The following is a 114,133-nucleotide window of genomic DNA, read 5'->3' as shown; positions in this document are numbered from 1 at the left end:
CGGCGACCTGACGCCTGGCGAGTATGTGTTCGCGGTATCGCGATGGACACTGCGCGGGGAACAGGACTCGGAACGGCTCGCGTTCGAAGCGAGAAGGCTCGATGCGAGAACGGAATTGCCGACCGAGGCAGCAGAACGTCTGGTGACCAGCTCGGCTATGAACGGTCAGCCATGGCCGCAGGCATCCGGCGGTCTACATGGCAACGCTGTAGGCGACGCCTTTGAGGCCATTGTCGATTCACTCGATCGCCGCTATGAAGAACACACGGCTGCCGCCAGCCGGGAAAACAGAGATCGAATCGGTTTCCAGCTCGATCAGGTCAACCGGCACGAAGCGCGTGAGGTTCTGCGGCTCGAGGAACTGATCGTGCGGCTCAGGGCGCAGAACAAGACGCGAACGCTGAAAGCGAATGAAGGACGAATCCTCAATGCCCGACGGCGCGCCGACGAGCGCCGGGCTCGCCTAGGCGGGAAAATTGATCTGCGCCACGAGTCCGCCCTCATATGCGCAGGCGTGATCAGGCTGCGACAGGCGGTTTGAGGATAAACAATAAAAATGGGAACGGGGATGGGAACCAAACTCAAGGACGCGTTGCACGCGGCAGGGCTTCGAAACTCTAAAGATCGCACGCAAAATGCAGAACAAAATGCGTCGCCGACCGCGCGCGTTCAGGACGACGCGTTCAAGGATTGGTTAGCTAAGACAACTTCGCCACAAAAGCCGTGCCTCGTGGACGAGCTGCCGCTCCGCGCGGCGGTTGCATCGCATCCCGAAGTGGCGGCACAGCCGGCACCGCGGCGAACGCCTCGTCATGAACTCTCGCTTGCGGGTCAATTCAGGCCGCACGACGCTTTTCTTCCCGACCCCACGGATGGCACGCCGCTTCCGGCTATCGGTCTGAGCGGCATCGCGGCTTCGTTGACGACGGAACCGGAAAACGAAACCGATCTGATCGTAGGCCTGGACTTTGGAACGTCATCGACCAAGGTTGTAGTCCGCGACGCGTATGCTGCGACCAGCGTGTTCCCAGTGCGACTCAGCGGGCAGCGCTCTGGAATCGAAGGCTTCCTGTTGCCGTCGCGCGTCTTCAGGACGGGCGACGCCTATTCCCTTCAGAATGGATCGGAGAAGATTTCCAACCTGAAACTTGGATTGCTCAATTGCAAGGCCGGGAGCCCGGTAGATGAATTTAATGACTGTTGCGCGTACCTTGCACTCGTCATTCGCCGTACGCGCGCGTGGTTTCTGACAGAGTATCGCGAAGTTTATGCGCGCCACAGGCTGAACTGGAAACTGAATCTCGGCCTTCCGGCGCGTTCATACGAGGACACGGCAATCGTTCAGCTTTTCCGGCGCCTTGCGTGGGCGGCAGCCAGTTTGGCCGGAGACAGGGAGGCCGCGGAAATCACGACCGGCAACATCAACGCGTGGCGAATCCGGTCTCAGGAGATGGCTGAGCAGGATAATGCAAGCCCGACGCTTCCAAATGAATTCAGCTCGGATAATGTTGATGTGGTACCCGAAGTGAGCGCGCAGCTACAGGGTTTCATGGCGGCGTCCCGTTGGGACTGGCGCTCACGCCCGCTCATGTTGCTGGTTGACGTGGGCGCTGGCACTGTTGACTCGGCGCTTTTCCACGTCAAAGAGCCTGACGCTGGAAGCGGTCAACTAACGTTCTATGCAAGCCGGGTCGAACAAAGCGGCGTGATGAATCTACATCGTGCACGAGTTACCTCATTGAACGAAATGCTTCCGTCCGGTATCGAGCATCAGGAAGCGCGCGAGTACCTTCAGTCGATCGCGCAGCCGACGGACCGGCTTAAGCCGGTTCCGGAGCGAATTGATGAATATCTTCCTGGCTATCATGGGGCGGATTGTGGCATCGATACGATATTTCGGACCGACCGCTACCGCAGGCAGGTCGCTGGTTGCATTAACGATGCAAAGGTGGGGAAGGGTGTGAGCCTGACACAGCTCAAGCGTATTCCATTGCTGCTGTGCGGCGGTGGCTCAAGGATGCGTTTCTACGGTTCGATCGATAAACTGATCAACAAGACCCCGGGCTGGCTCGTGAGTGTTGAACTGATGAAATTGCCGGTGCCGCGTGATCTGGCGCACTCGGAATGGCACGGCGAAGAATTCGATCGGCTGTCAGTTGCGTACGGACTCAGTCTGTCCGGCGATGGCGAGCGAAGTCTCGGAAAGCTTGTGCGAGCAATCGAAGTCCCTGACGCGGAATGTTATCGACCGACGGATACAGGAAATCGCTATGTCTCCAAAGATCAGATGTGAGTTGCATAGTCTGCATTCGGGGGACGACCACTCTACGGGGCCAAGGGCGAATCTCGTGCGGGAACACACAAAGAGCTGTTGATGTCCTCACGAACAGATTCTAAGCTGCGGTCTTCAAACGCCGAAACGGGGAACCATAATGAAGAAACTAAGCTACACGGTAAAGCGAGGCAAGGGACTCGGTACGGTACTCACGCCTCACAGGCATGGAGACGGGCATTTCGTCGTCAGCTCGACTCGTTTCGAGAAAGATTACATTCGCGTCGAACAAGAGTCCGATCTGTTCGATTGGGTCAGTAGGGGCTACCGCGTCCGAATGAGCGAAGCGGGCAATCCGCGGAGCGCAGCGAGCCTCATTGCACCTCAGTCGATAAAGTTCACTGAAGAAGTCGAGTTGCACTAGGAAGTGACGCGCCAGCTTGCTGACACCGATTCTGGCGAAACCGTCGGGCTGCCCAGCCCGAGCGGCGTACTAAATGCGCAGGTTTAGGGAGGGCGTGACGAGCAGACCGCGATCGATGAGGCCGAGCGCGAGCGCAATACCGAGCCGAATGCAAGGATTCGCGCGATGCGTACATAAGACCTCGTGGTATCGGCTTGTCACGCGTCACATACCCCTCTTGTCTTTATCCGGTATTCCGGATAGGGCGTGCTAAGCCTGATGGCCCTGCCGCTGGGGGCCTGTACATTACCCGATTAAACAACGGCTCGATGGCTCAATTTTTTAGGGGCGAAAGGAAGAGATGTATGGAACGAGAGGAACTTCTCGCGCGTGTTACTAACGTCGATTTCCTGTGGATATACAGTTTTCGGCTCGAGTTACTTAATCGCGATCTTCAACATATCGCCGCAGATGTAAGCGTTAGCACTTTCGGCCGCGAGTTCGCAGAACTCGCGCGAGAAGGATTCACCCGACCAATACAAAAGTTAAAAGGCGTGGCGCTGGAGCATTCCAAGCTTCATTGGGAAATGAGGACGATCCTTAAGTGCGACCCGCTCGAGAGCATTCAACCTCTTCTTGAGCTTTTACCTGCCGAAAATGATTATGAACACCTTATCCAGCTCGCGAAGACGTCGCTCAAGGATGCAATGAAGCGCTTCTTCGAAGGCGAGCTACAGCGACATCTCGAATTGGTCGACGACACTGTACTCGTCACGTTCTAAACCGAGCGATTTGCCCACAAGGGGCCGGTGAAGGCTCTTGTGCCCTAGGTTTGCAGGTTCAACAAGCAGCATGAGTCACTGCAACTAACGATCGAAGCCCACATCGACTCCGTTGAGCAGGACGGCGTGCCCGTCGCGGCTGAACTCGTCGAGGTAGTCGCGTAACCTCTGAGCGAGCGTTTGACATAACGCCGTCGTGTCGATCTTTGACCTGTAAAAGCAATATGAGAATGTCGTGTTCTGGCTATTTTATTTACAAATGTCGTGTTTTTGAGCCGAACACGACATTGGTGCACGGCGGGAATGAGCCGTCCGAAACAGGGCAGAAGAGTCGCGCCATAAAACGCCCATTCGTCGGGAGTGCTCCTCAGACATTGGCATCGATCCTCTCCGGCCGTTGGATGTGTGCCCCGCTACGCCCAGGTCGAATGGCCGGTCGCGGGCGCGCAGCCGCCGTCTTCATAGTTCTCGCCGCGGTTGCGCGTCACATTGATTTCAGCAGACGGCATAGTAGTCATTTTTACGCGGCCCGCTCATACCCAAGTTTGTTCGGCGGGTAGAATCGTTTCCGTGGGTCGGTGCACATCCCGTAACCCACGCGCTGCGGCTCCGTTTTTTTTGGACACAAATTTGGGGTAAAACGTGTGATCCAAACTGGAGTGGTTGATGTTGAAGAAAGCCAATACCAATGCGGTTGCGCCAGAGGCGCTGGAAGGAGCGCGTAGCGCGACTGGAAGCGCCTCTGGCGCCGCCGAATTCAAACGGTGGTCGACCGGACGCAAACGTAGCGTCGTCCTTCGATTGCTGCGCGGCGAACCCGTCGACGCCGTGTCCCGCGAAGTCAGTGTGACGATCGCCGAGCTCGAGCAATGGCGTGAGCTTGCACTGGCTGGCCTGGAGGCCGGTCTAAAGACGCGGACCAGCGATCCGCTGCAAGCGCGGCTCGATGATGCTGTGCGACGCGTGGGCGAGCTGTCTATGGAAAACGAGATCCTGCGCAAGGAACGTGAACTGCAGGCCCGTCGCCCTTTGACCGGTCGGAGATCGTCGACATGAGCCGCGAGATCTCCGTCAGTACAGGCAAGCCCTTTGGATTGCAGCGGGTTTGCCAGGTGCTCGAATTCCCGCGCTCGACCATCTATGCCATTCGTGCCAGAGCGAGCACCAAGGTGACGCCGATGGTTCCGCGCAGGCGTGGACCGAAGCCGAAGATGCACGATGCCGACTTGCTGAAGGCCATCCGCAACGATCTCGCGGCTTCGCCGTTCAGAGGCGAGGGGCATCGCAAAGTATGGGCACGGCTGCGCATCGTGCACGACATCCGTGTCTCCCGGACCCGCGTACTGCGGTTGATGCGCGAGCACAGGTTGCTCTCGCCGCACCGTCAGGCGCGCGGCGAACCCAGTCGTCACGACGGCCGAATCACGACTGATTGCCCCAATGAGATGTGGGGAACCGACGGCGTGCGCATTGCGACCGTGGACGACGGCATGGTTTGGATCTTCTCGGCCGTGGATCACTGCGATGGCATGTGCACCGGCATCCATGCCGCGAAAATCGGTGACCGCTTCGCAGCGCTTGAACCGATCGCCCAAGGGCTGCTGGACGCGTTTGGCTCGGTACTCGCCGACTCGGGCCGCGGGTTGTCGCTGCGTATGGATCACGGTTCGCAATACACCTCGGACGACTTCCGAGACCAGATCAGGTTCTGGGGCATCACGCCGAGCTATGCCTTCGTCGCCGAACCACAGACCAACGGCGTCGCCGAACGGTTCAACCGAACGATGAAGGAACAAGCTATTCATGGGCGCATCTTCAAGAACCTGGAGGAAGTTCGTGCTGCCGCCATCGCGTTCAGAAATCAATACAATCGCGACTGGTGTCTTGAAAAGCTGGGCTTCAAATCACCCCTCGAAGCCCGTCAGGAAAGGCTGATGAAGTTGGCCGCCTGAGCTGCTAAAGCGTGTCCAAACAACCGGAGCCGGTATACTTTCAGTATTTAACCCCGAGCCCGTCGCTGACGGATATTCACTTAGAAGTTATACCATTTGGAATCCGCAACAGGACGCTGCGAAGTTAACGCATGTTTCTTATACAAAAATAATGAATGAGAGGAAGTCTGGCTTCCCGGGTGAAAGAGAATTCCAATTAAAAGATGCTTCTGTCGGTACTGGCGGATGGGGATCCGTAGTTCTTATGGGAATGACTCTTCCTTTCCTCCCGCTTTTATATGTCCAGCCTCAGGACGCGCTGCCCGTATTTGAAGTTTATGGCCGGGCTGCAGATAGCGCATGTCTGTTCGCTAGAGGACACATACTTTGGCCCGGGCCATTCGAGGTAGTTGCGATAGATTCCAAAGACAGGAGTCAAATAGTTACCATTCCGCGTGAACGAGTAGCTCGGATTGTTTCTAGCCCAATTGAGCCCGATTTCTCGGAAGCTGAAAACACATCTGATACGCGAGAGCAAAAAAGTATGGTCTGCACCGGTAATCCAACTCAGACTACGTCGAACAAGTCGACGATTTTTGTCTCTAATGTACAGACTCCGAACCGTGGTGTGCTGGTTATTCCGTTTGAGACGCCCAAAGGCCCGATCCGCTGCGATGCGGACGCGAGCGCACCAGGGGTACGAGTGGCCCCCCGAGCTTGAGGAAATGCTCAGATGGTTGGGAGGTGCACTCAAGCGTTGCGGAGAGCTGGGTAGCGCTCGGCCGGTAATTGACGTTCGCGGCTTCGCCAGCTCGAGCACTTTCAAAGGCGCATGCGAGCGCGACAGCAACAACCAAAATCTCAGACTTGCAGAACTTCGAAGAAAGAGCGTATTAAAGCAACTCGGATTTGACATCGCTCGCGCGAATTGGTGGGATACCGGCCCAATCAACCTCGAGCCCGCCGTTCCCGATCGCTGGAGCACTTTTGCGCACATGCGTGACTTCGAAACAGTCAACGATATAATGCAAGGTAGGTTTCGAACACAAATCGGGAATTTAACGCAGCGCGTTGAGATATGGATTCTGATCTAGGTGGATGCAGTGCTTCTGATCTCCCGATCTTGGTCAAATAGATGTTCCGCTTCATGACCCCAATGGTCATGGCCGCGGACCAATAAAAATGAAGATTCGCACCGCGTTCACCCGCAGACTTTCTCGCCTATCTTATCGCCCCGTAGCGACGTCTGAGACCGGCTAGGGAAGCCGGTGCCGGGAGTTCGCTTCTGTTGATATTGCACCAGTGTATATCCGGTCCCATCAGGCTGCCTTGGTCACTACGGCGTTGGGTCATCGGCTCGAAAACTTTTTTCTCATAGTCGGATGCGGGTTTATCGTTATGGGAGATTGCTCCACAACCGTCCACTCGGTCATAGCCTCCAATCGCTTTCTCGGGAGATCCCCATCGACTTCAACCAAGATTGTTCGAGGAAGCCGATCGTCGAGCACGATCACTCCTGATATGGCCCTTATTTTTTCCATATCCAAAACCGGCTTGTCGCCTTCGCCACGAAATCGCATGACCAGTTTATTCATGTTCTTTTGATTAGGTAGGCATTCCGTAACCGACGCGACTCGGCGAAAGCGAGAAATCAACACAGCTTGCCTCTAGCCGTTGTCGAAGCTGACTCGCTCGATGCGATGATCGCGGGCCAGCACTCGGAATCATGTCTGAAAGGATTCTTGCTGCGACGCCGGTGACCCAAGGGGCCGCCGACGAAGTTCCATCGTAGGCGACATATCCGCTCGTGCCGACCGTAGAAATTATGGCTACCCCGGCCGCTGCACAGTCGACTTTGCCGGTGTTCGAAAAGTCTGGTGCAAACGCATCAGAATGGGGCGATCGTTCCGCTACCTGAATCAATGCATGCGCGGAGTCAGCGGGAAATGAATTAAACGCTCCAAGAGCGCCGACACTCACGACACTTGCATACGCGGCCGGGTAGCCAGTGCTGCTACCGTCATTACCGCTCGATGCCACGATTAGGACACCCTGAGCATCGACGAATTGAATTGCATCTAACAAACCGGTGTCGTCTTCTTGCTGTGTGACACTTAGATTAATAATGTCAGCGCCGTCAGCTGCGGCTTCGATTACGCCGTTCGCGACATTCAAACTGTCAGTGATAGCGCTGTCTGCAGCAAATACGCGGTAACTTCGCAGTTCAACCATCGGCGCAGCGCCAGTCCATGGTCCATTCGCCGCGATAATGCCAGCAACATGCGTCCCGTGCGACAAACCATTGTCGCCAAAGTCCCCAGCCGCCTCGCCCCTAACAACGTTGCGGCCGCCGCACAGTGAATGCACCAAGTCCTTGTGTGCTTCCACGCCGGTGTCGACAACTGCGACAGTGACACTTACACCCTGACTGCCGCGCGGTCCTCCACAACCGAGGTGCGCACGTGCGTCAGGAAACGGGGATGGGATCTCCGACACGGAGATATTCAAGGGCGCGTTACTCGCTGCGACTGACGTCAAAAGTCGCGACCAATAATCTGCACGGGGGAAAACTTGAACGTAATCGAGCACGGCGTCCGCCAAATAAAATACGCCCATTCCCGTCGCATCAGTCTTGACGATTGCCTCTTCCGAAGCGAGGGTCGTACTACTCACAACGATTAGAGCGTTCGCAAGTGGCATCTGATTTGGCGCGAGCACGCGAAATTCATACTTGAAGATGGAAGGCTGCAGAGCATTCGTCCCGGCCACAGCTTTTCCATATTGCGAGCCGTATTGCGAACCGCGCGGTCCAGACAGGGAGCACAGCGAATATGTGAGATTCCGGTGAAAGCGCACACCGGTGAGCTTCTCCAGACCCTCGATTTGTTGCTCGTTTGCTTCCACGAGGATACTTCCCGTCCGTCCGTTCTTGTCGATCACGCGGACGCCTAGTTCACTGGCTGCCCATTCGACACCGGCGAAGTTGAAGCTTGCATCTGCAGACGTCTCACTCGGCAGACGGAACGCAAGCCGAACCGATTGGTTTCGCAGCAACGCGAAAAACTGCTTCGTGGTTTCCTGGCTGACTTCCATCGCGACCTCCGGCGACAGTTCGATAAACGAATAGGGGCCCTGAGCGTGCGGTTTGAAAATTGTAGTCGCCGCACTAGGGGTCAAATATGTGCCAGCGTACAGAATTCGTGCCCTATTTGTTGGACACCGCCCGGCCCGGCTTCGCAACTACCGCCTTCGGGTAACCTATCACATCGATGCAACGCCGAATGACCTCTTCCGGTACCATCCCGTTCGCCTTAAGATTAAGGTCGATCTCACCTCGTGTTCCTCGCACGTGGCAGATCACTTCTGTCTTGTCCAGAGCTTCCACATCTGTCGCAGACTTGCGCTCGCCCAGTTTTATCCCGAGCTGCACGGATGCTACGGCTAGCGACAAACCGGAAAGAATAATGCCGAGAAATTTAATCAGATCAAATTCGTGTTCAACCTTTTGAGGATGGACGGTAAGCTGTTCATCCGATCCTGGCCCATTGCCTGCTGCCAGACGTGATTGAGCGTAACGAAGCAAATCTGACTCAGGAGATGCCTTTACAATTGATCGGAAATGCTCGGCCCAGTCCTTATGATCGACACTGTCTACGGACAGGACAACGCTTATTACGGTCATGTTAGGCCTCTGACATTTGGCGACTAACTTCTGCATATGCAGCAACTTAAATTGGGAATGAACAATCAAAAACCGTCACGAAAATCTGACACCTACCGTATGCGAACGTTCGGTTGATCTAGGGCGAAATCGCGTAACCCCCAGCTTCTCACAAAAACTTGTAGGAGTGTGCTCGAAAGGGGCGTGGTTGAAGGCATGGGCCGAAATGCGCGCATGGCAGTGTTCCATCAGGATCACGCCGTTAAGTGTTCATGAAAGCGCCCGCCGTGCTTGCGCTAGGTGCGCTGTATCAGCGAGGCGCGGACATCCTCTGCTCTAGGGAAACGCTGATCAATTCGACTCGGCCGTCATCGCAGATGTGGCCGAGGACGTTGTAGAAGCAAGCTCACGGAACGGAACCGTAGTGATGAAGCGGCAGATCAGCTTTGCAGAGGCGGAAAGTGCGGGCAAGAAGCGCGTGACCAAGCATCAGCGCTTCCTGGCTGAGATGGAGACGGTCGTGCCGTGGCCGCGTTTGCTGGCGGCGATCGAACCATACTACCCGAGGGGCGAGCGAGGCCGACCGCCGATTGGCTTGGAACGTATGCTGCGTATTTACTTCCTGCAGCAGTGGTACGGGTTGTCGGATGAAGCGCTCGAAGACGCGCTCTATGACAGCATCGCGATGCGCGCCTTCGCCGGCATTGATCTGGCAGTTGAGAACGCGCCGGATGCGACCACGCTGTTGAAGTTCCGGCGTCTGCTGCTCGAGCACGATCTGACGCGCAAGTTGTTTGACGAAATCGGCACCTCGCTGTGTGAGCGCGGGTTGATGATGAAGGAAGGGACGCTGGTCGACGCAACGATCATTGAGGCGCCGGCTTCGACCAAGAACGCCGGGAAGAGTCGCGACCCGGAGATGCACCAGACCAAGAAAGGAAACGCGTGGCACTTCGGTATGAAGGCCCACGTGCGACCTGAAAGTCGCTTGAATTTCTGTTTAACTCAACGAGCTGTTCGTCGTGATTAAACCGGTTGTTCCATCAACCGTTCCCTACCCAGACATGCGGAGCCGGTAACAGCTCGGTGTGAAGCTCTGGGGACAATGTAACCGCCGATCTATTTCGGTACGCCGACCCGCGAGGGAAGGCGGAAACTGCCAGCACAAAGGTGGTGAGGGACTAGGGACGAGTGGCAACGACCAACATATGTGAACCTCTGATAAACGTCGTCATCATTGTACAAGCCAAATGTGCTGATAGGCTTGAGCCAAAATGGCACGCGGCAAGGTATGGCCTCTGTGAGCTGTGCCATCGTGGACAGAACGCCGCCGGCGGATAGGAGGGGTCCGCCCCACTCTGAAATTCATGCGGAACAGGGTAAGTCCGTAGCGCTGCCGGCAACGGCAGGCGAACCGCAAGGAACGCTGTTAGTGCTGCGGATAGAGGATTGCGGAAAAAGCGAACGCCCGGCTGTAATGGTCGAGATACGGGCTGAGACATCGTCCGACGCGAAAGCGGGCAGACTTCCGCGTGGTCATTCATGGCGAGAGAACTTGATTGATCGTTACACGAGGGAAAGCAGATGACGGCAACCGAAGGCATTGCGCAAGCAGAGGCCATCGGGGCTGGTGCGCCCTCGCGCCCCACCCGCATGTGGCTTCAGGCCGATTGGCCTCGCATCAAGGATGAGGTGAAGCGACTCCAGGCGCGTATCGCCAAGGCAACCAAGGAAGGCAGATGGGGCAAGGTCAGTGCTTTGCAGCGTCTGCTGACCCGCTCGTACAGCGGCAAAATGCTAGCCGTGAAAAGAGTGACTGAGAATCGTGGCAAGAGAACGCCGGGTGTCGATGGCAAGCTCTGGTCGAATCCGGCGGCCAGATGGAAAGGGATGGAGGCGATGCAACATCACGGTTACCGTGCGTTGCCGCTTCGGCGCATCTACATCCCCAAGAGCAATGGCAAGAAGCGTCCGCTCGGAATTCCCCGCATGCTATGCAGAGCAATGCAGGCACTATGGAAGCTCGCGTTGGAGCCCATTGCGGAGACCTTGGCGGATCCAAACTCGTACGGGTTTCGGCCCGAACGCTCGACTGCCGATGCTATCGAATGCTGCTTTACCACTCTAGCCAAGCGCAAGTCGCCGGAGTGGATTCTGGAAGGAGACATTCGTGGCTGTTTCGATAATTTTAGTCACGACTGGATCCTTCAACACATTCCGATGGAGAAGGTGGTCCTGCGACGATGGCTTAAGGCCGGATTCATCGACGAAGGAACCCTGTTCGCGACCGAGGCGGGGACACCGCAAGGGGGCATCATCTCACCCGTCATCGCGAACATGACGCTGGACGGACTGGAGGCGGCAGTAGATGCAAGCGTGGGACCGACGGAACGCGCACGCCGAAAGTTCAAGGTCAACGTCAACCGGTATGCGGACGACTTCGTTGTGACCGGAGTATCTAAAGAAATTCTGGAGCAGAACGTACTCCCTGCGGTTAAGCAATTCTTGGCTGCTCGGGGTCTGGAACTCTCGGAAGAGAAAACCAGAGTCACCCACATTGCCGATGGGTTCGATTTCCTTGGGCAGAATGTCCGCAAGTACGCGGGTAAGCTGCTCATCAAACCGGCCAACAAAAGTGTGAAGGCACTTCTGGATAAGGTTAGGGAAATCGTGAGGCAGCACAGGAGCGCCACACAGCGGAACCTGATCGTACAGCTCAACCCAGTGATTCGGGGTTGGGCCATGTATCACCGTCATGTGGTCTCTAAAGCTCATTTTACGTCGGTAGATGCTCACATCTGGCGCCTCTTGTGGAAGTGGGCGATGCGTCGGCATCCCACGAAAGGCACGGGCTGGGTGAAAGACAAATACTTCCGCGTAGAGCGGAGCCGTACCTGGGCGTTTACTGCCCGGTCACAAGCCCACGGGGTAACCCGGCTGTTTCGGGCTCGCTGCTGTTCCTCGTAACGCTGCTGCCCCTGGTCGACGAAGGCCTCGCCACGCGTGAGCATGAAGTACACCATGCGCTCGCTTGCGCGCTCGCTCGGCCGCGAGGGCCGTGCGCGCATCAAACTGCGGCGTATTCTTAGGAATGCCTCGACGAAGCAGCGCCTGTTTGAGGACGCCCTCGATCTCGAGCGCAGTCTCGGCGGGACAGAACGCGCAGTGCGCGATAACCGCGAAGCGTCGTCCATCAGCGACACGAGATACGTCTTCGTTCGACGCCCACCGAACGACAGTGTGGGGCCGTGCATCACATCGCCGTATCAGATCGAGCCGGCGTGCTCGGCCTCAAAGCTGCGCTTCTCCTCCGGTACGACTTCGGCAGAGGCAATGCGCGAGAGCCCGTGAGCCTTGAGCAGGCGGTGCACGGCGCAGCGAGAGAGCGTGTCGTGCGGCACGAGCCCGGCGGCCTCAAGCAGCAATCGGATCTGACGGATTGAACGGCGCGGATTCTCCCGCTTGGCGGCCAGCACGGCACTCTGTATCGCGGCGGGCAACTTCGACTGGCCGGCGGTGGTGCGCGGTCGGTCAGAAAGGCCGGCGAGCCCATGACGCCGCCAAGCGTAGTACCACGCCTGCAGCGTCTTCTCGCTGATATAGCGCCGTCGTGAACCGGGTATTGCGTACTCCTGACGGGCTAGCTGGTCGGGCCTGAATAATTCGTTTTGCGTGGTACCGGTACTCATGCGGCGAAGGGCTGTGCAGCTGAGCGTTCGAGTAAAGCGAGAAGCACAAGGGCGCAATAAAGCCGCAGCTTTCTGAGGATCATGCGCAGGTTGTGGCCCGCGCCGCACAGCACCGCGTGAATTGCGTCGCCGACTGCGCCTTTGAGCCAATTCCGGTCGAGTTTTCCATCCGCCTTCATGTGGCCGATGGCGGGCTCGATCGCACTGCGCCTTCGGATCATCGCTCGCAGCCCGCGCGTGATACCGCGCCTCAATCCCGGGTGATAGATCTTTACGCCGTCGACAGCCACTCCCTTGTAGCCACGATCAACGATCGCGACTTCCGGCTTCACGTCGCTCAGGATCGCTGCCTGCTCCAATGCCTCGGCCAGCGTGTGGCCGTCGTAGGGATTTCCGGGCATCGAGCGAGCGCCGACCACGAGCCCCTCCTTATGGGTCGTCGTGATCGACACTTTCACGCCGAACTCGTAGGGCTTGCGTGCCTTACCCTTGGCTAGACATTCGACTTCCGGGGCGTGCAGTGCGTACAGCTTGTTCTTGTCCTCCTGCTTTTGCGACAGAATTCGTTTGGTGCGGCCAATCAACTCTTGCAACGCGCCTTGGCTGCTATCGCTCGTCGAGCTGAGTTGGCGTTCGACGTCACGCATGACGCGGCCAACGCGCGAACGCAACGTGCGCAACGCCTTCTTCATGCGCTTGTATTGCTTGGCGTGTGCGTAACGGCTGATTTGGCTCGCCAAGTGTGGCGCTTCGCGGTTGTAGTTCTGCCGCAACTTCAGACCGTGGCGGGCCGCAGCTTTCACCAGATGTTCACGACACCGCTCGAGCAGACGCGAATCGGTTGGATGGGCAATCGCTTTTTCCATCACCGTCGTGTCGACGATCACCCGTTTCGTGCTCGAAGCTTTGATCACGCCCGCGCGCTTGGCTGCCTCGATCGTTTCGGCCAGCAATTCTTCGACACCGGCTTCGCCCAGGCGCTTCCTCCAGCGCGTAAGGCTCGACGGGTCGATCGGCGGCTCAGTCTGCAGATACGTCTCGCCCGTGAAGACCTGCCAATACGGGTTCTCCACCCATTGCCACACGGCCTCTTCGTCCGACAGGTCAAACGCATGTTGAAGATACAACAGACCAGCGATCAGTCGTGGTGAGGTGGCTGGGCGTCCTCTGCTTGAAACGAAGCTCTCACTCATCGACGTGCCTAAGCGGTCCCAGTTGATCAGATCAGCCAAGCCGACTAGCGGATGCTTCAGGTTGATCTGCTCACGCAGCGGATGCCGGAAAAAATCCCCTTCCGTCACTGGCGTCTTTGGACCCATCCGCACCTCGTCAAAAAATGCAGGAATCAAGCGGTAATATGCCTGCTTCCTGCAATTCGCTCAACATGGTTTCCGGCGCAACGCCTTATCGCGTAAGGCTTTGAGGATTGTTCAGGGTCGACTATCTGGCGTACGATCAGCTGCAGTTCGCCGCGACCGAGGCGCTCGCGGCTGACGAGCGGCCCCAGTACCGACAGGCGAAACAGGGCTTTGGGATCGATGTCGTTCACGAAATCTCCGTTTAAATGGAAGGGAGACTCCATGAAAGGCGAGATTGAGGGTCAGCGTGAGGAGCAGAGTGTGTGGGTATCCATTACGAGTCGAGTGAACCCCGTCGCGCACGACGCTGCCACCATCACATCACGGCACATCAAGACCGTCAGAATCGAGCCACGCCATCGCGCGGGCGAGCGACATGCTGGCAAAGCACGCGCGACAGAATGCCGTGTCGCCGTCGGTGCGGCCAAGCTCCGGGAAACGGCTGCGCAGCGCAAACGCGAAAACGGCACCATGCCCACACAGCCAGCGCCACCAGCGGCCCACCGTTCGCCGGTCGACGCCGACAACCGCGGCGATGCGGCGCAGCGACATGCCGGACATGCACAGGGAGAGCACCAGCTGCTGCAATGCCCAGCCGTACCAGCGGCGCGGGCAGAAGCACAGCGGTAGGCGTGAACAGGTACGGCAGCACGCCGTGCAGCGAAAGCGCGGCACCAGAACGGGATTCAGGGCACCGGCTGCGCTGCGATCAGCCTTGCGGTCGTAAAAGCCATGCCCCCAAAGGCTGGCGACGCCGCAGTGCGGACAACGCGGCGGACGGTAGGATTCGAGCGTGAAGAGGATGGCGCGCTGGTGTTGCTCCAGCGCGCGATGGGCGTGTACGATACGATGCATAGGCCGGTCAGTTCTGGAAAACGTGCGGCGTCTGGACAACGTCGCACGATACCAGAGGTGCATCGGCCTTCTTTACGCCTGCAGCGTCGCGCGCTACGCGCGGAAAGGTTCAGAACATCGTTCTCGCCGTCCGCGCGACAAACATCCCCTGTTCCATCTCATATTGCGCGCGCCATAACAGCTGGTAGCAACTTGCTTGGATACGACTTCAAGGTAACGCTCACCTCGGTAACCTACTATTACGAAGTCAAGGCGAGCCAGGGTTTGATCTGGGGCCAACTGAGATATTCTCGGCTCAGCGCTGTCGCAATGATAAGGAGCATAAGTATCGAATCCTTTACGTAGCGTATGCAACCGATAGAACCAAAACGCGATTTGGATGCTGCCGGAGGGTAAGGACAAGCTTGGAGTCGTGGGTCGAGGCGGTGTCACCTACTCCTTCAAGGCGAAGTCCAATGAATAGCATCGATAATGCGAAGATAAACTTGCCAGGGGTTCTGAACTGAAGCTTCATTACCAGAAGCTGGATCCCCGGTGGTCAGACACTGAGATCGCGATTGTTCACCGAGGTTGAACGCACTCTCAGCAATCTCGCGTGCGAGGTGGGCTGGCTCAAACCAAGTGCCCCCGCAGCACGATTGTCGCTTTTGCGCCGTATAGCACCTCGCAACGCTCCTACGGTCAGGACTGTGGTGGCACCGCTCCCGCAGTCATCTTGCCCCGCATTCGTGCAAGCTTCAATCCTCTTAGGGCCTGTTCACACTATCTGAGCCCATCGACGACGAGCGCGAAATTGATGAAGGCGAGGAACATGACGTCCAATTTGTCGAATCGAGAGAAGATACGACGGAAGCCTTTGAGGCGACGAACCAAGCGTTCAACTTCATTTCTGCGCTTGTACATTTGGCGGTCGTATGCCCATGGTGCAAGACGGTTGCTTTTGGGCGGAACAACAGGAATGAAGCCAAGATCGAGCGCGAGTTGTCGCGTCTCGCGTCTCGCCAAGCTTTCTTCGCGCTACTGCGCGGCTTCTGTGTCGTCACGTTCGTGAAGCTCGAAAAGACCGTTTTCAACTAAGGTTGGGAATAGGCTCGGGGAGATGGGTATGCCCCGATACTGAAGATATGAGTCGCTTGCGTGACGTAACTGAGCGTCGTAAAGGATCTCGTGTTTCAATAGCCATCCAACGAAGCACACAAGCTTATCGGGGACACGAAGCACATGCTCAAACGAGTTTCCATTTACTCGCAAGATGCAACCGTTATCAGAGATATGTAGCTCGCTCTTCACACCGCTTCGGCGCCGCCAGCAAGTGCCCAATAACGCCTGCCGGACGACTGCCTCGTCAAGCTGTTCCACTAAAGTCTTTAGCGTCACGAGAGCATCACGAACATTTGCTTCGGCTGCATTACCGTGGGAAAACAGATTCCATAAAGACGAACGCAGTGCCGGGTAATTTCTAAGGCTTTTTCTTATGATTTTGTCATATATGGCGTTCACGAGCGTTCCTGCGTTGTCGTTGTTCAGCCTTAGCGTTAACGATGCGGATTCTTCAAGGCATGTAGTCTCATGCCAGTACCCTCTTGGGACAAGCAGCGCCGACCCAGGAAACAGATCGATCGTTGTGAAATCCAGATTCGTGACATCGGTGTTCCACCGCGCGGGAAAGTAATCCGGAGTCGCGAGAGGCGGGTGCTCGTCACGTATGCCTGCGCTTCCCAAATCTAAAAAGTACCCTTCGTCCGGGAAGCGAATCTCGCGGTTTTCCGCTATTCGCCATTTTTTAACGCCACGTAGTTGTACTATAAGGACATCCACGCTATCGAAATGGAGCGGCATTGCGTCGCCCGGCGGAGAGGCGACATAAACCGAGCTCACCTGCTTTGAACCTGTGCCGATGCGCAGGTCATCTAGGAACTCACCGTACCCGGGATGCAGGTAAAACGTGTCGAAATTCTCTGCCGTGATTGATGCACCCATGCGATACATCATAGCGGCAATCCCCGAGGGAACTTGGCCTTGCTCGGCCTGCCCATCGTTCGTGCGCGCGTGCGCGATGAGGCGGCTGTCGACGCGAGCGAGCGACAAGACATCAGTTGGAGCAGTATGTGCAAGTTCGTTCAGTGAGGTTAGTCGTTCTACGTCGCCGTGGGCGACTAACGGATCGCCGAGAAGCAGACATTCACGAACCCTCACTGCGGGCTGTCCTGGGAATAGTTCACGGATCGCTCGTTCATCGGAGAAACGCGCGTTGTCATCAATGGGCAAAATCGGTTCACTCAGCAATAAGGGTGTGGCCATGGGTTTAGCGACTCCATTTGAACGCCCCTTAACCTTACGGCTGCGAGAGGGCGGTAACGTTCTCCGAAGTACATGGGAATCGTTCCCGGTGCTAACACTTTAACGATGTAGACACCAATGTCACGCAGCCGCTTTGGGCTGCAATCCACAACGAAAACGTCGATTTTACTTAATGTTAGTCGTCGAACAAGTTCCCTAAGAAAAGCCTGTGAATCGGATGCTCGCTGCCAAGATAATTCGCTTAGTCGTCGACCTTTGACCGATGGGAGGAGAAAAGACGTGGCTGGATATCTGGCCAAAGTTTGATAAAAATCGAAATGTTGATGCGGCCAACGGATATATGACGCATCTGTAACACGCAGACTACGGCTCGTGGCTAATATGCCGGTCGCCATGTAACTACGCATGACCATGACGAACTCACGGCAAATCTTGTCCAACGCATCTTCAGGACAGACTCCGCTAGCCGCATTCATCATGAACACGTTTGGATTGCGAGTGTCCTCAACTATAGATAGGATTACTGGTATGCCTAATCCAGCCTCTCCGTCGAAAAGAGTAAGTTTGAATCCTAGGCGAGAAAGACTTATTGCCGTCGGCACTCTTTCAATCAACTGATCTGAAGCCAAAAGGCTCGGCGGCGTATGTCGTGTAAGCCAACAGTGAAGAAGGCTGTCGCGCTCAACGATCTCTAGAAGCCCATTTACAACAGCGGCGGCGAAGGATGAATGTGCAGCAGCCCCGTTACTTGTCGAGGGCGCTACGCGCGCTAATCTTCCCGAATGGCCGATATAGTCACGCGGCACTAGCCATTGTGTCGCGTCGCTCATTCGGGTCGCCCAGACCCAATCGAGAAGGGTCTCGTCGTCGAAGGGTGCAAATTCAAAATTTGGCTGCTCGAACTGCTCTGTACTGTATAACGAGAGCTGCCACGGACTGACCGCCCGGTCTCTTATCGCACTCCACGGCGTCGCGGTTAGCGCCGCTGCGGGCGGACGATACACAGTGAACATGCGTTCCAGAGTCTCGAGCATAGCCACGGTGACCGCGTCCGCACTCGATGAGCGCGCGGCCTCACCACGTGCACGCGTCGTATTGGTCGGACCCATGGCAGACGATAGGCAGGTTGCAAAATGTATGTGCGCCACGGCGCAATCTTCAGTGGGAACGCCTCGGTCGACCCATAAGGAGCTTTGGGTCGGCTTAAAAGGCGAAACTAGCGCCGTGCGCAAAACACCGTGTTCGGCGTCGAGCAGACTGGTAATGGAGCCGCGCAGAATGGCCAACGAAGATCCGGCTCGTGGATCTCGCGCATTGGGTAACGGCACTGTTCGGAATGCTTCGAAGCAACGTGTGCAATTCGGATGGGGTTGAACCACGGAACGGTGACCAGGTCTTATTACACTAGCTAAGCTACCATCACTCTGCGGCCGAGAAATTAGAAAACTGTATGCGTCGCGCAACTGATCACTGCTCGGGCTGATACGCCACTCAGGCCGCCAATCGCACGGGTTTGACATTGTGCTTGCCGCATATGGGTCCCGCTCCCAGCGATGCCACGCCCAACAGTTTGCACAGCTCTCCGCATTGCGAGGTTGGAGGAACAAATCGACCCCCATCTGGGTGGCTTCTAGCACGATGACCTCGCCGGTCGTAATGGCCGCTATCTCGCCGAGAAGAGCCAGGTCGACACGCTCGAGACAGACCAATGTCAACGCGGCATCTTTAATGCAGCAGGCAAGTTCAGTGTACTCATGCACCATTACTATGCGGTCGCGCGATCTGAAATTTTCCGCGGCCGCTTGGCATCGAGACAGTCCGATATCGCGCTCGTCGAAGAGCGTGCCTACATCACCGCGATGGACTGTCCAGCGGTCACATATGAAGAGTTTAGTGACGTCCAGTGCAGATATAAGGGAGCTGCCAATAGCGCCGGTCCCGAAAAGGACGACAGCACCGTCCACCGTCAACCTCGGAGGGCTGACCGCAACCTGCCGAACAGCAGGATCGGTGGCGGTCTCCATGAGCCCGTTTTCGAGCAGTGCTACCTTGATTGCGTTTCTTTCGCTTTCTAGAAGTGGAAGGTTAGGCCATTCGGTCTCTATATCCGTTCCGGAACTTAACATCCGTGCGAATTCCAATGCGAACTGGGCATTCGCCAGTTCAATGCGCAGTTCGGTACGCGGCCCGCGTAATCCAACTTCTTTACCAGCCACGAGCAATTCAATCCGCGGCGAGATGCGGCTCATGGATCTGGCTTTGAAATGAAAACAGTGCCCACGGACATGACGTTCTCCAACGCGTACGCGCAATGAAACCACCCGGGAGGAATGAGTAAGGCATCTCCTGGATTCAGAACGATTTCGAGCGGTCGTGCACTAGCGAAGAGCGGAAAATTCAGCAAGTCCGGTTTGTCTATGTCGATCCAGCACTGCTGCAGATTTCCATGCGCGCGCCGTCCATAAACGAAGGCCTCTTGGTTCGGACCGAAGAGGATCAGCTTTTTGCGCCCGATAATCTGTGCAAGAAACGCGGGCGAGACTTCGCGATGAAGTCCAGTGACCAATCGCGGACTGCGGCTGCCCATCCAGAGTTGGGGCGAGCCCCATCGCGCACACGGTAAGAACTCTAAGTTCAAGTCGCGGGCGAGTTCTTCCGGCGCCTTGCAGCCGTGAGTGTAGAGGACTTGTCCGTTGACGACGCGCTCGACGAACTCACCTAGGGATATGCCAACGTCTAACTCGCAATGTCCGAAGAAGCGCGCGACGTCACAAAAGTCCCAATGGAGCGGGTCGCCCTTGCACCATCCTTTGGTTAAAAGTGGACGACCGGCCTCGATGTATTGCAGGATCATTTCTTCGTCGGGCTGGCCGGCGACCTCGTCTGCGTAGTCATTGCCACAGCTGACCTTCTCCGCGGCCTCTCGGAACACTTGCAGTCCATAGGACGTCGGGCGCGCACAGGTGCTCAGCATCGAGACTACGAACGCCCAATCACCCCTAAGATGCAAACGGTGGCGGACCTCGTTGTCGCGAAGTTCAAATCGGCCATGACAAAATGCCCTAGCAAGTTCGGTGTCGAGCCGGATGGCGCTGCAAGCTTCTGGGCTGCGCCCATGCCCGACCTCAACACGGCCGGACCGAACGCTAAGAAAGGCGGGACGTGCGCCGTCTTCACCCTCAATGTCAAGCTGCAGAACGCCTTCCGCGGACCGGCCCGGTTCCAGTCCCTCAGCCACAGCACGGGCCACCGATTCAATTATTTGGTCTACAAGCATCGAACACGCTGTCCCAGTCGGAACCTCTGACGACGATTGTGCTTACTGATAGAACTGAATCCAGAGCATAGACGCAATGGAACCAACCAATAGGAAGGTAGAGGATGTCTCCGGGGTGAAGAATTACCTCAAGGTGCGACGCGCGGGCGAACCTTGGAAACCGTGCAAAATCAGGGCGCCCGACGTCAACCCAGCAGGGCTGATAGTACTTGTCGTGCGCCCTTCTTGGATATAGCTTATCGGCTTCATGAGGAGGGTAGACTAGCAGCCGCTTGCGACCCAAGATTTGAGCTAATAGAACCGGTCGTGCGTCGCGGTGAAGGGGCGTTACCGGGTTTTGACTAGCCGATCCCAGCCAAAGTTGCTTTGGTGCAAGATCTTTTTCGTCAAATTGAGGAAATTTGAACTCCTGACGCATCGCGTCCGGCACAGCGCAACCACAAGAGTACACGGTTTGTCCGCCGAGCATCTTATCGATTAGTTCCGACATCTGTTCAAAGCCCCTCGGTCCAGGCCGAAAGGGGAGATGACCATACTTTCGGCGCACGTCGAAGAAAGTCCAACGCAAAGCGTCCCAATCTAACGCCCCAGAAATAATGCAGGGCAGGCCGACTGTGAGCATCTCGCCTACCTGAGCGGGACTAATCCCGTCCATTCTCGACACCGCCAGGGGTTCCTTTAGGGAGCGAGAGTGACTTTCTGCTTTCGCGAAATCGGTGAGGGTTCTCTCGTCAGGGCGACTGCATGCGGTCACGAGTTCCTGCATGAATGCCAGGTCGCCCTTTAGTCGAAGCGCTGAGCAAAGCTTAGGATCTCTCAAGCTCAGCGCCCCTGACTGGAGCTTGGCAAAATCCCGAGACGGTAAATGCATTTGAGCTGTCCGCCCTGGATGAATCCCACGACCGTACACCACCTCGCCCGCTCGCACAACTAGGAACCACGGTTCTTCCAATGACTTGTCTGGAAACGTCAAGAATAGTTGAAGGACACCCTCGCGGCTAAGTCCACGATCTATTCCTTCCGCAACAGTTCTTGCAAACAAGTCGAAGATAGCGAACTCCCAGCTAGCGCACCGGATCCCAGAGGCAAAGCGCAACGCGCGCCTTCGCGAGATCATCCGCAGTGATGTCAGGCAACTCCTTCAGTTTCTCGATGACCTCACTCGGCGTATGTATCGTAGGATCATATCCGCACAGCGCGCTCCGTACATTCATGACGTCGTCGTCTGTTACTGTCGGCAAAGTTCGAATTGCTTTGAGTACAGCTTGCTCGTCGGTGATTTCAATATCATTGCCAGGGGACTTCCCAGTAGGTTCCATAGCTCCCTCCGCTCAATAGTGCTATATCATGTTAGTCAATGGCGTGGGAACATCAAGGATCACCGCGGGCCCGATGACCTCTTCCTATGAACATAAGGCTGTGAGCTTTTAGGTTGCGTGCCAGGAACCTTTGCCCATCCTCGGCCACCACTTCGGGTCGTAGAGCAGAACGTCTGTAACTATCGAAGGGAGCCCGTTTGGTTCCTAGCTAGAGTTCGTCTTTGCGCTATGACGTCCCATGAAAGACCAGCCAATTGGCGGCCAAGCGATTCGATGTTGAGTTCTAGAGAGATCTCGATCGTCTATTCAACGTCAAGCACGCTGTGCGGTGTAAATCTCTGTATAGCGACCCGCACCCGCCATTCCGGGTAATGAGAGGTCAAGGGCCGCTTTAGTGGGTGCGGACGGCGCCCGCTGGAATCGAATCAACGAGCCGGGTGCCTATATCGGCGAATCCTGGAATCGGGCGCGTCCAGTGAACCGGGCGCTCGTTGCGGATCGCGGCAGCGCACTCGGACTGCGGGAGATGCTCGTCGAAGAGTTCTGCGATCAACATTTCGCCGATCCGTTGCCGCGACGGTGCCCGAGGTGCGTCCATCGCGCGAAATGCGTGTGCAGCGCAAATATGTAGGTAGCGACCATCTTTGCGGCGTATCGGCGTTGGCTCAGGTACTGCTTGAACGCGCCAACGTGTGAGCGGCCCCGCATCAATGGGTTCATCTGATCTGCAAGGGCTTAAGGCCCACACGCGGTCCCTGCTTGAAGGTTCCCGTGGAACGCTCGTTACTCCACGGCGGTAAGGTGTTGGCGTTGACTTGCTGCACGTAGAGCGAATTTGCCGAGCCTGCTGATGTCTCTCGCTTCAAGGCGTCGCCTTCGACGTTCTCGTCCTTGACAGACGGGGATGCGCGAACTATCTGCACCCGTTTTAGGTGCGCCAGAGCCGCCGGCCAGAAGGACGCAGAGCACCCAGACGGCAGGCGTTCTCAGAGGCGGGCTGGTGACTCCAAACAAGGCAACAGCGTCTTCTAAGAAAGAGCGCCGCGACGCCTTCCAATCTGCAGAATTGATTGAAGACAAGGCGACACAACCCGGTTTCGTCGTCAGATTCACGGCTCTGGGCACGAGTGAAGGAGACTACCGAGGCGACGATCCGCGCGCCCAGCTTTGGATGAACATGTCGGGCGAAGAGGGGTTCCGCAAAGAGAGGATGGATGACGCCGAGCGGCAGCTTAGGATGGATTTCGCCCTGAGCCTATTGATGGAAACCGCTGCGTTTCGGAGGTCGAGCCAAAGTCGGATGATGGTCCGGGCTTCGCCTTCAGAGTAAACGAACTAAGCTACGGCAGCCTTCTACTTGATATATCAATATCAGGTATCGGGCCCTTAATGCGCTTATTTTTTAACAATCCGATATTGTTGGCGTTTTCCTGAAACCGCACTCCGAAAGCCCTTCGATTCTGCTGTGCGTTATCTCTTCGTTCGACCGCCTAATTGCCAGATCTTTCCAAACGACGCACTTGAAAAAGCTTTGGCCGCCGTGGTAGGAGGATATGATGACCAGACCGCAAAGCCAGGATCGGCGGCTGTGTTGCTACGAGCATCTCAGATCCTTTTTTCTACCCCTCATCTTGGCTCTCTCGGTCCTGTACGTCGCGGCCAGCCGTTTGAATGGAGAAAAGGATCGGCTAAAAGATCGCGAAGTTGCTTTGGACGTACGGGAGAAAGAATTGCGAGTAATGAGCGACGCACGCAATGCCAAACTCGAAGCGTTGACGCTCGATCTAGTCAAGCAACTGCGGACCGAAAAGCCGGACGCGGCCACGGTAGGCTCGACTCCGGTTGCAAAGAACGCCCAAACTGACATTCATGGCCACCCGTGAACCTTGCACACCTTAGCCTAGTGCAGTGCGTCATTGAATTGGCACCTGGTCTATGTTGAGATATGGCTTCATGGCTGTCAAACGAAGTCAAACGATTTAAATCTATGGTCCGCCCCATTTTTGCAACCCTGATTTTCGATGTCGCGTTGGCTTGCCTAAATCTATTCGGCGTCGTTGTGGGAACTACTTCCCGCGCCACGATGAGACTCGCGCCTGAGGATCCTGTAAAGTTGGGCGTGAGACCGGCGACATCATCGCGGTGGGTTGTTGGGCGCATTGCCGTCGTCGGTTCTTCGAAATCGCCAAGACCCAAAGCAGGCCGGGGCTCGCTGCACAGGCGCTGCAGTGGATCGCCCAGCTATACGCAATAGAGTCGCGAATCAACCATAAGACACCCGACCTCAAATATGCGGCGCGGCAAGTTGAGGCCTTACCGGTACTTGCAAAGCTCCGGCAATGGCTGGAAGGCAACGTCATTGGCTTGCCGACTCAGGCACCCCTCGCCAAAGCGTTTGGCTACGCGTTGCGTCATTGGCAAGCGCTGACTCGCTACACAGAGAGCGGAGTTCTGTTACCGGACAACAACGCGTTGGAACGGCAAATCCGGCCGATTGCTCTTGGAAGAGTCAACTGGACCTTCGCGGGCTCCGCGAGGCGCTCGTGCGACGGCCACAATGTATTCATTGCTCGGGACGGCTCGCTTAAACGGTTTCGAACCGTATGCATGGCTGAAGGAAACACTGGAAAAGTTGCCACGTCGTATTCCGTCAATCGCGTGCATGAACTGCTGCCGCTTGCCCGCTAACTACCCCGACATTCATGGACATCTTGGACTCCCTTCGGCAGGCGCCCAGCGCCGAGTTGTATCGCCTATATCTGACCATCGGCAAAATGCTCGATGACCCCCGACGCATTCTCGAAGTCCGTCAACGACTGCACATTGGGGTGACCGTCAGATACATCGGTGATAATCCGTTGGGACCGCCTTTGGAAGGCACTGTCACCGAACTGCGACATACGCAAGCGGTCGTACAGGACAATGTGACTCGCCGCCGATGGGCAGTGTTGTATGCGGCGATTCTCCTCGATGCCACCGCAGCCCCAACTCAAAAGGAAGCGCCGCCACCTCGCCCGCGCCCCGAAGAGTTCTTCATCGGCGACACCGTGGGATTCACCGACAAGCATCTGAACGAACGTGTTGGCACCGTCGTCAGACTCAATGCGAAAACGGCGTCCATCGCCGTGACAGATTCTGAAGGACACTGGCGCGTCTCGTACGGTCTATTGCGGAAAACCCTCGATATCTGATTGAACTCCTGTCAACACGGGATGCGCTGACGGATACGTGACATCATATGGTTTTCCTGGACGTTCGCGCCAAGCATGCTGGTTTATTTGACAGATCAAAAAGGGGACGAGAGATATAAAGTCACGTCAATCGAGGTTGAGACAGGCCGCGTGCGCCAAATAACCCCGCCTGGAGACTTTCAGTCTACGGTGGTAGCGATGAGTCGAAAGCGCCGAAACGAGATCCTTGTATCAAATAACAGCCGAGATAGAAGGTACGGCGACCTGTACAGCGTTGACATTTTCACTGGTCTGCACGAGTCCATCGCGAAAAACAACGGACAGCAGTTTTTAACCGACGACGAATACGTCCCACGCGCCGCTATCCAGTCGCGAGCTGACGGCGGCTGGGAGCTTCTTCAAATATCCGACGGCGTGACGGGCAATGTCCTTGCGGTTTTCGAAGGCAATGATGGCATATCTTCGAAGGTAAGCCATATCGACAGGTCGGGATGCAATGTCTATCTGTGGGATAGTCGCGGCCGAGACACCGCAGCGTTTAGTCGGGTGGACCTTTCGTCAGGTCATGCTTTAGTGATAGCAGAGAATACCGAAGTAGATATCGGAGATGTAGTTCTTGACGGGGAATCGTACGAACCCGTGGCGTACTGCATAACCAACGAGAAACGCACATGGCGAGTCATAGATTCCAAGGTTGAAGCGGACTTTCAATTCCTAAGCAATGCAGGATTAGGAGAGTGGAAGGTCGGCAACCGATCGGAGGACGGACGCTACTGGATTATTGACGCTCAAAATGATGATCAGCCGCCAACAGGGTACATTTTCGATAGTCTGGCTAAGAAAACTACGAAGCTGCATAAAGCGGATAAATCGTTATCCAAACATAAATTGAGTCCGATGCGAGCGGTGACACTAAAATCACGAGATGGTCTTCGTTTGGTTTCTTATCTAACTGTCCCTAAGCATGCGGATGATCGTCAATCTGCGGTGCTGGCTAATCCAATGATTTTGGTGGTGCACGGAGGGCCATGGGAGCGATCAATGGCTAGCGAACAGAGGGTTACGCGGTTTCGAGCGTCAATTAGAATGGACGATGATCTAACTGACGCAGTGCACTGGGCCATCGATCGCGGCGCAGTAGACGCGAGCAAAATTGCTGTTATGGGAGAGAGCTACGGGCGGCTACGCCGCTCTTATGGCGCTTGCGCGTAATCCCACGCTATATGCTCGTGCTATTGACATTCTTGGGCCCAACGAATTTGGAGACATTCTTATTGGCGTTACCACCGTATTGGGAGACTTTACGTCCCACGCTCTATCGCGCTATCGGGGACCCCACCGCGATGGACGGGCGACGGCGAATGCTGGAGCGATCCCCGTTGACTCATGCCGGTTTGATTCGCAAACCGGTGCTGATTGCCCATGGTGCCCGCGATCCGCGCGTAAAACAGTTAGAATCCGATCAAATGGTTATGGCGTTACACGCACGATGAGTTCCTGTGACATACCTGTTATATCCTGATGAGGGACATGGATTCCAGCAGGGAGAAATAGGACTTCCTTGTTTGCGTTGATTGAGTGCTTTCTTCACAGGCGCCTCGGCGGAAAAATGCTTCCGCTCGAGAGCGGCGAGATTGAGTCTTCGAGTGTTCAAATTATTTTAGACGAAAATGAACTATTGAATCGTTGAGTTGCGATTTCTCAAGTCGGCCACATGGACGAGATGCGCGCAGCGGTAACATATCTTCGTATCGCCGTGCTTATAAGTGGCGATAGTATGCATACCATGAAAGTATACGCTCCACGGGAAGTCCCGTGGTCAGGGATGGCCAACCCGACGCCCGCGCGGGACAGCCGGGCGCCATGGGATGACGGAGAGCACCGCGGTACAAGCCGAGTAATGCCGGTGAAGGGAAGGGATCTCCGTTCAAGCTTGGTGCAGGTTGGAGACGATCGAAGGCTATGAAGCAAACGGCCCAATCGGCGACTGGCAGCGCCGGTCGACACGACCATCTTATCGGTCATTCGCTCGGTCGTAGCGTACGAAGGCCTTTGCGCTCATCCCCACTGGAATATTCGCAGCTTCATTACGCTCTTTCGCCCTTGGCCATTCCGAACCTGACCTCGTCTCGCGCTTTCCATGGATAGTTGAGCGCTTTATCGTCTGGCGCCCCGGAAGTAAGCGACTTGCCAAGGCCGTTCGTTCAAGCCCGCGCGGCTGGGGCATGATGGCATTGAGTGAGTACGGGACTTCATTTTCGTCACCAGTCGTTTCGTTGGGAGCGGCTCCGCTCTCAAAAATGGGATTTATTGAGCCCTACCACGTTCGCGCCCGAATCATAGCGGGCGCGGATTTTAACCCGCATTTACTGCGAACCGCTTTTTTCGTCAGGAAAGTTTAATCTCATACGTGCCTTAACGATTAAGGAAGATCTGCTGGTCGCACGTAATCCTCACGGTAGCTTAACCGGCGATTTGAACGCCGATAGCGACGCAATAAAGAAATCTGACCGCCCTTGTGCAAACGAAAGTTTCTAAACGGATTAATATCAGGTAACGATCCTCGTTTGATTACATAATCGGAATTGGCGGAAATGCTGCGAGAAATTCCAGGTTGAGACTCTTCTTGCTCAATAGGGGAACAGAATTAGATAATTTCATTGTAAAGAACGCCAATGTTCTACTCATGAAGTGGAAGAGTTTGTTTGATTACGTGCCTTTGTGGCGTCGAACGCAGTGAGAATACAGATGAAGTTTCAAGGTCCAAGGATCAAGGACCAGAAGGGCCGCCTCTAACGGCGTCCCGACGTAGATTAAATCATCTGTCTATGCTCGCAGTACGATTAGCTTGAAACAGTTTCATTTTCCATTCGAAAAAACAATAGTAATAGTGTTGGCTTTCTTAGAACCAACCTCGAAGTCCACGCCGGCCGATACTGGCTCTACGAATGTCTTTTTTATCCCGAGCTTTCCGTTAGTTTGAAGCGTTAAAGCAAGTTCGACTTGAAACCCCTTAAGATTCATCGGAGGCGTGGCCGCCGCTGAGCCGCTTGATAGATTATCTCTGTCGCGAACAACTGCCATAATGGCTTGCGTTATTAACTGCTTTATTTCGCTTGAAAGGTCCATTGCTTCTTGAGAAATAATTTTTTTAGTCGGGATGGCGGGCAGCACATCACTTCCATAGGCTGCCGATCGAACTCGAGGTCCTAAGTTAAGAGTTATGGTATTTGATGCTGTGCTGGAACCTCCTGCATCAAAAGTGACGACGAGAGCGTCGATGGACGCCCCTAATTTTCCATCTCGTTCGACCGCTAGAACGACTGACGCATGGTCTAGCGTTGGCGTTGTCAAAGTATCTGCTGCACCACATACAGAGTCGCGTGCACTAAGCTTCGCACTACAGGATTCTGCTTCACCGCACCACTTGGCATCGCGAAGAGGTCCGTCGCAGATTGCTTTCCTTTGTTCACCACTCGTATACCTTCGACAAATTTCAGTGTCGGCGTAAGTACAAGATGAGCCACGGCATGCCTTTCTGCAGATATCCGCCGCAGATTGGAGCATTCGAGTACATTCGTTCGAAGCAAGATCGCGCGCCGCGTTGCAGGCATTCTGCCAATGTTTTTGCTCGACTTCTGCTCCCGCCCATAGGTCAGACCGATCAACGTTTTCTATCGCGTAGTTGAGAGCGTCTACAACCTCTGGAAGCGGTCTTTGCAAAGCAGAATTGGATACGCGCTGCGAGGAACACCCCAGCAGCACCAATGATAGTAATACAACAATGGCGGATTGCACGGATCCTCCGGGAGTCGGTTTGTTATGATTTGTGTTTTTGATGACGACCACGAATTGGAGACAACTCTAGTCAAGTTGCAGAAAAAATCAAGACGTCGGATCCGTCAAGTGAGAGCTGTGTCCTGTGTGTGGTAGCGTACACTGCGGAGTTGTAAGGTAAATATTTTGGTCTATATTTTTTCAGGTCCACCTCAAATCTTCGGGATATCTAAAATGAACGACCAAGACAGAGAACTGGGTCAATCGGTTGAGCCGCTTGAAATTCGTTATAGCGCCATCATGCATGATGATAAGAAGCGATTTACGATTCATGCTGAGGGAAAGAATCGCACATCGGGATTCAAGACATTCTTGCAAGTTGACCCAATATTGATTCTTCCTCCCCAAGTCGATTTTGTTAATATCGCTCCAGGTGGGATTGTTAATCAACAAATCACGGAATTCCACGTCGAACTTACGATGGTGGCCAGAAGCATTGGAGATTTGAAGCAATGGACAGTTATTATTCACGACTTGTCCGGCCGACATACGGTTTCGATTGAAGGCGCAGCGGTGCCAGAGCTTGAATTTCCACCAAGGGCTCGCGACGAGTAGCTGTGTGCGTCCTTCGCGGTCGCTTGAGCCCACTTGCACCAAGAAAAGGGCAAGAGTTCCATTGTTGTTTTCGATCATCCGATTCCATCCGCGACGCTGGTGCGCTGGACGGGGTGAGACAGTCGAGTCCCGATGATCTGTAGGCGTAACAGCGAGTGTCATGCTGAGCATGTGGTGGCCGCTCGTGGCGGCGCTCCGGCCAACAGACATTCGTAAGCGCTAAAACGACCACGCCTATCTTTGTCGGCTTCTAAGAGCGACGATTGCGTCCGCAACCCACATTGCGGACGCAGACCATGAGCAACGATGAGTTTGACTTTCTCCACTCTGAGTCATTCAAGAATGCTCCAACGGCAAACGACGATACAATCATACGTAGTAGGCAAGTTTAACTTCAAGATGCCAGCGCGAGGCCGTGCCTCATTTGTCTGCCGAAGTCATTCGCTCAAGACCTTGTACCACACGAGGCGCAACAGTGTTCTGAAACGCTCTCTTTTAGTACTTCGTAGGCATCTAAGCTTCTCAAGGCAGGCCTTCAAGTTTTCTTTGAAGGTCTTTCGAGAGTCGAGCCTCCGCTTCGGGTCCCGGCGCCGTCGATAAGCACCGACAAAAAGGCAGTACCGGGAAAATCGCATCTAATTGCAACTGTCATACCTTCGCGCAACCCGAACACCTGAACTGGGTTCGCATGCACGAAATGATCCGAAGAAGCCAAAAGCTCTTTCGCGCGTCGCAGGCATCCCTCCGCCCCTCGCTGATGATTTAACCATCCGGTTGTAACGCGCACACTGGATTTTCTGGAGTCATCGCTCGGGGGCCGCAACGGCGCCTCCGCTTTACTTGTCCCTTGCGTCAATCCAATGATTGAGCAAGTGTGCAAAGACAAGCCACGTCGAAGGAGCACGTGCAATAAAATTTCTAAAGCTGAAAACTGACATTTCCGATCCCAATCCGGAAGCAGGCTTTGAGGGGAAGCCGATCGCGCAGAGCCGTACAAAACATGTATGGACGCGGTGCGCGTTTTTCCAACCGCGCTAATGCCTTTTCCGACGCGATAAGAAATGCTAGTCAAAATTTTAAAAACTGCAAGCTGTCTGAATGTTTATAAATATGTATATGCTTATTAAACATCGGAATCTTGTCTTAACAAGGTTTTGTAAACTAAACTGATACATCAGGTGACTTAGATTTCGTATGATTAAAAGGATAGGTCTACACGTGATCGTTTGAAGCTTCGCGCCGTTTAAAAGGAGGGAAAAATGATTCGGAAAACGGAGATTTCAAGCTGCGCTCTTACGAATAGGGGCATTTTCTTACCGTCTACGTATTTTTATTTTTTGGACGCGCCGCTGCCGTTAAAAATACGGCGGTGGAGGCGCCAGAACAAATTACAGAGAAATTCATAGGTAGTTTCTATTGCCAGAAATCTAAAATGACGATTCGAGAAACCCGGAAGCTTTCAGCAGACAGCGATGGATTTAGGATGCCAGAACTTTTGGTTTCCTCGGAGCTTGCCGCCGCCGAAGACATACAACTAGTGATTTCTAAAGGCGACGAATTTGGAGTAAGGACCAATGTGAGTATCTCGAAGATTGAAAACTCCAGCCGAGTCAATGAAATCGGAATTGGCGCTATTGACGATCGGGTGACGCGGGCAAAGGAAATTGGGGGTGTCGCCCTAACTGTTCTTCCGATGTTGGGGTTTGCTGCCGGAAGTGCTTTAAAGCTCCCTCTGCAAATAGGAGTTGATGAGCACACGTCAACTTCGGATAGAGCGACGAGAGATGAGTACAATCTAACTGGCTTGCCGAAGGGTTCGCAAATTAGAATTGGAAAACTTCAACAGGATACTCGGCCGATCGCCGAGTTGAAAAATCCTGCTATCTTAGATGGGAAATCTCACGGGTACATTTACTCGGCGTGCAGATCAGCGACAATTACGCTTACGAGGACGGTTGTCAAAAATAACGTAGGCTCGAAAAATCCGGTCTCTAAAGCGACAATGCTTCAGCAAACGCGGTTCAAATTAATGAACCTAATTCACGCGGTTCGTTGCATTCCCATACATGGGAAAAATCAAAAGCACTTTCGTGCGGATTATCTGTGAGTACGGAAAAAGCGCAGGCACTTCGACAGAGGAGGTTTTAGGCGCGACCCTTGAGCAAAAGTTGGTCAAGGAGGAGATAGAGAAAGAGAAGGACAAGAACGTCGGAGCAAAGTGAGGAGCATTTCATGTCAACAAATTATTCCCGCAAATTATTGCCCGCGATCCTGATAATTTTAATATCGGTTCCTAGACTCTCTGTCGCGGAGACGGACGCGTTCGAACTATCGTTCACGCCAGAGAATTCAATTATTCTCAGTCCCGGCGCAAAGCCCCCTTTGGGACAACGGTCCAGTACACTAATGCATGGTACCCTCAATGGCGGGGAGGATTTGACAACGAATGGGGAGTGCATCGCCTACGGACGCGAAAGCAATGCAGAAGCGGTAGCAGAATCGACGCTCTTAGAGGCGAGTGGGAATGCACTAACTTTTCGCATGGAGGTTTCTGCGACTGCAACCGGAGGTCACTACCAGACTGGCCCGTGTATCGACAAGCACCGCGTTCTGTTCACTGGCCACGACACTTCTTCTCAGTCTAAAGCTGCGTCGAAAACAATAGTTAGAATTCACTTCACTGGTGGAAGACCGGACATACCTTATTTCGTAAAGTTGTCAGGAAATCAAACCGGGGTCGCAAGAAATGATCTGCTTTTAGCGCCAGATGGCACCGCAGTCCCGCTTAAAGATCAGCAAAGCGCTTGGCCCATTATCCTCAGTACGCCTGGACAGGACTATTTTTACATTTCTGAAGTGCAAGCTGAAGCAAACAACAGGGGCGGAACCGGTTCAGACGTCCGCCAAGGAAGCTCAACTGTATCCCTGACTATTGTGCCGGCACCACTGCATTATGCGTTTGGCCAAGGTGGGTTCATTGCTGGAGGTAAGCAAACGGAGGGTTATCAGAATGTGGCCATCGTTTTGCTCGATGGATTGCCTCATTGTACGGCGACGCTTATATCACCAAATACGTTGATAACTGCAGCACACTGCATAAAAGGAAAAATGAATAAGGAGCAGGTAAAGAGGGGACTTGTCCGGGTGGCCTTCGGCTCGGCGTTCGCCCAACCCCTTTTCCCGCCCGTTGACGTCGCTGACTATCAGTATCCCGACGGAGAAAACGGAGCGATTGCTTTTGATGACCTGACGCTAAAGCATGACATTGGACTCCTTTTTTTGAGCAGCCCAATTGATGTAACGAAGATCACTGTGGCCGAGCTGCATGTTGGCTCTCCCTCTTGGCTCGACATCAAAGCAAAGCAAACCAAACTTTATTTCGTCGGATTTGGAGTCACGGCGGCGGGACAGGGCCTCGGTATAAAAAGGGAAGGAGGCTGGGCGATCAATAGTGTCGACGACTACACCGTCGGTTTCTCCGTCCCCGGAAAGAATACCTGTCATGGTGATTCGGGTGGACCGGCATTTATCGATTTGGACGATAATGGACATCTTCTGCTGGCTGGCATCACCTCCGGAGGAGACGAACTCTGCACGCGTGGATTTGAAACACGCGTCGACGCCTACTTAGATTGGATTAACGCCAGAGTTAAAAATTAACTACCTTCGGAGCGTTACAATTCGAATGTTGTCTATACGCAAGCCGGCCGCGGTCCGCTCTTTCTGCCGGGGCAGTAACGCTACCTCGATAGCCAAATCTGTTTGATTGAAAAATTCTTGGGACTTCGCTCCACTTAATACATAACTGAAATTTTTTGTAGAATGTTTCTTTACGGCGTGCTGTGCATGGGCGTTTCCTAGTCCGAAAAAATTCAGGGAGCCGACGTACAGTTGAGTCTTCTTTTCAGCTTTGTTGGCGATGATCGGTGTTAGAACAACATCATAAACAGCGTTTGTTTCCTCTTGCGACTGGACGCCCTCCAATCGGAGGTAAAGCGTACTTTTGGAAGCTAAATTCGTGGCATTCGCTGCGAATGGGACAGGCGCGTCCGTCTGTCGTTGCATTTTCGCGGTAACTGTCTGTCCCTTAAACGAAATGGACCCTGAGCTTGCAAGTATGATTGGAGCGGCAAAGGGCGTCACGCCTGTCTGAAAAGGGGCGCTACCGGAAGGTCGTTCGAGATATTGGTCATAGCCATAGTCAGAGGTGGATAGAAAATCTTTGACGTACGCTTCCACGGTATTACCAGAGATGTCGGAAAACGTAAATCTCTCATTCAAAAAAACAGGATTATCAGGATTTTTTCCGCCCGCCTTGTTCCAGCTCGCCCATATTCTATCTATGTTGCAGTGATGCAGCCAAAAAACAGGATCATTTGCGGCCCATCCAATGCTTCCCATTCCTAATGTTGTACCGACATCTACATGCACGGCACCGTGTGGATCGTTGTCTATATTGGAACATAGTCCGGCGTCAGTGGGAGTTTGTGAGTAGACGCCCGACATCAAGCAATTGAGACTGATAGGCTGGGCACCCCGGCGGCGGTCAATTGGAGCACCATTGTTAACTGACGTGTCTCGCGAGGCACGAAACAATGAGGCCCACTTCGGATCACCTGCTCTGCGAAATTCCTCTGGGAGTGAACGGTTGGCCGGGTTTGTATAATCCCAATACGGTAACGTAAAAGTAGGTTCTGAACTGACAGAGCGTATGATTTGCTCAAAATAGAGTACGTACATTCTGTGCCACGGCAAGAATAAGTCCTCACGGCTGGAATCAAAGTGAGCCTCACAAGTATCCCACATCTTCGCCGCCGCGTTGGCGTGAGGATCAGTGTCTTGATAAATCTTACTTATTTGTGCCGCTTTAGTTGTATTCCTAGGTACGGCGTGGGTATACCATTGAAATAACCAAGAGCGTGGATCCCCCTCTGCGATCTTGGTCTTATCCATCATAATTCCGACGGCTTTCGCATAAATGGCGAGCATCTTCTTTCCTTCCGGGCTCGTTGCACTATATCGAATCAATGCCGGATTGGGCTGGCTTCGCACCATTGGAGAAAACAACGGGATAAGAGAAAGTACGCTAGCCTCGGAGATGGTTCTGAGAAAAGAACGCCGTGTGTTCTTCATGTTGTTTTCGCCGAATGTTAACCTTATTTCCGCACCCGTTCGAACGTTTTCAAGGCGCGACCGTTTCAAAAAAACGCGTCAAATTTTGAACAGTTTTATGTCCGTAATGGAGATTACCTGGTCAGTTTTCTTGTCATTCTCGGATATAAACGTCACAACAAGCTGACACTGCGAGGGACCGTGTTTGCCAAGATCGGCCACCGCTTTGCTTACTTCAAAACTTAGCTTTCTAGCTGGATTTGCGTCAGCGTGCAAAGTGAACGAGCTGATGGATCCAATATATCGGTCGTCCGTTGTCTTTTCGGAGATCGGCCATCCTCGAGCGGTTAAGAAAATCAAATAAGAACGGGGAGTACTGCTTGCGGATCTCACTCCATTGAATACGAGTGTGAGACGTTCAATGTTGGCTATCCTAGCCAGCGCTTCACAGCTAAACTGGTTAGCTGTTGAAAGATTCACATCAACTCGCTCTTTTTCAAGTCGGATAGGCGATTCTGTTGTAAGAGCTAGCAACTCGGCGGAATTAACTGAGGTAGCGAACAAAAGAACGATTGCCAACATCAGTCCCAGTAGGTAAGAGGTCTCTTTTGCAATTGTGCTAGCGCGCAATAGCGGAGGTTTGGGCCGCATGATCGTTATATCCTGTGGTCAGAGGTTTCGATTCAAACAATGATCACGGTGATCCACAGCGAGCGACCTTTCCTGCCTTTCGGGTCTCATACGTTCGTATCGAGGCTTCTTTGAATCGTAGGCGATGAAAGCGCTACGTCAAGTAGTAATGCCTGACCGATGTAGGCGGGTCTGCTGCGCCGGATGGCGCATGCGGGCGACCATGGTGCTCGTCGGCACCCGAGACGCGGTTATCGCGCTTCATACAGATTCCCAGATGGTCAGCCGTTTTACGCCATTCGAGGTGCCGCGCTGGAGGGAGAGCGAGGGATTCCGGCGATTACTCGCAGCCTTCGAGCGCATTCTGCCTTTGCGCCGACCTTCTGACCTCGCTCAAAAGGAAATCGCACAATACGTTCTCGCTGCCAGCCGGGGGCTAACGGGCGAGGTTTCCAGAATCCTGAATGCGGCAGCAGAAGCGGGTATTCGCAGCGGCGATCCACGCACGGATCGCGAGATATGCTGCAACGGCAGCCATCGAGGTCGGCGAGTTGCCGACCTCGAGCTGCTTGGTCACTGACAACTGGCGCGTGCTCCATCGTCGCGCTGCATTCGTAGGCGAGCGCACGATCCGGCGACTATGGCTATCGTCGGTGGAGGCAGCGTGAATCTCGCCCTAACGCGGCTGCTCGCAGTGGTTCCGACGCACATGCGTTGTCTCGACGTCGGGTGCGGCGACGGGGCTACCTGCTTCGCGCTCGCCGCGCGTGACTGCGACGTCATTGGGATCGACCCTTTGCTGCCCCTGCCGCGTGGAGTGCGCGTCACGATCAGCGGCGTTGGGCTAGGCGCAGTCGAGCTGATAAATGCCGATGCGCTCTTGATCGACCTTGAAGGCAGCTTCGACATCGTAATTGCGGTCGGCCTACTGCATAGCCTTGGCGATCGCGCGCGGGTCTCCCGCACAATAGAGCAGATCTGCAAGTGGACCGCGCCGGGCGGGCTCGCACTAATAAGCTGGCTGCTCGACGTCACGCCTATCACACCAGCGCCCGCAGCTGCATATTTTCCGTCCATCGATGACGTTGTCGCGCAACTTGCCAAGCACGGCCTGGCATGTGCAGCACTTTGGACGACTGAGGTAGGGCATGCGCACGGAGGCCTGCACCACCACCATCACGTTGTGTACTCGTCATGGAGGCGTGGGTGACCACTGACTCATACGATCCGATCGCGCGAGTGTACGACGCTGTTTGGGGCCCGCTGTCAGTGACGCGCTACTTGCCTGCGATCGCAAGCTGGCTATCCCAAACGATCCCGCCTGGTGCACGCATATTCGATGTCGCCTGTGGCACAGGCCAGATTGTCGCTGCGCTGCTCGAGCGTGGCTATTGCGTCACCGGCGTGGACGCTGCACCCGCGATGATCGACGTTGCACGCCGTCGCGCACCTGCCGCCGAACTTTCGGTCGCGCAGCTCGGCTTTCTACCGTTCCCGGACGGCGAATTCGTGGCTGGGCTGTGCCTGTTCGATAGCCTGAACCACGTCGCGACAGATCAGCTCGCGGTAGCGATCCACGACCATGTGACCCGCCGCACTCAACCCACTTTACCCGTTGTCGAGTTGTATGTGCGTCGATGTCAGCGGAGGTAGAAGTAACGAACGTTCATTACCTTTTGCGTGCAGCAATTGCATTTTAGAACCATTCTCTGGAATACAACTTACGAGCGGGTTTACGATTACAGCCAACGCTTGATACCTTTGGATAACTTACTATATTTCCTTGATAGGATTCTTTAGTCTGACGAGGAATGTCATGAAAAAATCACTCGCTCTCGCCTCCATCACATGTGCACTATCGCTTACGGCGATGACTTTGTCGTTTCCTGCCGTCGCGGATAATTGGAGTCACCGGGTTGAATGCCGAAAGCAATCGGATCGAGGGTGTACCGCACACAGCACGGTTTGCAAGTCAGCCGAGAACGGGCAAATGTTCATGAACCTAAAAATTACGGGGCAGGAAGGATGGAAACCTGAAAAGGTGCAATGCAGCCAAGTTGGACAGCAGCCACGCTCGGTTACTGCAACTGTGCAACTCAGCGACGGCCGCGAGGCGCAAGCGGACGTAGCCGGATTTCAAGAGGTATGCATAACTTCGCATGCCGAAAGCGGAAGCGGGTGGGGTGATATGAACCGAGTAGCTTGGGCAAATTGTACGGTTGGTTATAGTGTAATTCCCTATAGATAAGCTAATTCGGGCTGACGCATATTCTGCGTCTGCTGAGGCTTGCGATATTGGCGTGGGACGATGAGAGGAAGACCGAAGGCGCCACTGGTTCTGAGTGGGTCGGAACGCGAACAACTCATAGCGTTGAGGATGCGACGCAAGACGGCACAGGCACTTGCCCGGAGAGCGCGTATTGTGCTGGCTTGCGCCGAGGGCTTCGACAACAACACGGTCGCGACAAGACAACGTGTCACCTCCCATACGGTTTCGAAGTGGCGTTCGCGATTCATCAGTCACCGCGTAGACGGGTTGCTCGATGCACCGCGCCCGGGCGCACCGAGGTCGATCGAGGACGCGCACGTGGAGGCGGTCGTCGCACGCACGCTCGAATCCGTGCCCACCGGCGCGACTCACTGGAGCACGCAAACAATGGCCCGTGAGATGGGAATGTCGCAGACAGCCGTGTCGCGGATCTGGCGTGCCTTCGGATTGCAGCCGCATCGGCAGGAGACCTTCAAGCTCTCCACTGATCCATTTTTCGTCGACAAGGTGAGCGATATCGTCGGGCTGTATCTGGACCCGCCGCTCAAGGCGATGGTGTTGTGCGTGGACGAGAAGAGCCAGATCCAGGCGCTGGACCGCACCCAACCTATGCTGCCGCTGGCCCCCGGCATCCCTGAGCGACGCACGCACGACTACATGCGGCACGGCACGACCACACTGTTCGCGGCGCTGGACATCTCCACGGGCGAAGTCATTGGCGAACTGCATCGGCGTCATCGCAGCAGTGAATTCCTGCAGTTCCTGCGCAACATCGAGGCCAACGTGCCACCCCCAATTGGACGTCCATCTGGTGGTGGATAACTACGGCACGCACAAGACCTCCTCGATCAATACCTGGCTGGCTCGCCATCCACGTTTCCATGCGCATTTCACCCCTACCTCTGCTTCGTGGATTAACCAGGTCGAACGTGCCTACGGATGAGCGACGCTGACGAGATTCATGCAGCGCGGGTCACAATTGATGTGTCGCACGTCCCGCACGAGACCGAGCCAGATTTTGCATGTTCGCGTCGTCGGCACGTCCCTCCCCGATAACGGTCATAGCGCCGTACATGGATTTGACGTTTTGGGGGGATCGACTGCAACCCGACGCGGCCGACCAATCGCCGACCGCGATGGCCGATCTATGTCAGACCGAATCCAGCTAGCTGGCGATACCAGACCGCTGTATTCCATGGATTTGACTTATCTTATCAGTAAGTGATAAGATAAAGCATGACCGATTGTGACCACAGCTTGGACGCGCTTTTTTCCCTGGACGGGGAGCGCTTTGCCGTCGATGGCAGCGAAACATGCTGGGTCAAGTTTGAGGTCAAGGAATGCGACGTGACGCCGGAGCGCCCGCATGGGCTTAAATATTCGCTGACGCTCCGTGCCGAGGACGGCACCCGCCTGCTGGGCTTCGACAACGCGCACGGAATCACCGAAGGCTCCGGACCCGGAGCCCGAACGCGTATCGAATACGACCACAAGCACAAGGGCGAAAGAGTCCGATTCTACGACTATGAGGACGCCGGCAAGCTAATGGAGGATTTCTGGGCGGAAGTTGAAACGATGTTGCAGGAAAGGAGTAACTGATATGACTGCAGACACCAAGATCCTGAAAGTTGGTATTGCCTCGCGCGAGGAATACAAGGCCCGGACCATCGCCATCGCGAAAGGCCAATACAAGCCCGCGCCCGATGAGCCGAAAGTCTGGTTCCAGTCGCTCGAAACGCTGGCCAAGGTGCTGTCCGAAAGCAACCGGGAATTGCTCGCGACGATCGCTGAGACAAACCCGGGCTCCCTCGACGAACTGGCCGCGAAGACCGGTCGCGCGGTGTCCAACCTCTCGCGTACCCTCCGGACCATGGAGGGTTACGGCCTGGTGCATTTCGAGCCGGGTCCACATCGCAGACTTGCGCCCCGCGTCGACTATTCAGGCGTCGAGCTGGCTGTCTCGTTTTAGTGACCGGAGAAAAGGCGTCTCAGGGCACCTTTTCACGCAACCACGACGTCAGCCCGACATCGCACACCATTCTCGCCAGCCGGGCCGATGCAGAGTACGCCGGTTTCCTCCGTGCCGTACTCGTCGAACCTCGGATTGACATAATGAACATTAGCGCATTAGTTTAAGTTGTACTAACGACCAATATCATGCCACGCTCGACCGTTTAGCGCGCGTCGGTTCTGAGCCATTCTTTGTCGGCCGAGCTTGATGCATCACGACTAGGCGTACCAAGCGGTCGACAAACAGTAACCTCCCCGCCCCGACCTCCGGAAACGAAACACTTCGTTAGTGCCCGCAAATTTGGATTCGGCCTAACCTACCGGATACTTGTAAAGTGTGAGGTAGACTGTCTTATGCAGTCTATCTAGAAGTCCAACGATAGCCACTGCATCCCCGGAAAAACCGATCTCATGACCGATAATCTGAGTTTGAACATTCCAAGAAGAGTCGACCTCAGATAAATCGCTACTTAATGCGGTTAGGGGAGCATTTAGAAACTCCATGAACGCTGGGTCCGTTGACTTCATTTTGCGCCAGTGCAAGCTACATGGCTCGGATTCTCTATTCTCGCCATCAAGCGCAATCGCATTCCAAGTTGACATTATGCTCTCCATTGACGTAGCGATCTAAGCCGGTGTGCACGAGTCGGTGTCGAGCACTCTCAAAATCACTCGGCCCTAAAGTTATAGGCGAAATTCGGGCGTATCGAATGTGAATCTAGAGATGCAACGGCCGGTGCGGCGCAAGGCAAGAGCGTGCTTTCCATTGTGCGTCGATCCTGTCGGACCGTGCGTTCGAGCAACGGGTTCGAGCTCGATGCTACAACCGGCAGCCCTAACGTCAGAGTAGGATCGATCATGGTCAGGCGCTCTGGGCCAACGTCATACACGGCAACGACACAGCGGCAAGCGACAGTCACGCGCGTGCGTCGGGCGCGACAGCCATGTTGCGGCCGGTGCAGTTATCGTGCGCAAACAAGACGAACATGGGCGTTGGCTTCGTTTACACGGGGACGAACATATCGGCGGATTCCGGAATGGCACGATCGAGGACAACATGGACTTCGTGGCTGGACAGCATGCGCTCGTCTCGAGCGACGCGAACTCGGAAGGCCGGCGCCGGTCAGCAAGTCGGCTGGAAGGGTTTCGACTGGGATGTGCTGAACCGGCTATAAGAAGGACTGCGCGAGTCCGAGCGGCTCTTTAACCAACATTTCGTCATGCACGTTGAGCACGAGTCCGCGGAGTTTCATGCTTGTCGGCGAAAGCGATCGTTACTGCATGCGTGCCGCAACAGGGAGCCGCGACCTTCGTCCGCTCAGCGTAAGCCGATCCAGGCGCGCGCACGCGTCCATGTACACATAGCTTGGAACACCATCAAGCTGGCGGTCGCCTTGTCGCAGGATCGCGTCAAATAGCGCCGCGTCGTCCGGCTCAAATCGCCAAACGCTGTCTTCAGGCGCGGTTTCGGCGCGCATATATCATGAGATCGGTGTCGCGTTCTGATGAGCCAGGGATGTAGCTTCCATGCGTACCCCGCGTCCTGGACGTAGTACATCAGGTACACGAGCCGCAGTTCATTAACCAGATAAGCGCTTCCGGCTTCTTCTTTGCGGGCGACCCAGGTCAGATGACGAGCCAGGGAGGCCTCGCGTACCGCGCTCTCGGCAACGGCAAGAGCATCGCCTTGGCGAGGAAGCCGCGGGATTTTCGGGCGGACGAGCGGACGGATTTTCCGGTTCGCGTGACGCGTAGACATCGGCAAAAGCTATTGGACGGATGAACTGACAATTCGATCAGGTAGCCGTTCACGGCGGTCTCCGCGATCGCCTGTGTGGCCACGGCGGAAAAGGTCGGGCATTGGCGCGCTCTTGTCGTGGCACACGGCGCTGCGTGGAAACTCCTCCACGATCTTGCGCAGTGGGATCGCGCATGGGAGCATTTCGGCCCGGCGTTGCAGTGCGCGCGCGAGCTGAAATCGAGGCGTTTCGAAGGCGACGCGATCGCGCTTCGAGGGCAATTGCATCGCGTCGCAGCTAGCCTCATTGGGGGTACGCTTGCACGCTTTACCGCGCAGTCAATCAATGTAGCCTTCCAGCTTGTCTCGCCCGCACGCTCCTGTCACTCGAGACCGAGCGGCGCGAACAAGGAGCATGAGGCTCTTCCTGACTTGCTGCAAGGACACCTCTTATATAACGACAAGGAGACCACCATGAAACGCATCACCGCCGCTCTCGTCGTCACGGCGGCCCTCGCCGGTAGCCACACCAATCAAGTTCTGTTGCGCGACGCTACGCCGGTCCCGGCCGAGCGCAAGGAGTCGAGCGACCTCCTGAAGCCCGTCGAGGGCGCCCAGGCGATTGCCGTCATCCGCGACGGTGGCACCTACAGCTCGGCCGGCTACGCGGTCATTTGGATCGATGGCGAGAAGGTCGCGGCGCTAAACACGTCCGAGGCGGTCACGGTGTATCTGCCTCCCGGCAAGCACATCGTCACCACGGGGATGCGGGTCTTGGGGGCCGAGAACATGATGGGGCCGACGCTGCCGATGACAGTCCCGAGCACGGTCACCAAGTACCGCATCTCGTGGAATTCGGCCGGCATGTTGATTCAGCCCGCGATTGAATAACGGGGAAAACCAGACCAGCCGCAGCCTGCCCATGCACATCGAAAATACCGGCATCTCACCGTGATGCCATAACTAGGACATGCCACCCCCGCCCGCCCCGCCGCGCGTTCTCGCATGCGAGAATGCGCTCGGCCCTGGCCTCAACGCTGAAATCGCTTTGATGATTATCCCTGTAATCATCAAGCCCTTCTCAATCGGGATTCGATCATGACCTCGAGACCAAGGTGTTGTGAGCGCGAGGAAGGGTCGAGAGGATTAACCACGCCTTGTTGATTGTTAAGGGTTCGAATTGCGCCGCTATTTTAGGCCGCCCTTGCCGTACTTGTGCCGAGCCGTGTTCAGTCGACTGTGACGACGATTTTCCCAATCTGCTCGTTTGATTCTAGGTAGCGAGTTGCCTGCTGAATCTCATCAAATTTGAAAGTCCGCGAGATCAGCGGGACAAGAGCACCGGATCTGAGACCTTCGTTGATGAAAAGCTTGGCGCGTTCGAGAAGATCGTCGTTCCCGGTAACCTCGATGTAGAGATAGCCTTTGAACGTCAGACACTTGCCGAGTAAGGCAAACTGCGGAAACGTCCCTTCTTCCGTACTGAGAGCGCCATATTCAAGAAGGACGCCACCAAACGACATGCACTCCGCGAGTTGGGCGATTGCCGGGCCGCCGATCGGATCGAAAACGACACGTGCTCCATTGCCATTCGTGATCTCCCTCACTCGGCCCACCAGGTCATCTTCTGCTGTGGCAATCACATGATGGGCGCCGGCGTCCTTGAGCGGTTGAGCCTTCGTACTCGTCCGGGTGGTCGCAATGACGGTCGCACCAACGCTCCGTGCGATCTGGATCGCGGCGATGCCCACGCTGCTCGATGCTGCTGAGACGATTACGAAATCCCCTGCGGCCAGTTTCCCTTGCTCGACCAGGGCGCCCCACGCAGTAACGTATTGCATCCAGATCGCAGCGGCCTCTTCGAACGTCAGCTGCGCCGGGTGTTTGACGACAAATTTGGCGGGAACGTTGATGACTTCGCCGTAAGTGGGCCAACGCGACATATCCAAGGTTGGAATGACGCTTACGGCATCGTTCTCAGCGAACCCGGCCACGTCGGCGCCCAGCGCCTTGACGACGCCCGCGGCTTCATAGCCGAGCTGAGAAGGGAATACCGCCTCCTGAAGATAGTGGCCCGTGCGGAACATCACCTCTGCACGATTGAGTCCAATGGCTTTGACAGCAATCTGAACTTCGTCGGCCGCGGGCGCCGGAACGTCCACATCTTCGATGCGCAGCACGTCTGCGTCGCCATATTTATGAAATCGCACAACACGGGTCATAGAGCACTCCTTGAAGGGAAGCTCAGGCTGTATCACTGAGCAATGGCTTCATTGTTCGCGCATACGCTCTGCGGTGCAATACTACAATTTTGTTCATATACTACCCAAAAGGATAGTGTCGAAGCAGTGATTCGAATCTGGAGATCTTGATGCCGAAGCGTCGAAAATATGATGAGGCGCCTCCGTGTGCGATGGTTGCCACGCTCAACCTGCTCAACGGTCGCTGGAAGGGTGTGATTCTCTACTACCTGCTGATCAAAGGCACGATGAGATTCAATGAACTGCACCGGCATCTGCCTGGCTGCACTCCACGGCTACTTGTAAAGCAACTGCGTGAACTCGAAGAAGACGCTTTCATTACTCGCACTGTCTATCCGGTCGTGCCGCCAAAGGTCGAATACGCCCTGACGGATGAAGGGCGCACGATCGGCCCCATCCTTTCGCAACTCAACGAATGGGGAATCGGCTGGCTTGAACGACGGGGCCTGCGAACGAACGCCGCCGAAGTTTCCTGAGAGGACCGCAAAGAAAGAATTGCAGGAACAAGTCCGCAACTTCGCGATGACCGACCTCGTCGCAACGAGTCAATGAGTTCGATCGCGCCGTATCTACATGCTGCTAGGCATGGCTCAGTCGCTCTTGTCCGACTCGACGGTCAAGGGGCTCCCGATAGCATAGAACTGACCACCCGCGATGTAATGAAGACTTCGCCACGCCATATCGGCATTCTCGAAATTCCAGTGACCGTCCTTGAACACACGAGTATCTGCCCACGCGCCCTCCACCTCGCCGATGAACAGGTCGTAGGTCTGCTGGTTGTGGGGTTCAGCGATCAGCCGGCATGCGAGCCACGCGGCGCATCCTGAGACGAACGGGAGATCGTATCCATCAATGCCGAACAAATCCACACCGGACCGTTCGAGCTTGTCCGGTTCGCTAGATAAGCTTCGCGTGCCGACATCATGCGTCAGCTGAAGTTGTACTACGGTCGGCACCTGTATCACGAAGGATCCACTCTTTTCGACGAGCTCACGTGTCTTCGCTTTTTTGTCGAGCACGACGGTCAGCTTCGGCGGTGCGAAATCGAGCGCGCACGCCCACGCAGCTGCCATGACGTTGACAACACTGCCATGTTTGGCCGATACAAGTACGGTCGGTCCGTGGTTGATCAATCGGTAAGCCCTGCTCAGATCAACCGGTGCTACATGCGTTTCCATCCTGACTCCAGGTGCATTTTTTTAAGCGGCGATTCGGCGGAGCCGGGCGTCCGTGCACGTTGCCTTCACGCCCTTGCTCAGCCTAAGACAAAGGGATTGCCTTCCCGCGGAACTGTGTTGATGTACACGCTTTTTGTCTCAAGGAATTCATAGATGGCTTGCAAACCGTTCTCGCGTCCGAGACCCGACGACTTGACGCCGCCGAAAGGCGCTAGGTAGCTCACCACGCGATACGCGTTCACCCACACAGTCCCGGCATGAATTCGTTTCGGTAGCATCACGGCGCGGCGCAGGTCGGACGTCCAGATCCCGGCAGCTAGACCGTAGCAACTGTCGTTGGCGATAGACACGGCGTCGTTTTCGTCGTCGAATGGAATGACGCACAGTACTGGACCGAACACTTCTTCTCTTGCGATGCGCATCTGGTTGTTCACGCCCGTGAAGATGGTCGGCTCTACAAAGAACCCTCTTTCACAACCTTGTCGCGTCGAGCGGCCGCCACCGATCGCGCAATGAGCACCCTCCGACCGCGCGACTTCGATGTATTGCAGGACCTTTTGGAGCTGCGGAGCCGTCGAGATCGGACCGACATCCGTGTCGGGCGCTCGCGGATCACCTAGGCGTGCTTGTCCAACTAGCTCAACCAACTTTTCGACGAATTTATCGTGAATTGAACGCTGGACCAACAGCCGCGAGCCTGCCATGCAAGTTTGTCCACTGGCAGCGAAAATCCCGGCGATAACGCCACGCGCCGCGGCATCGAGATCCGCATCTTCAAACACGATGTTGGCTGACTTTCCGCCCAACTCCATCGAGACGCGCTTGAAATCTTTCGCGGCGGTCTCGTTGACTCGACGCCCACTGGCGTCGCTACCGGTAAAGCCGATGCGGGCTACAAGCGGGTGTTTGACCAGCGGGTCGCCTACTTCGGCGCCGAACCCCGTCACGACATTCACTACCCCCGGTGGGATGCCAGCTTCGTCGCACAAAGCCGCAAAGACCGTCGTGGACGCAGATGCAAACTCTGACGGCTTAATCACCACGGTATTCCCTGCCGCAAGAGCGGGGGCAATTTTCCAGACCGCAAGCAGCAAAGGGGAATTCCAAGGCGCGATGACCGCCACAACACCAAGCGGTTCGTACTGTATGTAGTGGAAGATGCCCGGCTTGTCGATGGGTGTGACAGCCCCTTCTATCTTGTCCGCGAGTCCGCCGTAATAGTAGAACCACTGAGGCAGATACTTCATCTGGCCAAGCATTTCCGCCCGCAGCTTCCCGTTGTCCATCACTTCGAGCTCTGCGAGTTTCTCTGCGTTCTCGGCAATAACGTCGCCCAGCCGATGCAACAGTGCGCCACGTTCGCTCGCCGTCATTGATGACCATGGGCCAGATCGAAAGGCGGTGTGACCGGCGCTAACGGCGGCGTCGACATCCGCGGCGCCGCCTCTAGGAATTTGAGCCCAATTGTCCCCAGTAAAGGGATTGGCACTCTCGAACCACTGACCAGACTGCGCCTCACAGTCTTTTCCCGCAATGCGCATACGGAAGATCTGCATATCATCCTCAGCAAAGAATCTTCTTCGACTGGTATGGGCGCCGCGGCAGATTCGGCCATCATCATTTTGCGATCGCGCGACGCCTCTGTACCATGTAAGCCATGGGGCGGATGGGACGGGCGAGCTAACACGTACGACCCGGCGTCCCGCACGTCCAGCCGGTCTCAGAGCGAGCGTCCACTACGGCGTCGCTCCAGGCTGGCGAGCGGAGATTAGCCCTGGTACTGATGGCGCAGATGATCGACCAGTCGTTTCGCGGGTAACGAGAGGCCTTCATAGGACCTAACGCACACCGCAAGTGTCCTCTTGGTCCAAGGCTCGTTGATCGCAAGCACCTTGATCTTCAGTGACTTGGCCATAGCCTCAGCTATGCCACGTGGAAGAATCCCAATCCCGTGCCCAGCCTGCACCATCATGCACAGCGCGTCGTAGCTCTTGACGTAATTTCGGCATTTGAGGCGTGAGCCGGCTAAGGCTGCTTGCTTCGAAATCTCCAGCGCAATTTGGCCGCCCGACGGCATATTCACATAGTCATACTCAAACGTTTCGGAAAACGCCACGGAATCGCGTTCAGCGAGCGGATGTGACAGATCCACAGCCAAAACAAGTTCGTCCTTACGATAAGGGAACACGTCTACGCCGGCGTCCTTCGTAGAAACAGACCCGTCCACCATGACGCCAACATCGGCAACGCCGCTGGCCACCGCGTCAACGACCGCCGTACTGACCTTCTCTTCGAGGTGAACGTTAATGAGGGGGTTATTCAGATTGAAGGACCGCAAGTCCTCCGGAAGAAATTGAGTAACCGACGAAATGTTCGCATCGAGCCGCACGTTGCCGGACTGCAGCGCCTGCGTTCCGCCGAGTTTTCCATCGGTATAGACGAGCGGAGCGATACTCTCGGCCACGCGCACCGCGGTGACCTTGGCAATTACGATCGAATGGGTACCTGCCGACACGATCGAATCGATCTCGCAGAACAGGTTGCACTGCGCGTTATCGAGATACGGAGCGTTCGTAGGACCGTCGTCGTACCACCGCCCGACGCTGAACCGCTCGCTTCCCTGGAGCCTTCCGCTGAACGCAGACACCAGATCCTCGTGTTCCGTCGTCAGGACGTTCACGCAGAAGTATTTGCCAGAAGTGAGCGGTCCGTGAATGCTGGCTGAGTGATTGATGCAAACGAGCAGGGACGGAGGATCCATCGACACCGAACTTACTGCTGTAGCAGCCATACCGTGACGAGCACCGCTTTTGTCCGTCGTGCTGATAATAGTGACGGTCGCTGCAAGCCGGCGCATCGCACGCTTGAATTCAGCGACGACATCGCTCGTGGTGTCTTTGGGTTCGCTCATGTCTGTCTCCAGTCGCGGACGCGAGTCCGCTTCGTTCTGCTTTGTTGGCAACCCTAGGGGATTGCATTCCACGCGGCGAGCCGCTCAATCGAGCATGTGCCCCATGCGTCGCCGTTTTGTGTCGAGATAGCGCGCGTTATGCGGCTGCGCAGCCGTCGACACCCCAACTCGTTCCTCGACCCTGACGCCCGCATTGATCAGTGCCTCGACTTTCAACGGGTTGTTCGTCATAAGTTTTACGCTGCGAATACCCAAGAATCGCAGCGTGTCGACCGCGACATCGTACGTCCTGGGATCCGCCTCAAATCCAAGTCGAGTGTTCGCGTCCACCGTGTCGACACCTTCGTCCTGAAGTGCATACGCGCGAATCTTGTTCAACAGACCTACTCCACGACCTTCGTGTCCCTTCACGTACACGAGCACCCCTTCGCGGCAGTTCCCCAGTGCCCGCAAAGCGATCTCCAACTGATCACCGCAGTCACATCGAAGGGACCGCAATGCGTCGCCTGTAAGACACTCCGAGTGGATTCGAACGAGCACCTTCTCCTTCTCGCGAACGTCACCGCGGACCAACGCCAAGCACTCAAGGGCCGCAGACTCCGGTGCGCAGTGTTCGAAAGCGAAAGTCCTGAAGCTGCCAAAGGCAGTCGGGAGATCGCACTCTGCGACAAAGCGGGTGAAATGAGTTTTGGTAAGCATAGCGTCGTGCCGAAAGCGTGCGCGCGGTAGCGCTCCAGCGGCTTTTCCGTTGCGAAGCCGCGCTGAGCGTCGACCCTCCGGCCAGTGGCAGCAGGGTCGACATCACTCGGTACATCAGAGAGCTTCTGCCTCCTGCTTCACCGGATTGCGCAGGCCCGCCTGCTCCAACAGAGGCATCACGCGCTCGTTCCAGAACGGCAGTTCGGTGTTGTAGTCGACCATCGAAATCAACGTGCCGTCGACGCCGGTCTTCGACAGGTCGATCAGCTTGTCCGTGACCTGCTCCGGCGTGCCGACCAGCGGGTACCCGCCCCAGCCAGCGATGAATCGAGCCTTGAACTTCTCGTACATCTCGGGGCTGTGATTCATGCTCTGGACCTGCAGTACGCGGCAGATGTTTTCGCACGCTTCCCAGTCACCCTTCTCGTGGACGTAGTAGTCGTAGAACTCCTTCGCCTCTTTCTCGGTCTCGCGTACGACCACGGGGCACGACGTGAAGGTGCCGATCTCGCGATTGAACTTCTCCGCCGCAAGCTTCTTCGTTTCATCCACCCAGGCCTTGCCCTTCTCCATGTCTTCCATGAAGCCGAAGCTGATGTCGCAGTTTTTCGCTACGAAGTCACGACCCTTGGGCGAAGAACCGGCGCAGATCAGCGCGGGGCGTGGGTTCTGATACGGCTTCGGATTGCTGACGCCATCGTTGATGGTGAAGAACTCACCCTTATAGTCGAAGTTGTTCTCGGTCCAAAGCTTTTCGACGATTTCGATCCACTCGGTGGCATATTCGTAGCGCGTATCGTGCTCAAGCATCTTCTGGCCGAACATCTCCATCTCCGGCGTGAACCAGCCGCAGACGATGTTGATGCCGTAGCGTCCCTTCGAAATGCGATCGATGCTGGTCGCCATCTTTGCTGCAACGATCGGATGCAGCGTCGGCACGTGGGTGGTCGAGAACAGGTAGACTTTCTTCGTCGCAGCCGCCAACGCCGCCGCCCACGTGAACGTGTCCATGTTTTCGCCGTTGAAGTCCGACGGGCCACCGAAGCCGCGCCAACGAGCGATCGGCACCATGCACTCCATACCGGACTGCTCCAGCATGTTGGCGATCTGCAGGTTTTTCTCGAACGTGGGCTGGAAGTCCGTTTCCAGAGTCGTGATCGCGCAAGCGTGCGAACAGTTGGCGCCGAAAATGCCAAGTTTGAGCTTGTTCTCGCCAAACATCGGATTGCCGGCTTCGCGGAAAGCGTCGAGATTGTTCATGTCATCCTCCAAATTGATCGTTTAACTAAGTCTAGAAAGCAAATTTTGTTGGCTACCGCCGGCCCTGAACCTGCTGAAGGCAGCTAGTCCAAAAAAGACCTGTGCGGTGGCCTGCATTGGATCGATTTTTTCAAGCACCTCCCTTCTGCCTGTTCGGCCTTTTCCCGCACCCTTGGCTGAGTCGACATCAGCAGCATGCTGGCTCAGTAAGGCACTCCATACTCAGACGATACTGCACAAGATCAGCGATCGTTCCAACCTTCAGACCGTGCTTCGCAGCGAAACGCTCAAGGTCTGGCAAGCGAGCCATCGTCCCGTCATCGTTCATGACCTCACAGATGACCGCCGCCGGGGTCAAGCCGGCTAGGCCTGCGAGGTCGCATCCGGCTTCGGTGTGACCTCGACGAACCAGGACCCCGCCATCGCGCGCGATGAGGGGGAAGACATGCCCTGGACGGGCAAGATCATCGGGTTGGGCGAGGCTCGAGGTCGCGATCCGAATCGTCAGCGCACGATCAGCTGCAGAGATGCCCGTCGTCACACCCACCGCAGCATCGACAGATACCGTGAATGCGGTGCCGAACTCGTCTTCATTGCGCGCGACCATCGGATGCAGGCCAAGCCGCTTGCAACGGTGCTCTGTAAGCGTCAGGCAGATCAGGCCTCGACCATGAGTGGCCATGAAATTGATCGCCTCCGGAGTAACCATTTCTGCGGCGATCACGAGGTCACCTTCATTTTCACGATCTTCGTCATCGGCAAGAATAACCATCCGTCCGTTACGAAGCTCCGCAATGATTTCTTCAGTATTGGCTATCATTTTCAATCTCGATTCATGGTCTTTTAATTCGTCGCGGCGATCTACCCGTCTCCGCGAGCCGGCTTTAATGCCCGATACTTTCAACTGCAGGTTCTTGGTGGTGGAAACGCTTGATGAGCGCGTTGCCCATCAGAACCTGCAGGTATCCAAGGACGTTCCCGATGATCAGCGACGCGGTCACGGCAATCACCGCGTTGTCCAATCGCACCGTTGACATCGTTTCGATGCTGAACTTCCCCGGCGTCTGAACGAGGTATGCAAACGTTGAGGCGAATCCGTAGAAGCTGGAAGGAACCGCGTCGAATGCAGTCACCCTTGACATCAAGATGACAAACGGCGTTGCCAGTGCAACCCAAAGGGCCGCGGAGACAGGAACGGGCAGAGGAATGACGCCATGCGCAACGAGAAGTGCAACAGACCAAGCTGTTACCACGCCGAACGCATTGCAACTGACACTTTTGCGCAAAGCCGCAGCGCCGCCGCCGCAGTGATGGAAGCTTGCCCAGCCAATGAAGGCAGCCCACACCAAAAGACCGGGGTACTGCAGAAATGCCCAGACGGCTACTGACGAGATAACACTTCCAGCTAATGCGTACGCTACGATTGGTTGCATCATTGTCTCCTGATATATTAGTAGTACATATTGGATAGAGGGCTTATTCCCTTCTAATTGTGGATTTCTTCGTGGGAGACAGCTACCGATGAGCTAGCCTACCCATGTTGGTTATCGTTCTATGTCAGCTTTGTTGTTCGCTGATGGACGCAAGCGCATCTACGAGATAGGGGCGGAAGAGGTCTGCGTTCTCGCACATCGGGAAGTGCCCTAGCCCCTCCATGACGACCATTTGAGCGCCACGAATAACCTCGGCGAGTTTGCGTCCGTCCTCCGGAGAGGCCGAGTAATCGTAGGTGCCGCAAAGCAGTGCGACCGGAGTGCGCGAACAATCGATCTGCGGACCGATCACCGCTCCATCGAATTCTTCGCTGTAGAAGGCGAGGTCACCGGTGTAGATCCCCGGCGCACCTTGAGAATAGATCCACGCAGCCTGCCTTCTATCGCTCTCGGGGCTGAATGGACTCATCAAGCCGCGAACATAGCTCGCGTTGTGCAAAGAGCCATGAACGCCGACGTGGTGTTGGAAGGGATTACGTCGTCCTGTCGAGCGAAACGGCGGCTCGACCGCAACGATCCCTTTGACCAGGTCGGGTCGCTTGGCCGCCAGGACCATTGCCATCGCGGCACCCATTGACCCTCCGACCACATAGGCAGGAGCCTTGATGACTTGCTCGATAATCGCCACACACCACGAGAGATACAGGTCGGCGGTCAGTTTGTACGGCGCCCCCGTCCATTCTGCGGGCGGCAAGGAACGACCGTGAAACGGCATGTCTACGGCCCACATCGAATGGCTGCGAGCAAGCTCAACATCGGAGAGCTGTCCGAGGTATTGCCGCGCATCAGCGCCGGCCGTATGAAGGAACAAGACGGGTGCGCCTTCACCCGAACGTTCTACAAAGACGTTGTGCGTGATGCCGTTGATGGTAACGGGATAGTAGCGGCCATTCACGCTGGTAATGTCACGCTTGACGGGTATCGAGCGCATCGGCTCAACCGCCACAATCAATTCGAAGACTCGCTCCAGCAACGGTCGGCACTGCGCGACGACGACAGGTTCCCCTTTCACCTCGAAGGCAGGATTGGCAAGATCGAGTGCCGTGAACGAGTGATACGTTGGCGGCGGCGGGACGCTGATCACCTTGGCCCACTCTGCTTGCGCGGCCTCAATCCGGATATCTGCGTCTGCCGAACCATCAATGATCTCGGCCGCACCGTCTTTGACAGCGAATCGGATAGCTTGTCCAGCAGTAGCCAGTTCAACGACTGCCGAAAGTCCGGCCGCCAAGCGCGGAATTTCCTGGTCAGCGAGCGCAGTCTTCAAGCGGTCACCGAGTTGCGCAAAAACATGCATTTTCTTTCGCCTGTCTGATCGGTTGCAGCGGAGTTGATTTCGGGCCGGCGCGACCTCCGGATCGCCAGAGTGCGCCATGCGTTTTACCGTGCTTCAGTCGAGATTCATCTCGTTGAAGGTTTCTTTGGCAATGCGGAAGCTGTCGACGGCGGCTGGGACGCCGCAATAAATGGCGACTTGCAGGAACACTTCGGAGATTTCCTGTTTCGTCAGCCCGTTATGAATCGCGCCACGCACGTGAAGCTTCAGCTCATGCGGTCGATTGAGCGCAGAAATCATTGCCAGATTCAACAGGCTGCGGCTGCGACGATCGAGGCCGGGGCGATTCCAGATCTCGTCCCAGCAATACTCGGTGACCAGCTCCTGCATCGGCCAATTGAAATCGTCGGCTCCTTGAACCGATTTTTCCACATACTCGCTTCCCAGCACTTCCTTACGCGTCTTAAGACCGCGCTGAAACTTCTCCGACACTTCACGTTTGTTCTGCATTGCGCAACTCCTGGTCAATTGAGCAAACGGGACATCCCGCACTCGTTCTTGCTTCGGTGGGGCTTTCTGCATGCCTCAACCATGGGCTTGATAATGTCCGCTCTCAGACAATCTGTCAATGAGTCAATCTGTTGAACTGAGGTGGGATTATCCCTAATGCGAAACGGATTTACTGAGGGTCAGTGGGAGGCGAAGCGGACGTTTATATCAGGCGATATTCGACCCTGCGCGGCCATCGGTGAAAGCGCGTCGCGCTTACAAATGCGGCCGCTGGATGCGCTGTGAAATAGAGGTCGCCGAGGGAGCCGGAGAAAGGGAAATCGGGGTGGTGATACGCGCGGCCTGCGCGCAGCGACGGCCGCGTAGGACCGTATCCCGCCAAGCAGCGCTGGGCTTAGAAAAAGGGGGCGTCGTGCGAGTGGCGCGCTCGCCGTGCGACCCGTCGCTACAAGGCTACAGGCCGCACGATTGCGGTTCTGGGCGTGGTGTTGACGAGCTTGCCTCGTCGAGATGCGGGTATACCGCTAAAACTATTCTGACGGGGAGTTAGCAATCATCTCCAGGGCGACGCCGCTGGCGATGTTGATGTGCCGCTCGCATGCACGACCGGCGCGGTCACCATCGCCTTCCTTGATTGCGTCGACGATCTCCTGGATCTCGGCGACACTTTGCTTGAGACGACCAGGCTTGGTCATGGACGTGCCCCGTAGCGCACTGATCCGATTGTGCAAAGCAGTGAGAGTCTGTGTCACGAAGGGGTTGCCACCGCCTTCGAGGAGAACCGTATAGAACTTAGTCTTCGCTTCTAGCAATGCCTTCCTGTCTGCACGCTTCGCCGCCGCTTTGAAATCTTTGAACGCTTCTTCGAGCGCAGCAACCTGCTCCGCGCTGCCGATCTCTGCAAAGCGACGACCGGCATACCCCTCGAGCAAGCCTCGGAACGCATAGAGGTTGCGGGTCTCTTCGAGCGTCATCGTGCTGACAACCGGACCGCGATGAGGGATCGTCGTAATCAGACCCTCCGCCTCAAGTTGACGGAGAGCTTCGCGAATCGACGTGCGTCCAACGCCGGTCATTTCACAGAGCTCTCGTTCGACCAAACGCTGTCCCGGCGCAAACTGGCCGCTGGAAATTGCTTCACGCAGTTTCTCTTCAACGAGCAAGCGTATCGTTGCGGCCTGACGAGGTATCTGCAAATTAACGGTAGACATGATCACACTGTGTTGTTGGACGGTAAAAAATCACCACACGAAACCGTGCAGACTTACCAGATCGATGTTCCGCCGTCTACGGTAAGCACGGACCCGGTTGCAAACGACGCTCTGTCCGACGCAAGCCACAAGATGGCTTCGGCTATCTCCTCGGGGCGCCCCATTCTGTTCATGGGGGCTCGAGCGTCCAACTCTGCGCGCAGATTAGCTGCATTATCGCTTTCTGCGAACGAACGATCAAACCACGGCGACGCGATCGAACCGGGAGCAACGCAGTTGACGCGAATGTTCTGATCAGCGTGGTCGAGCGCCATGGCGCGCGTCAGCGACGCGATCGCACCCTTTGAAGTGACGTACGCGGCACGATTCTTGATCGCGACCGATGCGGTATAAGACCCGGTATTGACAATCGCTCCCCCACCTGAGCGTTTCATGACGGGGATCGCGTACTTCGAGCACAGGAAGATGCCACGAACATTTACGTTCATGATTCCGTCCCAGTCTTCGACCGAAAGCTCCTCAACCGTGCCGGGCACGCCATATCCGGCATTGTTCGCCAAGATGTCGAGGCGTGAGAACTGCCTATCGACGAAGGCAAATAGCTCGCGAATCTGTTCGGGTTGACCGACGTCGGTCCCGACCCCTACTGCGCCTGCGCCGATCTCCTTCGCCACGGTTTCGGCCGCCTCGCGGTTCTTGTCGACTACCACGACCGTGGCGCCCTCACGCGCAAAAAGCTGCGCCGTTGCACGACCGATGCCGCTCCCACCTCCCGTTACAACCGCAACTTTTCCTTCCAGTCCCATAACTCCTCCGACAGTCAATCCGATGCAGGCATTCAAGTAAGCGTCCTGCTAAGTTTCGCACCGATCGCCTCCTCGATGACGAATTATCTGCTCGTCAGATTCACCTATTGACAGATTGTCTGTCAATCTGAATGATACACCAAGATTTTTATCGGGGCGAACGACCGAATTTGGTCGTCAGTGCATCGGTCATACGATAGCGGGATCGGCCGCCACGATTGGGCGGAGGCGATTAGAGCACGTGATTTTCCCCATCGTTTTTCGCGATGGGCCGATACGAATTCAATATTTTTAACCTATTGATGACGTTCCTATACTGAACTCACAACCACGACCCACGAGCGAAACTTGCACAGCAAAGTTCGCGACAGTGACGGTCAAAAGTGGTGTGTGGTCCACGGTGGCAGCTACCTTTCCTGTCACGCGGTCCAATCCAAACTGATTCGGAGACAAGAAATGACTCAGCAACTTTCGCAAACGGTGAACGCTGCCATCGCTCAGCAAGGACTTGAATCTGCTCGTGAGCAGCAGGACTTGTCGCAAGCTTTCAAGCTGGCCATGCGACGCCTGACTTCGACGATCGCCATCATTTCGACAGAGCAAGATGGGCAGCCGTTTGGGATGGTTGCCACGGCCGTGAGTTCGCTTTGCGTCGATCCGCCCGCCCTGCTTATTTGCGTCAACCGCAACGCAAGCATCTCCCGGCCGCTCATTCAGCGCGGAGAATTCGTTGTGAACCTGCTCCGCGATGAGCATCGGGATCTCGTTGGCCTCTTCAGCGGAAAAGTCAAAGGCGCGGAGCGCTTCCAGCACGGACATTGGGATCACAGCGAGGGCGTGCCCGTCCTGGCGGATGCGCAAGCGGCCATCGTTTGCGAGGTTGATAGCCAAATTCATTACGGCGGGCATGACGTTATCGTCGGGCGTGTAACTGGCGTCCGGGTCGAAGAGGCGATCGCGCCGCTGCTTTACCAAGACGGCAAGCTCGCGATTTCTCGATTCCTGGACCTCCAGGCGGCCTGAAATGGCGTCGGTACCGACCGGTTTATTCGGTTGTGGAAACGACTAACTGATTCAAGGAGCGAGTGTGAACGAGGGACAAGGACCAGTGCGAAATACACTGAGATCATCAGTTGAGAAGTGGCTCTCGCCAGCGGGTTCAGCTCCAGTTCGCGTGACTCGCTTTAGCCGCACTCAACCAGGCCACCGCCGTTTCGTTTGCGTCGAGGTGCTGCGGTCGATTGGACTAATTGAGCTTGTCTTTTTCCGGCATGACGATGGCGCTTGGCGCGTTTTCCCTCCGTCAGGCAGCGGCGTCACCATGCGGCCTCACTAAACCGCCATCAGCGGACTTGAATTTCACTGGCGGGGCGGATCGTACTTTGGTTCATCGTGCTCGCATTCTATGCGAGCATCATCAGCTAGTTTCGATATCCGTTCAGCTTCGGAAAATGCATACGGCCTCGAATCATGCGGGCCTTTGATCGAGAATTGACATGACGCTCCACGGAAGTTGTTTGTGCAAAGCGGTGAACTACGAAGTTGACGCGATTGACGGATCGATCTGGGATTGCCTTTGCCAGACTTGTCGAAAGGCGCATGCGGCCGACCACAACACGGCTGCTCGGGTGAAGAGAGAGCACTTCCGGGTGACAAGTGGTGCGCAAGCGCTGAGCGCATTCGAATCAACGCCCGGTAAGCTGCGACATTTCTGTTCGAAGTGCGGTAGCCACGTGTACGCTGAACGTCCAGAACTCCCGTTCGTCGTGCTTCGCGCAGCCACGCTCGACGATGACCCCGGTATCAAGCCCGAAATGCGTGTTTGGTGTTCCCACGCCGCGCCGTGGACCCAAACTGCACCCGACATTCCGACCTACCCCGAGGGCGCGCCCAGCTAACTTCGAAGGCAGAAAAGCGACTTGCGTCGGGAGCGGCTGCGCTTTACTACCGCGGCCCGCTACAGGCCCCTTATCCGAGCCGAGCTACTTTGCGAAGGCATATCTTTGGGTCCGTTCGCGCAGCGTCTCAGCTCCACCGTCACAACTCCAACAGGTTTTTGACTCATGCAATCCCACAGTGAAGCGACGTTACACGTGTTCCAAGCCTACGATCGGGAGCGAATCAACAGCGTTGCCGAGGACACCATCGACGACTTGGCGCATAAGCTTACGGTCGCGCACGCGGTCTTTCAGCGGCGCGAAAAGTGGATGAGCACTCACGAACGAGCGAAAGCCCTGTATAAGCTGGCGGACTTGGTGCAAGAGCGTCAGACGGAGCTAACCGGTCTGATTGCCAGGGAAGGCGGCAAGCCATGGGCCGACGCCTTGGGTGAAGCGACTCGAGCGGTTGACGGCATACGGTCCGCAGCCGAAGAACTTCGCTCCTTCGCTGGTCGCGAAGTTCCGATGGGACTTACCGCAGCGAGCGAGAACCGCTGGGCATTCACGACGCGTGAGCCGATCGGACCTGTGGCCGCGATCTCAGCGTTCAACCATCCTCTGAACTTGATCGTGCATCAAGTTGTGCCGGCCATCGCGGTTGGCTGCCCTGTCATCGTGAAACCGGCGGCTACCACACCCCTGTCCTGCCTGCGCCTGGTGGAACTTATCCATCAGGCCGGCGTGCCGCCAGAGTGGGTACAAACCTTGATTACGAGCGACAACGAGGTCGCTCAGAAGCTTGCTACCGATCCGCGAATCGCTTACCTCTCGTTCATCGGTTCCGCGAAGGTTGGCTGGGAACTCAAGAGTAAGCTACCCCCTGGCACACGTTGTACGTTGGAACACGGCGGAGCGGCGCCAGCAATCATCGACGCTTCTGCAGATTTGGACCAGATCATAGAGCCACTTGCCAAGGGCGCTTACTACCATGCCGGCCAAGTGTGTGTGTCGACCCAGCGCATCTTCGTGCATGACCGAATCTTCGACGCATTCCTCGAACGCTTTGTCGCCCGCGTAGCGACGTTGTGCGTAGGCGATCCGCTGAACAAAGAAACCGAAGTAGGCCCTCTTATCCTTCCACGCGAGGTCGATCGCGTTGAACAGTGGGTGAACGAGGCTGTCGCGTCAGGCGCGCGCGTTGTTGTCGGAGGCACGCGACTTGGAGACACCACCTATGCGCCGACCGTAGTGGTGGAGCCATCCGAAGACAGTTACTTGACGAACCGGGAAATATTCGGCCCAGTCGCCTGTATCTATCGATATAGCAACGTCAATGACGCACTGGCTCGTGCCAACAGTTTGCCTTTTGCGTTCCAGGCTTCGGTCTTTGCTCAGGACATCGATGTCGCAATGTACGTCGCGCAGCGGATCGAAGCATCCGCCGTCCTTGTGAACGACCACACGGCCTTCCGCGTCGACTGGATGCCTTTTGCCGGCCGCCGCCAATCCGGATACGGGGTCGGCGGCATCAAAGAGAGCATGCTGGACATGACGGAAGAGAAGATGATCGTTCTCCGGCGACGCGACCCCAAGATCGCTTCTTGAACGCAACTGGCGTGCGAAGCTTCCGCGCTCCGGGAACTTGCCAATTTGGCTGACAGACATGAACTTGAAACCTGCATCGACGGATACCGACATTCACGAACTCCTCGCGGGCCGTTGGAGCCCGCGGGCATTCTCAGAGCAACGTGTAACGGGCGAGCAACTCGGGTCTGTTCTTGAGGCTGCCCGTTGGGCGCCTTCGTCATTCAACATGCAACCCTGGCGCTTCCTGGTGTTTGACCGGTTCCAGGATTCCGCCTCTTTCCAAGAGGCGTTTGCCACCCTGGTGCCGTTCAATCAGACATGGAACGAGCAGGTCCCAGTGTTGGTGTGCGTCGCTACAAATACGATCGACGCCAAGGGGGAACCCAATCGCACCGCGTCTTACGACGCAGGCGCTGCAGCCATGGCACTCATGTTGCAGGCGCATGCACTTGGTCTGGCGGCTCACGCGATGGCCGGCTTTGACATTGACGCGTTCCGTGCGAAGTTCAGTGTGCCGAACGACGTAGAGATCCTCGCCATGATCGCGATAGGTCATCATGGTGATCCGGCCAGGTTAGACGAGAAGATGAAAAAAGGTGAAGCGGCGCCCCGTTCCCGGCGTCCGCTAAAGGAGCTCGCCTTCAATGGGAAATGGGGTCGTGGGTTTGCGAACTAACCAGAGCAGGATGGAACGCAAAGTCTGAAGGCACAGACCGTGCAGTCCGTCGTATCTGGGCAAGGTGTCGCGAGTTACAGCGTGTCGAGTACTTCCCGGCATCCACGGCTAAGCGATCACAAGGGCTGTTCTCGCGTTCTTTCCGCGCACGGGCGGCCGCCGCCCGTAAATCTCATCGCGGGCGGTGGCCGTTTATGCGAGATCCTGTCACCTCGACCGACCTGACTGCAGGTCAGTCATCCAGTAGAAGTCCAACTTTCAGCGTCACCTGCCAGTGCGCGACCTTTCCATCCTGGATGTTGCCGCGCGTCTCTTTCACCTCGAACCATTGCAGATTACGAAGCGTGGTCGACGCCCGTTCTATGGCTACGCGCGCGGCGTCATCACTTGACGTCGCCGACGAGCCGGTAATTTCAATCTGTTTATACACGTGATCACTCATGTCTTCTCCATGGAGATTAATCTTCCTATCGAACGCGTTTATGCAAACGCCTAAAGGCTGGTGTATCGGTCGAGTCCTCCTCCTCAGTTGGGCAATTAAACCGCTCAGTTGCGACAGTTCTTAGGGGGTGCACAGCCGCGGGGCCGCTGTAAGCGACTACTTGTGCTCGAAAAACGAAAGAGTTGCTAACGTCTCGATCTCCGTGATGGAAACGCTCCCCGCCTCTCTCGGGCCGGCCGCACAAATTGACAACAAAAGCCCCGCGCTGCACTTAAGGCTTGAAGATACCTTTGCTCAATCGAGCAAATCAAATATCGGCGCCGGGAGGACCGGTACCAGTGACTCGAAGCGTGGACGATCGTGCGGGATTTTGTCGCGATGGTCGACGGCAGCCGCCGAGCAGCACCGACGATCCATCTTTCCTGCTATCAGACAATCTGTCAATCAGTTTATTACTACGGGATTTCCTGATTGACTGATTGTCTGCGTGCTATCAATATCGCACAACGATACGGTGAACTAATCCAATGTGCATCGGAAATCGGGCGAGTCGTTTCTTCAAAAACCAGACCAACGGAGGACCATTGCATGAAGGTCAGAGCAGCAGTGCTTGAACAGATGGGTCTCCAGCCGCCCTACGCCGACTCCCGTCCCCTGTCTATTCGCACGCTCGAACTAGCTCCTCCGGGCGCTGACGAGGTGCTCATCAGAATCGCAGCTGCGGGCCTTTGCCACTCGGACCTCTCGGTCATCAACGGCAGCCGGCCGCGCCCGATGCCCATGGCGCTCGGACACGAAGCTGCCGGCGTAGTCGTCCAAACTGGCGAGCGGGTTTCTGATCTTGCGCCCGGCGATCATGTCGTTGTTGTCTTCGTGCCGAGTTGTGGTCATTGCGCTCCGTGTTCAGAGGGACGTCCCGCCTTGTGCGAACCCGGAGCGAAGGCGAACGGCGCCGGGACGTTATTGTCTGGCGCCCACCGCCTTTCACAGGATGGCGTCGACATTAACCATCATCTTGGATGCTCGGTGTTTGCCGAATATGCGGTGGTTTCCAGACGTTCGGTGGTGAAAATTGATCCGTCTGTGCCCTTGGACGAGGCGGCACTGTTTGGATGCGCAGTACTGACGGGCGTGGGCGCGGTCGTGAACACCGCGCAGGTCAGAGTCGGCGCGTCGGTTGCCATCATTGGGTTGGGAGGCGTGGGCATGGCTGCGTTGATCGCCGCGCGTGCTGCCGGCGCGCGGCACGTCATTGCGATCGACCTATCCGACCAGAAGCTTGAATACGCTCGCGAACTGGGCGCGACCCATGTGGTCAACGCCGGCAGCAATGAGGCCGCCTCCCAGGTCCGCGACGTGACCGAAGGCGGTGTTGATTTTGCATTTGAGTTCGCCGGAGTGATCCCAGCGCTTCAGTTGGCCTATGACATCACGCGACGCGGCGGGACAACCGTCACAGCGGGCCTTCCCCCATCCGGCGCACTCTTCGGTCTTCCCGCTGTCAGTCTCGTGGCCGAAGAGCGCACCATCAAGGGAAGTTACATCGGCACTTGTGTGCCCTCTCGTGACATCCCACGGTTCGTCGATCTTTATAAGCAAGGTCGCCTTCCCGTCGACAAGCTGTTGAGCGGTCGGATCCGGCTCGACGATATCAACATCGGCTTTGACCAGCTTCACGAAAATAAAGCTATGCGACAAGTGGTGGTCTTCAAATGAACGAAATTTTCAAGGCGTGGAGCGACGCACAGCAACATCTCTGGTCGGCGTGGTTGCCCGCGGATTCGACACCGCCCGAAGCGCACGGAAAGCCGGCCTCTCCCCCCTTCGTCGAATCCTTCAACGAGCTTCGGAACGTTTGGAAGGAATCTATCGAGCAGTTCTCCGCAATGTCGGAGCGGCTCGGCGGAGCGTCGCAGTTACGCCCACAATCCATGCAGGACATGTTTTCGCCGTCTAAATGGGCCGGTCAAGGCATCGACGCGCTCGACGCCAGTTTGCGACAGATCGTCGAGGGGCCTCAATACGCAACGCTTTGGGACCTTGATCGAAAGGCCGCAGAGCTTCGCCAGTTGGGTGCGCAACGCTCAAAGGATATCGCTGCCTACCAATCGGTCATCCAAGCCGCCTGGAAGAAAGCGTATGAACTTTTCGCGAAGCAATACGGCGACATCTCGGCGACGCCTCCCACGACATGGCGAGAGTTGACGAATCGTTGGTTGAAGGTAGCAAACGACGTACTTATCGAAACGTATCGCTCGGACGAGTTCCTTGAAGCACAGCGCCGCTTGCTGCGGACCGCCTCGGATTATCGACTGAAAGAGCAGGAGATCGCACACGCCTTCTGCGAGGCGAATCACATCCCGACTCGACACGAAATCGACGAGATGCAACGCACCGTCGCCGAGCTGCGTCGGCAAGTTCGAACGCTGACCCGAACTTCCCCCCCAACCACAGCAGCATCGTCGGAAAAGAAGCGCAAATCCGGATCGAAAAGCGTTGAGGAGGCAGCATGAACAAGGCCAAGAACACAAATGCCGTTCAAGCACTAACGGAACTATCCGACTTCGGCGTCAAGATGCTCCGAGGGCAAGAGATGCTTTCGCGCGTGAGGGACAGGGACGTCCAAATCTCCACCGCTGACAAGGACGTCGTGTTTCGCGTCGACAAGACGACGCTGTATCGCTACAAATCACAAACACCTCGGGCTGTACAAACCCCTGTGCTGGTGGCGTATGGCCTAGTCGGACGCTACACGATGACCGATCTGCAGGAAGATCGATCACTGCTGCGGAACTTGCTCGCGCTGGGCGTAGACGTCTACGCCGTCGATTGGGGATGCGCCACCCGCAATGAGCGGTGGCTCACGTTTGACGATTACGTCGATGGCTATCTCAACGACTGTGTCGATTTCATCCGCAACGAGCACGATCTGGACGCGATCAACCTGCTGGGCATCTGCGAAGGGGGCGTGTTCTCCGCTTGCTACGCGGCACTCTATCCCCAAAAGATCAAGAACCTTGCTCTGGCAATCACGCCAATCGACTTCCATCAGGATCAGGCCGATGGGAAGCTCAATCACGGGCTGTTGAATGCCTGGATCAAGAGTCTGACTGCGGAGGACATCGACCGTTTGATCGACGCGAATGGCAACCTGCCGGGCGAGTTCATGAGCTATGCCTTCGCCTTGATGACCCCGAGCGCGACGATGTCCAAATATAACTTGGGCATGTTGGACGCGTTCGGCGACGAGAAGAAACTCCTGAATTTCCTTCGAATGGAAAAATGGCTTCTCGATCGCCCGCCTCATCCGGGCGAAGCCGCCAAGCAGCTTCTATTGAACCTGTACAAAAACAACGAGTTGATCCGAGGCGAGTTCGAGATCGGCGGTCGTTTGGTCAAGCTCTCCGACATAACTTCGCCGGTTCTGAATGTCTACGCGAAGGATGATCATATCGTGCCGCCGCCAACCAGCCGTGCCCTCAAAGATGCTGTCGGGACGACCGACTACACCGAGATTGGGCTCGATGGCGGACACGTTGGCGTATTCGTCGGTGGCAAGTCACAGGGGCTCTTTGGCAAAGGGATTGTGGACTGGTTGCGCCCGAGGGACACCTACGCATGAAGCCGAAGTTTAGAGAACTGCCAATCCTCACACGAGGTGGTTTTCGGAAGCTCGGATACTACGAATGGGGTCCCACTCGGGCTGAGCAGACAATCATGTGCGTCCATGGCGTGTCACGCACCGGACGTGATTTTGATGTTCTCGCAGCGGCTCTTGCTGAAACCGGGGCGCGGGTCATTGCGCCCGACCTTCCGGGGCGCGGGCGAAGTGATTGGCTCATGTCGCCTTTTCATTACACCGACCGCGCTTATACCTTGGCGATGTCGGCTCTGATTGCAAGGCTTGACATCGAGCACATTGACTGGGTCGGGACGTCGTTGGGCGGCCACATCGGGATGATGCTGGCAGCCGAAGAGTCATCACCCATCCGACGACTGGTTCTGAACGACATCGGCGGCCGCGTATCGGTCCATGCCCTCCACCGGATCGGCAACTACCTTCGACGCGAATGGCGCTTCGGCTCGATGGATGAAGCAGAAGAACACCTGCGTGACATACATGCGCCGTTCGGCGAATTAACCGACGCTCAATGGCGGCATCTCACCGAGACCAGCGTGGTTCCGGACGGCCGAGGCCGATTGCGGTTCCATTACGATCCCGCCATCGGCGGTAGATTTGGCATTCCACTGTGGGCAGACGTCATCCTTTGGCACTTATGGGACAAGATTCACTGCCCCGTGCTGGTGATACGAGGTGCTGAATCGGATTTGCTTTCCGAGGCGACGTTTAAATCAATGTTGACCCGCGGACCCGCTGCGAAAGCAGGCAAAGTGCACGCCGTAACGATGAACGGGTGCGGGCATGCTCCGGCGCTAATGTCCGACGATCAGATCGAATCTATCGGCCGTTTTTTATCTTCTACCGCGACTGACGCTGGAGAAGAAGAATACGCCGCTTCCGGGACATGAAACATGAAGAACAAGGTCGTCACAGCCGATCAAGCAATCGCGTTGATTCAAGACGCGGACTCGATTGCGTGTTCCGGGTTCGTTGGCATCGGCACGCCAGAGCAGCTCCTGTCGGCATTGGAGCGACGTCATAGTGTCAGTGGATACCCTCGCGATCTGACTTTGATTTTTGCCGCTGCCCCCGGCGACGGAAAAGAGCAAGGCCTCAATCGATTAGCCAGGAACGGATTGGTCAAACGGGCGATTGGCGGGCATTGGTCGCTCGTCCCAAAGCTTGCGCGAATGGCCAGCGATAATGAGATTGAAGCCTACAATCTTCCGCTGGGCGTAATTTCCCATCTCTTTCGAGACATCTCCGCGAAGCGTGCCGGAACGCTAACAAAGGTCGGCCTGGGAACATTTGTCGATCCTCGACTCGGGGGCGGAAAGGTGAACGCTTGCACCACCGAGAACTTGGTTCGGGAGATCGACATCGATGGCGACGAATGGTTACTTTACAAATCGTTTCCCGTCAACGTCGCCCTGATCAGAGGTACGACAGCAGACCCTGCCGGCAACATCACGATGGAGCGCGAGGCGCTTGTGCTTGACGCTCAGGCGATGGCGATGGCTGCACATAACTCCGGTGGACTTGTTATCGCCCAAGTCGAGCGGATCGCGCAGTCAGGAACGCTGGACACACGTTCGGTCGTCGTGCCGGGCATTTTTGTTGACTGCATCGTCGTTGCTCCGCCAGGCACGCAAGTCCAAACCTATGGCACGTCATACGATGCTGCCCTATCCGGTGAGATGCGCATCCCGGTAGATTCAATCGCGCGTGTGCCTCTCGACGAGCGCAAAATTATCGCTCGACGCTGCGCCTTCCAGTTACCGTTAGGCGGTGTCGTCAATCTCGGAATCGGAATGCCGGAACTGCTCGGCGCGGTTGCAGCCGAGGAAAAGCTGCTCAGTAGCCTGACGCTTACGGCAGAGCCGGGAATCATCGGAGGTATGCCGCAAGGGGGGCTGAACTTCGGTGCGGCGATCAACAGTGACGCCCTGCTTCACCAGAACCAGCAGTTCGATTTCTATGACGGTGGGGGCCTTGACCTTGCCTGCCTCGGCATGGCCGAGGTGGACCGATGCGGGAACGTGAATGTCAGCCGGTTTGGATCCAAACTTGCAGGTTCCGGTGGCTTTATCAACATTAGCCAGAACGCACGCGAACTGGTGTTTGCCGGTACCTTCACAACTGGCGGACTCAAAGTTGCCGTCGAGGATGGCCGTCTCAGGATCGTGTCCGAAGGGTCGAAACGGAAGTTTGTCGATTCCGTTGAGCAGATCACGTTCAACGGCTCGCTCGCTGCCGCTCGCGCACAACCCGTCCTCTACGTGACGGAGCGGTGCGTCTTCAGGCGAGTTGCCGAGGGGCTCGAATTGATCGAGGTTGCCCCAGGCATCGACGTTGACCGTGACATCTTCGCTCATATGGATTTCAGACCAATCATCGGCAAAGTTCGACCGATGGACATGCGAATCTTCGACCACCAGCCGATGGAGCTTGCGGCCTTCCTGCTGGACTTAAGTCTGAGCGACCGGGTGGCATACGACGCAAGCAGGAATACCCTTTTCGCCAACTTCGAAAAGCTATCGATCAGAACGCCGGAAGACGTCGAGAGCGTCCGACGCGTCTTCGAAGCACTGTGCGTTGGCATTGGAAAGAAGGTGTCCTTGATCGTCAACTACGATGGCTTCCAACTTGATGATTCCGTCGCGGATCAATATTTCTCGATGATCCACACACTGCAGGAGAAGTACTACGCATCCGCGACGCGATACACAACAAGCGCGTTCATGCGCCTGAAGCTTGGGGAAGCGTTGCGTAAAAGAGCGGCCGCCGCACACATCTTTGAGACGCATGCGGACGCAGTCGCCTTTCTTGCGGATGCCGACGATATCTCCGAAGAAAGGTCCGACCCGCAGCGCGTCGCGACGCTGCCTCTGTCGCCGAATGCAATGTCAATAAGCGAGGCACGACCGCCTTCACGGTAGTTGGCCCCGGTACAACGTCGGTCAAACGTGAACGGCTCACTCGACTGCCTGGGGCTGTTTGGCAGAGCCGGTAACAATCAGGCTTTGCAAAAGCGATCTTACTTGATCAGGCACCTCAACCGATTGCCCTGTGGCCCTGCTGACATAGACATGCACAAAGTGGCCTGCAGCGGATGGCGCGGCATCGTGCCCGCTGAAGATCGCGAGTTCATAACGGACGCTCGAGCGGCCAATCCGGTCCACGCGTACTCCAATCTGTAATACCTCGGGAAACGCTATCGGTTTGAAGTAAGAGCATGCGCTGTCGACGACAAAGGCCACCACATCTCCGCGATGAATGTCGAGCACACCGTGATGAATCAGATGTTGGTTGACCGCAGTATCGAAGTAGCTGTAGTAAGTGACATTGTTGACGTGGCCGTAGATATCGTTGTCCATCCACCTCGTGGATACTTCTGCGAAGTAGGAGAAGTCGTTTCTTGTAAATTCTGGCGTCATTCAGGTGCCTCCATTAAAACGCTTCCTGATACAGAGCAAGCGCGTCCTCGTAATCGACGTCGCGTGGATTATTGATCAGCAATCTCTTGACGTTCATCGCGTCGGTCGCCAGCATCGGTAGTGCGCTTGCGGGAATTCCCGCCTCGCGCAGAGTCTGGGCGTATGGCATTTCGCGCACCAACGTGGCAATCTCGTCGACAAACGCTTTCGACGCTGCGGCGTCAGGCATGGAGCGAAGTTCGGGAAGCATGGCCCTGCCGAGCTCCGCATACAGAGGAGCCGCTATGCGTTCGTTGAAGCGCAACACCGGCACAAGCATCAGAGAATTGGTCAGCCCATGGGGAAGTCCGTAGTGCCCACCAAGCGGGTAGGCCAGCGCGTGTACAGCCGCGACCGGCGCGTTGGCGAATGCGATACCCGCCAGTAGCGAGCCTAGGAGCATCTGCTCGCGTGCTTGTGCATCCGCACCCTCGCTTACCGCGCGGCGGATGTTGGAGTACAGAAGAGTCAAAGCCTTCAACGCGAACATATCGGAAAGCAGATTCTTCTTGTGACGGCTCGTGTATGCCTCAATGGCATGCACCATCGCGTCGATGCCTGTCATTGCGGTCACCACCGGCGGCAAGCCAAGCGTGAGCAACCCATCGAGGACCGCAACGTCCGGATAGAGTAGCGGGGAAACGACGCCTTTCTTCTCGTGCGTCGGCGTTGTGACGATCGAAATAGGCGTCGCCTCCGATCCGGTACCGGCAGTGGTCGGTACTTGAATCAGAGGCAGTCGTGGCCCCTTCGCAAGGCCAATCCCATAAATCTCAGCGAGGGGTTGCTTCGTCCTGGCCAGAAGAGCCACGAGCTTCGCGGTGTCCATTGAGCTTCCGCCGCCGATTCCGACGACCGCATCAATCTCGTGCTGGACTGCAAATTCGACTGCCGCAAGCACCACTTCTTCCGGTGGGTCTGCCTGGACATCGGCATAGACGATCGCTTCTTGACCGGCCTTAGCAAACGCAGCAATGACTGGTTCGAGTAGGCCAGTCGCTTGCATGCCCTTGTCGGTCACCATCAGCACACGAGCGCCGCCAACACCCGCGACAATCTCGGGCAAACGCTGCGCACTACCCTGTTCGCAGATGATTCTCGGCGTGGTTTCAAAGGAAAGGGACATTCTTTCGATCTCTATTTCGATAGGAAGTGGCGGTGCTGCTTTCGCTTACCTGCTGTGTCATCGAGAACATTCGGCGCGAACGAGTCTCCCCACGCCGTCCATCTCGGAACTTTGGGCTACGAGGAGGCACCCACGATCGTTTCAAATCAACGAGGCGATACCGGCTCGCTTTCAGCCATACATTGCGCCGCCGTCGACATCGACGATCGTGCCGCTGATGTACGAGGCTCGGGCAGAGGCAAGAAAAACAACCAGGCTTGCGATCTCTTCGGGCTTTGCCACGCGGCCGAATGGCATGTCTGCGAGCATTTCCTGCCATCTCGAGGCGTCGCCAAATCGCTCGGCAGCGCGGGATTGATAAAGCTTTACCAGCCGATCCGTTTCGGTCGGGCCTGGGTTGACACCGACGACGCGCACTCCGTGGCGGGCAGCGTGCGCGCCGGCCGCCTTCGTAAAAGTCATTAGCGCGGAGTTCCCGCTGGACCCGCAGATATAGTCATAGCGCGGTGCAGCGCCGGCAATCCCAATGATGTTCACAATGACGCCGGTACCCCGCTCAATCATTGCAGGAAGCGCCTCGCGCGTGGTGTTGATGTAACCATGCACCTTAAGGTCCCACGCCTCGCGCCACCTGGAATCGGATAGGTCTTCAAGCCCCCCACCCGGGATTGCGCCGGCGTTATTCACAATGATGTCCATTGAGCGAAGGCGATCTCGTATCTCAGACATCGTGTCCGGCTTGCCAAGGTCGAGACAAATAGCGTCCACCCTACGACCGACCACAGCTTCGAGGCGTGCGGATGCGCTGTCGACGCTGTGCTTCTGGCTTCCGAGAATAGTGACGTTGCATCCTTCGGCAGCGAACATCTCACAGCAGGCGTACCCAATACCACGGGATCCGCCTGTAACCAGAACCGATTTTCCTTGGAGTTCCAGATTCATGTCTGTGCCTACGCGTTCGAGGTCTGGTCGATCTCGGTGAAGAAATCGAGCACTGCCCGATTGAAGCCATCCGGCTCTTCGAGATTCACCGGGTGACTGGTCCGGGGGACCACCCAAAGGCGCGAGTTCGGGATGGTCTTCTTCATGAAAATCGCGGGACCCAGGCAGGGCTCGTCGTCGTCGCCTGTGACGATCAGCGCGGGAACATCTAAGGCCTTTAGCTTGGGTTCCAATTCGTAGATCGTTGAGCGACGCATTTGGTAGCCGCGCGTCGTCAGTGCTGAGCCCAGTGGGGAGTGTTCGGCAAACTGTTTGTTGAATTCTTCGAAGCCGCGCGGATCCTTCTCTTTGTATCGACGTCTGATCGGACTATTCGCATAGTGAACGATCCCTTCCTGCATACCCAGTGAAAGCAGCCGGTCGGCCAGTTCCCCGCTGTCGTGCAAGAAGCGCTCACGTCCTTGCGGATCTGAGCCGTGTCCTGCGCCGGCGATCACCAAAGAGCGCGCCATCTCCGGATGGGCGATCCCGAAGTTCACCGTCGCGTATCCCCCCATGGACAGGCCGACAATGTGAGCTTTCTTGACGTTGCAGTACCGCATGACGTTCGCGATGTCCTCCACCGAGTGCGCCTGACTGTATTGCTCCGGATCTTCGGGCACATCCGATGGCGGGTAACCACGAGCATTGAACGTGATGCATTGGTAACGACGCGACAGGAACCGAACTTGGTTTTCCCAGTTCCTGTAATCACCGGCGAACTCATGAATGAAGACAATCGGAGTGCCCTGCCCCGTCTTTTCGACGTAGAGCTGCACGCCTTGTGAACTTGCGAATCCCATGACTCCCCCTTAAGCCTTCTTTTGCTGGTCTGCGCGGCTCGTATAGATATCAGCGCCTTTGCTCTCTTTGACGAACAGCAGACACACGACAAAGCATACTGCGGCGAGACTTACCGGATACCAGAGACCCGAGTAGATATCACCCGACGCAGCAGAGATCGCGAAGGACGCTGCAGGCAAAAACCCACCGAACCAGCCAATGCCTACGTGGTACGGCAGCGACATTGCTGTATAGCGAATGCGCGAAGGAAACAACTCGACCAGCATTGCGGCAATCGGACCGTATGTCATCGTGCCAAACAGCATGAGACAGACAATCAGCAGGATCGTCATCGGCTTGTTGATGCGCGCCGGGTCCGCCGGGCCGGTTTCATACCCCGCATCATGTAAGGCTTTGGCAATGTCTGCGTCGAAGGTCTTCGAAAGCGCCGCTGCGTTCGATGCCTTCCCGTCAAAACTGGTGATCACGCGTTCGCCAATTTTGATTTGTGCGACTTGCCCTTTGGGCGACGGTTCGTCGGTGTAGTTCAAGCCCGCCTTGGTGATTGCGCTTCGAGCGATATCGCAGGAGCTCACAAACTTCGAAGTGCCTGCGGGGTTGAACTGAAAGCTGCACTCACCTGGATCTGCTCGAACAGTAATGGGCGCCTTTTGTTGCGCAGCTTCGAGCGCCGGGTTTGCGAAATGCGTGAGCCCTTTGAACAGAGGGAAGAAGAAGAGCGCTGCCAGCAAACATCCCGATAGAAAGACCGGTTTGCGGCCGATTCGGTCCGAGAGCTTGCCGAAGATGACGTAGAACGGCGTCGTGATGATTGTCGCGACAATGATGAGAAGGTTCGCCGTTCCGCCATCAACCTTCAGGGTTTGCGTCAGAAAGAACATGCTGTAGAACTGGCCCGCATACCAAACGACAGCTTGGCCCATCACCATGCCGAACAGGCCCAGCAGCACGAGCTTCAGATTGCGCCATTGACCAAACGCTTCCGAGATCGGCGACTTAGACGTCGTGCCCTCGCGCTTCATGCGCTCGAACTCGGGCGATTCGTGCAGCTTTACCCGGATCCAAAGTGAGATCATGAGCAGGAGCAGCGAGACAAGGAACGGCACTCGCCAGCCCCATGCCATGAAACTCGTTTCCCCCAGCAGGTACCGTGTAGGAAGAATCACCGCCAGCGAAAGCAACAGCCCGAGCGCCGCAGTGGCCTGGATCCAGGCAGTCTTAGCTCCTCGGGTTTCGTTGCTACTGTGCTCAGCAACATAGACCACTGCACCACCGTATTCACCGCCCAGTGCGAGCCCCTGCAGCATCCGCATGCCAACAAAAAGGATCGGTGCGGCAATGCCGATCGAGGCATATCCCGGCAGCAATCCAATGACAAATGTCGCCACGCCCATCAAGGAGATCGTGACCAAAAACGTGTACTTGCGCCCCACCATGTCGCCAATGCGGCCAAAGACGAGTGCCCCGAACGGCCGCACAGCGAACCCAGCTGCGAAACTCAGCAACGTGAAGATGAAGGCGGCGGTAGGGTTTACCCCGGAAAAGACGCTGTGAGAGATCTGCACCGCCAGGGAGCCAGCGAGAAAGAAGTCATACCACTCAAACATCGTTCCCAAAGAGGAAGCGAAGATCACCCGCTTCTGCACACCCGAATCGGGCGAGGGATAGGCTGCGGCAAGGTGTTCTGTACTTGCATTCATAAGGTTGTCTCCATCCGTGTACGGACGCCTCTTGGGTGCTTGGGATGTCCGGCGTTCTATAAGGCCAGTTTAAGTTTTCGAGCGATAGATTTAAAATATGGAAAACGTATAGGCCAATCGCGGTTTCTTATTTCATGCAGCGTGACGAGAATCCGCTAGTCGATTCGCAGGAGACACCAGATGGACTTCAAGCAACTGAAGTACTTTGCACGCATCGCCGAGCTCGGCAACATGACCCGTGCGTCCGAGTCGCTTCGGATTGCCCAGCCCGCGCTGAGTCAGCAGATCGCGAACCTGGAAGGCGAGCTTGATACCCGGTTGTTCGACAGGACGGCTCAGGGGGTCAGACTGACCGGCGCGGGCGAGGTCCTTTATCGACATGCAAAGTCGCTCTTAAAGCAGTTCGAGGACGTTCGTGTTGCCGTATCTCAGGAAGGCGAGCATCCATCAGGTCATGTTGTAATCGGCATTCCCGGAAGCACAGGAAAGATCCTGGCGGTGAAGTTGCTCGAAGAGTTGCGCTCCTACGAGCGGATCCTTCTGGAGATCGTGGAGCGACCCAGCGCCGAGCTTGTCGATCTAGTCGCAAATGGAAAAATTGATATTGCTGTCGCCGTGGACGCGCAGCCGCGCAGAGGAACCACCATACAGCCGCTGATTCACGAGGAACTATATGTCGTGTACCCGGCTTCGGAAGATATTGAAAAGAAGACACTGCGGCTGAAGGACGTGGCGCGCCATCCATTGATATTACCCAGTCTGCCGAGCACCATCCGTCAGCGAATCGACGCGGCGTTCCTCGCCGAACATCTCGCATTCCGGCTCGTAAGCGAGGTGAGCGCAACTGACATGCTGGTACGTCTGGTGACAGCGCGACTGGGATGGACCGTGCTCCCATGGTCAGCCGTTGCTGAGTATGTCGAGAGGGGGCAGATAGGCATTGCGTCGATAAGCGGGCGCACTCTTCAACGCGAACTTTCGCTATGCGTGTCCGACAACCTCCCCCTCAGCCGAGCCGCAGAGGTCGTGCGAGACACAGTTGTGAAAGTCCTGGAGGACATGCTCGCTTCGGGGAGGTGGGAGGGCGCACGGCAGATCGAGCATTGAGCGGACTTTTTCTCCAATGCCGGTTTTACGGATCGACGACCAGGGTTTTGCGGCTGGGGGTTTGGGCGGGTCAAATCACCGACTTCAGCAACCGCGCCATTTCCGACGGGTTCTTCGTGACCTTGATGCCACACGCGTCCATGATTTCCAGCTTGGCGTCCGCCGTGTCCGCACCGCCCGAGATCAGCGCGCCCGCGTGGCCCATGCGCTTGCCCGGAGGCGCCGTCACGCCCGCGATAAAGCCAACCACCGGCTTCTTCATGTTGTCCTTGATCCAATAAGCGGCATTCGCTTCGTCCGGACCGCCGATCTCGCCGATCATGATGACGGCGTCCGTTTCGGGATCGTCGTTGAACATCTTCATCACGTCAATGTGCTTCAGACCGTTGATCGGATCGCCGCCGATACCCACCGCCGACGATTGACCGAGGCCCAGCGCCGTCAGCTGGCCCACTGCTTCGTACGTCAGCGTGCCCGAACGCGACACGACGCCGATGCGGCCCTTGCGGTGAATGTGACCCGGCATGATGCCGATCTTCAGTTCGTCCGGCGTGATCGTGCCGGGGCAGTTCGGTCCGAGCAGCAACGTCTTGCGGTTTTCGCGGCGCATGCGGTCCTTGATTTCCAGCATGTCGCGGACCGGAATGCCTTCCGTGATGCAGATCGCGAGATCAAGGTCGGCCTCGACGGCTTCCCAGATCGCAGCAGCAGCGCCTGCCGGCGGCACGTAGATCACCGAAACCGTTGCGCCGGTTTCAGCCTTCGCCTCCTTGACGGACGCGTAGATCGGAATGCCTTCGAAGTCTTCGCCCGCGCGCTTCGGGTTCACACCCGCGACGTACGCTTCGCGGCCGTTAGCGTATTCGCGGCAGGCGCGCGTGTGGAACTGCCCGGTCTTGCCGGTGATGCCCTGCGTGATGACCTTCGTGTCTTTGTTGATCAGAATCGACATGTATGAACCTCTGTTCGCTTGACGGCGGTGCGTTGCGCGCATGTTGTGTCGGCAAGAGCGCCGTCACTCACATCCGGTGGGACGCTCGTGATGGCAAGGGCGCGCGGCTCGCGAGAGCCCGTCGCGACACTTATTTGCCTTCGGCTGCCGCGACGACCTTCTGAGCGGCTTCTTCCATGCTGTCGGCCGAAATGATCGGCAAGCCCGAGTCAGCCAGCATCTTCTTGCCGAGGTCTTCGTTTGTGCCCTTCATGCGCACGACGAGCGGCACCTTGAGGTCCACCGCCTTCGACGCGACGACCACGCCTTCCGCGATCACGTCGCAGCGCATGATGCCGCCGAAGATGTTCACCAGAATCGCCTTCAGGTTCGGATTCTTGAGCATCAGCTTGAACGCTTCGGTCACCTTCTCCGTCGTGGCGCCGCCGCCGACGTCCAGGAAGTTGGCAGGCTCGCCGCCGAACAGCTTGATGGTGTCCATCGTCGCCATCGCGAGGCCTGCGCCGTTCACGAGACAGCCGATGTTGCCGTCGAGCGAGATGTACGCGAGGTCGAACTTCGACGCTTCGACTTCAGCCGGATCTTCTTCGTCCAGATCGCGGTACGCGACGATTTCCGGATGACGGAACAGCGCGTTCGAATCGAAGTTGAACTTGGCGTCGAGCGCGATGACCTTGCCGTCGCCCGTCACGATCAGCGGGTTGATTTCCGCGAGCGATGCGTCGGTTTCGAAGAACGCCTTGTAGAGACCCTGAAGGATCGCGCGCGCCTGCGGGATCGATGCATCGGGGATGCCGATCTTGCGTGCGAGGTCATCGGCGTCCTTGTCCAGCAGACCCGTCGACGGCTCGACGGCGAACTTGTGCAGCAGTTCCGGCGTCTTTTCCGCGACTTCCTCGATGTCCATGCCGCCTTCGCTCGACGCCATCACGACGATCTTCTGCGAAACGCGGTCGAGCACGAGGCCGACGTACAGTTCCTTCTTGATGTCCGCGCCTTCTTCGATCAGCAGGCGATTCACCTTCTGGCCTTCCGGGCCGGTCTGGTGCGTGACGAGCTGCATGCCGAGGATCTGGTTCGCGTATTCGCGGACCTGCTCGATCGACTTCGCGACCTTCACGCCGCCGCCCTTACCGCGGCCGCCGGCGTGAATCTGCGCCTTGACGACCCAAACCGGGCCGCCCAGCTCTTCCGCGGCCTTGACCGCATCATCCACCGAGAACACGGGTTTGCCACGCGGGACTGCGACGCCGAATTTCTGCAGGATTTCCTTACCCTGGTACTCGTGAATCTTCATGCGTGATTCCTTCAGTCTGAGACCTTCAGGCTAGCCAATCGAGTCGTCCGATGATGATCGTGACCCGCCCCAGATCTGCGCTAGTAACCACGGAACTGTGGACGTCGCTTCTCAGCAAATGCCGCGCGGCCTTCGAGATAGTCGTGACTCTGGGCGGCCTCGTCCATGAGCTGCTTGACTTTCAACTCCGAAATATCGTTGTTCGTGCTGGCAAGACCGTCGAGTATGTACTTCGCGCCCTTGATCGTAAGCGGGGCGTTTGAAGCAAGTTCCAGGGCGAACTGTGATGCCGACGCGAGCGCGTCTGCTGCCACCTCATCAACAAATCCGATTCGCAGAGCCCGCTCAGCATCAAAGCGGCTGGCCGAATACAGAATGTGCTTGGCGTTGGACAAGCCTACGAGGTTGAACAGCCTGCGCGTACCTTTCACGCCATAAACAATCGACAAACGAGCCGCGGGGATTGAAAACGCCGCGGCGGGAACGGCAACCCTGAAGTCACAAGACATGGCAACGTTACATCCACCACCCATGCAGAAGCCGTTAATCGCTGCGATCGTTGGCTTAGAGGTGGCGGCGATCGCATCGCAGCAGGCATCGTATGCGTTCTCGTACACGACCGCCTGTTCCGCATCGCCTCGGACTTGGTTGAACTCGGATATGTCGGCCCCGGCACAAAAACTGGCGCCGGTACCCGTCAAGACGATCGATCGAACCTCGGGATTGGCATCCAATTGTGAGAACGTCGTGCCAAGACGCTTCCACAGAGCGAGCGTCAAGGCATTTCGCTTGGCTTCGCGGTTCAACCTCACCACTGCGACGCCGTGGGCGATTTCGACCACGATATCTCTGTCAACCACAACTTCACTTTCCACGCTCAGGGATCCGTTCATGGTCATCTCACAATTCGTCCGCCGTCAGCGGCTCGGAGGCATCGCCCTGGAAAGCAGCGCCCGAGTCCAAGAGCTGGTTGATATCGTCGTCCGCAAAACCATACTCACGCAGGACCTCGGTAGTGTCCTGCCCGACGCGCGGCGCCGGTGCCTCAGCAACGTAGGAAGACCCGTTGAGCAATACCGGAAGGCCAAGCGCGCGCATTGAACCGCCTTCGGGCGACTGAACGTCAACGACCATTCTCACGCTGCGCGTTTGCTCATGATCCAACGCCTCACCGACCGTCTGGACTGGACCGCAGGGAACCTGAGCCGCATCGAATCGCGACGCCCAGGCCGAACGGGTATCTTTTGAAAGGATCTCATTGATGAGCACCTCAAGCTCCCGGCGGTTAGCAAGTCGAATGTCCGGCGTGTTGAAGCGGGGATCCTCTACCCATTCCGGGTGGCCAAGTACCTGCGCGACGCGCCCCCAATTCGTCTCATTGGCGCCACCGATCGCGAGACCGCCATCGCTGCACTTGTACACCTGGTACGGCGCGATCAACGGATGCGCGGTACCCGCGGGCTTCGGAACAATACCTCGGGAGAAATAAGCCGCCGCATACCAGTACATATGCTGCATCGAGGCTTGCAGCAATGACGTATCGACACGTTGTCCCTGTCCGGTTCGCAATCTCTCGATATATGCCGCAAGCGTGCCAAAAGCCGCCAGAATGCCGGCATTCACGTCAGCAATCGAGACGCCGGGTTTGACGGGATCGCCCCCATCTTCGCCGGTGACGCTGATTAGTCCACTAAACGCTTGAAGGATCAGGTCAAACCCACCGCGAGCAGCCAGTGGCCCAGTGCGGCCATATCCAGTGATGGCGCAGTAGACAAGCGCAGGGTTCGCTTCACGAAGGACGTCGTATCCGAGGCCCAGCCGCTCCATCACGCCCATGCGGAAATTCTCCGTCACGACATCGCTTTGCTCGACGAGTTTCAACAGCGCTGCCTTGCCTTCGGGCCGCTTGATATCAAGTGCGATGGAGCGCTTGCCCCGGTTAAGCATCATGAACGAGGGTGGCAACCCGTCGTCCCCTGCACGACGGTAGCGCCGCGCATCGTCGCCTTGCGGATAGCGTTCGATTTTGATCACATCCGCACCCAGGTCTGCGAGCATCAATCCGCAGGTCGGGCCGGCCATGATCTGTGAAAGTTCGAGGACTTTGACGCCCGCGAGCGGCTTGCTCAATCCAGCAATCGGTTGGTTCATGTTTGATCCTTTCAGCAACATATTCATCAATGTTCGATCGTGCTCGCAACGGCCGAGTCGTCTTCGTCAGGCACGTGAGAGACTTGTGGCCGCGTCGCCGGCGGAACGATCTTGAGGAGAAGAAGACCGCCACCGCACAGAAGCACGGCAAGCAAATAGAGGCCTGATGTCATTGAGCCCGTTGCTTCTTTCATCAAACCAACCACGAATGGCGCCACGATGCCGGAGCTAGCACCGATGCTGTTGATCAACGCCAAACCGCCTGCGACGAGCGTTGAATCGATGGCAGCGCTCGGCATCGACCAGAAAATCGGCAAAGTGGCAGATACCCCGATCGCACCAACGCTCAGAAAAAATAGCGAGGCGCTGAACGGAAGATGGGGCGTCGCCGATGCAGCCAGTCCTGCCGCCCCAATCATCGCGGTCGCAGCAAAATGCCAACGTCGCTCGCCGGTGCGATCCGAGTTCCGAGCGATAAGCACCGTGGCGATCGCCGCAGTTCCCCATGGCACGACTGAGTACATGCCGATCGTCAGAGGATCGACCACACCAAATCCACGGATGATGCTCGGGACCCAGAAGTTCATCGCATACGTACCCGACGTAGCGCAGAAGAACACCAGCGCGAACAAATAAATCTTTGGCTCGCGCAAGAGGGACCCTAGCGTGGTGCCACCCAGACGGATCGTTTTGCGCTGGCGATCTGCTTGGAGGCAGCCGTTCAAAATGTCCACTTCAAGCCGGCTGAGCCATTCGGCTTGTTCCGGTCGGTCCGCAAGCCTGACCGCGCAAACAGCCGCCATGAATAGGCTCGGCATCGCCTCCAACAAGAAAAGCCATTGCCATCCGCCGAGGTTTCCGACGCCGTCGAACGTCGTCATGATCAGGCCGGATATGGGCCCAGTGACGACCCCTGCGACAACGATTCCGAGCGCGAAAATCGCGACGGCTTTACTCCGATGCGCAAGCGGTAGCCAGGTGCTCAGGTAGTAGATGACGCCGGGGTAAAAGCCCGCTTCGCAGACGCCGAGTAGTAATCGGACTGCGTAGAACTGCCCTGCAGTTTGGACCAGGAGCGTCGCAGCAGAACAGAGCCCCCAACCGATCATGATCGTGCAGAACACACGGCGCGCCCCGAAACGCTTGAGAAACGCGCTCGCCGGGACTTCGAAGAGGACATAAGTGACGAAGAATAGGCTCGCTCCGAGCCCATACGTTGCATCCGAGAAGTGCAACGCTTCCTTCAGTTGTAATTGCGCGAACGAGACATTGAAACGGTCCATCGAGCAGAACAGATAGCTCAAAAAGAGCACGGGCATAAGGCGCCACAGGACCTTACGGCAGACCGCCTCGGCCGCGTCGGACAGAGGCGCGCTGCGATTTTCAGCAATCATTCATCGTCTCCACTATTTCTCTTTTTGGATGTCTGCGGCAACTTCACAAGAAAAGTGCCGCTACACACCCAGTCTATTGGGGACGTTCTATAAGAGAAAATATGGAATTCGGATAGGGCGATATGAAAAACTTATTTCGCGGCCTTGTAGACGAAGAGGATCAGTGCCCTGCATATTGACAAGCCGAACACCGTGATGCCTGAGTTCACATCAGGTGCGGTTTTTGGGAAGGACGGTCAGCGGCAATTTTCGCTGGTAAGAATCATTTACTGCAACAGGGCTCTGCAGGGGCGCGCTTCACCGACTGGGACCTTGGTGGTGTGTCGCACTGGCCGGAAGCGTTCAGGCAGGCGCGCGTCAGCGGTTCGTTCTGGTCGATCGGCCAACTGGAAGCAGCGTATGGGACGGCGCCCGATGCAGCGGTACCGCCCAACACTGCACACGGCCTGTACGACGGTCGGATCGTCGCACTGGCCCCGACCGGCGAAAACACGCGGGCGCTGTCGCGGCGGATAGCGCGCCAGCAGCCGAAGGCGTGGCCTGACGCACTACTGCGGCTAGTACACCTCGACATGATCCGGAAACACGCCGGTTTCCCGCGCCGCTTGCTCGACTGCCGCCGGACTCTCACACCCGGCAACCGCGCCGATCTCCTCCTCGCCGGCGAAGATGCGGCCCGCCCATTGACCCGAGGGTGCGCGGTAGATCCGTAATGTGACGGTCTCGTCTATGTCGTGTTCCATTCCATCTCCATCTACAGGAAAAGATGCGGCGGGCTGCTTCAACCGGAAGGGTAGCAAAAGAAAGCGCCCGCTCAAGGCGGGCGCTTAAGGCCGTCGCTGCCAGCCCCCCTAGGTGTCTCGGCGGCTAGACGCAGATCGAGTTAGGGCTTCGCCGTATCGTCAGTGGCGTCCTTCAGATCCTCCTTGGCATCGCCGAGGTCCTTGCGCACTTGGCCTTCGACCTGTTGGGCGTCACCCTTCGCTTCCTGCGCGGGGTCGCTCGTCATCTTCCCGACGCCTTCGTTGATCTTGCCTTTGACCTTCTCGCCGACACCCTTCACCTGGTCTTCGTTCATGATCGCCTCCCGTTTCCCTGCGGCATGCAGGTGTAACGAAGACAGCGCAAGGACGATGCCGCGTCGCGGTGGGGACGCTGTGCCGGCCCATTGTTGCTACTTCAATTATTTCTGATCGGATCTACGACCCCAACCTGTAGACCAAACTCCGGTTGCAATACGGGCTGTCCCAGAAAAACTGAAGCGCAGCGGATGCTTTGCTCACCGACGGCCTGGCACTTTTTCGGCGTTTCGTTGTTGCCAACCGCCCTGCAACTGGCGTAGGACACATCCGACCGCATCGATCTCGCTCAGAGATCGGCGTTTTGCCAATCCGGTGAATCAGCAACGCGATCGCTCGGACCATTCTCGATGAAATCATCCTCGAAGTTCTGTCCGATCAAATTATCGTAGTTCGCTGGGTTGCTACTGACGATGGCTCGGAACATCTGAATCAATGCGTTGCCATCTTGTAGATGTGCGACTACGACACGAGCGGTACGCAGGGAGACAGATTCTCGGACGGGCGGCGCCGCACTTCCATCATGCAATTCAAATGCGAAACGATGAACCTCCTCATGCCCTTCCGGCAGTTGCGTATGGCCCCAAATAGTTGCTTTCATGCTCGTAGTCGAGGAATTTTTCTCGGACGAAGAGCAAATTTAATGCCGCCAGACCTTTCCGCACTGTGCCTTTTTTAGCCAGCGGACACGTGGGCATCATGGGCTTTGAGCCGCAGGCTTTCACCGCCCAAGGCACGCACGCGCAAGACGTCGGTTTATGAATCGTTGCGAGGAAGCGCGGCTGGGCGTTCCCGGCAACGAAGCTCTATCAATGCATTCTTTAGCGTCAAACAGAATGATTCTTGCGCGCGTGCCTGCAGCAAGGCAACTGTCTGTCGGCCTTCTGACTCGGCCTCGTTCAACTTGACAAGTAACTGTCGGTAGAGCCGACCCAGCCCGGCCGTGTCGCAGTCCGGCTTGCCGCAGGCAATCAACATATAAAGAGTTCGAAACGCGCGAATACGCCCGTAGGTCAATGCCACGCGCTCGGGTAAATTGATACCGAGCAGGCCGATTTTGGCACCGCGCTTTCGTAGATCAGATCACGCGGCATGTCGATTTCCGCCACCCGAACCGCGGTTCCCGCCTCTGCCTGCTCGGCGAGGTACGTGATGGTTTGCGTAAGTTCGGCGATCGCAATGGCGTAGGAGAGCAATTCGCCCGCGAGAGCGCTTGCGAGCGCCGACCCATCTCGAAACCGCCTGAAGTCCTCGGCGACGAAATTAGCAATGACGGCGACGATGATGCTGCTGATGAACGTGAAAAAGGGTCCCCAGAAGCCGCTCCAAAAACCATTCATACCTGCGTCCTGTTATCTGACGCCCGGATTTTTACCACACTCAACCCACGTAGCTTCGAGTTCACGGTGGGGCGATGTCAGGCCGTCCCGTAATCGCCCACTTCGGTGAAATCGCTGCTGGGCGGGGAACGCCCCCTCGCGCCCCCCCGCGTGTACCTTCATCCGGCTGCATCCCCACTCCAACGCGCCGCGTTCTCGTGTCGGAATGCTGCTAAATCTGTTCGCCTGACGCCGTAGAGTACTGGGCAGTGTATCGATATGCCGGAAGGCCCGATTCGGCATCGGTCATGCTTTCGCGCTGCACATTGAGCACAGCTTCGGCAACACGAAGCGAGGCTGCATTGTTCACGTCGATAACAGCTTCTATGGATACCGCAGCGAAACCGCTTCTTCCCGCCTGAACGATCTGATCCCGGATCACGTCGGATAACAACTGTTTTGCCAGCCCCTGATTTCGAAATGCCGCAGCCGTTGCGTAGCCGACGGCCATGCAGGGCGAACCTTCGATCATCCCGTTCATGACGCAGGACAGGAATGTCCGGACCGTCTTTCGATCGTTGGACAGTCGGACGTAAGTGAGCCGTTTCACGTCAGGGGCTGGTTGGTCAAAATGCGCATATAGGTCACATTGATCCGGAACTGCTACGAGTTGCAAGATGCGTTTGCGCAATCCCTCCTGAAACGAAATCATGCCTTGGTGCGGGTCAGCCAGTGCTGCCATAGGTATCTCCGTTGTTTGCTGTGAAGAGTGACGATCGCCAGCACCATCTATTTTACGACCGACGAATGGCCTCGACGTCCTCGAAACTCCCACCTGTCTGCCGAGACCACACATCTCTGAAATAGCACCAGCGTAGTCGGCGCTTGGAGCGGCAGTGTTCACTTTTCTCTAAACCGATGTTTCGCTCAACCTGCACGATCGATTCAGACTTGAGTGGACAAAGTTCGAAGTTGCGTGAATCTCGACGGTACAGACGGAGCAAGAGCGTTCTCGCATGCGAGAATGCGTCGGTTGTGGCGCGTTCCAGTGAAGTGGCTTTGATGATTATTGCCATAATCATCAAAGCCACTTTTTTTGTGTCGAAGTACCTCAAATGCGGGGTTGTGCACTGGATCCGCGTCGACGTCGATGTTGAGGTTCATCGAACGTTAAACCAAGTTCATCCAACGTTGAACTGCACGAACGCACCCAAAAGAAGCGGATCTGCGATCCATACCAGCCGGAACAGTTAGCGTAAGTTCAGGTTCGAATTTGGCCGTCACATTTATGACTTGATTCGAGTTTTTCCCATGATTTCGGAAGGCTTTGCGCCAAGGCCTGAAGTGGCTCTGTGCTAGCTTCAAGGTCTTGACGGAATTTAGTCCTTACTTCTTTATCGGCTCGCACCCGTCATTACTTGATCAATTGCATCCCGGCAACCTTCGAGGCCGTCACGTCGAAAGTGGCCGTGTACTTGCACTCCGCGACATGCCCCGACCGCTCGATTAGGCAGTCCGCGAAATCCGCCTTCCCAGATGCCACAAAAACGCGCAAAGCCTTTCGCACCGTGTCAGCAGCCTCAACGACCAGTTCCTTGGTGCCGATCATCGAGTCGACGATGTCCTTCATCTGCTCGCGCTCGACGCCATAGCACCGCCCGAGCACCCACACGACCTCAATGAGTGCGACCTGCGAGACGTATCCCGGTCGTTCCGCAGATAGGGAATCCATCAGCGCCGTCGCCTTCTTCGACTGCACCGCGTCGTCCTGTGCGAAGTAACGGACCAGCACGTTCGTATCCAGGCCGATCATCGCGCAGACGCCCCCTGCTCGGCGATGGCCCGGTTCATGTCCTCGATGGACACTGATTTCGCAGGCTTCTTCACGATGCCCTTGAGAGACGCAAGCGAGCGTGTGGCCGGGTAGACCTCATACCGGCCCGTTGCCTCATTGAAGCTAAATTCGATCCGGTCACCGGACTGCAAGCCAAGCTGATTGCGCACGTCTACAGGGATCGTGACCTGGCCCTTTGAAGTGATAGTTGCTGCTGTCATTGATGACGCCTCCTTCCTCCTTACTTTATGGTAAGGCAAGCCGGAAAGCAAGGGTAACCGTTGACTCACTGCGCTCCAATCACGCGCGCGATTGGCAAGTGCCATTCGCCGAGGTCAATCGCGGCGAGCTGCCCCCGGCCGGTCCGTTTTCGCACGCAGCCCCCGTCCGACCACGGAAGGCAGGGAGCCGTCCTGGCATCTCTATAAAGAGGCGTTCCAGAAGGACGATGTGGTCTACCTCGAGCCTGAAGGCGTGCAGGTCGACGTAGTGATGATCGATAGTGCATGAGCCGAGGCAGGACGGTGCTGCTACGCCTACCCAACGTCACGGCCCGTCAGCTCGGACCGCTGCCGCACATGGACCAGGTCGACATCCAACCGGAAGAAGATCGCGCCTGAAATGAAAAGCCGCAAACGCCCGCGCTGGAGTCGGGCATGTGTCCGGATCGTGTCGAAGTGAATTCGCCGCAGCTGCGCTTCAATGTCACCGGCCCGCGCCGGATCACGTTGAACGTTGCTTTCTTGCGCGTGGGACACATAAGTTGAGATCCACTGTATCGCCTAGGAGAAACTCGTGCCATTGATAGCTTAGCGTCATCGGAGGATGCGCTTGCGTGCTTACCCTCGCATCAATCAATGTAGGCTTCTTAGCTTGTCTCAGCCGCGCTCCTGTCACTCGAAGACCGCGTGGCGCGAAAAAGGAGCGTTCGGCTCTTCATGATTTGCAAGGACACCGGTGAATCTAGGGTTTGCGTTTTGCGAGAAGCGGATCAAAGGTGCCGATGGCCCAGTCCTTCGCGACGTCGTCCCATTTGGCAGCATCAATCTTCGCGGCCGCAAGACGCCTGGCCATATCAAGCGGCAGGCGCAGAATCAGGCGCGTCTGCGCCCCTTCAGTAACTTCAAGCTCGACCGCGACCCCCGTCAGCTCGAGATAGACCGCGTCAGATTCGAACAGCTCTTCGTAGAGCCGCCACGACCTTGTCCCATCGTCCGATTCGTAGGTATCCAGTGTGGCTGTTGTGCCCATACGTCCTCGCTGAGATCTCCGGGAATCCGGTACGGACATTATCGAATATCACGGAACCCATGTGTGTTCCCTACTCTCAATCAGTGCAAGCGTCGCGCTTGGGATATCTCTGCTAGACGGTTAGTCGCATTTGCCGACACCGCCCAAGCGTGCTTCAATGAGCCGAACAGGACTCGACAACAAAGACACGATGAATCCCCGGGATCCGAACCCAGATGACTGGGATGACTTTGAACGCGCACTGGCGCACGATGATGTCTCTGCTGCCAGAGAACATTTGGCCGCGGGTCGCGCGATTTACTATTCCGAGTCGGACACTCCCACCGGTACCTGCGTGAAAGAGTATCCGGACGGACGTCGTGAGATTGTGACGTTTGATGTCGACGGTGGCGAGGTGCTGATCTCGGTCGCTTCGCCCCGATCCCGGCAATCGCTGGCCGACGCACTGGCGCAGCACCCTGAAGATAGCAAGAGTGATTTCGAGCCACCCGTCGTCGAAATTCAGCTTAAACGAGCAGATCTGGAGGATTGACTGCCATGTCTCTTAAATTGCCGAATACCGGCATTCGCGAGTTCGTCGCTGATCTCGCGAAAAAGCATAACGTGGAATACGTCGAAATGAACTATAGCGCGCTTGCCCGACAGATTTCGCGCCTTTCTGATGCCGAGGTCGTGCCTGACGAGACGGAAAAACTAGTGATTGCCCTTCGTCAAGCTAAGGTAATTGATGGTCCAACAATGGTCGCACTGTTGGGGCGGTATTTTGATGAGTTAAATGTTACGCCGCGCCAATTTGGAAGGCTTAAAGGCAAGATCCGTTGCCCGGATGATTTCGACGCACCGCTTCCCGATGATGTGCTCGATATGTTTGAAAAAGGCGAGAATCCGTAGTTCCCGGCGGTTGCGCTGCAGGGAGCATCAGAAATCGATTCTAATGCGCAGCGATCTAATTCCCCAACGACGACTTATCGTACTTAATTCGTCATTATCGACAGTTGTCCAGCCGCACCGATGCGTGGCTAATCGCCCTTCACTCTTCCTCCGCTTCAACGTTCAGCGCAAAGGACGCCCGGCGTTTCCTCCCGACAAATTCCTTTGGGAATGATTCGAGAAAACCTGAATACCGGCGTGAGCCGGTAATCGCTGCAGCTTCTTTGTCGAAGATTTCCGGTGTTGCCTGAAACACAAAACGGATGAGCTGATCTACCTGGGCGATCACAAGCTGCACATCGTCGCCCACCCGCGCCGTCTCGTTCAGCGTGCGAACCATGGTCGCCCCCAGACGCGCCTCAGCATCACGAATCTCATCAAGCACCGTCTCGTCGGCGAGGAATCGTTCGACTGCCAACCCAATCAATGCAGTTACGGTCGAGGCCCGCTGATCTGCCATTGCCTTCAGCCGTTCGACGCTTGCCGGGTCTAAACGGACGGTTGTGTGAGTCTTTTTCATCGTTACGGCCAGTCTGAAAGGAGTGTTCTCAAAGCGAACACAAAATACATCTAATGAATAGGATTGTAGCACGCTCATCGGACCTATCTACAAGCCTTAGGGCGGAAAAACCCGCACGTATGTGCCACACTCTTTATGTTCCACTAACCGTAGTTTTCGGGTCCCACCTCAGCTTTTCCGGGAAAAGCTCTGGATAAACGCCCCGGTTCCGGGGCGGCCAGGCGCGAAGCGACGGTTTGGACTACCCCGAAAGCCGGGGTCGGCGAGCGAACGGCTCGCCGCAGATGCGTTTTCCGCCGAATCGTCCCGTTTACACGGTCATCCGGTGTTTACGGGTACACAAGGAGTACAGGGAAGGTACGCACCGGGTACAAGTCCAACTCGCTTGACTCGGCGTAGGGTACACGCGGAGTACAAAGAGGGTATTTGACGAGTACACAAAGACTAGTCGGGTACAGCGAGGGTACAAGCTGAGTACGCACCGAGTACACAAAAGGTACATTCCCGTGAAACGGGTAGAATGAGCAATTCCACAGACCAATGTCTATGAAATGACCGAAAAAGAACCCCAAAAAAAAGCCGGTGGGTTTCCGCGCTTCACGGTCACGCCCGGTGGACGGCGAACAAAAATCGGCAGATTGCGGGCGCTGCTCGGCGAGATCGAATCCGCGCAAGCGGAGGGATGGCGGCTCGATGCAATCCTGCAAGGGCTTGCGGATCAAGGATTGGAGTTGTCACTAAACACCCTGAAAGTGTCGATTAAACGGCTTCGGAAAGAGCGCGCCGATGGGAAGTTTGAATCGAGGGCGATACCCAAAAAAGAAGTCGATCAGACGTCGGGAAAAGCAGTTGAGAATCGACCGGAACCGGCCGCGCCAAGCAAAAAAACCATTTCAAAAGAGGGTTATCGCGACCCAATGCCAACTTTTTTTCGCGATGTGACCAAACGAATAAATCTTGACGAGTAACGAGAATTGAGAAATGAGCGATAACATCCAAGTGAAAAATACAGTCAACCTCATTTTGCAAGGGAAAGGCGGCATCGGGAAGTCGCTAGTCGGAAGAGTACTTTCGGAGTGGCTCAGGAAGATCGCCGCGCCGGTTAAATCCTACGACTTAGATCAGGAAAACACGACCCTCTCGCATTACAAGGCGCTGGAAGTCGTTCATTTGAACGTCATGCGTCTGGATTGCACCGTCGATCCGAAACTCTTTGACAAGCTGCTGGTAGATATCATCGATTCGGCGGAAGGTACGAATTTCGTGGTTGACACCGGCGCAAATACCTTCTCGCCGCTGATGGCTTACATGATATCGAACGGTGCTTTCGACGCTATTCGCGCTGCCGGAAAAATCCCGGTTATTCATTCGATCATCGGCGGGGGCGACAGCCTGCAAGATACGGCCGAAGGGTTCTACTCAGTGGCTGAATCGACGCGCGCCCCCAATGTCGAAACGGATGTGGCGTTGGTGGTATGGGAGAACGAGCACTTCGGCCCGTTACTCACGCCGGGGGGCAAGCACTTCCAGGACACGACGGTTTTCAAGCAGTTCGCCGATCGCGTCAAGTCCCGGATTCTTATCAAAGCCCGCCACTCGGATACGTTCACGGAAGACGTGCGGAAGATGAACACGGCGCGTCTCACCCTCGACGAAGTGCTCGCAAGTAGCGCCTTCAACGTGATGGAAAAGAGCCGGATCAGGCGCGTGTATGGTGACGTGTTCCAGCAGCTCGACGCGATGGCTTGGTGATTGGAGCTGACGATGCAAAATCTCCAACAAATGTCCCCAACGCGGCCGCGGAAGCCGCGGTCGCCAGACTCTCTGAGGCGATTACGAACGATAGAAAAGTAGTAGCGTCCGCAACGAGAGCGCCTTGGTTGGTCTAGGCTGGGCGTTCTGGCGACGTGCCACGCGTGCGCAAGCGACTGGAGATCGACGCCAAAGCCGTGTGCTCGACGCTGCAGGCAACGCACGGGATTGGTCGAAGAGCGCGAAAATCTCGACTCAGCGCGATGCTCTGTGGGACGGCTTGCTGCCGCGCTGGCCTTGGCGCTTGGTTGGAACCAACCGGCGCAGCCTCGCTTTCTGCCGGGCTTCCTACTCAAAAAAATCTACCAACGTATATTGACGTCGGTAAATGCCCGTCTGCCGCCCAAGGAGCTCTTCAACTAGCGCAGTCCGATATTGGATATAGATCGAAGCCGCTTTTGGCTCGTTGGTCCTTGTGAGTCTCGCTTGCGCCAGGGAAATGGCAAAAGCCAGCATGGCGGGACCGGTGCGAAGTCCTTCGCCGTCTTTTCTCCCGGTCCTGTATAGGCCATCAAGCGCGTCTCTGACCAGTATCTTGAGCCATTCATCGGATAAATTGTGAGGCATCGCCGCGTCCGGACCCCAGCCAACAACCTCCCGGCGCAATCGTTGCAGCAACTCGTCATCCATCTTGGGCGGTAGGTACCGAACTGGCAGTTGTTCCATTTGTGCTCCATTGGGTCGTAAATACCGTGGCCTTAGATGCATAGTACCGAGAACATACGGTCATGCAAAGGGTCTCTGGCGCTACCGACGAAACGGGGTATCTACTTGCCTTAGGAAAGGCAATACGGACGCTTAGGATGGAACTTGGGCTGTCCCAAGAAGGACTAGCTCATGCTGCCAAGATTGACCGCAGTCACATGGGTAAGATCGAACGCGGCGAGCGCAACGTTACGATCCTCAACGTCGTCAGAATCTCCTCGGTTTTGCGCTGTTCCGTCTCCCAATTGATGGAACGAGCCGACGAAATGTCTGCAAGTCGCGCAATATCTGTCGGGGAGAAATAGCTCGAACGGCAACAAGCGGTGGTGGGCTAACACCGCTCGTCATTCGAGCTGGTCAGACCGGAAACAGCGCGGGCCCACCTCGGTCTCTTTTAGCGTCTCACTCTCCTCGGCCTATCAACGACGCGTTCCAGCGCTGCGGCGTCGCTGAGACCTTGTCAGGTTTGGGTGGTTCGGCATACACCGGCAACAGCGTGGCCCCAGTCTATTTCGACCATTGAACCCATCGTGGGTGGCGACCGCAATCGACAGCAAAGTGATGCCCATCACTTTGCTCGATGTCGCTGCGTTCAACCGGGTAGCTGATGAAGGTAACAGGCCGGCTGCCGCACTCGCTGACTGGTTCAGTGACACCGATGAAGGACAAGAAACGATTGCGAAGATGATCGTGATGCGGGTTGGCAGCGAGGTTCACGCGCGCGCAAACTAGCCATGATGATGACAAGCCCAACGGCCCATTGAATTCTCAGGGTAGTAGACGGTGTGTGGGGCGCCCGCCGCAATGACTGCGACTTCAAGCAAAGTCAAATGAATCGTCATCGGCGGCGAACACGAAGCGTACCCTTCCCTCGCCACAGGAGCCGAGCCGTGTTTCTTTATCTGAGATTTCCTAAAAAAGAGCTAAAAACCTTCTCAAAACCTTCTAGCATCGGTCGACACCACCTCTTTTCCCAATGTGGTCAGATGTTTACGCAAGTTCAGCGGTGAGCATCTGACTCGAATCGGTGGGTATCTGACTAACTCGGGTAAGCATTTGACTACGGTTGGTGCGCATCTGACTTAGAGGGGTGAGCATTCGACTGATGGCCTGTGGATAACGGGCGTCTCACCCTCTTACCTCTGAGATTGGCACGGTTTTTGTGCTCTGCGGGCCTGCAAACCCCCGCGTTCCCCGTCAAAAAGCTGGATGTTCGCTCGCGTGGTGACTATTTGACTTGATTTGGTGTCGGGCTCAATTGCTTTTGAGAGTCAAATAGTCACCGTGTATTCATGCGGTGGTGATCATTTGACTAAATTTGTGCTGCGATTGCGTTGGTTCAGGTCAACAGGTCCCGTCGCTCGATACACGATCGACGTTGGCGGTGAGCATTTGACCGCGGACCACCCTGACTTTGTCCGTTTCGTCGAGTTGCCAAGATGAAAGAAACCCCACTTCCGTCAAGCGGTCCAGTGCGGCTTTGATCGCGCGGCGGAAAAATTTGATCTCAGCCATACGCGATCCACATAGCTTGTGTATCGTCTCGACTTTCATTGGATACGGATGTTGATTGGTCGAGTAGAAGGCATGCAGCCATTTCTCCAAGGGAGAAAGCTTGGTTCTAATTTGCCAATCGATACGTGTGTAATCGCCAGGTTTGAGTTGTGCTGCGACCTCGCTGTTTATCTGCACCTTCCAAAACGTCACTTCGTCAAAACCGCCCTCTTGCGCACCGGCGTACTTGAGCAAGAGTGGTCCGCCATAGACGACGGGAACACTGCTTTTCGTGCGGGAGCGCGTTACTTCTAGCGCGCACGCCGTTAAGCGACGTATCGTTTCCCGCAGTTCTACAAGGCTGCGAGAGTTTTGCGTCCAGCCAAGCATCTTTATAAGAGAACGGGCCTCGAACTCTACCCACTCCTGCCGATTGTCAACAGTGGCGCCGCGAGACAAATGGAGGATTTGCAAGTAGACGTCATAGTCGCGCTGCCGCAGTTCCTCTCCCGTGTACGTGATTTTGATGTGTTCTAGCGCATAGATCGGCTTCGCCTTCAGATCCATACGCGCATCCCTTTGCCCGCAGGTGAAGAGCGCGGATCGAACCAGATCGTGCAGCACGGGCCGATGATCTTCCGACCATAGCGGAATTTGGACACGTGTCGGTGGTCGCGGCGACTGTTGACTCCCGCTCTTCCTTCCGGCGAGGGATTTCTCAAGCCTTGCGACGATCTCGAGTGCTGTCTCCTTGGGCGCTACCCTCTCGCTTGTCTCTGAGGATTTGAGAAATTCGGAGGAAATCAAACTCGGCGTTTTCTTTGTCATTTGCTTTGTTCCTCGGCTTCGATCAGGTATTCTAGTGCCGATTACTTTTTTCGAGTATAACAACAATTTCTAATCGGATGGACAATGATTGATCCTTTGCGCCCTGAATACACAATCGATGATATTGAGGATCAGGCCAATCGCGTCGCGGACGTTGTGGAGCGTGTTCGGAACAGCATCTTTTCGCCGGACTACATCAAGAAGCCCCCTACTTTCTCCGTCGCGCAACTTGCTGCCCTTTGCCGCATCGATCGCAGCGCCCTAATGAGACGGGTTGCAAAGGGCGATCTTCCCGCCGGCAAGGAAATAAACAAATCCCGTCGCGATTTCACGTTGGCCGAAGCGCGGCGTTGGGCACGTGCTTATGGACGGTCATATACACGCGGGCCGGATGACCGGGCGGTCGTCGTAACTACCGGGAACAGCAAAGGCGGTGTGAGTAAAACGACTACGACGATGTGCATGGCACAGGGGCTGTCGCTTCTCGGATACCGTGTGTTGTGCATTGACTTGGACCCGCAAGGGTCGCTCACGAGCCTATGCGGCTACCTGCCAGATACTCAAGTTCAAGAGGAAGACACAATTTTGCCGTTGTGTGCCGGAGATGAGCTATCGCTTCGGTATGCAGTCAAGCAGACCTACTGGGATGGACTGGACGTAGTCGGTTGTAGCCCGGTGGCCTTCGCAGCCGAATTTCACATCCCAAGTCGACAGTCGAAGCGTGAGCCCGATTTCCGCTTTTATGACGTGCTCAACAAAGGATTGCACGACCTTCGAGCGGAGTATGACGTCATTCTAATCGACACCTCGCCAACGCTTTCCTACTTGTCATTGAACGCCTTCTTCGCTGCTGACGGGCTGATTATGCCGATACCGCCTCGCGGCATGGACTTCGCCAGTTCGAGCCAGTTCTGGACTCTTTTTTCGGGTTTAGCTTCTTCGATTGCCGAGCAAGCAGGCGCTGAAAAGACGTGGAAATTTATCGACGTGCTGCTTTGCATGACCGAGGGTCAGGGTAATGTGAACGAAAGCGTGGTTAGGGAATGGGTGAAGGTGGCGTACGGGGACAAGCTGATGACAGGCGAAATTCCGAAGACAGTTGTATCGAGCTCGTCCGGGACCAAGTTTTCTACGGTCTATGACATAACCAAGTACACGGGTAGTGCCAAGACATATCAGACGGCGCGAGTTGCCTATGACGCAGCCGTCGATCAGGTAGAGGCTCAAATCCGACGTGTCTGGGTTAATTGAAGGAGTTAGCTGATGACAAGTAAGAAAGAGGAGGCCGCTCGACTCGCCGCTGCGGCACTGGATCCGGCGCTCATGCCACGCCTGGAACGTAGAACGCCGCGGATTGCAATGAATAGAGTCACGGATTTCACAGGCGAACTTGAAAAGGTTGAACGGGACCTGAGCGAGGCGCAAAGGAGACTCGCGCTTCATGATGGGGCGCACCCCACGCGGAAACTCCCACCGGAGTCGATCAAAGCTTCGAAGTTCGCAAATCGAATCGAGCGGTCGTTCGAAGGACCGTCATTCGAAGCCTTCAAGCAAGAGATTTTGAGCGCAGGAGGGAACGTACAGCCGATCAAGGTGAGACGAATCGGCCCAGAGAGCTATGAAGTTGTGTTCGGGCACAGACGACATCGAGCGTGCTTGGAGCTTGGACTACAGGTCCTGGCAATGATTCAAGAGGACATGTCCGACAAGGATCTCTTTGAAGAGATGAGCAGGGAAAACGAACAGCGAAAAGACCTGTCCGCGTATGAGCTTGCCATGCATTACAGACGAGGGATTGATCTCAAGCTCTACCGAAATTGGTCTGAGATTGCAGCCGTACTTGGGAAAACCAAGAGTCTGATGAGTCGGTACAGCGCACTTGCTGAACTGCCCGACGCTGTCGTGAATGCGTTTCGGTCGCCAAGCGATATCCAACCGAAGTGGGCAGAAAAACTACGGCAAGTCATTGATGTTGATTCCGCCGCGGTGATGAGCGCAGCGAAAGCAGTCGCGGGAAAGTCTCTTCCACCTAAGGGAGTATACGAAGCGCTTATCAATCGCGCGGCGCAGGAGTTCACCCGGGTGAACTTTTCGTTCGGAACGTGGAATGAGACAAACAAGAAGGCGACGATCGACATCGATAAAACGACCTTAGGTCCAGAAAAATTGGAATCGCTTCGAGCTTTCTTGGCATCGTTGCAGTCCGAAAGTTCACCCGGGTGAACTCGGTCGGTTGTCTAGGTTTCACCCTTTCGTCCGCGGTCTCGTAGGTTGGCGCGGACGCACTTAGAAGTTTGTGTGCTCATTACCGGGCGGACTGCTCTAATCGTCGATCTGCTTGATGCTGTGCTTGGCGCCACCGCCTGAAGCGGTTGCTGTCAAGAATAAGCCGGCTAGACAACGGGCAGGCATTTCGACGACGTTCCAGCCGCCTGCCGATGGCCTACCTCCCGAACGCAACTACCGGTCTCCATCATCAATCGACTAAAGGCGATGCGCACGCTTATCAGCCTGCCAAAACGCCGCACGACAGCACCTGCGGGCAGAGGATGCGCTACGGCGAGAGACTGGGGCCGCCCGGCATCATGGCCGAGCACCGCGATCGATGCTTCGATTTCTCCGAGACAGTCGAGGACCTCCTGGAGCGTTCGCCACCGGATCACTCTGCGTTCTCCATGCAATGGATCTCACCCTCACGCGTGTGGAATTCGCCATAGCCCGGTTGGCGGCCGACGAGAAAATGTCCGGCACAGTACGTTGCTCGCATTAGCAGCGGCCTTTCGAGACTGTCTCGCCGTGCTTTTTCGAGAGGGAAGACTCACGCTCAAGGATCTTGACCGAATCCGCCGCTCTCCTACGGAGCGGCTGACCACAGGCGAGATCCTGCTCGAGTATGGTTGCCCGTACCGAATTCAGGTTTGTTGGGTTGATTCGCTACGGTGCGGTGCGACAGCACCGCGAGCCGCGCTTCATTCATGCGTGTGCCGGCGCAGCTTGGTCGCGAGCTCCCATGCGATCGATTTGCTCAACGATCACTTGGCGGTGATCCACCATAGCCCGCAAGGCTTCATTGAAAACCCGCAATACCTGCTGTGCCTGCGTGGCGTCGTGCCCGTCGCGCTCGAGCAGGGCCACGCTGCATTCCTGCTCGTGGATCCGCTCACGTGCCGCCGCGATATCGTGATCGGCCTTTTCCAACGTCCGGCACTCATAGGCCAGGCTGAGGCGTCCCACTTCGACGTGCTCGGGTTGAATGCCCAACGCGGCGACGGACGCCTCGACCGCTTCAGGCGAACCACAGTCGGTGGCAACGTTGAACGTGCCGTGCGCGTCCGTGTAGCGGCCACCCCACGCACCATTCGTCTGCAAATGCACCCAGAGCGTGCTGTGGGAATCATGGGTCATTGCGTCCTCCGTTGAACGCGCGCCGCGCGAAGGGGTCCGGCGCTCGACGTATTGCGAAGCATTCGGCAGGCCGCAACGGGAGGAGAACGCAGCGGAGGAGCGCGGATCTCAGGCCCCGGGGGCCATGCACATCCGTGTCGTCAGCCTGAGCATTAAAGGCAGGCCTTACCAGGCCTCACTGGCCAAGGGGCATTTGTCTCCTATGCGGAAAAATAGCCCGGCTGCAGCGGCGCTGACCGGTCCTGCCTCAACCCCTCTGTGGCGGCCTACACTGCTGTGCGAAAGGGTTGCGTTCCACTTTGGAGGACGCGAAGTGATACCGCGGCGAACACTCGAAGAGTGTCTGACTTTGCTGGGCGAAATCGAAGCCACGATCGCTGCGGTGGAGCTCGCCCTGACGCGTCTGGAATTGGCGCTGGCGCGTCTGCCCGCCGACGGAAAGTTAGTCGGCCGCAGCAAGTTGCTTGAAACGGCGGAAGTCTTTCGCGCCTGTCTCGACGTGCTTTCCAAGCAGCACCAACTCATGCTGGTGGACATCGAGCGGAAACGCTCCGCGCCCCCGAGGGTACCGCGGAAAATGGCTGATGCCGCAGCCCAAGACGCGGCTCAGATCCCCGCTTCTAGGCTTTTGCGTCGCTGTTGCGGTCGATCCGGCCGTCCCCCTCGAGCCTGCTAAGGAATAAAGGCGGTATCTATCAGGCTTGGTCAGCGGCGTGGGTACCGCCAACGCGTTCGATAGCACCTTCGTTTTGACTGATTGCCTCATATCGGACCAAAGATAGCGCCAGGCGTCAACGAGCGTGGCGCCGTCTCACACCACTCAAGTTAAAAACAAACATGGCAACCGGTAAGTCAAGTGGTTCAACGATGCAAAAGGGTTTTGGTTTCATCACGCCGGGTGCGGGCGGTGAGGATTTGTTCGCGCACTTCTCTGAAATCCAGACGAACGGCTTCAAGTCGCTCGCGGAAGGGCAGAAGGTGACTACGACGAAAAGATGGGCCCGAAGGGCAGCAGCCGCCAACATCAAGTCGGCGTAAGACGATACCCGCCGCGGCGGACGGTGCGTCTACCGTGGCATCGTCAGAAAACGCTAGGGAAAGAGTAGGTCATTGGGAGCGGAGGGCCCGCTTGCGCGGCACCAACCGGCGGAACTCGGCCATAGTGCGTTTCATCACCAAGCCTGATAATGTCCAGCACCCCTCGCTGGCGTTTCGACCGGCGCATTCAAGCCCAGAGAAAAAAGACCCGCCGCAGCGGGTCACGGCTAGTTGGCAGTTCCTGCTCTAAGACTAGCGAACCTCGCCGGCGGCATTGGTTGCCTTGCTGCTCTTCGTTGCGTCGGCCCTCGGGTTCGCTGGCCATAGTAGCGAGCCGATCCCGGTTTTGGGGTGGCGTGGATGCCACACACGACCGTACTATTAATTATGTAGATAGTTATTACCGATCAGCGGGGCCATCGCAGCTCAACACACGCGGCGACCGGATCGGGCGATGGGCAAGGCTGAAAGATCGCCGGCACGCTGGGAGCCTGATCAGCCCTCTCACGGGCGCCTATGAGTCGTTCGCGGATGGATCGCCGGAGTGGTCTCGCCGGCTGAGGCGTTCGATCTGCTCCAGGATGCGCTGGCGGTACGCCACCATGGCCTGCAGCGTTTCGCTAAACACGCCCAACAAGGTCCGCCCTTGCGCGGCCTCGGGGGTCTCCGGCGCGAGCGTTGCCAGACGGGCTTGCTGCGCGTGGATGCGCGCCTGCGCTGCACCGAGGTCGCGGTCCGCCTTGGCCAGCATCCGCCGTTCGTACGCGAGCGTCAGGGGCGCGGCGCCGCGGCGCGGGGTCGGCCGGGCCGGGCTCGGCGACTCGAGGTCAATCCGGGTGGGGTGCAGGCCGAGGCCGTCGACCACCGCGGCTTGGACCGCCGCGGGGGAGGGCAGTCGCGCACGAGGTCGAGCGCGCCGTACCGGTCGACGTAATGGCCGGCCCAGAGGCCGTCCGGCTGGACGTAGATCCACAGCAGGCGGGTGTCATCGCGGGTCATGGCGGGGGCCGGCGGACGTGGTTGCGAGGGCCGCTTCCCCCACATTGTAGGACGCGGGCAGCGCCGACGGCAGCGCCACCGGGGCGCTGGTACGCCAGACCGGTCGCGGACCGGCGCCGGCCGTCAAGCCTGATAACGCTTGTAAGCTTTGTTTATCGGCCTTGCTAGGACCGCGGTCGTGTCTCCAGGTCTGCCAAGTTGCGTCTGGCAACTTCAATTACGTCGGGAGGTGCTTCGGGTAATGCGATGGCGGCGGCGTAGTCGGCGATCGCGCCGTAGGGGTCGCCCTGCTGGCCCTTCGTGATGCCGCGATTGACGAGCGCTTTCGCGACCTGCTCGGCGGGCGCCTCGGGCAGGGTGATGACGGTGGTGTAGTCGGCGACCTCGCCGTCGGGGTCGCCCTGCTGGCCCTTCCTGAAGCCGCGGTTGATGAGCGCTCGCGCGACCTGCTCGGCGGGCGCCTCGGGCAGGATGATGACGGTGGTGTAGTCGGCGATCGCGCCGTCGGTGTCGCCCTGGCCCTTCGTGATGCCGCGGTTGACGAGCGCTCGCGCGACCTGCTCGGCGGGCGCCTCGGGCAGGGTGATGACGGTGGTGTAGTCGGCGATCGCACCATCGGCGTCGCCCTGCTGGCCCTTCGTGATGCCGCGGTTGACGAGCGCTTGCGCGACCTGCTCGGCGGGCGCCTCGGGCAGGGTGATGACGGTGGTGTAGTCGGCGACCTCGCCGTCGGGGTCGCCCTGCTGGCCCTTCCTGAAGCCGCGGTTGATGAGCGCTCGCGCGACCTGCTCGGCGGGCGCCTCGGGCAGGGTGATGACGGTGGTGTAGTCGGCGACCTCGCCGTCGGTGTCGCCCTGCTGGCCCTTTCTGATGCCGCGGTTGATGAGCGCTCGCGCGACCTGCTCGGCGGGCGCCTCGGGCAGGGTGATGACGGTGGTGTAGTCGGCGACCTCGCCGTCGGTGTCGCCTCTCTCACCCTTCTTGATGCCACGATTTAGCAGGGAACTAGTTATAAGTGGCGCAACTGAAGCGTTTCTTCTAATTGCACTCGGATATGCGGTGTCAAATTCGCTATGTGAGACGCCTTCGACGTCACGGAATGCTGTCCGTGACGCGTCCGTCAAACAGTATATTTCTGGGCTGGTTCCTACCTGACGCGCAGTATCTGAACATCCCACGAGTGCCTCAAAGAATGGTCGATCAGAAGGCCCGATCGCCTTGATACGGGACGCCACCGCTTCGATGAGTTGCTCGGCAACGCGTCGAATGAGGGGACGCTTGTGTTTGATAAACCATGATCGTGCTGCGGCATGCCGAGTGTCGTGGCCGTACGTCGGAAAACATTCGTCGCTTAGCACGGCGGCGTCAACCAAGACGTCCACGACGGCTTCGGATTGATCCTTCAGTAGTAGATCGTGAAAAATCCCCCACTTTTCGCGATCCAGCCGCGGGAAAAACGCCAACCGGGCGGCGAGCGTTCGGCTTGGCTCGTCCAGCAATCCAGCCAGCAGGTGCTCCAGTTCCAGGTAGCGAAGCGCCTGAGCGTCATGCGCTAGTTTTCGAAGGTCTTCCAGGGTATGAATCACCGCGCGATTGGCTTCGTTCGTCCAGAAGTCCAGGACCCCCGGATAGCCGTCGATTAGGTCGAGAAGGCGTTGCTCAGGCTCATGCTCAGCCGCTGGAATCGCTGTTTTGATGAAGCGGATGAGTCGCTCGCGTTCTTTCGGCTCGTCCGGTTTGATCGGCGTGAGCTCGTAACGCTGCGCGGCGCCGTTGATACGACACAGATCGCTCGCTCGTTGATAGCCCTCATCATTGAGTTTCGTGGAATCGAGCTCGGGATTTCGCACTGCCAGAACGATGTGCGTATGCGGCCAGTCCTCACGGTGCTTCAGAAACGTTTCCAGTGTGGTGAACTCCGGCCGGAGCGAAGGCGTTTTTTCCCAGGCGTCGAGCATCAGCACGATACGACGCTGGCTGATTTTCGCGACCAACTCGGTCAGTGAGAGTGCCTGGTCATAGGGAAGCGGGGTGAGCTGAAGTCCGCCGCTCAACAAGTCCTTCTGGCCTTCGGCCAAGCCATCGAAAGCCGCCCGGACCACGCCCGCGACAGGCATCTGTTTGCCGGCGAGCTTTTCAAACAGGACGCCCACCATCTGGCCGATGCGGGGGACGAGATGGTCTTTGTGGCGCTCCCATAGACTGATCGCTTGCTCCCGCATGGAGCTGTCTGCCAGCCAGCGCGCATACAAGTTCGATACCGCATAGAGCAGATGGCTGGTCTCGGAGCCTTTCGACTCGTGATAACCGACCAGGAACCGGCCTTCTTCCTCAAGCAGGCGCGCGACTTCGGTCAGCGTCCAGGTCTTGCCCATTAACGGTCGGGCAACGACCGCCGTAAGGCCGGGTTGGCGGGCGCGGTCGGTGAGGTGGTGAATGTCCGCCATGCGGCCAAACAGACGGTCGCGCCGATCGGGAAAGAGTTCGCTCATCACATTTGTCCGCTCGCGCTTGGGAAAAGGCGTCCTCGCAAGTTTGGCCGCTTCCTGCCCCATACAGAATCGTCGTTTCAGTGTAGATGCGCCGCGGATTTGAGAGCAAACAGATGCAGATGCGCGCGCATTTCAAGCCTGATAATGATGTCTTATCAGCTGGTGGCTCGGGCGAAGGGAAGGGTAGAGGCCCGAAAAGTCGCCCGCCGAAGGCCAGAACAACGCGAGTAGCGAAAGCCGCCTTGTCTGCTAATTCTTATTAGCAGTGAATGATTTAATAGCTAAAATGGCTCCTACTTTGCGTTACCTCTCTCCCGGATAGGGTATGGGTATCATTTGGTCTATCATGAAGGTTCAAAATGAGCCAGAATTAATCCCTAACCTATCCCAGAGGTGTCTCATGCTGCTGGTGTCGCCCCAACAGATCGCCGCGGTGATGGCGCTCACGCGCATCCCGCATTCGGTCGCCGAGCTCGACGCGCAAGTGCGCGAGGGCTTGCCGAAGTCGGCATTGAAGGAAGGCGTCGAGCACGCGACGCGCAGCGCCGAAGAACGCCGCGCGCTGCTCGCGCGCATCGTGCCGGAGGCGACTTTTAAACGGCGCCGCGACAAGCTGAGTCCCGACGAGTCGGAGAAGACCGAGCGGCTCGCGCGGATCGTCGCGACCGCCCGTTATGTGTGGGACGACGAGAGCGATGCCCGGGAATTTCTGAACACCGCGCATCCGCTGCTCGAAGGGCGCACGCCAGTTGAAGTTGCGCTCACCGAACTCGGCGCGCGGCGCGTCGAAGAGCTCTTGTGGAAACTGTTTTATGGGCTGCCGGCATGACGCTCTATATAGATGGGGTTGAGGGTGCGGATGAAGTTGGGTTGCGGGTCTGATGCGGATCTTTCGAATTGCGGACCGGCGCCATCCGGTGTGGAGCGGCACCGGCGCGATGCTGGTCGGGGGGCGCTTCAACAGTCCCGGCCGCCCGGTCATCTACGGGGCGCTCAATTTCGCCGGCGCCATGCTTGAGGTGCTGGTCCACGCGCGGATCGGCAAGGTGCCGAAGCATCACGTGTGGGTTGAAGCGCAGGTGCCGGAAGACGTGGCGATCGAGCGCGCGAACCTCGAGGACTTGCCAGTAGGCTGGGATGCACCGGATGCGCAGCCCGCGCGGCGCTTCGGCGACCGGTGGATTGAGGAGGCAAGGACGGCCATCCTGATTGTGCCGTCGGTGGTCGCGCGGGCGGAATGCAATGCCGTGGTCAATCCGGCCCATCCGGATGCGGCGCGCCTGGTGGTGTCGGCGCCGCAACCGGTCGTGTGGGATCAACGGTTGTTCGTGACTGGATCGGGCCCGTCGCCCGAATAAGCTCACCGTCGTCCCCTGAAAAGCCTCACCGTATCGGACAGTGTTGGAAGTCACTCGCTTCCCTTGACTAAAGACGAGAGCGCATCGCGATGGCCAACCAACCGCAACAGCTGACCCTGCCGCCGCCGCGCACCTACACGCGCACCGACTTCACCGCCTTGCGCGCCTTCGTGCAGCGCCTGCCGGCGGCCACCATCGCGCGGCTCTATTACGATCCCGAGCGTTCGCCGCATGCGGCCAGTGCCGATGCGATGGAGCGGTATTTGGGCACGATGCGTGATGACCTCGTGCATCTCGCGTTGCTGCATGGCTCGTCGGTCCTGGCGGATCACCTGAAGGCGTCGATCAAACAGCACGGCAGCGCGAAGCTCACCGCCATGACCTTGCGTATGGTCGAGCAGGCGTCGACGCTGGCGGCGGCCGTCCCGCTCGTGACGCATCCGGTGCATTTGTGGTTCCGGCCGTTGATCGCGCAACGGCTGAACGGGGAGGGCATCGGCACGCTCGGCGCATTGATCGACTATTGCAATGCGCGCGGCGGCAGCTGGTGGCGCGCAGTGCCGCGCATCGGCGCCTTGCGTGCGCGAACGATCGTGGCGTGGCTGCGCCGGCATGAAGCGACGCTCGGCGTGGGCGTTGCCGCCGACGTCGACACGGCTTCCTTGGTGCCTGCGGAAGCCGGAGAGCACAAAGGAGAGATGCGTGACCGCGTGCTCGTGATCGGCGGCGACCCGGGCGAACCGAGGCTGGCGCCCTTTGAGCACCTCGCCGTGCCAGCGGAATTGTCCGGCGGAAATGGAAACTACCGCGGGCTCAACCGTGCATCGGCCTTTGCGTTCATTCGCGCTGAGCATGATCTCGCCGCCGTCCACGCGTACCTGCACCGCTACCGGGACAGGCCGACGACCTTGCGCGCCTACACCCGCGAGCTCGAGCGACTGATCCTCTGGAGCGTGGTGATCCGAGACAAAGCGCTATCTTCGCTCACGGTCGAGGACTGCGAGGCGTACAAGGATTTTTTGCAGGCGCCGCTGGCGTCGTTCACCGGACCGAAGCGATCGCGCACCAGTGGCCGCTGGCGACCGTTCGCGCCCGAAGGACTGTCGGCCGACAGTCAGGCGTACGCGGTGCGCGTGCTGCGGGCCGCCTTCGCGTGGCTGGTCGAGGTGCGCTATCTGGCGGCCAACCCGTGGAGCGCCGTTCACGAACCGGCGACGGTGACGCGCGAATTGTCCGTTCAGGTGCATCGTGCATTACCGGCTGAACTATGGGTGCAGGTGCGCCACGCACTTGACGCGCATTGCGACAGATTCGGTGCGACCGATCTGGAAGCCGACGACGAGCGCCGGCAGTGGCGCGCCGCACGCGCGGCAATTTTGCTGATGGGCGATTCCGGGCTGCGGCGGGCAGAAGCGGCGCTCGCGCGTCGCGAAGATCTGCGCATTGCCGAGGTGCCCGAGGATCGCCGAGCGTCAAGCCGAGCGTCGCGTACTGCGTCGTCCGCATTGACAACGCAAACGCCGCCGCGAACGCCGCCACCGAGCCCGGCTGATCCCGGCCGAACCAAGTCGGCCGTGTGGACCTTAAGCATCATTGGCAAGCGCCGCAAGCAGCGTACGGTGCCGGTGAGCGGCGCGACGGTCGCCGCATTGCGCGTGCATTGGCAAGACCGCGGACACGACTTCGACGCTCCCCAAGCGCACGGGCCGCTGATTGCGCCACAGTGGATTCCGGCAACGCGCGCCGCGCTCGAACGTCACGATGCCGAGGCTAACGAGGCCCCTTACACCGTCGATGCGTTGGGACGGCTTGTGCGCATGGCGGTGCAACGTCTGGCGAAGGACAGTGCGCCGCTGGCGAACTTCAGCACGGGAGACCTCGTGCAGTTGGCGAATACGTCAGCGCATGCTTTTCGGCACACCTTCGGCACGCGAGCAGTGGCGCGGGACATGCCGACGGATGTCGTGCAGGCGATTTTGGGTCACGCGTCGTTGCAGACAACGTCCATTTACGTGCGGGCAGAGCGTCGGCGCATGCTTGAGGCTGCGGCGCGCTACTATGCCGAGGACGAGAAATAAGTCGTATCGTCTTCCGCGAACGGACCGTAGAGATGCATTTCGAAGAAAAATAGGGATGCGCCATCATGTTCACCCATGAGCACGACATTCAAACTGATTTCCTGAAAGCCTTCGTGCACGATCGGAAGGTCGTCTGGGTGTTTCTCGTCAGCGGCATTAAACTGACAGGTCAATTAGTGGCTTTCGATAAATACGTCCTGGCGCTGCAGTCGCCCAACGGCCTGCAAACGGTTTTCAAATCCGCTGTGTCGACCGTGTGCGAGTCGCACGTGATCGAGGGTAATCAGACGAGCGCCCGTCCGGCGACGTCGCGGGGGCGCAGTTCCCTTCGCGGGTCCTCACGCTAGGCACGCCCGTTACCCTGCAGCCGGCCATGTCGGTGTAAGGATTTCAAGAGCTGATCGAAATCGTCAAAATCTCCGATAAAGTGAGCGCCTTGCCTCAACGCGGTCATTTGAGACGCGCACTTGCAGCAGAACGTAAGAAAATAAGAACGACCATGCCGGTGTTTGTCAACATAGTTGTCGTGTCACTTCACGCGCACTGCTTTAATTCGACCGGCGGCATCCGCTCCGGATTGAGCCAGACTTCATCCTTCAATTCCCAATTGCGTGTCGAGCGGGACCAACGCTGCGGATTGCTTGCCTTGGCTTGAGCGTACAAGACTTGTGCCAGCACTGCAGCGGCGACGCCGCTATGACGCTGCGCCGGCGTGACGAATTTCAGGCCGCTGTGTTTATGCTCGTGGTTGTACCAACGCAACATCACGTCCGGCAAGGGACGCGGTGGGATGTTGACAATCAACTTGCCTAACGTCGGCCAGAAGAAGGCCCGCCGATCCGCGAAGGCCTAATGTCTCAGCTTTGCCATGCACCTAGCCACCTCCCGCAGCGCGCACTGGTAGTTCAATACCCGTCCCGCCCTATGGGAGCTCCTGAGACACGGGCCGGCGAACGGACGCGTACATCGACGATGACTGCGCGCCACGAGGCGTACGATTTCAAATGAAACCTGCGCACGATTCATCAGTAGCGCGACCAAGTTCTCGAGCGCAGGGTGCGGTAGGCGAGTCCAGCTAGGAGAGATGGCAGCGATCTTCAGGCGGCGGACGTGTCTCCTAATCGGGGTCGTTGCTGAGTCGCGCGACTCGCCGTCGTTCGAGAAGTTGCTCAACTCTGCGGTAATTTCCAGCTTGCCGGTCTTGCGGCGCACGGGCATCTGCTTTGGAGGAGCCTTGCGTGACGCGACGATCGACACGCCCGGCGCAATGTCTGCATCCGAGACGATCTCGATTTTCGAGCAATATGGTCGCTGGCGACGCATGGAAGACGCCGCTACATAATCGGCATCTCATCTTGTGCCGGCGATTCCATCCGACATATAGATCGAGCAAATCAATCTTCCGAGAAGACAGTCGCTCTAATACGTCCTCAGCGGTGGCAGGCATAGCAATTCCCCAGTACTTGCCGCTCTTAATAAATTGTAGGCTGGTCTTCACAGATGCAGATGCGTGAGAAACTTAAAAAATGTTGGGGCGATGGAGTAGCTAAGCAAAATATTCCGGGAGGCTCCTCGCCAAGAACTCGTCTACACTCGTGAAGAACCGGAGCCAGACGTCGTCCCGAGTGGGAACATCGTTCACTCTTAAGTGCCGAAGACACGAAGCCATTTGATTTGGGGCTGTTGTCGCAGGCTTACCATGAGCGTGGCTTCGGACGGGATGGGATGCATCATAAAGCCGGGCTCGGCTTTTTCAGTGTCTCAACTACAGCCAAAATTCTTCGTGCGTCTGAACTTACTTCAATTCAATTTACGCACAGTTGAAACGCGCGATGGACGGTTCCTTGACCGAAGAAGTTTCGGTGGAGAAGGCGCACATCTCTACTTCAAATGGCAGCCGAGCGTAACGCCGCGCCCTTGCTACGCCGGTGTCACGGCGCCCGATGCGGCGTTCGGTGCCTCGGACATTTCAATAGTTCCTACTGCTCGGCCGTCTTTTTGTGCTGAGCGAGGACCGTAAGCTAGGCCGCTGTCACAGCATACTCGCTGCACCTTAGCCGATTGGCAAATTTGGAGGATGGTCCGCAGATCCTTAATGGGAACTGCCACAAACTTGGTGCGCACGCTCTCCGCTTGATCTGACAACCTACGCACACGCTCGAAAGACAGTTCGTCGTTTCGCATGATCATCATCTCTTTGTATACCGATCCCTTCAGGCATCGGAACGGCTGACTCGGCCAATAGTCTTCCGCAGCAAGCCGCTTAAGCGTGAGACCCTGGTGGCTAAACGAAGGTCCGGCAGCCGTCCATTTGAAATGCCGATGAAAAAGCAATCCCGTGCGGTCTATACCGTTACTCACTGGCGCGGACCAACAGTAGGTGTTCGGACCGTCCGCCAACAGCCCGACGTGCAAGGGGATTCGCGGTGGAACCCCTGGCGTTAGCAGCGGTGGCCTTCTCTGCGGCTACCCTGTCGCTAACGACTGGGAAAGTTCATGGATCTCCAATCTCGATATGGTCAGGAAAGAAACCCTCCGCCATTACAGCTTGCTCGACCTCTGAAGGACTGGCGCATCCATTGACTCTTCCAACCTCCTTTCCATCGGCGGCGGTCAGCGTCCCAGCCCACTGGCCGCTCGGGGCACGGTAAATCCGCAGGATAATGGGGCGGCGGAGTTTCACGGTTGTTCTCGGAGGGGAGGACGAGACAATTTTGACACCTCGCCCCGGAAATTACGATGCACCGGAGGCGACTCCGGGCCTGCGGTGCGAAAAGGCATCCAGCGCGCGGCGCAAAGCTCTGCGCCCACATATAGGAACTCACTGTCGTCGGTTGGCCGGCGCGAGCGCATGGTGTACTCAGTGCCGCGAGCTTGAGCGCGTTGTTCGTATTCGGCGATTGGACTCAAGACTTCGACGGCGCGATCAAAGAAGACGATCCGAGTGGTCCGCCCTTGGCCACCCGTCGCTGAAGACGTCGAGCCCGCTGTGTTCTCGGTGTAGCACGCTCGAGTGTTGGCAAAGCATTCGGATGTCGTGATGTGCCAACCCATTCCCCTTCACGCGCTCCCATCGAAGTCTGCGATTATTCGGCCTCGGGTGCCTTACATTCGGCATTTCCTGCCGGGGCACATCGGCTCTGGCCGCGAGCGATGGCGTGGTACTGCGATCTGAATCCGAGTTAAGACCTTGGCACACCCGGTGCCCGCGGACATGCTTAGGTCAATGGTGGCGTAGCCAAGTCAACCGCGGACCGACGCAAGCATGCCCGTGCCGCAGTTCATTTAGTCGACGCCGCGTTCTTGGTCACCCAAACGGAATAGCAGCCGCTCGAGACGCGCGCGCTGTGAGGGTACGAGCCCCGGCGTCGCAATAGCCTTCACCACACGAGCGCGCCAATAGGTTCGACCGAACAAGGAATGGGCCGCGTCTCCGGCGAGAATGCGCTCAAGGTGCTCGATCTCAAGGTCAAGGCTCCTCGGTGTGAAGCTTGTTACTTTTCCCATAAGTAGGGTCATGTTTTTATTATCTCTCAGGTTCACCTTTGCGACGGGCCCCGAACTACGCCCCGTGCACCGCTGCTCAGTCTCCGGAAGCCGATCTACTGTAGTCGCAGCAAGCGGCTTCACGGCTGGCTCAAAGCGGCTGGATGTTTGCCGCCTGCTTGCCTTTGGGGCCTTGCTTGATTTCGAAGTTCACCCGTTGATTATCGGCCAGCGACTTATAACCCTCCCCCCGAATCTCGGAGAAGTGAGCAAACACGTCGCCGTCGCCGTCATCAGAGGTGATGAAGCCATATCCCTTCGCGTCGTTGAACCACTTAACTGTGCCCGTTGCCATACTAGTCCCCTACGAAAATGTGGTGGTCATCGAGAATAGCAGCAGCAGATGACATTTAGAGCAGCGTGTCTAAATTTATTTATCAAGATGATAATCGAAAGGGAAAATCTTCCAGGCGGACAGCATTTCTTCGTACGCGCCGCGCCCTGTACTTGATAAGTACGGGCGTGCGAAAGGATTTGCGTGACCCATACATGAAAAATTCGGCGCACAGTTTGTGTCGCTGCCCATTGAGCAGGCGAGAGCGTCTCGCGCACGGTGATGGTGTCGGCGCCGCGGGCCTCGCGCACGGCGCTGAAGCGGCACGACGCTCGCTCGCACGACAAGCGGGGACGAAGCCGAGGACGCCCCGTACACCGTCGATGCGCGCGATGCTGATGCCATGGCCGTGCAACGTTTGACCACGCAAACGGCCGCGCTGCCCGACTTCAGCACCGACAATCCGGTGCAGTTGGCGAACACGCCTGCGCATGCTGTTCGGCGTAGGTTCAGCAGGCGGGCTGTGACGGGGAGATGCCGACGGACGTCGTCAAGCCAGTCCCCGGCAACACGTCGTTGCAGACCACCTCAATCCAGCGCCTACCTGCGCGCGGAGCGACGGCGTTGCTCAGGCCGCAGCGCGGTACTACACCGATGACGAGGAGGCCAGGTGATGTACGGTCCGGCACTTCCTACCAACACGTTCATCGCTCATGTGAATCGCGGTCTGGGACCGGTAGTCGAAGGCCGGAACTTGTCCACAGAAAATGTGGAAAGCCCTGTGTATAAGCTTGCTCAAGGACGCCCGAACGTCTCATGCTTACTGCCTTGCTTCAGGTGGAAACGCGAAGCATGGGACAACGCTTGAGACAGCGGAGCCAGCCGTTGCTGAATGGCCCAATTGCCTGGAGAGCGTTTGCACCCTCTCGAGCAAGAAGCAGAAAGTTTTCTTCAGCGCGAGGACCGTCTCATTGCTGAGCTCCCGACATGCATTGTGGGTTGATGCCGAAAACAAGCCGGTTCATGCGAATCTCGGCATCCGAACATACCGGAGTCGGTGGCAACAGCCTTCCAGCAGGTCCGCTCGCGTTTCGATTGACGCATGGCACGTCATCCGCGTCATCCGCGATTCGCTAGAAGCTCACCGCGAAGCCGAACGACACGCCGTGCACGTTGTGGCCGAACACGTAGCGCACCATCGCGCGCGTGCGCGTGATGATGACCGGATACCGGCTGCTGTCGAGTTCGAGACCGACGCCCAGTGATGTCAGATCGTTGAAACCGAGCACGCCAGCGCTGTCGCCGAAGTAATGCGAGTACGCGGTTTCGAGCACGTACCGCACGGGGCGGTCGAGCGCGGAGAGGCCCGTCGGCGCACGCCAGCGCGCCCACAAACTGAACTGCTGCGCGGTCGCCGATCCCTGCACCGCATCAGACGAGCTACCGAAGCTGCGCAAATAGATATCGGTTGCGCGCACTTCCAGATCGATCTCGTAGTGTTCGCGATAGTGCTCCCAATCGAGCATCAGCGAACCGCCGAGACCGTAGGCATTGAGCGCGCCATCTTCGAGAAACCGAAGATTGGCGTTGGCGAGGTGATTGAAAACCGTTTGCGCGACGCGCAGATCGCTTGCGACGCGGCCGATCATGGCGTTGAAAATCGGCCTGAGAGCCAATTCATCGGTGATGCGGAAATCCCAACCGACACCGATGGTCGTGCTCGCCGTGTTCCATTTCGCGGGCACCGGGCGTTCCTGCCCCCCATCGCTGGCGATGAAGGTTGGATCGTAGCGGCTATAGGCAACCGTGCCTTCGAGATAGAGTGGAAATTTCCTGCTGAGCGTAAAGCCGCCGCCCAATTGGGTCTGGCCGAAGCCCGGATTGCCCGTTGCGCCGCTATGGATCGAGAGCGAACTCGTGGTAACGTCCGGCACCGCCGTGTAAGACATGATCGCCAGCACCGCGTTCGCGTAACTCTTCACGTTCGCGCCGACGACGGCGCGGTCCGGCGACGCCTGCGCGTGCGCAATGCCAGGCGCCATCAGCAGGAGAAGCATGAGCGCTGCGCCGATGTTCGACCCGCTGAAGGAGAATATCGGATTTCGCATGCACGGAGCCTGATTGAACGTTGAACGGCTGATGAGGCAACCGTGGAACTTGGCCGCTTCGCCGCCCCTCGATCCGACGAATGTAGCCTACCGATCGTCGGACGCCAAGCGCATTGGAATTGACTCTACTGGCGGGCCTCTTTTACACGGATCGCATTCTGAACGTATCGATGATACAAACCGTTCCACGGACCGTGCTGGCGCGATCATCCCCGTCTGTCTGGCTCTTTCTACTCGGCGGCGTGGATTCGCTCCGGTCCATCGGATGCGTCGAACTCGCTAACGGCGGATAAACAACTATCGCGCGGCGTCGTAAAAGTGTTGCTGAAGGTTATTAGCCGACCCCCTCGTCATCCTCAGTGCCCACGCGGCATGCAGGCGGTCCGATCTTTAGTGGCAAGCAGACCGGCCATAGGTAAAACCTGCATGCTTGTTTCATGCATCGGCGAATTGGGTACAAAACCGGATGACAAATCGTCTTGTGGAGATTATTGATTAATAAGCGAACACGAACGTCTCTTCTCGGCGCTCGGTTCGCACGGGACCGCCGACACCTTGCATAAGCAGGGTGGACCGGACGACGTCGCATCGGAGCAACACGATGAACCAGATCCAGGCAATGCGAGTGTTCGTGCACGTAGCGGATACGGCCAGCTTCCGAGGCGCGGCTCGACAACTTCATGTATCGAATGCGCTCGTTACTCGCGCCGTCGTGTTGCTCGAGGCGCATTTGAAAGCCCGCTTGATCAATCGCACCACGCGCAGCGTCTCTCTCACCGAAGTCGGGAAGAAATACCTCGAGGGATGCCGTACTCTTCTCGAGGAACTCGATCATCTCGAGTCGACCGTGACGCACACTGAGACGGAGCCGAGCGGGACGCTGCGCGTTCTAGCATCAAACGCGCTATCGCCGGCCATTCTCACTCGGCTTGTCGACGGCTACCGCAAACTATGTCCGAACGTCACCGTGCGTCTGGCGCTTACTGACTGCCATATCGATTTGGTTGAGAACGGTTACGATGTGGGCATCGTGACGGTCATAAGGAATCACCCGACGCTCATAGAGCGGACCGTTGGGGCGATCGCGCTCGTCCCTGTGGCTTCCCCTGCCTTCATCAGGCGACACGGTTCGCCGTTCGCGCCGATCAATTTGCAGAGCTTGCCGCTGGTCGCGCTACCAGAGGAAAATCACCGCCACGCGTGGAATTTTCGTCACCACGCTGGAAGTACCGAACGAATCGATCTTTCGCCGGTTTATTCAGTCAACGACATATCGTTGGTCCGGCTAGCGACCTTGAGCAGCATTGGCTTTTCAATGTTGCCTCAAAGCATAGTGCAGGCAGACATCGATGAAGGCACGTTGGTTCGCCTGTTGCGGGACTATTCGATCGACGAACGTCAGAGCCTATCGATGGTCTTTCCCGCGCGCCAGTGTCTCACTCGCAAGACGCGTGTGTTCATTGACTATGCGCTCCCTCAACTGAGCGCGGACTTAGCGAGCCTGGCTAGCCATCTGGATGGCGTCCGGACGTCGGGCCTGGAACCTGTCGGTTCGCGTGTCGAGCCGCCTAAAGCATTGGCTGTTGCAGGTTAAAGCATACGCGCGGTCCCAATCCGACGTGAACTGGTGGCGATGAGCTGGGCTTCCCCTATCCGGTCCGGCACGGATCAGGCTCAGCAGTTCGGCTCGCGCCGCAGGAAGTCGCGCACCAGGCGCGCCACCTTGTCGGTTTGCGTGACGAGGAACAGATGCCCGTCGTCGATGACATGAAGCGTAGAGCACCGAATGCGGCCAGCAAGTATTTTTGCGTTGGCCAGAGGGACGATCGGATCGTCGTCCCCGTGAATGACCAGTGTGGGCTGACGCAGGCGTTTGAGCCATAGCAAGCTGCTCCAACCCCACAACGCCAACAACTGGTACACGTAGCCACGGCCGCGCGGAGCCCGAATGTGGCGCGCATGCTCCTTGAGCAGTTCAGGATTTTTTCGGTACGCTCCACCATACAGGTCTGCTCCTGCCTTAAGTAGGAAGGCAGGGTCACGATACCGACGGGGCCCCATCATCTTCAGCATCACGGACAGTCGCGCTGGAAACATAACGACGCCTGGCGTAGTGGCGGCCAGCACCAGCCGTCGGCAGCGCAATGGGAAGCGATAGGCGAACTGTTGCGCGAGCGCTCCTCCCCAGGAAACCCCGAGAACGTCGACCGGCCCAGCATAACCAAGCGATGTCAGCAACTTGTCGGTCAACACCGACAGCGTCGTAAAGCGATATGGACGACGCGGCGCTGGCGAGCCTCCTACACCCGGAATGTCGAATATGACGGCTTCAACGTCGCCGAGCGCCTCGACAAACGGTTCTAGCAGTTCAAGATTTGCCCCAATCCCGTTGAAAATGAGAAGCGGTGGCGAAGCGGAGGTACCTCGTTTGATGCCGACGCGAATAAGCTGACCGCTGAGGTCGACGGTCTGGATGTTCATGACCTTGCCAGACTGATCTGAAGCTTGCATTGCATGTATTTCCTCTGAGAGGTGGCAATCGATTGACGTTGGTACGTTTGTCCGAAGCGTCAACGCACTTCAACTGACCTAAAGACGCGCGACGCGTAAGAAAAGGTCGTAAGCCCAAAGGAATCGCAAGCAGCCATTCGGCCGAATCAAAGCAGGGATTTTTTGGCGCGGTCCGTTCTAAATTCGTTCGAGTCGGCGGGACCCTCTCGCGTCGGGAGGGGGGCCGCTCATGTGGGAGAATTCCGCCTACAGGCTGGGTCATCAACACGACGATCTGGCTGCCCGCGCGTGCGCATTGAGCTGAGCGCGATGCTTTATGGGCACGCACCGGTGCTATTCGCGCAGCGCGGTTTGCCGTCCTCGGCTTCACGCCAAAGCCGGGCTCCACGTTCGTTCACCGCGCCCTTATCTTGACGATGGTTAAGCGCCTGGTATATTAGAAAAGAATGCAGCGATTCGGCAGGTATTTCACTTCCTTTGAGGTGTCGCCGCCTCGCTGCCAATATTTGTCAAGTGATGTGGACTTCTCGGGGTGTCGCATGCGCGAGAACGAACGAATCAACGCCATCGCTGTTCTTCTGCAGCGCGCTGCAAGAAAACAGCGGTTCGTGCCCTATCAAAAACTTCACACGCTTTTCGTTGACGAAGAGCCGCTGGCAACGCGTTATCGAGTGCTCGAGGATGCCATTTCGCTGCTCAGCGACTGCGCTGAGCTTGACTATGGTTGCCTGATGACGTTGGATAACGGACTGCCTGGGGACGACTTCTTTCACAGATTTAAGCGTCATCGTCCGCGTGAATTCGAGGCGGTTATGGGATATGCGTCCATGGGCCGGTCTGTTGTCAAGAAGCGGGTGTTGGCAGCGGCTGAACGGGAGCGGGTTTTCATGCACGCGGCGAATGTGCGGAATTAAAAAACTCGTAGCCAAGATGTTTGGCCTGCAGGCGTTGTCCCGTCAATTGTACCGTCCAAGACTATGACTCGTTCACGGTAGGAATGAAGAGTTGCTCATTGCTTGTAGCCCATGTGCATGCGTCTGGATAACCAGTCATGCCGAGGAGTTGCAAACCATGGATGTGCCTAGCCGAAAGAGTAGCCAGGTGCAGTTGACGTAGAAAGCTTGAATCGCACTTGGCGACATCTTCTGAAGCTTTGAAACAAGAAAAGTGAGGGCTATCATGAATCGTCTGAAAGCGACTGTAGGACTGTTGTCGATCGTGCTCGCGGCGAATGCCTGGGCGCAGACTGCTACGCAGACCGACCAAGCGGCCCAGCCCGCCCATAGCGACGAGATCGTCAAAATGAGAATGGAGGTTGCTGCAGCCAATAAGAAATATAACCAGAAAGTTGCGGCGGCCAAGAAGGTCTTCGAGCATAAGAAGGCGGAGGCCGCCAAGGAGCGCGATGCCGCGATTGCAGCGGCACACAATGGGACGAGCGGACAGTGACGGCTTTCGCGCTCAGGCCGGAGGTGGTTTGACGGTTGCCGACGGAGGCGGTCCCGTCATGGCGCTTGAAGTTCGACGTGCCATCGAGTCCAGAACATGTGGAAATGCCAGTTGGTGGTGCCAGACATGCGTGAGTGCCTTAGCGGGCTTATCGTCGCGTCTGCCTTCTGTGCAGGCGGGTGCGCGGTCGCTCCGGCGCCGCCGGAAATCGGCGGACAAACCGTCGTGGCGGCGCCGCCGACAAGCGGTGCGCAAAGCGCAGCTCAGCAGACGCCGGCGCTAGGCGGTGCGCAAACCTTCGCAATGGATCCGGCTTCGCTTGATCGGCTCGTCGGTCCGATCGCGCTCTATCCTGATGATCTCGTCGCGATCATTCTTCCGGCGTCGACTTATCCGGTCGAAATCGTGCAGGCGGACCGATTTCTCGAGCGCAGAAAAACCGAGAAGAACCTGCCGGTTAATGAAGCGTGGCAGGATCCGATCAAGGCGCTGCTGAATTACCCCGAAGTCGTGAAGAAAATGAGCACCGACCTCGACTGGGCAGTGGCGCTCGGTGAAGCGGTGGTCGCGGACCAGAGTGCGGTGTTGCAGGCCGTGCAGCGTTTCCGACGTCAGACGCAATCGGCCGGGAATCTCAAAACGGATGACAAGCAAACGGTGGTGGTCGAAAAGGAAGTCATCAAGATCGTGCCGTCGAATCCCGAAGTCATCTACGTGCCGCAGTACAACCCGACGACGGTCGTCGTCAGCAGCCCGACGCCGGTCTATAGCTACTGGCCCGCGCCTTATCCCGTCTACTACTATCCGTATGCACCGGGCGCGGCGTTCGCGACCGGCCTCATCTGGGGGGCTGCGATCACAGCGGCGTGGAATGGCGGACACTACGTGTCGCACTATGAGGGCGGCAATAACACGATCAACATCAATCGCGAAAGCAACGTTAACCGCACCGAGATCAGGAACGAGCTGAACAATCGCGCGGCGAACCGTCCGGCGAACGGGACGTCTGGCTCGCAGCGCTCGACGCAGTGGCGCTCAGAGAAGAAGCCCGGGCAGGTGTCGGGCACTAGCACGCGCGCCTCGTCACAGCGTGTCGGTGATCCGCCGTCGCGCGCCGGCGCCGGCAACTTCGGCGAAGCCGGCGGTGGCAATCGAGCCGCCGCGCGCGCCGCGCAAACGCCACGCGGGCAAGGTGCCGGCAACTTCCAGGGAGGCGGCGGCGACGCGTTCAGCGGCTATGGGTCCGCCCAGGGCGCGCGAGCGGATGGCGCGCGCGGCGCCGCCAGCCGTCAGTCGATGTCCGGCGGGCAGGGCGGTCGCAATTTCCAGGGAGGCGGCTTTTCCGGCGGCGGGCGCGGTGGATTTGGCGGAGGCGGCGGCCGCGTGGGCCGTCGATAGGAGACACGTCATGAACATAGGGTCTCGTCGACTCGTTACTTGCCTCGTCATCGCGATGCTAGTCGTCCCACTGCGCGTGGCTGCCACCGATCAGCAGCAGACCTTCGCCACGCCCGACGAAGCGGTGACTGCGCTCGAACAGGCGCTGCGGTCGAACGACGATGCCGCGCTCATCGCGATCTTCGGCAATGCGCATAAGCAACTCGTTGTGACACCGGATGAAGCCGAGAACCGCCAGCTACGCGCCAACGCGCTCGCTGAGTTCAACGCGTACCACACGTTGGAGGACATGTCGCCGGACCGCCGCATCCTGCGTATCGGCGACGAAGCGTGGCCCATGCCGATTCCTCTCGTGCGCGAGCACGGAGTTTGGCGCTTCGCCACCGAAGAAGGCGAGCAGGAAGTGCTGGACAGGCGCATTGGCGCGAACGAGCGCGAAGCGAGCAAGGTGCTGCGCGCGTATCTCGATGCGCAACGCGAATACGCGACGCACGACCGCATGGGCGACGGCGTGCTGCAATACGCGCGCAAGCTCGGCAGTTCGCCGGGCAAGCGCGACGGCCTCTATTGGCCCGCGAACGAGTCGAAGGGCGAGGAGCCGAGCCCGTTCGGCCCATTGATCGCCGAGAGCGCGAACTATTTCAAGGATCGGAACCCCGGCGCCGCGTATCACGGGTACTACTTCCGCATTCTTACGAAGCAGGGCAAGCACGCGCCGGGCGGACCATTCAATTACATCATCAACGGGCGCATGCTGGCGGGCTTCGCGATGGCCGCATACCCAGCGCAATATGGCGCGAGCGGCGTGATGACGTTCATTGTCAACAACAACGGCGTCGTGTATCAAAAGAATCGCGGCGCATCCGCCAAACCGCTGACCGAGTTTGATCCCGACGCATCGTGGACGCCCGTGCCTGAGCCTTGAAGAACGTGCTGGGTGAGATACGACTGTCTGAGTTTTCTGAGGAAGGCGGTCGACCATGCCTAGCCGAAAGACCACCTTGAAAGCCCTGTACCTGTCATGGGGGACTTTGCCATGAAACGTAAATATCAGCGCCAAGCCTATGCGCAGCGCCGCGTAACAGCGGCGGTAGGACGTTTGATCCTTGCTTCAACATCGTCCGAAAAGGCGCAGGCAGGGCGGTGGGCGCGGCTGTGGGGCAAGGTGGCGGCTACGCGCTTTTGAACTCAAGGCAGTGTTAATGCAGTTTGGCCGCGTCGCAGAACACGATGAAATCGCGGCGACTGTCGCCCAATAAAGCGCCATAATTGCCGCATCTTTCGCGCTGACGCGAGTGCCTCGCGGACGTGCGACGCGGCCTGCGCCCACCGGAGGCTCGCGTGCGTATGCTGCGTACCCATCCACGCCACTTGCAACCCGGTTCCCTCGAACTGCCCGACAGCGAGCGCCCGTTCAATCGGACGGCACGTACCTGCCCGTATCGATAGAGGTCGTGACGCAGGGCGTGATCGCAGGCCACGCGGGATACTTCTTCGCGAGCGCGACGATCCCCCACATGCCGCGGTGGCCGACGTGACCCATTCCAATCACCGGGTTCGTCGTCGAGGCAAACGGCGAGCCTGGGTGAAATGGCTTCGCGAAACAACAAATCTTCAGATGCCTTTGGGTAGGCGAGGCGTTCATCCCGTTTGTCGATATCTACACGCCATTACTGCGTGTCGCCGCTATCTCATTGGTGATTTTCATGATCCAA

The 114,133-nt window shown here is 57.1% G+C and carries 104 protein-coding genes and 7 pseudogenes (1 of these 111 cut by a window edge); 53 read left to right on the top strand and 58 right to left on the bottom strand.

Annotated elements, in window-relative coordinates; translation table 11 throughout:
• The 5 genes from AC1Z32_RS41270 to AC1Z32_RS41250 form a co-directional block, all read left to right on the top strand.
• Positions 1-541: the end of an SNF2-related protein gene (locus AC1Z32_RS41270; RefSeq protein WP_483484625.1), read on the top strand. 2,600 nt of this gene lie to the left of the window's left edge; only the last 541 of its 3,141 coding nucleotides appear in the window; the start codon falls outside the window, past its left edge; the stop codon is at positions 539-541.
• Between the two features lie 27 nt (positions 542-568).
• Positions 569-2,293 (top strand): hypothetical protein, encoded by a 1,725-nt coding sequence (locus AC1Z32_RS41265; RefSeq protein ID WP_483484624.1) that lies wholly within the window; start codon positions 569-571, stop codon positions 2,291-2,293.
• 747 nt (positions 2,294-3,040) lie between these two features.
• Positions 3,041-3,457, top strand: a complete 417-nt coding sequence (locus AC1Z32_RS41260; protein WP_483484623.1) for a hypothetical protein — start codon at positions 3,041-3,043, stop codon at positions 3,455-3,457.
• 666 nt (positions 3,458-4,123) lie between these two features.
• Positions 4,124-4,513, top strand: a complete 390-nt coding sequence (locus tag AC1Z32_RS41255; RefSeq protein WP_483484622.1) for a transposase — start codon at positions 4,124-4,126, stop codon at positions 4,511-4,513.
• Positions 4,510-5,409, top strand: coding sequence for a transposase (locus AC1Z32_RS41250; protein ID WP_483484621.1), 900 nt, complete (start codon positions 4,510-4,512; stop codon positions 5,407-5,409). The genes AC1Z32_RS41255 and AC1Z32_RS41250 overlap by 4 nt, the downstream gene beginning before the upstream one ends.
• A gap of 1,328 nt (positions 5,410-6,737) precedes the next feature.
• Here the strand turns inward: AC1Z32_RS41250 and AC1Z32_RS41245 are convergent.
• From AC1Z32_RS41245 to AC1Z32_RS41235, 3 genes are all read right to left on the bottom strand, one after another.
• Positions 6,738-6,983, bottom strand: coding sequence for a hypothetical protein (locus AC1Z32_RS41245; RefSeq protein WP_483484620.1), 246 nt, complete (start codon positions 6,981-6,983; stop codon positions 6,738-6,740).
• A gap of 10 nt (positions 6,984-6,993) precedes the next feature.
• Positions 6,994-8,481: a S8 family peptidase gene (locus AC1Z32_RS41240; RefSeq protein ID WP_483484619.1), complete on the bottom strand. Its 1,488-nt coding sequence runs from the start codon at positions 8,479-8,481 to the stop codon at positions 6,994-6,996.
• Between the two features lie 112 nt (positions 8,482-8,593).
• Positions 8,594-9,070, bottom strand: a complete 477-nt coding sequence (locus AC1Z32_RS41235; protein ID WP_483484618.1) for a hypothetical protein — start codon at positions 9,068-9,070, stop codon at positions 8,594-8,596.
• Positions 9,071-9,476: 406 nt separating this feature from the next.
• Here AC1Z32_RS41235 and AC1Z32_RS41230 point away from each other — a divergent pair.
• Positions 9,477-10,037, top strand: a pseudogene (locus tag AC1Z32_RS41230) (IS5 family transposase); the annotation flags it as partial.
• A 596-nt stretch (positions 10,038-10,633) separates the two neighbouring features.
• A complete protein-coding gene (gene ltrA / locus AC1Z32_RS41225) occupies positions 10,634-12,016 on the top strand; it encodes a group II intron reverse transcriptase/maturase (protein WP_483484617.1) in 1,383 nt (460 codons plus the stop codon).
• Positions 12,017-12,315: 299 nt separating this feature from the next.
• Here ltrA and AC1Z32_RS41220 read toward each other — a convergent pair whose 3' ends face one another.
• The 10 genes and pseudogenes from AC1Z32_RS41220 to AC1Z32_RS41175 all read right to left on the bottom strand — a co-directional run bounded on the left by AC1Z32_RS41220 (position 12,316) and on the right by AC1Z32_RS41175 (position 21,848).
• Positions 12,316-12,738 carry a helix-turn-helix domain-containing protein gene (locus AC1Z32_RS41220; RefSeq protein WP_483484616.1) on the bottom strand — a complete coding sequence of 141 codons (423 nt, stop codon included), beginning with the start codon at positions 12,736-12,738 and terminating at the stop codon, positions 12,316-12,318.
• Positions 12,735-14,057, bottom strand: a complete 1,323-nt coding sequence (locus AC1Z32_RS41215) for an IS5 family transposase (RefSeq protein ID WP_483484615.1) — start codon at positions 14,055-14,057, stop codon at positions 12,735-12,737. Before AC1Z32_RS41215 ends, AC1Z32_RS41220 begins: the two co-directional genes overlap by 4 nt.
• Positions 14,058-14,083: 26 nt before the next feature.
• Positions 14,084-14,287, bottom strand: coding sequence for a hypothetical protein (locus AC1Z32_RS41210; RefSeq protein WP_483484614.1), 204 nt, complete (start codon positions 14,285-14,287; stop codon positions 14,084-14,086).
• Between the two features lie 130 nt (positions 14,288-14,417).
• The gene (locus AC1Z32_RS41205) at positions 14,418-14,951 is read right to left on the bottom strand and encodes a DUF6431 domain-containing protein (protein ID WP_483484613.1); all 534 of its coding nucleotides are present in this window, start codon (positions 14,949-14,951) and stop codon (positions 14,418-14,420) included.
• A 762-nt stretch (positions 14,952-15,713) separates the two neighbouring features.
• A pseudogene (locus tag AC1Z32_RS41200) lies at positions 15,714-15,944 on the bottom strand (IS5-like element ISCARN85 family transposase); the annotation flags it as partial.
• 24 nt (positions 15,945-15,968) lie between these two features.
• Positions 15,969-17,252, bottom strand: a complete 1,284-nt coding sequence (locus tag AC1Z32_RS41195; protein ID WP_483484612.1) for a JmjC domain-containing protein — start codon at positions 17,250-17,252, stop codon at positions 15,969-15,971.
• Positions 17,231-19,501 (bottom strand): YcaO-like family protein, encoded by a 2,271-nt coding sequence (locus AC1Z32_RS41190; RefSeq protein ID WP_483484611.1) that lies wholly within the window; start codon positions 19,499-19,501, stop codon positions 17,231-17,233. Before AC1Z32_RS41190 ends, AC1Z32_RS41195 begins: the two co-directional genes overlap by 22 nt.
• Complete coding sequence (locus AC1Z32_RS41185) at positions 19,498-20,529, bottom strand: cupin-like domain-containing protein (RefSeq protein ID WP_483484610.1); 1,032 nt, start codon at positions 20,527-20,529, stop codon at positions 19,498-19,500. The genes AC1Z32_RS41190 and AC1Z32_RS41185 overlap by 4 nt, the downstream gene beginning before the upstream one ends.
• Entirely contained in the window at positions 20,507-20,947 is a 441-nt protein-coding gene (locus tag AC1Z32_RS41180; protein ID WP_483484650.1) for a cupin-like domain-containing protein, read from the bottom strand. The genes AC1Z32_RS41185 and AC1Z32_RS41180 overlap by 23 nt, the downstream gene beginning before the upstream one ends.
• Before the next feature lie 646 nt (positions 20,948-21,593).
• Positions 21,594-21,848: a hypothetical protein gene (locus AC1Z32_RS41175; RefSeq protein WP_483484609.1), complete on the bottom strand. Its 255-nt coding sequence runs from the start codon at positions 21,846-21,848 to the stop codon at positions 21,594-21,596.
• Positions 21,849-22,848: 1,000 nt separating this feature from the next.
• Here AC1Z32_RS41175 and AC1Z32_RS41170 point away from each other — a divergent pair.
• From AC1Z32_RS41170 to AC1Z32_RS41145, 6 genes and pseudogenes are all read left to right on the top strand, one after another.
• The gene (locus tag AC1Z32_RS41170) at positions 22,849-23,178 is read left to right on the top strand and encodes a hypothetical protein (protein WP_483484608.1); all 330 of its coding nucleotides are present in this window, start codon (positions 22,849-22,851) and stop codon (positions 23,176-23,178) included.
• Between the two features lie 226 nt (positions 23,179-23,404).
• On the top strand, positions 23,405-23,731 hold the full coding sequence (locus AC1Z32_RS41165; RefSeq protein ID WP_483484607.1) for a hypothetical protein: 327 nt from the start codon (positions 23,405-23,407) through the stop codon (positions 23,729-23,731).
• A 250-nt stretch (positions 23,732-23,981) separates the two neighbouring features.
• A pseudogene (locus AC1Z32_RS41160) lies at positions 23,982-24,374 on the top strand (IS66 family transposase); the annotation flags it as partial.
• 31 nt (positions 24,375-24,405) lie between these two features.
• Positions 24,406-24,633 (top strand): transposase domain-containing protein, encoded by a 228-nt coding sequence (locus AC1Z32_RS41155; RefSeq protein WP_483484606.1) that lies wholly within the window; start codon positions 24,406-24,408, stop codon positions 24,631-24,633.
• On the top strand, positions 24,551-25,039 hold the full coding sequence (locus AC1Z32_RS41150; protein WP_483484605.1) for a hypothetical protein: 489 nt from the start codon (positions 24,551-24,553) through the stop codon (positions 25,037-25,039). The genes AC1Z32_RS41155 and AC1Z32_RS41150 overlap by 83 nt, the downstream gene beginning before the upstream one ends.
• 75 nt (positions 25,040-25,114) lie before the next feature.
• On the top strand, positions 25,115-26,251 hold the full coding sequence (locus tag AC1Z32_RS41145) for an alpha/beta hydrolase family protein (RefSeq protein WP_483484604.1): 1,137 nt from the start codon (positions 25,115-25,117) through the stop codon (positions 26,249-26,251).
• Between the two features lie 1,647 nt (positions 26,252-27,898).
• Here AC1Z32_RS41145 and AC1Z32_RS41140 read toward each other — a convergent pair.
• Positions 27,899-28,837 (bottom strand): hypothetical protein, encoded by a 939-nt coding sequence (locus AC1Z32_RS41140; RefSeq protein WP_483484603.1) that lies wholly within the window; start codon positions 28,835-28,837, stop codon positions 27,899-27,901.
• Positions 28,838-29,050: 213 nt separating this feature from the next.
• Between AC1Z32_RS41140 and AC1Z32_RS41135 the strand changes: the two genes are divergently transcribed.
• The 3 genes from AC1Z32_RS41135 to AC1Z32_RS41125 all read left to right on the top strand — a co-directional run bounded on the left by AC1Z32_RS41135 (position 29,051) and on the right by AC1Z32_RS41125 (position 33,091).
• Entirely contained in the window at positions 29,051-29,431 is a 381-nt protein-coding gene (locus tag AC1Z32_RS41135) for a hypothetical protein (protein ID WP_483484602.1), read from the top strand.
• 1,432 nt (positions 29,432-30,863) lie between these two features.
• The gene (locus tag AC1Z32_RS41130; protein ID WP_483484601.1) at positions 30,864-31,538 is read left to right on the top strand and encodes a hypothetical protein; all 675 of its coding nucleotides are present in this window, start codon (positions 30,864-30,866) and stop codon (positions 31,536-31,538) included.
• 125 nt (positions 31,539-31,663) lie between these two features.
• Positions 31,664-33,091: a S1 family peptidase gene (locus AC1Z32_RS41125; RefSeq protein ID WP_483484600.1), complete on the top strand. Its 1,428-nt coding sequence runs from the start codon at positions 31,664-31,666 to the stop codon at positions 33,089-33,091.
• On the opposite strand, the gene AC1Z32_RS41120 is transcribed toward AC1Z32_RS41125, so the two are convergent.
• A complete protein-coding gene (locus AC1Z32_RS41120; RefSeq protein WP_483484599.1) occupies positions 33,092-34,564 on the bottom strand; it encodes a tyrosinase family protein in 1,473 nt (490 codons plus the stop codon).
• A 78-nt stretch (positions 34,565-34,642) separates the two neighbouring features.
• Complete coding sequence (locus AC1Z32_RS41115; RefSeq protein WP_483484598.1) at positions 34,643-35,194, bottom strand: hypothetical protein; 552 nt, start codon at positions 35,192-35,194, stop codon at positions 34,643-34,645.
• Positions 35,195-35,384: 190 nt separating this feature from the next.
• Between AC1Z32_RS41115 and AC1Z32_RS41110 the strand changes: the two genes are divergently transcribed.
• The 7 genes and pseudogenes from AC1Z32_RS41110 to AC1Z32_RS41080 all read left to right on the top strand — a co-directional run bounded on the left by AC1Z32_RS41110 (position 35,385) and on the right by AC1Z32_RS41080 (position 42,081).
• The gene (locus tag AC1Z32_RS41110; protein WP_483484597.1) at positions 35,385-35,753 is read left to right on the top strand and encodes a TniB family NTP-binding protein; all 369 of its coding nucleotides are present in this window, start codon (positions 35,385-35,387) and stop codon (positions 35,751-35,753) included.
• An 84-nt stretch (positions 35,754-35,837) separates the two neighbouring features.
• Positions 35,838-36,383: a class I SAM-dependent methyltransferase gene (locus tag AC1Z32_RS41105; RefSeq protein WP_483484596.1), complete on the top strand. Its 546-nt coding sequence runs from the start codon at positions 35,838-35,840 to the stop codon at positions 36,381-36,383.
• The gene (locus AC1Z32_RS41100; protein ID WP_483484595.1) at positions 36,380-36,826 is read left to right on the top strand and encodes a class I SAM-dependent methyltransferase; all 447 of its coding nucleotides are present in this window, start codon (positions 36,380-36,382) and stop codon (positions 36,824-36,826) included. Before AC1Z32_RS41105 ends, AC1Z32_RS41100 begins: the two co-directional genes overlap by 4 nt.
• 655 nt (positions 36,827-37,481) lie before the next feature.
• Positions 37,482-38,370: pseudogene (locus AC1Z32_RS41095) on the top strand (IS630 family transposase); the annotation flags it as partial.
• A gap of 308 nt (positions 38,371-38,678) precedes the next feature.
• Positions 38,679-39,041, top strand: a complete 363-nt coding sequence (locus AC1Z32_RS41090) for a toxin-antitoxin system TumE family protein (RefSeq protein ID WP_483484594.1) — start codon at positions 38,679-38,681, stop codon at positions 39,039-39,041.
• Position 39,042: 1 nt separating this feature from the next.
• Complete coding sequence (locus AC1Z32_RS41085) at positions 39,043-39,411, top strand: HVO_A0114 family putative DNA-binding protein (protein ID WP_061128547.1); 369 nt, start codon at positions 39,043-39,045, stop codon at positions 39,409-39,411.
• A gap of 2,253 nt (positions 39,412-41,664) precedes the next feature.
• Positions 41,665-42,081: a hypothetical protein gene (locus AC1Z32_RS41080; protein WP_483484593.1), complete on the top strand. Its 417-nt coding sequence runs from the start codon at positions 41,665-41,667 to the stop codon at positions 42,079-42,081.
• Positions 42,082-42,419: 338 nt separating this feature from the next.
• Here AC1Z32_RS41080 and AC1Z32_RS41075 read toward each other — a convergent pair whose 3' ends face one another.
• Entirely contained in the window at positions 42,420-43,412 is a 993-nt protein-coding gene (locus AC1Z32_RS41075) for a zinc-dependent alcohol dehydrogenase family protein (protein ID WP_483484592.1), read from the bottom strand.
• A 149-nt stretch (positions 43,413-43,561) separates the two neighbouring features.
• Between AC1Z32_RS41075 and AC1Z32_RS41070 the strand changes: the two genes are divergently transcribed.
• Positions 43,562-43,927 (top strand): winged helix-turn-helix transcriptional regulator, encoded by a 366-nt coding sequence (locus AC1Z32_RS41070; RefSeq protein WP_483484591.1) that lies wholly within the window; start codon positions 43,562-43,564, stop codon positions 43,925-43,927.
• Between the two features lie 114 nt (positions 43,928-44,041).
• Here the strand turns inward: AC1Z32_RS41070 and AC1Z32_RS41065 are convergent, their stop codons facing one another.
• From AC1Z32_RS41065 to AC1Z32_RS41015, 11 genes and pseudogenes are all read right to left on the bottom strand, one after another.
• A complete protein-coding gene (locus tag AC1Z32_RS41065) occupies positions 44,042-44,629 on the bottom strand; it encodes a flavin reductase family protein (protein WP_483484590.1) in 588 nt (195 codons plus the stop codon).
• Between the two features lie 77 nt (positions 44,630-44,706).
• Positions 44,707-46,185: an aldehyde dehydrogenase gene (locus AC1Z32_RS41060; protein ID WP_483484589.1), complete on the bottom strand. Its 1,479-nt coding sequence runs from the start codon at positions 46,183-46,185 to the stop codon at positions 44,707-44,709.
• A 212-nt stretch (positions 46,186-46,397) separates the two neighbouring features.
• Positions 46,398-47,540, bottom strand: coding sequence for a flavin reductase (locus AC1Z32_RS41055; RefSeq protein WP_483484588.1), 1,143 nt, complete (start codon positions 47,538-47,540; stop codon positions 46,398-46,400).
• Positions 47,541-47,624: 84 nt separating this feature from the next.
• A complete protein-coding gene (ribA, locus tag AC1Z32_RS41050) occupies positions 47,625-48,239 on the bottom strand; it encodes a GTP cyclohydrolase II (RefSeq protein WP_483484587.1) in 615 nt (204 codons plus the stop codon).
• Between the two features lie 114 nt (positions 48,240-48,353).
• Entirely contained in the window at positions 48,354-49,460 is a 1,107-nt protein-coding gene (locus tag AC1Z32_RS41045; protein WP_483484649.1) for an LLM class flavin-dependent oxidoreductase, read from the bottom strand.
• 241 nt (positions 49,461-49,701) lie between these two features.
• A pseudogene (gene ribB / locus AC1Z32_RS41040) lies at positions 49,702-50,319 on the bottom strand (3,4-dihydroxy-2-butanone-4-phosphate synthase); the annotation flags it as partial.
• A 64-nt stretch (positions 50,320-50,383) separates the two neighbouring features.
• On the bottom strand, positions 50,384-50,932 hold the full coding sequence (locus AC1Z32_RS41035) for a DUF1097 domain-containing protein (RefSeq protein ID WP_483484586.1): 549 nt from the start codon (positions 50,930-50,932) through the stop codon (positions 50,384-50,386).
• Positions 50,933-51,056: 124 nt separating this feature from the next.
• The gene (locus tag AC1Z32_RS41030; RefSeq protein ID WP_483484585.1) at positions 51,057-52,289 is read right to left on the bottom strand and encodes an alpha/beta fold hydrolase; all 1,233 of its coding nucleotides are present in this window, start codon (positions 52,287-52,289) and stop codon (positions 51,057-51,059) included.
• Between the two features lie 93 nt (positions 52,290-52,382).
• On the bottom strand, positions 52,383-52,778 hold the full coding sequence (locus tag AC1Z32_RS41025; RefSeq protein ID WP_483484584.1) for a carboxymuconolactone decarboxylase family protein: 396 nt from the start codon (positions 52,776-52,778) through the stop codon (positions 52,383-52,385).
• Positions 52,779-53,308: 530 nt separating this feature from the next.
• Positions 53,309-53,989 (bottom strand): GntR family transcriptional regulator, encoded by a 681-nt coding sequence (locus AC1Z32_RS41020; RefSeq protein WP_483484583.1) that lies wholly within the window; start codon positions 53,987-53,989, stop codon positions 53,309-53,311.
• A gap of 53 nt (positions 53,990-54,042) precedes the next feature.
• Positions 54,043-54,795, bottom strand: a complete 753-nt coding sequence (locus tag AC1Z32_RS41015) for an SDR family oxidoreductase (RefSeq protein ID WP_483484582.1) — start codon at positions 54,793-54,795, stop codon at positions 54,043-54,045.
• Positions 54,796-55,251: 456 nt separating this feature from the next.
• Here AC1Z32_RS41015 and AC1Z32_RS41010 point away from each other — a divergent pair, with 456 nt between their 5' ends.
• From AC1Z32_RS41010 to AC1Z32_RS40995, 4 genes are all read left to right on the top strand, one after another.
• Positions 55,252-55,818 carry a flavin reductase family protein gene (locus AC1Z32_RS41010; protein WP_483484581.1) on the top strand — a complete coding sequence of 189 codons (567 nt, stop codon included), beginning with the start codon at positions 55,252-55,254 and terminating at the stop codon, positions 55,816-55,818.
• Between the two features lie 473 nt (positions 55,819-56,291).
• Positions 56,292-56,693, top strand: a complete 402-nt coding sequence (locus AC1Z32_RS41005) for a GFA family protein (RefSeq protein WP_483484580.1) — start codon at positions 56,292-56,294, stop codon at positions 56,691-56,693.
• 165 nt (positions 56,694-56,858) lie between these two features.
• Positions 56,859-58,280, top strand: coding sequence for an aldehyde dehydrogenase family protein (locus tag AC1Z32_RS41000; protein WP_483484579.1), 1,422 nt, complete (start codon positions 56,859-56,861; stop codon positions 58,278-58,280).
• 58 nt (positions 58,281-58,338) lie between these two features.
• Positions 58,339-58,938, top strand: coding sequence for a nitroreductase family protein (locus tag AC1Z32_RS40995; protein ID WP_483484578.1), 600 nt, complete (start codon positions 58,339-58,341; stop codon positions 58,936-58,938).
• 232 nt (positions 58,939-59,170) lie between these two features.
• Here the strand turns inward: AC1Z32_RS40995 and AC1Z32_RS40990 are convergent, their stop codons facing one another.
• Entirely contained in the window at positions 59,171-59,380 is a 210-nt protein-coding gene (locus tag AC1Z32_RS40990; RefSeq protein ID WP_483484577.1) for a dodecin, read from the bottom strand.
• Positions 59,381-59,968: 588 nt separating this feature from the next.
• Between AC1Z32_RS40990 and AC1Z32_RS40985 the strand changes: the two genes are divergently transcribed.
• From AC1Z32_RS40985 to AC1Z32_RS40965, 5 genes are read left to right on the top strand one after another with little or no spacing between them, the layout of a single operon-like run.
• The gene (locus AC1Z32_RS40985) at positions 59,969-61,096 is read left to right on the top strand and encodes a zinc-dependent alcohol dehydrogenase family protein (RefSeq protein WP_483484576.1); all 1,128 of its coding nucleotides are present in this window, start codon (positions 59,969-59,971) and stop codon (positions 61,094-61,096) included.
• The gene (locus AC1Z32_RS40980; protein ID WP_483484575.1) at positions 61,093-61,893 is read left to right on the top strand and encodes a poly(R)-hydroxyalkanoic acid synthase subunit PhaE; all 801 of its coding nucleotides are present in this window, start codon (positions 61,093-61,095) and stop codon (positions 61,891-61,893) included. The genes AC1Z32_RS40985 and AC1Z32_RS40980 overlap by 4 nt, the downstream gene beginning before the upstream one ends.
• On the top strand, positions 61,890-63,002 hold the full coding sequence (phaC, locus tag AC1Z32_RS40975; RefSeq protein ID WP_483484574.1) for a class III poly(R)-hydroxyalkanoic acid synthase subunit PhaC: 1,113 nt from the start codon (positions 61,890-61,892) through the stop codon (positions 63,000-63,002). The genes AC1Z32_RS40980 and phaC overlap by 4 nt, the downstream gene beginning before the upstream one ends.
• Positions 62,999-63,910: an alpha/beta fold hydrolase gene (locus AC1Z32_RS40970; protein WP_483484573.1), complete on the top strand. Its 912-nt coding sequence runs from the start codon at positions 62,999-63,001 to the stop codon at positions 63,908-63,910. The genes phaC and AC1Z32_RS40970 overlap by 4 nt, the downstream gene beginning before the upstream one ends.
• Positions 63,911-63,913: 3 nt before the next feature.
• A complete protein-coding gene (locus AC1Z32_RS40965; RefSeq protein ID WP_483484572.1) occupies positions 63,914-65,941 on the top strand; it encodes an acyl CoA:acetate/3-ketoacid CoA transferase in 2,028 nt (675 codons plus the stop codon).
• Positions 65,942-65,977: 36 nt separating this feature from the next.
• Here the strand turns inward: AC1Z32_RS40965 and AC1Z32_RS40960 are convergent, their stop codons facing one another.
• From AC1Z32_RS40960 to AC1Z32_RS40940, 5 genes are all read right to left on the bottom strand, one after another.
• A complete protein-coding gene (locus AC1Z32_RS40960; RefSeq protein WP_483484571.1) occupies positions 65,978-66,439 on the bottom strand; it encodes an acyl-CoA thioesterase in 462 nt (153 codons plus the stop codon).
• Between the two features lie 13 nt (positions 66,440-66,452).
• Complete coding sequence (locus AC1Z32_RS40955) at positions 66,453-67,604, bottom strand: iron-containing alcohol dehydrogenase (RefSeq protein WP_483484570.1); 1,152 nt, start codon at positions 67,602-67,604, stop codon at positions 66,453-66,455.
• Positions 67,605-67,775: 171 nt separating this feature from the next.
• On the bottom strand, positions 67,776-68,546 hold the full coding sequence (locus AC1Z32_RS40950; protein ID WP_483484569.1) for a short-chain dehydrogenase/reductase: 771 nt from the start codon (positions 68,544-68,546) through the stop codon (positions 67,776-67,778).
• An 8-nt stretch (positions 68,547-68,554) separates the two neighbouring features.
• Positions 68,555-69,388 carry an alpha/beta fold hydrolase gene (locus tag AC1Z32_RS40945; RefSeq protein WP_483484568.1) on the bottom strand — a complete coding sequence of 278 codons (834 nt, stop codon included), beginning with the start codon at positions 69,386-69,388 and terminating at the stop codon, positions 68,555-68,557.
• Positions 69,389-69,397: 9 nt separating this feature from the next.
• Positions 69,398-71,089: an MFS transporter gene (locus AC1Z32_RS40940; RefSeq protein ID WP_483484567.1), complete on the bottom strand. Its 1,692-nt coding sequence runs from the start codon at positions 71,087-71,089 to the stop codon at positions 69,398-69,400.
• Between the two features lie 180 nt (positions 71,090-71,269).
• On the opposite strand from AC1Z32_RS40940, the gene AC1Z32_RS40935 reads away from it, so the two are divergent.
• Positions 71,270-72,196 carry a LysR substrate-binding domain-containing protein gene (locus AC1Z32_RS40935; RefSeq protein WP_483484566.1) on the top strand — a complete coding sequence of 309 codons (927 nt, stop codon included), beginning with the start codon at positions 71,270-71,272 and terminating at the stop codon, positions 72,194-72,196.
• A 70-nt stretch (positions 72,197-72,266) separates the two neighbouring features.
• Here the strand turns inward: AC1Z32_RS40935 and sucD are convergent, their stop codons facing one another.
• The 13 genes from sucD to AC1Z32_RS40870 form a co-directional block, all read right to left on the bottom strand.
• Positions 72,267-73,148 carry a succinate--CoA ligase subunit alpha gene (gene sucD, locus AC1Z32_RS40930; RefSeq protein ID WP_483484565.1) on the bottom strand — a complete coding sequence of 294 codons (882 nt, stop codon included), beginning with the start codon at positions 73,146-73,148 and terminating at the stop codon, positions 72,267-72,269.
• Between the two features lie 130 nt (positions 73,149-73,278).
• The gene (gene sucC / locus AC1Z32_RS40925; RefSeq protein ID WP_483484648.1) at positions 73,279-74,460 is read right to left on the bottom strand and encodes an ADP-forming succinate--CoA ligase subunit beta; all 1,182 of its coding nucleotides are present in this window, start codon (positions 74,458-74,460) and stop codon (positions 73,279-73,281) included.
• A gap of 65 nt (positions 74,461-74,525) precedes the next feature.
• Positions 74,526-75,338 carry an enoyl-CoA hydratase-related protein gene (locus AC1Z32_RS40920; protein WP_483484564.1) on the bottom strand — a complete coding sequence of 271 codons (813 nt, stop codon included), beginning with the start codon at positions 75,336-75,338 and terminating at the stop codon, positions 74,526-74,528.
• A 7-nt stretch (positions 75,339-75,345) separates the two neighbouring features.
• The gene (locus tag AC1Z32_RS40915) at positions 75,346-76,596 is read right to left on the bottom strand and encodes a CaiB/BaiF CoA transferase family protein (protein ID WP_483484563.1); all 1,251 of its coding nucleotides are present in this window, start codon (positions 76,594-76,596) and stop codon (positions 75,346-75,348) included.
• A 26-nt stretch (positions 76,597-76,622) separates the two neighbouring features.
• Positions 76,623-77,990, bottom strand: a complete 1,368-nt coding sequence (locus AC1Z32_RS40910) for an MFS transporter (RefSeq protein WP_483484562.1) — start codon at positions 77,988-77,990, stop codon at positions 76,623-76,625.
• A gap of 557 nt (positions 77,991-78,547) precedes the next feature.
• On the bottom strand, positions 78,548-78,733 hold the full coding sequence (locus AC1Z32_RS40905; protein WP_483484561.1) for a hypothetical protein: 186 nt from the start codon (positions 78,731-78,733) through the stop codon (positions 78,548-78,550).
• Positions 78,734-78,873: 140 nt separating this feature from the next.
• Positions 78,874-79,068 (bottom strand): CsbD family protein, encoded by a 195-nt coding sequence (locus AC1Z32_RS40900; protein WP_483484560.1) that lies wholly within the window; start codon positions 79,066-79,068, stop codon positions 78,874-78,876.
• Between the two features lie 290 nt (positions 79,069-79,358).
• On the bottom strand, positions 79,359-79,670 hold the full coding sequence (locus AC1Z32_RS40895; RefSeq protein ID WP_483484559.1) for a hypothetical protein: 312 nt from the start codon (positions 79,668-79,670) through the stop codon (positions 79,359-79,361).
• 412 nt (positions 79,671-80,082) lie between these two features.
• Complete coding sequence (locus AC1Z32_RS40890) at positions 80,083-80,409, bottom strand: hypothetical protein (RefSeq protein WP_483484558.1); 327 nt, start codon at positions 80,407-80,409, stop codon at positions 80,083-80,085.
• 211 nt (positions 80,410-80,620) lie between these two features.
• A complete protein-coding gene (locus AC1Z32_RS40885) occupies positions 80,621-81,130 on the bottom strand; it encodes a GNAT family N-acetyltransferase (protein WP_483484557.1) in 510 nt (169 codons plus the stop codon).
• 672 nt (positions 81,131-81,802) lie between these two features.
• Positions 81,803-82,201 (bottom strand): PIN domain-containing protein, encoded by a 399-nt coding sequence (locus tag AC1Z32_RS40880; RefSeq protein WP_483484556.1) that lies wholly within the window; start codon positions 82,199-82,201, stop codon positions 81,803-81,805.
• A complete protein-coding gene (locus AC1Z32_RS40875; RefSeq protein ID WP_483484555.1) occupies positions 82,198-82,443 on the bottom strand; it encodes an AbrB/MazE/SpoVT family DNA-binding domain-containing protein in 246 nt (81 codons plus the stop codon). The genes AC1Z32_RS40880 and AC1Z32_RS40875 overlap by 4 nt, the downstream gene beginning before the upstream one ends.
• 742 nt (positions 82,444-83,185) lie before the next feature.
• Positions 83,186-83,473, bottom strand: coding sequence for a hypothetical protein (locus tag AC1Z32_RS40870; protein ID WP_483484554.1), 288 nt, complete (start codon positions 83,471-83,473; stop codon positions 83,186-83,188).
• 157 nt (positions 83,474-83,630) lie between these two features.
• On the opposite strand from AC1Z32_RS40870, the gene AC1Z32_RS40865 reads away from it, so the two are divergent.
• Complete coding sequence (locus AC1Z32_RS40865) at positions 83,631-84,005, top strand: hypothetical protein (protein ID WP_483484553.1); 375 nt, start codon at positions 83,631-83,633, stop codon at positions 84,003-84,005.
• Between the two features lie 5 nt (positions 84,006-84,010).
• Positions 84,011-84,364: a hypothetical protein gene (locus AC1Z32_RS40860; RefSeq protein WP_483484651.1), complete on the top strand. Its 354-nt coding sequence runs from the start codon at positions 84,011-84,013 to the stop codon at positions 84,362-84,364.
• A gap of 139 nt (positions 84,365-84,503) precedes the next feature.
• Here AC1Z32_RS40860 and AC1Z32_RS40855 read toward each other — a convergent pair whose 3' ends face one another.
• Entirely contained in the window at positions 84,504-85,001 is a 498-nt protein-coding gene (locus AC1Z32_RS40855) for a CopG family ribbon-helix-helix protein (RefSeq protein ID WP_483484552.1), read from the bottom strand.
• A gap of 473 nt (positions 85,002-85,474) precedes the next feature.
• On the opposite strand from AC1Z32_RS40855, the gene AC1Z32_RS40850 reads away from it, so the two are divergent.
• Both AC1Z32_RS40850 and AC1Z32_RS40845 read left to right on the top strand, forming a co-directional pair.
• Positions 85,475-85,891, top strand: coding sequence for a hypothetical protein (locus AC1Z32_RS40850; protein WP_483484551.1), 417 nt, complete (start codon positions 85,475-85,477; stop codon positions 85,889-85,891).
• Positions 85,892-85,904: 13 nt separating this feature from the next.
• Positions 85,905-86,675: a P-loop NTPase family protein gene (locus AC1Z32_RS40845; protein WP_483484550.1), complete on the top strand. Its 771-nt coding sequence runs from the start codon at positions 85,905-85,907 to the stop codon at positions 86,673-86,675.
• Between the two features lie 348 nt (positions 86,676-87,023).
• Here the strand turns inward: AC1Z32_RS40845 and AC1Z32_RS40840 are convergent, their stop codons facing one another.
• A complete protein-coding gene (locus tag AC1Z32_RS40840) occupies positions 87,024-87,401 on the bottom strand; it encodes a hypothetical protein (protein WP_483484549.1) in 378 nt (125 codons plus the stop codon).
• A gap of 62 nt (positions 87,402-87,463) precedes the next feature.
• Here AC1Z32_RS40840 and AC1Z32_RS40835 point away from each other — a divergent pair, with 62 nt between their 5' ends.
• Both AC1Z32_RS40835 and AC1Z32_RS40830 read left to right on the top strand, forming a co-directional pair.
• Entirely contained in the window at positions 87,464-87,745 is a 282-nt protein-coding gene (locus tag AC1Z32_RS40835) for a helix-turn-helix domain-containing protein (RefSeq protein WP_483484548.1), read from the top strand.
• Positions 87,746-87,974: 229 nt separating this feature from the next.
• Positions 87,975-88,172, top strand: coding sequence for a hypothetical protein (locus AC1Z32_RS40830; protein ID WP_483484547.1), 198 nt, complete (start codon positions 87,975-87,977; stop codon positions 88,170-88,172).
• A 612-nt stretch (positions 88,173-88,784) separates the two neighbouring features.
• On the opposite strand, the gene trfA is transcribed toward AC1Z32_RS40830, so the two are convergent.
• Positions 88,785-89,762 (bottom strand): plasmid replication initiator TrfA, encoded by a 978-nt coding sequence (gene trfA / locus AC1Z32_RS40825; RefSeq protein ID WP_483484546.1) that lies wholly within the window; start codon positions 89,760-89,762, stop codon positions 88,785-88,787.
• A gap of 84 nt (positions 89,763-89,846) precedes the next feature.
• Here trfA and AC1Z32_RS40820 point away from each other — a divergent pair, with 84 nt between their 5' ends.
• Both AC1Z32_RS40820 and AC1Z32_RS40815 read left to right on the top strand, forming a co-directional pair.
• Positions 89,847-91,013, top strand: coding sequence for an AAA family ATPase (locus tag AC1Z32_RS40820; RefSeq protein WP_483484545.1), 1,167 nt, complete (start codon positions 89,847-89,849; stop codon positions 91,011-91,013).
• Positions 91,014-91,025: 12 nt separating this feature from the next.
• Complete coding sequence (locus AC1Z32_RS40815; RefSeq protein ID WP_483484544.1) at positions 91,026-91,985, top strand: ParB/RepB/Spo0J family partition protein; 960 nt, start codon at positions 91,026-91,028, stop codon at positions 91,983-91,985.
• A gap of 750 nt (positions 91,986-92,735) precedes the next feature.
• Here the strand turns inward: AC1Z32_RS40815 and AC1Z32_RS40810 are convergent.
• Entirely contained in the window at positions 92,736-93,167 is a 432-nt protein-coding gene (locus tag AC1Z32_RS40810) for a hypothetical protein (RefSeq protein ID WP_483484543.1), read from the bottom strand.
• Positions 93,168-94,004: 837 nt separating this feature from the next.
• On the opposite strand from AC1Z32_RS40810, the pseudogene AC1Z32_RS40805 reads away from it, so the two are divergent.
• Positions 94,005-94,205: pseudogene (locus AC1Z32_RS40805) on the top strand (cold-shock protein).
• A 514-nt stretch (positions 94,206-94,719) separates the two neighbouring features.
• Here the strand turns inward: AC1Z32_RS40805 and AC1Z32_RS40800 are convergent.
• Together AC1Z32_RS40800 and AC1Z32_RS40795 are read right to left on the bottom strand one after the other, a co-directional pair.
• A complete protein-coding gene (locus AC1Z32_RS40800) occupies positions 94,720-95,070 on the bottom strand; it encodes a hypothetical protein (RefSeq protein WP_483484542.1) in 351 nt (116 codons plus the stop codon).
• A gap of 298 nt (positions 95,071-95,368) precedes the next feature.
• Entirely contained in the window at positions 95,369-97,696 is a 2,328-nt protein-coding gene (locus AC1Z32_RS40795) for a tetratricopeptide repeat protein (protein WP_483484541.1), read from the bottom strand.
• A gap of 400 nt (positions 97,697-98,096) precedes the next feature.
• Between AC1Z32_RS40795 and AC1Z32_RS40790 the strand changes: the two genes are divergently transcribed.
• From AC1Z32_RS40790 to AC1Z32_RS40775, 4 genes are all read left to right on the top strand, one after another.
• Complete coding sequence (locus AC1Z32_RS40790) at positions 98,097-98,525, top strand: antitoxin Xre/MbcA/ParS toxin-binding domain-containing protein (RefSeq protein WP_483484540.1); 429 nt, start codon at positions 98,097-98,099, stop codon at positions 98,523-98,525.
• A gap of 52 nt (positions 98,526-98,577) precedes the next feature.
• Positions 98,578-99,054, top strand: a complete 477-nt coding sequence (locus AC1Z32_RS40785) for an RES family NAD+ phosphorylase (protein WP_483484539.1) — start codon at positions 98,578-98,580, stop codon at positions 99,052-99,054.
• Between the two features lie 89 nt (positions 99,055-99,143).
• Positions 99,144-101,132, top strand: a complete 1,989-nt coding sequence (locus AC1Z32_RS40780; RefSeq protein WP_483484538.1) for a phage integrase family protein — start codon at positions 99,144-99,146, stop codon at positions 101,130-101,132.
• 65 nt (positions 101,133-101,197) lie between these two features.
• On the top strand, positions 101,198-101,479 hold the full coding sequence (locus AC1Z32_RS40775; protein ID WP_483484537.1) for an RNA chaperone Hfq: 282 nt from the start codon (positions 101,198-101,200) through the stop codon (positions 101,477-101,479).
• 187 nt (positions 101,480-101,666) lie between these two features.
• Here the strand turns inward: AC1Z32_RS40775 and AC1Z32_RS40770 are convergent.
• Positions 101,667-101,894: pseudogene (locus AC1Z32_RS40770) on the bottom strand (IS3-like element ISGur5 family transposase); the annotation flags it as partial.
• 322 nt (positions 101,895-102,216) lie between these two features.
• Here AC1Z32_RS40770 and AC1Z32_RS40765 point away from each other — a divergent pair.
• Positions 102,217-102,474 (top strand): hypothetical protein, encoded by a 258-nt coding sequence (locus AC1Z32_RS40765; RefSeq protein WP_483484536.1) that lies wholly within the window; start codon positions 102,217-102,219, stop codon positions 102,472-102,474.
• 2,295 nt (positions 102,475-104,769) lie between these two features.
• On the opposite strand, the gene AC1Z32_RS40760 is transcribed toward AC1Z32_RS40765, so the two are convergent.
• Both AC1Z32_RS40760 and AC1Z32_RS40755 read right to left on the bottom strand, forming a co-directional pair.
• Positions 104,770-104,973: a cold-shock protein gene (locus AC1Z32_RS40760; RefSeq protein ID WP_483484535.1), complete on the bottom strand. Its 204-nt coding sequence runs from the start codon at positions 104,971-104,973 to the stop codon at positions 104,770-104,772.
• 1,112 nt (positions 104,974-106,085) lie between these two features.
• Positions 106,086-107,060, bottom strand: coding sequence for a hypothetical protein (locus tag AC1Z32_RS40755; RefSeq protein WP_483484534.1), 975 nt, complete (start codon positions 107,058-107,060; stop codon positions 106,086-106,088).
• Positions 107,061-107,661: 601 nt separating this feature from the next.
• On the opposite strand from AC1Z32_RS40755, the gene AC1Z32_RS40750 reads away from it, so the two are divergent.
• On the top strand, positions 107,662-108,654 hold the full coding sequence (locus AC1Z32_RS40750; RefSeq protein WP_483484533.1) for a LysR family transcriptional regulator: 993 nt from the start codon (positions 107,662-107,664) through the stop codon (positions 108,652-108,654).
• An 80-nt stretch (positions 108,655-108,734) separates the two neighbouring features.
• On the opposite strand, the gene phaZ is transcribed toward AC1Z32_RS40750, so the two are convergent.
• The gene (gene phaZ, locus AC1Z32_RS40745) at positions 108,735-109,571 is read right to left on the bottom strand and encodes a poly(3-hydroxyalkanoate) depolymerase (protein WP_483484532.1); all 837 of its coding nucleotides are present in this window, start codon (positions 109,569-109,571) and stop codon (positions 108,735-108,737) included.
• Positions 109,572-110,110: 539 nt separating this feature from the next.
• On the opposite strand from phaZ, the gene AC1Z32_RS40740 reads away from it, so the two are divergent.
• The 4 genes from AC1Z32_RS40740 (at position 110,111) to AC1Z32_RS40725 (ending at position 113,343) form a co-directional block, all read left to right on the top strand.
• Positions 110,111-110,485, top strand: a complete 375-nt coding sequence (locus AC1Z32_RS40740; protein WP_483484531.1) for a hypothetical protein — start codon at positions 110,111-110,113, stop codon at positions 110,483-110,485.
• A 265-nt stretch (positions 110,486-110,750) separates the two neighbouring features.
• A complete protein-coding gene (locus tag AC1Z32_RS40735) occupies positions 110,751-111,020 on the top strand; it encodes a hypothetical protein (RefSeq protein ID WP_483484530.1) in 270 nt (89 codons plus the stop codon).
• 303 nt (positions 111,021-111,323) lie between these two features.
• A complete protein-coding gene (locus AC1Z32_RS40730) occupies positions 111,324-112,418 on the top strand; it encodes a DUF3300 domain-containing protein (RefSeq protein WP_483484529.1) in 1,095 nt (364 codons plus the stop codon).
• A gap of 10 nt (positions 112,419-112,428) precedes the next feature.
• Complete coding sequence (locus tag AC1Z32_RS40725; protein ID WP_483484528.1) at positions 112,429-113,343, top strand: DUF2950 domain-containing protein; 915 nt, start codon at positions 112,429-112,431, stop codon at positions 113,341-113,343.
• Between the two features lie 489 nt (positions 113,344-113,832).
• On the opposite strand, the gene AC1Z32_RS40720 is transcribed toward AC1Z32_RS40725, so the two are convergent.
• Positions 113,833-113,961: a hypothetical protein gene (locus AC1Z32_RS40720; RefSeq protein ID WP_483484527.1), complete on the bottom strand. Its 129-nt coding sequence runs from the start codon at positions 113,959-113,961 to the stop codon at positions 113,833-113,835.
• Positions 113,962-114,133 lie beyond the last annotated feature (172 nt).

Source organism: Caballeronia sp. 11_S32 (assembly GCF_056930355.1).
Note: the sequence above shows the minus strand (reverse complement) of the source record. Positions and strands in the feature narration are given on the sequence as shown.

What these genes read in the sequence shown, in the direction of transcription:
- AC1Z32_RS41265 (WP_483484624.1), top strand. Translation starts at nt 569, where the DNA reads ATGGGAACCAAACTCAAGGACGCGTTGCACGCGGCAGGGCTTCGAAAC.
- AC1Z32_RS41260 (WP_483484623.1), top strand. Translation starts at nt 3,041, where the DNA reads ATGGAACGAGAGGAACTTCTCGCGCGTGTTACTAACGTCGATTTCCTG.
- AC1Z32_RS41255 (WP_483484622.1), top strand. Translation starts at nt 4,124, where the DNA reads ATGTTGAAGAAAGCCAATACCAATGCGGTTGCGCCAGAGGCGCTGGAA.
- AC1Z32_RS41250 (WP_483484621.1), top strand. Translation starts at nt 4,510, where the DNA reads ATGAGCCGCGAGATCTCCGTCAGTACAGGCAAGCCCTTTGGATTGCAG.
- AC1Z32_RS41245 (WP_483484620.1), bottom strand. Translation starts at nt 6,983, where the DNA reads ATGAATAAACTGGTCATGCGATTTCGTGGCGAAGGCGACAAGCCGGTT.
- AC1Z32_RS41240 (WP_483484619.1), bottom strand. Translation starts at nt 8,481, where the DNA reads ATGGAAGTCAGCCAGGAAACCACGAAGCAGTTTTTCGCGTTGCTGCGA.
- AC1Z32_RS41235 (WP_483484618.1), bottom strand. Translation starts at nt 9,070, where the DNA reads ATGACCGTAATAAGCGTTGTCCTGTCCGTAGACAGTGTCGATCATAAG.
- ltrA (WP_483484617.1), top strand. Translation starts at nt 10,634, where the DNA reads ATGACGGCAACCGAAGGCATTGCGCAAGCAGAGGCCATCGGGGCTGGT.
- AC1Z32_RS41220 (WP_483484616.1), bottom strand. Translation starts at nt 12,738, where the DNA reads ATGAGTACCGGTACCACGCAAAACGAATTATTCAGGCCCGACCAGCTA.
- AC1Z32_RS41215 (WP_483484615.1), bottom strand. Translation starts at nt 14,057, where the DNA reads ATGGGTCCAAAGACGCCAGTGACGGAAGGGGATTTTTTCCGGCATCCG.
- AC1Z32_RS41205 (WP_483484613.1), bottom strand. Translation starts at nt 14,951, where the DNA reads ATGCATCGTATCGTACACGCCCATCGCGCGCTGGAGCAACACCAGCGC.
- AC1Z32_RS41195 (WP_483484612.1), bottom strand. Translation starts at nt 17,252, where the DNA reads ATGGCCACACCCTTATTGCTGAGTGAACCGATTTTGCCCATTGATGAC.
- AC1Z32_RS41190 (WP_483484611.1), bottom strand. Translation starts at nt 19,501, where the DNA reads ATGAGCCGCATCTCGCCGCGGATTGAATTGCTCGTGGCTGGTAAAGAA.
- AC1Z32_RS41185 (WP_483484610.1), bottom strand. Translation starts at nt 20,529, where the DNA reads ATGCTTGTAGACCAAATAATTGAATCGGTGGCCCGTGCTGTGGCTGAG.
- AC1Z32_RS41180 (WP_483484650.1), bottom strand. Translation starts at nt 20,947, where the DNA reads ATGCGTCAGGAGTTCAAATTTCCTCAATTTGACGAAAAAGATCTTGCA.
- AC1Z32_RS41175 (WP_483484609.1), bottom strand. Translation starts at nt 21,848, where the DNA reads ATGGAACCTACTGGGAAGTCCCCTGGCAATGATATTGAAATCACCGAC.
- AC1Z32_RS41165 (WP_483484607.1), top strand. Translation starts at nt 23,405, where the DNA reads ATGACCAGACCGCAAAGCCAGGATCGGCGGCTGTGTTGCTACGAGCAT.
- AC1Z32_RS41155 (WP_483484606.1), top strand. Translation starts at nt 24,406, where the DNA reads ATGTATTCATTGCTCGGGACGGCTCGCTTAAACGGTTTCGAACCGTAT.
- AC1Z32_RS41150 (WP_483484605.1), top strand. Translation starts at nt 24,551, where the DNA reads ATGGACATCTTGGACTCCCTTCGGCAGGCGCCCAGCGCCGAGTTGTAT.
- AC1Z32_RS41145 (WP_483484604.1), top strand. Translation starts at nt 25,115, where the DNA reads ATGCTGGTTTATTTGACAGATCAAAAAGGGGACGAGAGATATAAAGTC.
- AC1Z32_RS41135 (WP_483484602.1), top strand. Translation starts at nt 29,051, where the DNA reads ATGAACGACCAAGACAGAGAACTGGGTCAATCGGTTGAGCCGCTTGAA.
- AC1Z32_RS41130 (WP_483484601.1), top strand. Translation starts at nt 30,864, where the DNA reads ATGACGATTCGAGAAACCCGGAAGCTTTCAGCAGACAGCGATGGATTT.
- AC1Z32_RS41125 (WP_483484600.1), top strand. Translation starts at nt 31,664, where the DNA reads ATGTCAACAAATTATTCCCGCAAATTATTGCCCGCGATCCTGATAATT.
- AC1Z32_RS41120 (WP_483484599.1), bottom strand. Translation starts at nt 34,564, where the DNA reads ATGAAGAACACACGGCGTTCTTTTCTCAGAACCATCTCCGAGGCTAGC.
- AC1Z32_RS41115 (WP_483484598.1), bottom strand. Translation starts at nt 35,194, where the DNA reads ATGCGGCCCAAACCTCCGCTATTGCGCGCTAGCACAATTGCAAAAGAG.
- AC1Z32_RS41110 (WP_483484597.1), top strand. Translation starts at nt 35,385, where the DNA reads ATGCGGGCGACCATGGTGCTCGTCGGCACCCGAGACGCGGTTATCGCG.
- AC1Z32_RS41090 (WP_483484594.1), top strand. Translation starts at nt 38,679, where the DNA reads ATGACCGATTGTGACCACAGCTTGGACGCGCTTTTTTCCCTGGACGGG.
- AC1Z32_RS41085 (WP_061128547.1), top strand. Translation starts at nt 39,043, where the DNA reads ATGACTGCAGACACCAAGATCCTGAAAGTTGGTATTGCCTCGCGCGAG.
- AC1Z32_RS41080 (WP_483484593.1), top strand. Translation starts at nt 41,665, where the DNA reads ATGAAACGCATCACCGCCGCTCTCGTCGTCACGGCGGCCCTCGCCGGT.
- AC1Z32_RS41075 (WP_483484592.1), bottom strand. Translation starts at nt 43,412, where the DNA reads ATGACCCGTGTTGTGCGATTTCATAAATATGGCGACGCAGACGTGCTG.
- AC1Z32_RS41070 (WP_483484591.1), top strand. Translation starts at nt 43,562, where the DNA reads ATGCCGAAGCGTCGAAAATATGATGAGGCGCCTCCGTGTGCGATGGTT.
- AC1Z32_RS41065 (WP_483484590.1), bottom strand. Translation starts at nt 44,629, where the DNA reads ATGGAAACGCATGTAGCACCGGTTGATCTGAGCAGGGCTTACCGATTG.
- AC1Z32_RS41060 (WP_483484589.1), bottom strand. Translation starts at nt 46,185, where the DNA reads ATGCAGATCTTCCGTATGCGCATTGCGGGAAAAGACTGTGAGGCGCAG.
- AC1Z32_RS41055 (WP_483484588.1), bottom strand. Translation starts at nt 47,540, where the DNA reads ATGAGCGAACCCAAAGACACCACGAGCGATGTCGTCGCTGAATTCAAG.
- ribA (WP_483484587.1), bottom strand. Translation starts at nt 48,239, where the DNA reads ATGCTTACCAAAACTCATTTCACCCGCTTTGTCGCAGAGTGCGATCTC.
- AC1Z32_RS41045 (WP_483484649.1), bottom strand. Translation starts at nt 49,460, where the DNA reads ATGTTTGGCGAGAACAAGCTCAAACTTGGCATTTTCGGCGCCAACTGT.
- AC1Z32_RS41035 (WP_483484586.1), bottom strand. Translation starts at nt 50,932, where the DNA reads ATGCAACCAATCGTAGCGTACGCATTAGCTGGAAGTGTTATCTCGTCA.
- AC1Z32_RS41030 (WP_483484585.1), bottom strand. Translation starts at nt 52,289, where the DNA reads ATGCATGTTTTTGCGCAACTCGGTGACCGCTTGAAGACTGCGCTCGCT.
- AC1Z32_RS41025 (WP_483484584.1), bottom strand. Translation starts at nt 52,778, where the DNA reads ATGCAGAACAAACGTGAAGTGTCGGAGAAGTTTCAGCGCGGTCTTAAG.
- AC1Z32_RS41020 (WP_483484583.1), bottom strand. Translation starts at nt 53,989, where the DNA reads ATGTCTACCGTTAATTTGCAGATACCTCGTCAGGCCGCAACGATACGC.
- AC1Z32_RS41015 (WP_483484582.1), bottom strand. Translation starts at nt 54,795, where the DNA reads ATGGGACTGGAAGGAAAAGTTGCGGTTGTAACGGGAGGTGGGAGCGGC.
- AC1Z32_RS41010 (WP_483484581.1), top strand. Translation starts at nt 55,252, where the DNA reads ATGACTCAGCAACTTTCGCAAACGGTGAACGCTGCCATCGCTCAGCAA.
- AC1Z32_RS41005 (WP_483484580.1), top strand. Translation starts at nt 56,292, where the DNA reads ATGACGCTCCACGGAAGTTGTTTGTGCAAAGCGGTGAACTACGAAGTT.
- AC1Z32_RS41000 (WP_483484579.1), top strand. Translation starts at nt 56,859, where the DNA reads ATGCAATCCCACAGTGAAGCGACGTTACACGTGTTCCAAGCCTACGAT.
- AC1Z32_RS40995 (WP_483484578.1), top strand. Translation starts at nt 58,339, where the DNA reads ATGAACTTGAAACCTGCATCGACGGATACCGACATTCACGAACTCCTC.
- AC1Z32_RS40990 (WP_483484577.1), bottom strand. Translation starts at nt 59,380, where the DNA reads ATGAGTGATCACGTGTATAAACAGATTGAAATTACCGGCTCGTCGGCG.
- AC1Z32_RS40985 (WP_483484576.1), top strand. Translation starts at nt 59,969, where the DNA reads ATGAAGGTCAGAGCAGCAGTGCTTGAACAGATGGGTCTCCAGCCGCCC.
- AC1Z32_RS40980 (WP_483484575.1), top strand. Translation starts at nt 61,093, where the DNA reads ATGAACGAAATTTTCAAGGCGTGGAGCGACGCACAGCAACATCTCTGG.
- phaC (WP_483484574.1), top strand. Translation starts at nt 61,890, where the DNA reads ATGAACAAGGCCAAGAACACAAATGCCGTTCAAGCACTAACGGAACTA.
- AC1Z32_RS40970 (WP_483484573.1), top strand. Translation starts at nt 62,999, where the DNA reads ATGAAGCCGAAGTTTAGAGAACTGCCAATCCTCACACGAGGTGGTTTT.
- AC1Z32_RS40965 (WP_483484572.1), top strand. Translation starts at nt 63,914, where the DNA reads ATGAAGAACAAGGTCGTCACAGCCGATCAAGCAATCGCGTTGATTCAA.
- AC1Z32_RS40960 (WP_483484571.1), bottom strand. Translation starts at nt 66,439, where the DNA reads ATGACGCCAGAATTTACAAGAAACGACTTCTCCTACTTCGCAGAAGTA.
- AC1Z32_RS40955 (WP_483484570.1), bottom strand. Translation starts at nt 67,604, where the DNA reads ATGTCCCTTTCCTTTGAAACCACGCCGAGAATCATCTGCGAACAGGGT.
- AC1Z32_RS40950 (WP_483484569.1), bottom strand. Translation starts at nt 68,546, where the DNA reads ATGAATCTGGAACTCCAAGGAAAATCGGTTCTGGTTACAGGCGGATCC.
- AC1Z32_RS40945 (WP_483484568.1), bottom strand. Translation starts at nt 69,388, where the DNA reads ATGGGATTCGCAAGTTCACAAGGCGTGCAGCTCTACGTCGAAAAGACG.
- AC1Z32_RS40940 (WP_483484567.1), bottom strand. Translation starts at nt 71,089, where the DNA reads ATGAATGCAAGTACAGAACACCTTGCCGCAGCCTATCCCTCGCCCGAT.
- AC1Z32_RS40935 (WP_483484566.1), top strand. Translation starts at nt 71,270, where the DNA reads ATGGACTTCAAGCAACTGAAGTACTTTGCACGCATCGCCGAGCTCGGC.
- sucD (WP_483484565.1), bottom strand. Translation starts at nt 73,148, where the DNA reads ATGTCGATTCTGATCAACAAAGACACGAAGGTCATCACGCAGGGCATC.
- AC1Z32_RS40920 (WP_483484564.1), bottom strand. Translation starts at nt 75,338, where the DNA reads ATGAACGGATCCCTGAGCGTGGAAAGTGAAGTTGTGGTTGACAGAGAT.
- AC1Z32_RS40915 (WP_483484563.1), bottom strand. Translation starts at nt 76,596, where the DNA reads ATGAACCAACCGATTGCTGGATTGAGCAAGCCGCTCGCGGGCGTCAAA.
- AC1Z32_RS40910 (WP_483484562.1), bottom strand. Translation starts at nt 77,990, where the DNA reads ATGATTGCTGAAAATCGCAGCGCGCCTCTGTCCGACGCGGCCGAGGCG.
- AC1Z32_RS40905 (WP_483484561.1), bottom strand. Translation starts at nt 78,733, where the DNA reads ATGGAACACGACATAGACGAGACCGTCACATTACGGATCTACCGCGCA.
- AC1Z32_RS40900 (WP_483484560.1), bottom strand. Translation starts at nt 79,068, where the DNA reads ATGAACGAAGACCAGGTGAAGGGTGTCGGCGAGAAGGTCAAAGGCAAG.
- AC1Z32_RS40895 (WP_483484559.1), bottom strand. Translation starts at nt 79,670, where the DNA reads ATGAAAGCAACTATTTGGGGCCATACGCAACTGCCGGAAGGGCATGAG.
- AC1Z32_RS40890 (WP_483484558.1), bottom strand. Translation starts at nt 80,409, where the DNA reads ATGAATGGTTTTTGGAGCGGCTTCTGGGGACCCTTTTTCACGTTCATC.
- AC1Z32_RS40885 (WP_483484557.1), bottom strand. Translation starts at nt 81,130, where the DNA reads ATGGCAGCACTGGCTGACCCGCACCAAGGCATGATTTCGTTTCAGGAG.
- AC1Z32_RS40880 (WP_483484556.1), bottom strand. Translation starts at nt 82,201, where the DNA reads ATGATCGGCCTGGATACGAACGTGCTGGTCCGTTACTTCGCACAGGAC.
- AC1Z32_RS40875 (WP_483484555.1), bottom strand. Translation starts at nt 82,443, where the DNA reads ATGACAGCAGCAACTATCACTTCAAAGGGCCAGGTCACGATCCCTGTA.
- AC1Z32_RS40870 (WP_483484554.1), bottom strand. Translation starts at nt 83,473, where the DNA reads ATGGGCACAACAGCCACACTGGATACCTACGAATCGGACGATGGGACA.
- AC1Z32_RS40865 (WP_483484553.1), top strand. Translation starts at nt 83,631, where the DNA reads ATGAGCCGAACAGGACTCGACAACAAAGACACGATGAATCCCCGGGAT.
- AC1Z32_RS40860 (WP_483484651.1), top strand. Translation starts at nt 84,011, where the DNA reads ATGTCTCTTAAATTGCCGAATACCGGCATTCGCGAGTTCGTCGCTGAT.
- AC1Z32_RS40855 (WP_483484552.1), bottom strand. Translation starts at nt 85,001, where the DNA reads ATGAGCGTGCTACAATCCTATTCATTAGATGTATTTTGTGTTCGCTTT.
- AC1Z32_RS40850 (WP_483484551.1), top strand. Translation starts at nt 85,475, where the DNA reads ATGACCGAAAAAGAACCCCAAAAAAAAGCCGGTGGGTTTCCGCGCTTC.
- AC1Z32_RS40845 (WP_483484550.1), top strand. Translation starts at nt 85,905, where the DNA reads ATGAGCGATAACATCCAAGTGAAAAATACAGTCAACCTCATTTTGCAA.
- AC1Z32_RS40840 (WP_483484549.1), bottom strand. Translation starts at nt 87,401, where the DNA reads ATGGAACAACTGCCAGTTCGGTACCTACCGCCCAAGATGGATGACGAG.
- AC1Z32_RS40835 (WP_483484548.1), top strand. Translation starts at nt 87,464, where the DNA reads ATGCAAAGGGTCTCTGGCGCTACCGACGAAACGGGGTATCTACTTGCC.
- trfA (WP_483484546.1), bottom strand. Translation starts at nt 89,762, where the DNA reads ATGACAAAGAAAACGCCGAGTTTGATTTCCTCCGAATTTCTCAAATCC.
- AC1Z32_RS40820 (WP_483484545.1), top strand. Translation starts at nt 89,847, where the DNA reads ATGATTGATCCTTTGCGCCCTGAATACACAATCGATGATATTGAGGAT.
- AC1Z32_RS40815 (WP_483484544.1), top strand. Translation starts at nt 91,026, where the DNA reads ATGACAAGTAAGAAAGAGGAGGCCGCTCGACTCGCCGCTGCGGCACTG.
- AC1Z32_RS40810 (WP_483484543.1), bottom strand. Translation starts at nt 93,167, where the DNA reads ATGACCCATGATTCCCACAGCACGCTCTGGGTGCATTTGCAGACGAAT.
- AC1Z32_RS40795 (WP_483484541.1), bottom strand. Translation starts at nt 97,696, where the DNA reads ATGAGCGAACTCTTTCCCGATCGGCGCGACCGTCTGTTTGGCCGCATG.
- AC1Z32_RS40790 (WP_483484540.1), top strand. Translation starts at nt 98,097, where the DNA reads ATGCTGCTGGTGTCGCCCCAACAGATCGCCGCGGTGATGGCGCTCACG.
- AC1Z32_RS40785 (WP_483484539.1), top strand. Translation starts at nt 98,578, where the DNA reads ATGCGGATCTTTCGAATTGCGGACCGGCGCCATCCGGTGTGGAGCGGC.
- AC1Z32_RS40780 (WP_483484538.1), top strand. Translation starts at nt 99,144, where the DNA reads ATGGCCAACCAACCGCAACAGCTGACCCTGCCGCCGCCGCGCACCTAC.
- AC1Z32_RS40775 (WP_483484537.1), top strand. Translation starts at nt 101,198, where the DNA reads ATGTTCACCCATGAGCACGACATTCAAACTGATTTCCTGAAAGCCTTC.
- AC1Z32_RS40765 (WP_483484536.1), top strand. Translation starts at nt 102,217, where the DNA reads ATGGCAGCGATCTTCAGGCGGCGGACGTGTCTCCTAATCGGGGTCGTT.
- AC1Z32_RS40760 (WP_483484535.1), bottom strand. Translation starts at nt 104,973, where the DNA reads ATGGCAACGGGCACAGTTAAGTGGTTCAACGACGCGAAGGGATATGGC.
- AC1Z32_RS40755 (WP_483484534.1), bottom strand. Translation starts at nt 107,060, where the DNA reads ATGCGAAATCCGATATTCTCCTTCAGCGGGTCGAACATCGGCGCAGCG.
- AC1Z32_RS40750 (WP_483484533.1), top strand. Translation starts at nt 107,662, where the DNA reads ATGAACCAGATCCAGGCAATGCGAGTGTTCGTGCACGTAGCGGATACG.
- phaZ (WP_483484532.1), bottom strand. Translation starts at nt 109,571, where the DNA reads ATGCAAGCTTCAGATCAGTCTGGCAAGGTCATGAACATCCAGACCGTC.
- AC1Z32_RS40740 (WP_483484531.1), top strand. Translation starts at nt 110,111, where the DNA reads ATGCGCGAGAACGAACGAATCAACGCCATCGCTGTTCTTCTGCAGCGC.
- AC1Z32_RS40735 (WP_483484530.1), top strand. Translation starts at nt 110,751, where the DNA reads ATGAATCGTCTGAAAGCGACTGTAGGACTGTTGTCGATCGTGCTCGCG.
- AC1Z32_RS40730 (WP_483484529.1), top strand. Translation starts at nt 111,324, where the DNA reads ATGGATCCGGCTTCGCTTGATCGGCTCGTCGGTCCGATCGCGCTCTAT.
- AC1Z32_RS40725 (WP_483484528.1), top strand. Translation starts at nt 112,429, where the DNA reads ATGAACATAGGGTCTCGTCGACTCGTTACTTGCCTCGTCATCGCGATG.
- AC1Z32_RS40720 (WP_483484527.1), bottom strand. Translation starts at nt 113,961, where the DNA reads ATGGGTCACGTCGGCCACCGCGGCATGTGGGGGATCGTCGCGCTCGCG.